General features: G+C 37.9%; 98 protein-coding genes and 2 pseudogenes (2 of these 100 only partly in view). 74 read left to right on the top strand and 26 right to left on the bottom strand.

What is annotated here, in order from left to right; translation table 11 throughout:
* Positions 1-1,215: the 3' portion of a GGDEF domain-containing protein gene (locus QE450_RS08655; protein WP_273612425.1), read on the top strand. Its footprint begins 453 nt before the window's first position; the window shows 1,215 of its 1,668 coding nt (coding positions 454-1,668); its start codon lies beyond the left edge, outside the window; it ends in the stop codon at positions 1,213-1,215.
* 119 nt (positions 1,216-1,334) lie between these two features.
* On the top strand, positions 1,335-2,393 hold the full coding sequence (locus QE450_RS08650; protein ID WP_274169913.1) for an LLM class flavin-dependent oxidoreductase: 1,059 nt from the start codon (positions 1,335-1,337) through the stop codon (positions 2,391-2,393).
* Here the strand turns inward: QE450_RS08650 and QE450_RS08645 are convergent, their stop codons facing one another.
* Positions 2,394-3,269 carry an AraC family transcriptional regulator gene (locus QE450_RS08645; protein ID WP_307298562.1) on the bottom strand — a complete coding sequence of 292 codons (876 nt, stop codon included), beginning with the start codon at positions 3,267-3,269 and terminating at the stop codon, positions 2,394-2,396.
* Between the two features lie 164 nt (positions 3,270-3,433).
* Between QE450_RS08645 and QE450_RS08640 the strand changes: the two genes are divergently transcribed.
* From QE450_RS08640 to QE450_RS08585, 12 genes are all read left to right on the top strand, one after another.
* Entirely contained in the window at positions 3,434-6,181 is a 2,748-nt protein-coding gene (locus tag QE450_RS08640) for an alpha-L-rhamnosidase (RefSeq protein WP_307298560.1), read from the top strand.
* A 306-nt stretch (positions 6,182-6,487) separates the two neighbouring features.
* Positions 6,488-7,513 carry an acyltransferase family protein gene (locus QE450_RS08635; protein ID WP_301262366.1) on the top strand — a complete coding sequence of 342 codons (1,026 nt, stop codon included), beginning with the start codon at positions 6,488-6,490 and terminating at the stop codon, positions 7,511-7,513.
* 20 nt (positions 7,514-7,533) lie between these two features.
* Positions 7,534-7,974, top strand: a complete 441-nt coding sequence (locus QE450_RS08630; RefSeq protein ID WP_307298556.1) for a GNAT family N-acetyltransferase — start codon at positions 7,534-7,536, stop codon at positions 7,972-7,974.
* A gap of 194 nt (positions 7,975-8,168) precedes the next feature.
* Positions 8,169-9,347 (top strand): alanyl-tRNA editing protein, encoded by a 1,179-nt coding sequence (locus QE450_RS08625; RefSeq protein WP_307298552.1) that lies wholly within the window; start codon positions 8,169-8,171, stop codon positions 9,345-9,347.
* Positions 9,348-9,533: 186 nt separating this feature from the next.
* Positions 9,534-11,375 (top strand): assimilatory sulfite reductase (NADPH) flavoprotein subunit, encoded by a 1,842-nt coding sequence (locus QE450_RS08620; RefSeq protein ID WP_307302640.1) that lies wholly within the window; start codon positions 9,534-9,536, stop codon positions 11,373-11,375.
* 63 nt (positions 11,376-11,438) lie between these two features.
* Positions 11,439-13,166 (top strand): assimilatory sulfite reductase (NADPH) hemoprotein subunit, encoded by a 1,728-nt coding sequence (gene cysI, locus QE450_RS08615; protein ID WP_307298549.1) that lies wholly within the window; start codon positions 11,439-11,441, stop codon positions 13,164-13,166.
* A gap of 191 nt (positions 13,167-13,357) precedes the next feature.
* A complete protein-coding gene (abc-f, locus tag QE450_RS08610) occupies positions 13,358-14,914 on the top strand; it encodes a ribosomal protection-like ABC-F family protein (RefSeq protein ID WP_273612417.1) in 1,557 nt (518 codons plus the stop codon).
* 175 nt (positions 14,915-15,089) lie between these two features.
* Positions 15,090-15,434, top strand: a complete 345-nt coding sequence (locus QE450_RS08605; protein ID WP_307298545.1) for a hypothetical protein — start codon at positions 15,090-15,092, stop codon at positions 15,432-15,434.
* A gap of 437 nt (positions 15,435-15,871) precedes the next feature.
* Positions 15,872-16,594: a YebC/PmpR family DNA-binding transcriptional regulator gene (locus QE450_RS08600; RefSeq protein ID WP_273612415.1), complete on the top strand. Its 723-nt coding sequence runs from the start codon at positions 15,872-15,874 to the stop codon at positions 16,592-16,594.
* 233 nt (positions 16,595-16,827) lie between these two features.
* Positions 16,828-18,555, top strand: coding sequence for a ubiquinone-dependent pyruvate dehydrogenase (gene poxB / locus QE450_RS08595; RefSeq protein WP_274169921.1), 1,728 nt, complete (start codon positions 16,828-16,830; stop codon positions 18,553-18,555).
* 62 nt (positions 18,556-18,617) lie between these two features.
* Entirely contained in the window at positions 18,618-18,971 is a 354-nt protein-coding gene (locus QE450_RS08590) for a DUF948 domain-containing protein (RefSeq protein WP_307298541.1), read from the top strand.
* Positions 18,972-19,194: 223 nt separating this feature from the next.
* Positions 19,195-19,698 carry a ferritin gene (locus QE450_RS08585; RefSeq protein WP_273612412.1) on the top strand — a complete coding sequence of 168 codons (504 nt, stop codon included), beginning with the start codon at positions 19,195-19,197 and terminating at the stop codon, positions 19,696-19,698.
* Positions 19,699-19,814: 116 nt separating this feature from the next.
* Here QE450_RS08585 and QE450_RS08580 read toward each other — a convergent pair whose 3' ends face one another.
* Complete coding sequence (locus QE450_RS08580) at positions 19,815-20,378, bottom strand: GNAT family N-acetyltransferase (RefSeq protein WP_273612411.1); 564 nt, start codon at positions 20,376-20,378, stop codon at positions 19,815-19,817.
* 180 nt (positions 20,379-20,558) lie between these two features.
* Here QE450_RS08580 and QE450_RS08575 point away from each other — a divergent pair, with 180 nt between their 5' ends.
* The 5 genes from QE450_RS08575 to QE450_RS08555 all read left to right on the top strand — a co-directional run bounded on the left by QE450_RS08575 (position 20,559) and on the right by QE450_RS08555 (position 26,254).
* On the top strand, positions 20,559-22,565 hold the full coding sequence (locus QE450_RS08575; protein ID WP_307298537.1) for a TerD family protein: 2,007 nt from the start codon (positions 20,559-20,561) through the stop codon (positions 22,563-22,565).
* Between the two features lie 375 nt (positions 22,566-22,940).
* Positions 22,941-23,951 carry an ROK family protein gene (locus QE450_RS08570; protein ID WP_307298535.1) on the top strand — a complete coding sequence of 337 codons (1,011 nt, stop codon included), beginning with the start codon at positions 22,941-22,943 and terminating at the stop codon, positions 23,949-23,951.
* Between the two features lie 148 nt (positions 23,952-24,099).
* The gene (locus QE450_RS08565; RefSeq protein ID WP_301262357.1) at positions 24,100-25,317 is read left to right on the top strand and encodes an MFS transporter; all 1,218 of its coding nucleotides are present in this window, start codon (positions 24,100-24,102) and stop codon (positions 25,315-25,317) included.
* 15 nt (positions 25,318-25,332) lie between these two features.
* The gene (locus QE450_RS08560) at positions 25,333-25,482 is read left to right on the top strand and encodes a hypothetical protein (RefSeq protein ID WP_273612407.1); all 150 of its coding nucleotides are present in this window, start codon (positions 25,333-25,335) and stop codon (positions 25,480-25,482) included.
* Between the two features lie 109 nt (positions 25,483-25,591).
* A complete protein-coding gene (locus QE450_RS08555; protein ID WP_273612406.1) occupies positions 25,592-26,254 on the top strand; it encodes an SGNH/GDSL hydrolase family protein in 663 nt (220 codons plus the stop codon).
* Between the two features lie 36 nt (positions 26,255-26,290).
* Here QE450_RS08555 and QE450_RS08550 read toward each other — a convergent pair whose 3' ends face one another.
* On the bottom strand, positions 26,291-26,887 hold the full coding sequence (locus QE450_RS08550; RefSeq protein ID WP_274169926.1) for a TetR/AcrR family transcriptional regulator: 597 nt from the start codon (positions 26,885-26,887) through the stop codon (positions 26,291-26,293).
* A gap of 189 nt (positions 26,888-27,076) precedes the next feature.
* On the opposite strand from QE450_RS08550, the gene QE450_RS08545 reads away from it, so the two are divergent.
* Positions 27,077-28,204: an NADH:flavin oxidoreductase gene (locus QE450_RS08545; protein WP_307298532.1), complete on the top strand. Its 1,128-nt coding sequence runs from the start codon at positions 27,077-27,079 to the stop codon at positions 28,202-28,204.
* Between the two features lie 103 nt (positions 28,205-28,307).
* On the opposite strand, the gene QE450_RS08540 is transcribed toward QE450_RS08545, so the two are convergent.
* The 3 genes from QE450_RS08540 to QE450_RS08530 all read right to left on the bottom strand — a co-directional run bounded on the left by QE450_RS08540 (position 28,308) and on the right by QE450_RS08530 (position 32,718).
* Entirely contained in the window at positions 28,308-29,696 is a 1,389-nt protein-coding gene (locus tag QE450_RS08540; protein ID WP_307298530.1) for an N-acetylmuramoyl-L-alanine amidase family protein, read from the bottom strand.
* 187 nt (positions 29,697-29,883) lie between these two features.
* Positions 29,884-30,795 (bottom strand): heme o synthase, encoded by a 912-nt coding sequence (gene cyoE / locus QE450_RS08535; protein WP_373461962.1) that lies wholly within the window; start codon positions 30,793-30,795, stop codon positions 29,884-29,886.
* Positions 30,796-31,068: 273 nt separating this feature from the next.
* The gene (locus tag QE450_RS08530) at positions 31,069-32,718 is read right to left on the bottom strand and encodes an S-layer homology domain-containing protein (RefSeq protein ID WP_307298528.1); all 1,650 of its coding nucleotides are present in this window, start codon (positions 32,716-32,718) and stop codon (positions 31,069-31,071) included.
* A gap of 324 nt (positions 32,719-33,042) precedes the next feature.
* Between QE450_RS08530 and QE450_RS08525 the strand changes: the two genes are divergently transcribed.
* From QE450_RS08525 to QE450_RS08505, 5 genes are all read left to right on the top strand, one after another.
* A complete protein-coding gene (locus QE450_RS08525; protein WP_273612400.1) occupies positions 33,043-33,648 on the top strand; it encodes a pentapeptide repeat-containing protein in 606 nt (201 codons plus the stop codon).
* Between the two features lie 204 nt (positions 33,649-33,852).
* The gene (pelA, locus tag QE450_RS08520; protein WP_307298526.1) at positions 33,853-34,803 is read left to right on the top strand and encodes a pectate lyase; all 951 of its coding nucleotides are present in this window, start codon (positions 33,853-33,855) and stop codon (positions 34,801-34,803) included.
* 477 nt (positions 34,804-35,280) lie between these two features.
* Positions 35,281-36,117, top strand: coding sequence for a hypothetical protein (locus QE450_RS08515; protein ID WP_307298524.1), 837 nt, complete (start codon positions 35,281-35,283; stop codon positions 36,115-36,117).
* Between the two features lie 372 nt (positions 36,118-36,489).
* Positions 36,490-37,590, top strand: coding sequence for a hypothetical protein (locus QE450_RS08510; RefSeq protein ID WP_307298523.1), 1,101 nt, complete (start codon positions 36,490-36,492; stop codon positions 37,588-37,590).
* 706 nt (positions 37,591-38,296) lie between these two features.
* Positions 38,297-38,998: a hypothetical protein gene (locus QE450_RS08505; RefSeq protein WP_307298522.1), complete on the top strand. Its 702-nt coding sequence runs from the start codon at positions 38,297-38,299 to the stop codon at positions 38,996-38,998.
* Between the two features lie 105 nt (positions 38,999-39,103).
* On the opposite strand, the gene QE450_RS08500 is transcribed toward QE450_RS08505, so the two are convergent.
* On the bottom strand, positions 39,104-39,979 hold the full coding sequence (locus QE450_RS08500; RefSeq protein WP_107935737.1) for a LysR family transcriptional regulator: 876 nt from the start codon (positions 39,977-39,979) through the stop codon (positions 39,104-39,106).
* Positions 39,980-40,127: 148 nt separating this feature from the next.
* Between QE450_RS08500 and QE450_RS08495 the strand changes: the two genes are divergently transcribed.
* Both QE450_RS08495 and QE450_RS08490 read left to right on the top strand, forming a co-directional pair.
* Positions 40,128-41,150 (top strand): YeiH family protein, encoded by a 1,023-nt coding sequence (locus QE450_RS08495; RefSeq protein WP_017815737.1) that lies wholly within the window; start codon positions 40,128-40,130, stop codon positions 41,148-41,150.
* A 27-nt stretch (positions 41,151-41,177) separates the two neighbouring features.
* Complete coding sequence (locus tag QE450_RS08490) at positions 41,178-41,600, top strand: universal stress protein (protein ID WP_017815736.1); 423 nt, start codon at positions 41,178-41,180, stop codon at positions 41,598-41,600.
* 73 nt (positions 41,601-41,673) lie between these two features.
* On the opposite strand, the gene QE450_RS08485 is transcribed toward QE450_RS08490, so the two are convergent.
* Positions 41,674-42,243 carry a recombinase family protein gene (locus tag QE450_RS08485; protein ID WP_017815735.1) on the bottom strand — a complete coding sequence of 190 codons (570 nt, stop codon included), beginning with the start codon at positions 42,241-42,243 and terminating at the stop codon, positions 41,674-41,676.
* 146 nt (positions 42,244-42,389) lie between these two features.
* Between QE450_RS08485 and QE450_RS08480 the strand changes: the two genes are divergently transcribed.
* The 6 genes from QE450_RS08480 (at position 42,390) to QE450_RS08455 (ending at position 49,496) form a co-directional block, all read left to right on the top strand.
* Positions 42,390-45,356 (top strand): Tn3 family transposase, encoded by a 2,967-nt coding sequence (locus QE450_RS08480; protein ID WP_071318957.1) that lies wholly within the window; start codon positions 42,390-42,392, stop codon positions 45,354-45,356.
* Between the two features lie 345 nt (positions 45,357-45,701).
* On the top strand, positions 45,702-46,067 hold the full coding sequence (locus tag QE450_RS08475) for a hypothetical protein (protein WP_307298511.1): 366 nt from the start codon (positions 45,702-45,704) through the stop codon (positions 46,065-46,067).
* Between the two features lie 327 nt (positions 46,068-46,394).
* The gene (locus QE450_RS08470; protein ID WP_307298510.1) at positions 46,395-47,309 is read left to right on the top strand and encodes a phosphotransferase; all 915 of its coding nucleotides are present in this window, start codon (positions 46,395-46,397) and stop codon (positions 47,307-47,309) included.
* A 144-nt stretch (positions 47,310-47,453) separates the two neighbouring features.
* The gene (locus QE450_RS08465; protein WP_307298508.1) at positions 47,454-48,038 is read left to right on the top strand and encodes a hypothetical protein; all 585 of its coding nucleotides are present in this window, start codon (positions 47,454-47,456) and stop codon (positions 48,036-48,038) included.
* A 165-nt stretch (positions 48,039-48,203) separates the two neighbouring features.
* Positions 48,204-48,827, top strand: a complete 624-nt coding sequence (locus tag QE450_RS08460) for a DUF3885 domain-containing protein (RefSeq protein ID WP_307298507.1) — start codon at positions 48,204-48,206, stop codon at positions 48,825-48,827.
* A 132-nt stretch (positions 48,828-48,959) separates the two neighbouring features.
* Positions 48,960-49,496, top strand: coding sequence for a GNAT family N-acetyltransferase (locus QE450_RS08455; protein WP_307298505.1), 537 nt, complete (start codon positions 48,960-48,962; stop codon positions 49,494-49,496).
* Positions 49,497-49,848: 352 nt separating this feature from the next.
* Here the strand turns inward: QE450_RS08455 and QE450_RS08450 are convergent, their stop codons facing one another.
* Positions 49,849-50,199, bottom strand: coding sequence for a YciI family protein (locus QE450_RS08450; RefSeq protein ID WP_307298503.1), 351 nt, complete (start codon positions 50,197-50,199; stop codon positions 49,849-49,851).
* A 110-nt stretch (positions 50,200-50,309) separates the two neighbouring features.
* Here QE450_RS08450 and QE450_RS08445 point away from each other — a divergent pair, with 110 nt between their 5' ends.
* From QE450_RS08445 to QE450_RS08420, 6 genes are all read left to right on the top strand, one after another.
* Entirely contained in the window at positions 50,310-50,924 is a 615-nt protein-coding gene (locus QE450_RS08445) for a TetR/AcrR family transcriptional regulator (RefSeq protein ID WP_307298501.1), read from the top strand.
* A gap of 541 nt (positions 50,925-51,465) precedes the next feature.
* On the top strand, positions 51,466-51,762 hold the full coding sequence (locus tag QE450_RS08440) for a hypothetical protein (protein ID WP_307298499.1): 297 nt from the start codon (positions 51,466-51,468) through the stop codon (positions 51,760-51,762).
* An 89-nt stretch (positions 51,763-51,851) separates the two neighbouring features.
* Positions 51,852-52,790: a serine hydrolase domain-containing protein gene (locus QE450_RS08435; RefSeq protein ID WP_307298497.1), complete on the top strand. Its 939-nt coding sequence runs from the start codon at positions 51,852-51,854 to the stop codon at positions 52,788-52,790.
* A 53-nt stretch (positions 52,791-52,843) separates the two neighbouring features.
* On the top strand, positions 52,844-53,611 hold the full coding sequence (locus tag QE450_RS08430; RefSeq protein ID WP_307298495.1) for a nucleotidyltransferase domain-containing protein: 768 nt from the start codon (positions 52,844-52,846) through the stop codon (positions 53,609-53,611).
* Positions 53,612-53,801: 190 nt separating this feature from the next.
* Complete coding sequence (locus QE450_RS08425) at positions 53,802-54,182, top strand: hypothetical protein (protein ID WP_307298493.1); 381 nt, start codon at positions 53,802-53,804, stop codon at positions 54,180-54,182.
* Between the two features lie 193 nt (positions 54,183-54,375).
* Positions 54,376-56,268, top strand: coding sequence for an RICIN domain-containing protein (locus QE450_RS08420; RefSeq protein WP_307298491.1), 1,893 nt, complete (start codon positions 54,376-54,378; stop codon positions 56,266-56,268).
* Positions 56,269-56,452: 184 nt separating this feature from the next.
* On the opposite strand, the gene QE450_RS08415 is transcribed toward QE450_RS08420, so the two are convergent.
* From QE450_RS08415 to QE450_RS08405, 3 genes are all read right to left on the bottom strand, one after another.
* Positions 56,453-57,493, bottom strand: a complete 1,041-nt coding sequence (locus QE450_RS08415; RefSeq protein ID WP_204824108.1) for an NAD(P)-dependent alcohol dehydrogenase — start codon at positions 57,491-57,493, stop codon at positions 56,453-56,455.
* 249 nt (positions 57,494-57,742) lie between these two features.
* Positions 57,743-58,288 carry a TetR/AcrR family transcriptional regulator gene (locus QE450_RS08410; RefSeq protein ID WP_307298486.1) on the bottom strand — a complete coding sequence of 182 codons (546 nt, stop codon included), beginning with the start codon at positions 58,286-58,288 and terminating at the stop codon, positions 57,743-57,745.
* 39 nt (positions 58,289-58,327) lie between these two features.
* Positions 58,328-59,245, bottom strand: a complete 918-nt coding sequence (locus QE450_RS08405) for an AraC family transcriptional regulator (RefSeq protein ID WP_307298484.1) — start codon at positions 59,243-59,245, stop codon at positions 58,328-58,330.
* 224 nt (positions 59,246-59,469) lie between these two features.
* Between QE450_RS08405 and QE450_RS08400 the strand changes: the two genes are divergently transcribed.
* The 5 genes from QE450_RS08400 (at position 59,470) to QE450_RS08380 (ending at position 63,997) form a co-directional block, all read left to right on the top strand.
* Positions 59,470-60,462 (top strand): aldo/keto reductase, encoded by a 993-nt coding sequence (locus QE450_RS08400; protein ID WP_307298482.1) that lies wholly within the window; start codon positions 59,470-59,472, stop codon positions 60,460-60,462.
* Between the two features lie 159 nt (positions 60,463-60,621).
* Complete coding sequence (locus tag QE450_RS08395; protein WP_307298480.1) at positions 60,622-61,746, top strand: NAD(P)/FAD-dependent oxidoreductase; 1,125 nt, start codon at positions 60,622-60,624, stop codon at positions 61,744-61,746.
* Positions 61,747-61,922: 176 nt separating this feature from the next.
* Positions 61,923-62,114 carry a spore coat protein gene (locus QE450_RS08390; protein ID WP_273612386.1) on the top strand — a complete coding sequence of 64 codons (192 nt, stop codon included), beginning with the start codon at positions 61,923-61,925 and terminating at the stop codon, positions 62,112-62,114.
* Between the two features lie 12 nt (positions 62,115-62,126).
* Positions 62,127-62,438, top strand: a complete 312-nt coding sequence (locus QE450_RS08385; RefSeq protein WP_273612385.1) for a spore coat protein — start codon at positions 62,127-62,129, stop codon at positions 62,436-62,438.
* A 221-nt stretch (positions 62,439-62,659) separates the two neighbouring features.
* A complete protein-coding gene (locus tag QE450_RS08380; RefSeq protein ID WP_307298475.1) occupies positions 62,660-63,997 on the top strand; it encodes a dihydrolipoyl dehydrogenase family protein in 1,338 nt (445 codons plus the stop codon).
* A gap of 125 nt (positions 63,998-64,122) precedes the next feature.
* Here the strand turns inward: QE450_RS08380 and QE450_RS08375 are convergent, their stop codons facing one another.
* Positions 64,123-64,989 (bottom strand): MurR/RpiR family transcriptional regulator, encoded by an 867-nt coding sequence (locus QE450_RS08375; protein WP_307298473.1) that lies wholly within the window; start codon positions 64,987-64,989, stop codon positions 64,123-64,125.
* A 198-nt stretch (positions 64,990-65,187) separates the two neighbouring features.
* Here QE450_RS08375 and QE450_RS08370 point away from each other — a divergent pair, with 198 nt between their 5' ends.
* Positions 65,188-66,207, top strand: coding sequence for a Gfo/Idh/MocA family oxidoreductase (locus QE450_RS08370; protein WP_307298470.1), 1,020 nt, complete (start codon positions 65,188-65,190; stop codon positions 66,205-66,207).
* A 1-nt stretch (position 66,208) separates the two neighbouring features.
* Entirely contained in the window at positions 66,209-67,195 is a 987-nt protein-coding gene (locus QE450_RS08365; protein WP_307298467.1) for a Gfo/Idh/MocA family protein, read from the top strand.
* Positions 67,196-67,261: 66 nt separating this feature from the next.
* Here the strand turns inward: QE450_RS08365 and QE450_RS08360 are convergent, their stop codons facing one another.
* Together QE450_RS08360 and QE450_RS08355 are read right to left on the bottom strand one after the other, a co-directional pair.
* The gene (locus tag QE450_RS08360; RefSeq protein ID WP_307298464.1) at positions 67,262-68,779 is read right to left on the bottom strand and encodes a glycoside hydrolase family 43 protein; all 1,518 of its coding nucleotides are present in this window, start codon (positions 68,777-68,779) and stop codon (positions 67,262-67,264) included.
* 124 nt (positions 68,780-68,903) lie between these two features.
* Positions 68,904-69,731, bottom strand: a complete 828-nt coding sequence (locus QE450_RS08355) for an AraC family transcriptional regulator (RefSeq protein ID WP_274169949.1) — start codon at positions 69,729-69,731, stop codon at positions 68,904-68,906.
* A gap of 147 nt (positions 69,732-69,878) precedes the next feature.
* Here QE450_RS08355 and QE450_RS08350 point away from each other — a divergent pair, with 147 nt between their 5' ends.
* The 6 genes from QE450_RS08350 (at position 69,879) to QE450_RS08325 (ending at position 74,917) form a co-directional block, all read left to right on the top strand.
* Positions 69,879-70,652, top strand: a complete 774-nt coding sequence (locus tag QE450_RS08350) for a sugar phosphate isomerase/epimerase family protein (RefSeq protein ID WP_307298461.1) — start codon at positions 69,879-69,881, stop codon at positions 70,650-70,652.
* A gap of 59 nt (positions 70,653-70,711) precedes the next feature.
* Entirely contained in the window at positions 70,712-71,731 is a 1,020-nt protein-coding gene (locus tag QE450_RS08345) for a Gfo/Idh/MocA family protein (RefSeq protein WP_274169951.1), read from the top strand.
* Positions 71,732-72,126: 395 nt separating this feature from the next.
* Positions 72,127-72,828: an SDR family oxidoreductase gene (locus tag QE450_RS08340; protein WP_307298457.1), complete on the top strand. Its 702-nt coding sequence runs from the start codon at positions 72,127-72,129 to the stop codon at positions 72,826-72,828.
* Between the two features lie 95 nt (positions 72,829-72,923).
* Complete coding sequence (locus tag QE450_RS08335; RefSeq protein ID WP_274169953.1) at positions 72,924-73,502, top strand: TetR/AcrR family transcriptional regulator; 579 nt, start codon at positions 72,924-72,926, stop codon at positions 73,500-73,502.
* A 206-nt stretch (positions 73,503-73,708) separates the two neighbouring features.
* Positions 73,709-74,446, top strand: a complete 738-nt coding sequence (locus tag QE450_RS08330; RefSeq protein ID WP_307298453.1) for a carboxymuconolactone decarboxylase family protein — start codon at positions 73,709-73,711, stop codon at positions 74,444-74,446.
* Positions 74,447-74,521: 75 nt separating this feature from the next.
* A complete protein-coding gene (locus tag QE450_RS08325) occupies positions 74,522-74,917 on the top strand; it encodes a cupin domain-containing protein (RefSeq protein WP_307298451.1) in 396 nt (131 codons plus the stop codon).
* A 193-nt stretch (positions 74,918-75,110) separates the two neighbouring features.
* On the opposite strand, the gene QE450_RS08320 is transcribed toward QE450_RS08325, so the two are convergent.
* Entirely contained in the window at positions 75,111-76,289 is a 1,179-nt protein-coding gene (locus QE450_RS08320) for an MFS transporter (RefSeq protein WP_307298449.1), read from the bottom strand.
* A gap of 214 nt (positions 76,290-76,503) precedes the next feature.
* On the opposite strand from QE450_RS08320, the gene QE450_RS08315 reads away from it, so the two are divergent.
* From QE450_RS08315 to QE450_RS08305, 3 genes and pseudogenes are all read left to right on the top strand, one after another.
* A complete protein-coding gene (locus tag QE450_RS08315; RefSeq protein WP_301262323.1) occupies positions 76,504-77,055 on the top strand; it encodes a TetR/AcrR family transcriptional regulator in 552 nt (183 codons plus the stop codon).
* A 593-nt stretch (positions 77,056-77,648) separates the two neighbouring features.
* Positions 77,649-77,810: a hypothetical protein gene (locus QE450_RS08310; RefSeq protein ID WP_274169957.1), complete on the top strand. Its 162-nt coding sequence runs from the start codon at positions 77,649-77,651 to the stop codon at positions 77,808-77,810.
* A gap of 15 nt (positions 77,811-77,825) precedes the next feature.
* A pseudogene (locus QE450_RS08305) lies at positions 77,826-77,957 on the top strand (MarR family transcriptional regulator); the annotation flags it as partial.
* Positions 77,958-78,235: 278 nt separating this feature from the next.
* Here the strand turns inward: QE450_RS08305 and QE450_RS08300 are convergent.
* Positions 78,236-78,400: pseudogene (locus QE450_RS08300) on the bottom strand (transposase); the annotation flags it as partial.
* Between the two features lie 94 nt (positions 78,401-78,494).
* Here QE450_RS08300 and QE450_RS08295 point away from each other — a divergent pair.
* The 7 genes from QE450_RS08295 to QE450_RS08265 all read left to right on the top strand — a co-directional run bounded on the left by QE450_RS08295 (position 78,495) and on the right by QE450_RS08265 (position 87,094).
* Positions 78,495-79,826: an NtaA/DmoA family FMN-dependent monooxygenase gene (locus QE450_RS08295; RefSeq protein ID WP_307298443.1), complete on the top strand. Its 1,332-nt coding sequence runs from the start codon at positions 78,495-78,497 to the stop codon at positions 79,824-79,826.
* 523 nt (positions 79,827-80,349) lie between these two features.
* Positions 80,350-81,879: a glycoside hydrolase family 43 protein gene (locus tag QE450_RS08290; RefSeq protein ID WP_274169960.1), complete on the top strand. Its 1,530-nt coding sequence runs from the start codon at positions 80,350-80,352 to the stop codon at positions 81,877-81,879.
* Positions 81,880-81,984: 105 nt separating this feature from the next.
* The gene (gene bglS / locus QE450_RS08285) at positions 81,985-82,698 is read left to right on the top strand and encodes a beta-glucanase (RefSeq protein ID WP_307298438.1); all 714 of its coding nucleotides are present in this window, start codon (positions 81,985-81,987) and stop codon (positions 82,696-82,698) included.
* Positions 82,699-83,144: 446 nt separating this feature from the next.
* Entirely contained in the window at positions 83,145-84,446 is a 1,302-nt protein-coding gene (locus QE450_RS08280; RefSeq protein WP_274169961.1) for an NCS2 family permease, read from the top strand.
* Positions 84,447-84,738: 292 nt separating this feature from the next.
* On the top strand, positions 84,739-86,094 hold the full coding sequence (locus QE450_RS08275) for a glucoamylase family protein (RefSeq protein ID WP_307298436.1): 1,356 nt from the start codon (positions 84,739-84,741) through the stop codon (positions 86,092-86,094).
* A 132-nt stretch (positions 86,095-86,226) separates the two neighbouring features.
* Positions 86,227-86,694 carry a coagulation factor 5/8 type-like protein gene (locus QE450_RS08270; protein WP_307298434.1) on the top strand — a complete coding sequence of 156 codons (468 nt, stop codon included), beginning with the start codon at positions 86,227-86,229 and terminating at the stop codon, positions 86,692-86,694.
* Between the two features lie 34 nt (positions 86,695-86,728).
* Positions 86,729-87,094 (top strand): SH3 domain-containing protein, encoded by a 366-nt coding sequence (locus QE450_RS08265; RefSeq protein WP_307298431.1) that lies wholly within the window; start codon positions 86,729-86,731, stop codon positions 87,092-87,094.
* 157 nt (positions 87,095-87,251) lie between these two features.
* Here the strand turns inward: QE450_RS08265 and QE450_RS08260 are convergent, their stop codons facing one another.
* Positions 87,252-87,869: a TetR/AcrR family transcriptional regulator gene (locus QE450_RS08260; RefSeq protein WP_301262305.1), complete on the bottom strand. Its 618-nt coding sequence runs from the start codon at positions 87,867-87,869 to the stop codon at positions 87,252-87,254.
* 140 nt (positions 87,870-88,009) lie between these two features.
* On the bottom strand, positions 88,010-88,768 hold the full coding sequence (locus QE450_RS08255) for an SDR family oxidoreductase (protein ID WP_307298428.1): 759 nt from the start codon (positions 88,766-88,768) through the stop codon (positions 88,010-88,012).
* 503 nt (positions 88,769-89,271) lie between these two features.
* On the opposite strand from QE450_RS08255, the gene QE450_RS08250 reads away from it, so the two are divergent.
* Positions 89,272-94,035 (top strand): S-layer homology domain-containing protein, encoded by a 4,764-nt coding sequence (locus QE450_RS08250; protein WP_307298426.1) that lies wholly within the window; start codon positions 89,272-89,274, stop codon positions 94,033-94,035.
* Between the two features lie 394 nt (positions 94,036-94,429).
* Here the strand turns inward: QE450_RS08250 and QE450_RS08245 are convergent, their stop codons facing one another.
* Positions 94,430-95,089 carry a helix-turn-helix transcriptional regulator gene (locus tag QE450_RS08245; protein WP_307298424.1) on the bottom strand — a complete coding sequence of 220 codons (660 nt, stop codon included), beginning with the start codon at positions 95,087-95,089 and terminating at the stop codon, positions 94,430-94,432.
* Between the two features lie 321 nt (positions 95,090-95,410).
* Here QE450_RS08245 and murB point away from each other — a divergent pair, with 321 nt between their 5' ends.
* From murB to QE450_RS08220, 5 genes are all read left to right on the top strand, one after another.
* Positions 95,411-96,301 carry a UDP-N-acetylmuramate dehydrogenase gene (murB, locus tag QE450_RS08240; protein WP_307298421.1) on the top strand — a complete coding sequence of 297 codons (891 nt, stop codon included), beginning with the start codon at positions 95,411-95,413 and terminating at the stop codon, positions 96,299-96,301.
* 266 nt (positions 96,302-96,567) lie between these two features.
* Complete coding sequence (locus QE450_RS08235) at positions 96,568-97,908, top strand: MFS transporter (protein ID WP_307302636.1); 1,341 nt, start codon at positions 96,568-96,570, stop codon at positions 97,906-97,908.
* Between the two features lie 89 nt (positions 97,909-97,997).
* Complete coding sequence (locus QE450_RS08230; protein ID WP_307302634.1) at positions 97,998-99,245, top strand: macrolide family glycosyltransferase; 1,248 nt, start codon at positions 97,998-98,000, stop codon at positions 99,243-99,245.
* A gap of 99 nt (positions 99,246-99,344) precedes the next feature.
* Complete coding sequence (locus QE450_RS08225; RefSeq protein WP_307298418.1) at positions 99,345-99,989, top strand: sugar O-acetyltransferase; 645 nt, start codon at positions 99,345-99,347, stop codon at positions 99,987-99,989.
* A 163-nt stretch (positions 99,990-100,152) separates the two neighbouring features.
* Positions 100,153-100,875 (top strand): hypothetical protein, encoded by a 723-nt coding sequence (locus QE450_RS08220; RefSeq protein ID WP_307298415.1) that lies wholly within the window; start codon positions 100,153-100,155, stop codon positions 100,873-100,875.
* Positions 100,876-100,915: 40 nt separating this feature from the next.
* Here the strand turns inward: QE450_RS08220 and QE450_RS08215 are convergent, their stop codons facing one another.
* Positions 100,916-101,578 (bottom strand): CPBP family intramembrane glutamic endopeptidase, encoded by a 663-nt coding sequence (locus QE450_RS08215; RefSeq protein ID WP_307298413.1) that lies wholly within the window; start codon positions 101,576-101,578, stop codon positions 100,916-100,918.
* 558 nt (positions 101,579-102,136) lie between these two features.
* On the opposite strand from QE450_RS08215, the gene QE450_RS08210 reads away from it, so the two are divergent.
* Positions 102,137-102,562, top strand: coding sequence for a MarR family winged helix-turn-helix transcriptional regulator (locus QE450_RS08210; protein WP_273612349.1), 426 nt, complete (start codon positions 102,137-102,139; stop codon positions 102,560-102,562).
* 147 nt (positions 102,563-102,709) lie between these two features.
* Positions 102,710-103,678 carry an NAD(P)H-dependent flavin oxidoreductase gene (locus QE450_RS08205; protein WP_273612348.1) on the top strand — a complete coding sequence of 323 codons (969 nt, stop codon included), beginning with the start codon at positions 102,710-102,712 and terminating at the stop codon, positions 103,676-103,678.
* Positions 103,679-104,129: 451 nt separating this feature from the next.
* On the opposite strand, the gene QE450_RS08200 is transcribed toward QE450_RS08205, so the two are convergent.
* Entirely contained in the window at positions 104,130-106,658 is a 2,529-nt protein-coding gene (locus QE450_RS08200; RefSeq protein ID WP_307298406.1) for a tetratricopeptide repeat protein, read from the bottom strand.
* Positions 106,659-106,781: 123 nt separating this feature from the next.
* Here QE450_RS08200 and QE450_RS08195 point away from each other — a divergent pair, with 123 nt between their 5' ends.
* The 4 genes from QE450_RS08195 to QE450_RS08180 all read left to right on the top strand — a co-directional run bounded on the left by QE450_RS08195 (position 106,782) and on the right by QE450_RS08180 (position 109,437).
* Positions 106,782-107,165 carry a tautomerase family protein gene (locus tag QE450_RS08195; protein ID WP_307298404.1) on the top strand — a complete coding sequence of 128 codons (384 nt, stop codon included), beginning with the start codon at positions 106,782-106,784 and terminating at the stop codon, positions 107,163-107,165.
* Between the two features lie 33 nt (positions 107,166-107,198).
* Positions 107,199-107,834: an FMN-dependent NADH-azoreductase gene (locus QE450_RS08190; protein WP_307298402.1), complete on the top strand. Its 636-nt coding sequence runs from the start codon at positions 107,199-107,201 to the stop codon at positions 107,832-107,834.
* A gap of 112 nt (positions 107,835-107,946) precedes the next feature.
* Complete coding sequence (locus QE450_RS08185; protein ID WP_307298401.1) at positions 107,947-108,630, top strand: metal-dependent hydrolase; 684 nt, start codon at positions 107,947-107,949, stop codon at positions 108,628-108,630.
* A 327-nt stretch (positions 108,631-108,957) separates the two neighbouring features.
* A complete protein-coding gene (locus QE450_RS08180; RefSeq protein ID WP_307298398.1) occupies positions 108,958-109,437 on the top strand; it encodes a GNAT family N-acetyltransferase in 480 nt (159 codons plus the stop codon).
* 1,109 nt (positions 109,438-110,546) lie between these two features.
* Here the strand turns inward: QE450_RS08180 and QE450_RS08175 are convergent.
* The 4 genes in view from QE450_RS08175 to QE450_RS08160 are tightly spaced (at most 50 nt apart) and all read right to left on the bottom strand, a layout consistent with a single transcriptional unit that may run on beyond the window.
* Positions 110,547-111,644, bottom strand: a complete 1,098-nt coding sequence (locus tag QE450_RS08175; protein WP_307298395.1) for a glycosyltransferase — start codon at positions 111,642-111,644, stop codon at positions 110,547-110,549.
* A gap of 27 nt (positions 111,645-111,671) precedes the next feature.
* The gene (locus QE450_RS08170; RefSeq protein WP_307298393.1) at positions 111,672-113,201 is read right to left on the bottom strand and encodes a phytoene desaturase family protein; all 1,530 of its coding nucleotides are present in this window, start codon (positions 113,199-113,201) and stop codon (positions 111,672-111,674) included.
* Positions 113,202-113,251: 50 nt separating this feature from the next.
* Positions 113,252-114,649: an aldehyde dehydrogenase family protein gene (locus QE450_RS08165; RefSeq protein WP_307298391.1), complete on the bottom strand. Its 1,398-nt coding sequence runs from the start codon at positions 114,647-114,649 to the stop codon at positions 113,252-113,254.
* Positions 114,636-115,343 carry the 3' portion of a phytoene desaturase family protein gene (locus QE450_RS08160; protein ID WP_307298388.1) on the bottom strand. It continues 801 nt past the right edge of the window, so only the last 708 of its 1,509 coding nucleotides appear in the window; its start codon lies beyond the right edge, outside the window; the stop codon is at positions 114,636-114,638. The genes QE450_RS08165 and QE450_RS08160 overlap by 14 nt, the downstream gene beginning before the upstream one ends.

The following is a 115,343-nucleotide window of genomic DNA, read 5'->3' as shown; positions in this document are numbered from 1 at the left end:
GACACTTCACTGCCGATTCGTGCAGATCATCTGATGACGCTTGCGTTAACACTGGATGAGGTAGGGGCATATGAAGATTCGGTACATCGTTTTCAAGAAGTATTAGAGATCGCAACCGCTACGAATGATTTTCAAATTTCGATGTTTGTTTTAAATAATATGGCCTATACCCAGTATGAACGTGAAAATATTCCTGAAACGTTAGAATTAATCGCTCAAATGCGCGAATTAAGTGTTAAATATAAAGTGCCTTTAGAAGCGCAACAATTAGATACGATTGCTGTGATTGAGATTCAAGCCGGTCGTCCAGAAGAAGCGGAGAAAACATTGCAACCGATGCTTCATGAACCTGTAGGAACGCGTAAGTTAGGAGAACTGGCTACTTTACCAGAATGTTTGTTAACGCTAGCCAAAGCGCAACGTCTACAAGGCAAATTAGAAGAGTCTGAAAAAACGCTACGAGAAGCTGCACATATCTCGGAAGAACATGGACTGGCACGTCTGAGTGTTAAAGTCAGACTTGAACGTTCAGAATGGTATGCGGCTTCTAATCGGTATCAAGAAGCTTATGAAGAACATCGCTTGTTTTTTAAAGAAAATGAAACATTGCGTTCCACTCAGCGCGAGACCCGGGCACGTATTTTACAAATTGTATATGATGCAGAAGAAGCCAAACGCGATAGCGAGTATTTTAAAGAAATGGCGCTACGCGATCCTTTGACAGGTCTGCATAATCGCCGCTTTATGGATGTGCATATGAACAAATTGTTAGAGCGTTGTATTCTGCTGGAGCAACCTCTGACTGTCGCTATGATCGATCTGGATTTTTTCAAATTAATCAATGACACATTATCTCATGAAGTAGGAGATATTGTACTGGTTCATGTCGCGAAAATCTTATCGCTTACGATTCCTTCAACTGCTGCTGTAGCACGTATAGGCGGGGAAGAATTTGTAGCTGTATTTCCAGAAACAGATCTCAAGCAAGGTAGAGTATATGCCAATATGTTGTGTGAAGCGATTCGTTCAGCAGATTGGAGTCCCATTACAGGCAACTTACCGGTGACAGCAAGTATCGGTATTTCTACGATTACAGATCAAGCTCAATCCAGTGCAGAATTACTGGCTTTAGCAGACCATCATCTGTATGAAGCGAAAAAAGCAGGTCGTAATCAGGTGATTTGCGGAGAAGATGTATTACGAAATATAGAATAAATTGAATTATATTTAGTTATTTTTAATAAATAACTTATAATTAATAACAATTAGGTGTATACTATAGAGATAGTGAATCCATAACACCATCCATAATTAACAAGAAGGAGGTATTCATTATGTCTGAACAACACCAACAATCAGATTCATCACATTCTACAAATAAATTAGGAAATATACCCATATCTATACTTGATCTTGCACCGATAACAGCAGGAGCAACAGCATCAGATGCTTTTAAAAATAGCCTTGATATGGTACAACATGCTGAAAAATGGGGATACAATCGTTACTGGGTAGCAGAGCATCATAATATGCCAGGGATTGCGAGTTCTGCAACTTCGGTAGTGATCGGTTATTTAGCGGCTGGAACTTCAACAATTCGTGTTGGTTCAGGTGGAATTATGCTTCCTAACCATGCTCCGCTTGTGATTGCAGAGCAATTTGGTACGCTTGAATCTATGTATCCAGGACGGATTGATCTAGGTCTTGGACGTGCACCGGGTAGTGATCGTCGTACAACGCTTGCTTTGCGTAGACAATTGGATAGCGGAGAAGACTTTCCAGAATTGCTGGAAGAATTAACTTCCTTTTTCGATGCGTCAGCGACTTCTTATCATGCACCGATTCGTGCTGTACCGGGTGAAGGCTTGAGTATTCCGATCTGGTTATTAGGTTCTAGTGACTTTAGTGCACAATTAGCAGGTCAAAAAGGATTGCCGTTTGCTTTTGCAGGTCATTTTTCACCTGATTATACACAGCGTGCATTAGCCGTCTATCGTCATCATTTCCAACCTTCAGCTATTTTGCAAGAACCGTATGCTATGGTCGGTGTGAACGCGATCGCTGCTGATACAGATGAAGAAGCAGAATGGTTAGGTACGACTATGCAACAGCAATTCCTTAATATTATTCGTGGCAAAACAGGTCAAGTTCAACCACCTACAGATATGTCTAGCAAATGGACACCTTATGAACAAGATGCTGTAGAAAAACAACTACGATCGACAATCAAAGGTGGCCCTGAAAAAGTAAAACAACAACTAACACAATTTATTGCAGATACAGGAGCCGATGAATTGATTGTGACAGGAATGTTATATGATCATCAAGCTAGACTACGCTCTTATGAAATTATTAGTGAAGTGGCAGAGATTCGTAACACTGTAAATAGTTAATTATTGGGTATGATCTATAGAACGAATAAACCGGCGATATGCTTTCGGAGCAGAGCCGGTTTTTCTTTTGAATAAATGATGAAAATAAGATACATCATGGTAGCCGACTTGCTCGCAAATATCACTTATTTGCTGATCTGTCGTACGTAATAGATCACAAGCTGCTTGAATTCGTAACATCTGTACATAATGAGACATCGATGAACCGGTATGTTTTACAAATAACCGATGAAGCTGACGAACACTAATCTTCATTTTGGCGGCAATCTCTGATACTGATATCGACTGATGGTAATGAGTATGAAGTTCGTGTAGAACATCCTCCCATGTAGAAGAAGATGGTGGTAGTAAGACTTCGCTTTCAGTATCTGATCGATGCAACAACAGTAAAATTTGAATAACATACGTATACACAGCCGTTATCCAGCCTGCTCGTTCGCGATGATACTCTTCGTATACCTGTTGAAATAACCGATGAAATTCTTGAAATCGATCATAACTATAACGATACTGCTGATCAGTTAACAAAGGCTTTAGGACTTCACTCCCCGGATACGTAGACAATACCTCTAATAACGAATTGGCATCGAAAATACAATTATACACAATCAACGGATCAGCATCGCTAGCAGGCGATGGACGGTATACATGCGATATGCCCATCGGCAACAGAAAAAGGTCTCCTTTTTTGACAGGAGAAGAGACGCCATTGATCACATGACTGCCTGTACCTTCACTGACATAATTCAATTCCAAAAAATCATGCACATGTTCATGAAGTTCATACGATTCGGCTACCCGATTAATATAGATTGGGATGTCTTTCGTAAAAAAGTAATCACCTATTAGCGTATCGATTCTACGTTTGATCGTCATCGTATTATTTCCCATCCTTTCTAATGTCCGATTTACCACTTGAATATGTCTGAATAGCCCATTTTAAACGCTTACAACTATCGTATGATAAAAAAGAAAGCATCTCAAGTGCGCTTATTGAGAGCATAAGCATCTATCTTAACGATTGAAGGAGCGTGTATCGTATGGATCATCAGTCTGCTTCAAATAATGGATTAGAAGTGATACAACTGCAATGTGAATATCGTACTCACTGGTTAGGTAGCGATCATCTTCGTCCTCAATTTAGCTGGATTATTCAATCTAATCAACGATCCACAATGCAGTATAGCTATCATATACAAGTTGGATTGGATAACGAGGATTGGACACAACTGCTATGGGATTCAGGAATCGTCATTAGTGATCAATCGATTCAAGTCAAGTATGCAGGTTCACCTTTACAATCTCGCACGCGTTATTATTATCGTGTACAGATTCAAGATCAACAGGGAAGAACGTCAGCATGGAGTGAGATACAGTGGTGGGAGACTGCTCTGCTAGATCATACAGAATGGCAAGCGCAATGGATCACTCCTGAAGAAGAATGGCATCATCCGCAGTTAGAATCTGTTTTTCAATTACGTAAATCATTTACATTAACTGAAAATATAAGTTCTGCGCGTATTTATGCGACAGCAGCAGGATTATATGAGCTGTCTATTAATGGGACTCGTGTAGGCGATGAATGGTTCACACCGGGATGGACTAGCTATACTCATCGTCACCAATATCAGACTTACGATGTTACAAAGTATCTACAAGCAGGAGATAATGCAATCGGTATCAGTCTAGCTGATGGATGGTATACCGGTCGTCTCGGTTGGGAAAATAAGCGTCAGCATTATGGAGAACACAAAGCATTATTGTTACAACTTCATGTTCGTTATGAAAATGGCAAAGAAGAGATTATCGGTACAGATACATCATGGCATAGTGCACCTAGTCCAATAACGTTAGCATCTATTTACGATGGAGAACATTATGATGCTCGCTTAGAACAACCAGATTGGGATCAACCTGGCTACGATGATTCTTTATGGTCAGGGGTAAAAGTAGCCGAATTGCCTTATGATTATCTGATCGCTCAAGAAAATTGGGCGGTTCGTGTTACAGAAATACTGACTCCTGTAGAAGTGATACATACGCCTGCCGGAGAAACGGTATTGGATATGGGGCAAAATATGGTCGGTCGCATACGTGTAACAGGTATAATACCTGCCAATACGCACTATGTTATACATCATGCTGAGATTTTGGATCAACAAGGTAACTTTTATCGGGGTAATTTGCGAACTGCCAAGCAAGCTGTTCATTATATCGCTAATGACCAACAAGACCGTAAGATTAATCATGCGCCACGCTTTTCATTTCAAGGCTTCCGTTATATCCAGATTGAAGGATTAGATCACCTTACCGATCAGCAACTATTGGAGATGGTCACAGGAGAGGTCATGCATTCGGATATGCCGATTGTAGGTTCATTTGAATGTTCTCATCCTCTGATTAATCAATTACAGCGTAATATTGTATGGGGACAGCGAGGGAATTTTCTTGATGTGCCTACAGATTGTCCGCAACGGGATGAACGCTTGGGTTGGACAGGGGATGCACAGGTATTTATACGTACAGCTGCGTTCAATTATAATATCGCTCCTTTTTTCCAAAAGTGGTTACGTGACTTGAGTGCAGATCAACGTTCAAATGGTAGTGTGCCTTTTGTTATACCTGATGTATTAAGTGTACTGGACGAGGAAAAAGGAGATACTGAGCTCCCTGCTTCAGCGGCATGGGGAGATGCGGCTGTAATCTGTCCGTGGGTTATGTATTTACATTATGGAGATCAGAACCTATTACAAGAACAATATAGCAGTATGAAAGCATGGGTTGATTACATTTACAATCAAGGTAGTCATCATTATCTCTGGAATACAGGATTTCATTTTGGAGATTGGTTAGCTCTGGATGCCAAAGAAAATAGTTATATGGGAGCAACACCTGTCGATTTGGTTGCGACTTCTTATTTTGCATATTCTACCCGAATTGTACGGGATACTGCTGTAGTATTGGGAGAAGCAGCAGATGTGAAATTATACAGTGAGCGTCTGGAGCAGATTATTCAGGCATACCGTCATGAATTTGTGACACCCGCAGGAAGGCTAGCTGCGCCGACTCAGACTGCACATGCGCTAGCGTTAATGTTTGATTTGTTAGAAGAACGTGATCAACAGCGTACGGCAACCGAATTGAATAATCTTGTGATCAAAAATGATTATCATTTAACGACTGGATTTGTAGGGACACCGTATCTATGCTTTGCTTTGTCAGATCATGGACACCACGCTACAGCGATCAAATTATTGCTTCAAGAGCAATATCCATCCTGGTTATATCCTCTTTCCAAAGGAGCGACCACGATCTGGGAGCACTGGGACGGCATTAAGACAGATGGCTCATTCTGGCCGGATGATATGAACTCGTATAATCATTATGCTTATGGAGCTATTGGAGAATGGCTGTATCGTTATGTGGCTGGACTAGATATGGACGAAAGTATACCTGCCTACAAAAAAAGTAAAATTCATCCGCGATATGGCGAAGGAGAGATTACTTCTGCCAGTGCTATATTGGAATCTGCTTATGGCAAAATTCAATCTAGCTGGATTGAGCAGGCGGATCAGCGACAGTTAGAAGTAATCATTCCTGCTAATACAACCGCTGATATTGTACTGGATCATGCAATATTGTCCTCTATTCAAGAAAACGGTCAGCTATTACATGAGATTGAAGGCATTCATAATATACAAGAAATGCAAAGCACAATCATCATAACGATCGGCTCCGGTCATTATCATTTTGTATACCAATATCAGCCGATCACAACATTAGTATAAATACGTATTCCACGCCGCCCAAAATAATGCTCAAAAGCTCTGTTGCTTCGATATAGAACAGAGCTTTTTGCTATCCCTCTATATGCTGCGATGGTTGCAAAAGTGGCATCGCTATACAAGCACTGTTATAATCATACGCAATGTGTTAACGATTCATTGATAAATTTACAGGGTAAAACATGCATAAATTTACAATAAAATTAATATTGAGACGATGATACAACGTGCCCTCTCAGCACAGAACCAGAAGTGACTGCTGTTCAGATGTTGAGCAATAGTGTGTTTTCTGGCAAAGGAGCGAAAGAGATGAACACGAGAGATTATTATTTTGATAATTTGAAATTTCTTCTGATTACGCTAGTAGTAATCGGTCATTTGATCGAGCCGTTAAATGAAGATCCGCTACTACGACCGATTTATTTGATGATTTATACTTTTCATATTCCACTATTCGTACTGATATCCGGTTACTTTGCTAAAAATATCGGTAGTGGTGATTACTTGAACAAAGTGATCAGTCGATTAATCGTGCCTTATTTGCTATTTGAATCGTTATATTCCTTATTTGATTTCTGGATCTATGATCGAGCAGAGTTGAAATTTTCTTATTTTACTCCGTACTGGTTGATGTGGTTCTTTTTTAGTATGATTTTGTGGAAAGTAGCAATGCCTTATATCATTCGTATTCGTTATGCTTTGCCGATCGTAATTGGGATAGCGATACTAGCAGGATATGCTAATGACGCACAATATTATGCTAGTGTGTCACGGACGCTTGTGTTTTTCCCATTTTTTCTCATCGGTTATTATTTAGATAAATCATGGATTGATCGATTACGTACAACCCGGATGCGCATCTATTCAAGTATTGGATTGATCCTTACGTATGTAATGATCTCTTCGTATGGATATAAGTACAAAAAAGAATGGTTTTTTGGAAGCTTTTCGTATGAATCGTTAGGGCATGACGAATGGAGCGCAGGTATATATCGGATCGCTGTATATGGTGCTGCTGTGTTGATTGGAGGAATGATAATGATCTTAATTCCTGAGCGCCAACTTCCATGGATATCAACCATGGGAACCAACACACTGTATACATACCTGCTCCATGGATTTATTGTGTTAGTACTGACAGCCAGTGATTTTTATACTCATTTTACAACGACGACCGAAAAGTTACTGTTAATTCCTTTCGGGATCATATTAACGATGTTGTTATCATTTAGCAGTATTCGTTTTCTATTCAAATGGTTAGTTGAACCTAAAATGAAGTTATTATTAAAGCATCATCCAAGTCGTTCTAATCGCAGTAAAAGCCAAACAGGGTAAACCAGTCCTCAGGAGGAACTATGGAAAATATAATCGTGCAGCAGATACAATGGAATACAGATCAATATCGTGCATGTCTAGCATTGCGTGACGAAGTATTACGGCAACCTTTGGGGCTCAGTATATGGGACGATCTCTGGCAAGAAGAAGGTAACGATATTCATATCTGCGCGACTCTGGAGCAAGATACTATAGGTGTTCTTTTATTGCGTCCAATCGATCAGCAAGTCATCCAGATGAAGCAAGTCGCTGTAAGTGAAGCTGTTCGAGGTAAGCAAGTTGGCAAAAAGCTAGTCGAATTAGCAGAACAGATCGCTATAGCAAAAGGATATCGTACGATCATTTTACATGCACGTGAGAATGCTATTCCTTTTTATAAGAAACTTCATTATTCATCAGTTGGAGAACCTTTTACAGAAGTGGGTATTAATCATAGTAAAATGATCAAACATATCCAGTAAATCAATAAAACGTTAGTGAAGTATCGGTATTCAGAGCAGTAGAATGTTCTGTTGCAGGTATTTTATTAACGTTTTTTTGTTAGGCTTGAAAGCAGATTACAGAAGCATGTTCACTAGACGACTGATGTATAAGGAAGATATGATAATAAAGTGTGAATTAGAACGTATACATTGGATAAAGAAAGGAAATGATTATGTCAGCTATTTTATATTATAACGATTCATTTTTGAGAGAATGGACAACAATGATTGTAGAACGTCGTGAACAAAATAATCAGTACTTTGTTCGGCTGGAAGAGACTGCTTTTTATCCGCACGGTGGAGGACAGCCTTGTGATACAGGGACGATCAATCAGATCGATGTGTTAGATGTTGTCAAAGAAGGCGAGTATATCTGGCATCAAGTGTCCCAATTACCAAATGATAATGAAGCGCAATGTCAATTGAACTGGGAACGTCGATTGGATCATATGCAGCACCATACCGGACAACATTTATTGTCGGCTACAGCATTACAATTATTCAATGCACCTACACTCAGTTTTCATTTAGGGCAAGATATGGTCACGATCGATATTGATCGTAAATCAATGAATGACACTGAATTAGCTACACTTGAACAAGCAGTCAATCAGCGAATTTACGATAATCTAGCTGTCAGCAGTTATTTTGTTAATGCAGAGCAATTAGCTCAATTACCTGTAGTGAAAATGCCGAAAGTGACCGAGGATATCCGCATCGTCGAAATAGAAGGCGTCGAATACAATACTTGCGGAGGAACGCATGTGTCACGTACCGGACAGATTGGACTTATCAAACTATTCAAAGCTGAAAAGCAAAAAGGCAGTATCCGTATCTATTTCAAATGTGGTGCCCGTGCACTTGCTGATTATAATGACAGTCTGCATATTTTGAATACGCTTGCTACCAAATTTAATACAGGTCGCAAAGATATCTTGGAACGCTTTGGCAAATGGGAAGAAGATCAACAACAACTGAAAGCTGAATTAGAACAATTGCGTAAAGCTAACGATACTTATGAATCCAATCAATTATTATCTCAGATGCAAAATCAACACATAACACATATATTTGAACACAAAACATTATCAGACTTACAACGGATCGCCGCTACGCTGATCGCCGAGCAAGAAGTGACAGTGCTGTTCGCAACATTAAGCGAATACAAAGTCTTTTTAGCTCAAAACGGTCATCCTCATTTAAAATGCGGTGCTTTTTTCAAAGAACATCTAGCTACTTTTCATGGAAAAGGCGGAGGAAGTGATCTTTCAGCGCAAGCTACCTTTACTTCTGAAGCTGATCTTATCGCATTTTATGAATTTGCACAGCAACAACTTCATCTTGCTCGTTAATTTAGATGTATAGTGAAGAATTATTGCTATACGTTTATCAGCAGAACTGATAAGTACTATAAGGCATTCTGATTGGTAGTGAATTGACCGTTACATCGCACTATGATAAGTTCAAAGGAGTAAATTAATTCTGATCACAATACTAGGAATTAGTATCGCAGGATGCTACAGATGGGGTGGATATTGTTGGAACTTCAAGTGATGAATAGTCCTTTTAATCAAGAGCAGGTCGATCTGCTTAATCGTCTTCTGCCTACACTTAATACAACACAACGTATTTGGCTTAGTGGATATATTGCAGCATTGCCTGAATCAGCGGCAGGTCCGACAACAGCAAACGCTGTTGCTGCGCCAGTAGAAACAAGCAATGGACAAGCAACCGTAACCCTTTCCAAAGACGTTACAATCCTTTTTGGATCACAGACCGGAAATAGTAATGGTTTAGCCAAAAAAATGGCGAAAAAATTAGAAGAGCAAGGTTTTCAGATTACACTTTCATCGATGGGTGATTTTAAGACTAATCAGTTGAAAAAAGTAGAAAATCTGCTGATCGTGGTAAGTACACAAGGAGAAGGAGATCCGCCGGATAATGCGATTCCTTTTTTTGAATTTGTGCATAGTAAAAGAGCGCCTCAATTAGATCATGCACGCTTTGCAGTGCTTGGATTGGGCGATACGTCATATGAATTCTTTTGCCAGACTGGAAAAGATTTCGATAAACGCTTAGAAGAACTGGGTGCAGAACGTCTTGTACCACGCGTCGATTGTGATGTGGATTTTGAAGAACCAGCGACAGCATGGATGAACGATGTACTGACAGCTTTGACGCAATCTGCGGAGACGTCTAGCCCTGCTGTAGCTGTAAATTCTTCGGCTACTGCTAGTGTAGCAGTAGAGTCTGAATATACACGTACCAATCCTTTTCAAGCAGAAGTGCTCGAAAACTTAAATCTTAATGGACGAGGTTCCAGTCGGGAGACCCGTCATATAGAACTTTCATTAGAAAGTTCTAACTTAGAATACCAACCTGGTGATAGTCTGGGTGTGTATCCACAGAATCATCCGCAACTGGTAAGTGACATTATCTCTGCGATGAACTGGAATAGTGATGAAGTGGTTACGATCAGCAAGCATGGAGATCAAGCTTCTCTACACGAAGCTTTGCTTCATCATTATGAGATTACAACCGTTACGAAGCCGATTGTCCAGCAATTAGCAGCGTTGTCTGCAAGTGATGAATTGAAAGCATTAGTAGCGCCTGGTCGTGAACAAGAACTACGTACTTATATCAGTGGAATCGATCTGCTTGATCTGATACAAGATCATTCATTTGCAGGTGTATCTGCACAAGATTTCACATCGGTATTACGTAAAATTCCTGCACGATTGTATTCAATTGCAAGTAGTCCGCAAGCTTTTCCAGAAGAAGTTCATGTGACTGTACGTGCTGTACGCTATGAAGCACGAGGTCGTGAACGGTATGGAGTATGTTCTATACATTTAGCAGAACGTCTGGAAGCTGGTGATACATTGCCGGTCTATATTCAACATAACGATAATTTCCGTCTGCCAGAGAATCCAGATACCCCGATTATTATGATTGGGCCGGGTACAGGAGTCGCTCCTTTTAGAGCATTTGTCGGTGAGCGTGAAGAAACAGGAGCTTCCGGTAAATCATGGTTGTTCTATGGAGATCAACATTTTGCGACCGATTTCTTGTATCAGACCGAATGGCAACGCTGGCTTAAAGATGGTGTATTAACACGAATGGATGTTGCTTTTTCACGCGATACGGCTGAGAAAGTATATGTACAACACCGTATGTTAGAACGTAGTAAAGAGTTGTTCGAGTGGCTTCAAGAAGGAGCAGCTATCTATGTGTGTGGTGACGAGAAACAGATGGCGAACGACGTCCATTTGACCCTAGAAAAAATTATCGCTCAAGAAGGTCAATTAAGCCCTGAAGAAGCGACTGAATATTTAACATGTATGCAACAGGAAAAACGTTATCAACGGGATGTGTATTAAACGTTCAAGGTTCCAAACGGTTGAACGTCAATCATTCTGTAGATATCGAGAGGAGACAGTTAGATGGGGAATCTAGAAAAAGAAAAACCATATCCTCCGCATGATCGAGCACATAGCGATGTTGAGGATATTAAACGCAATAGTAATTATTTACGAGGTAGCTTAGAAGAAACATTGAAAGATCCAATTACCGGTTCGATTCCAGAAGATGATAACCGTCTGATGAAGCATCATGGTAGCTATATGCAAGATGATCGTGATCTGCGTACCGAACGTAATAAGCAAAAGTTAGAACCTGCGTATCAATTTATGCTACGTGTGCGTGCTTCTGGTGGTGTAGTTACTCCTGCACAATGGCTGATGATGGACAGCATTTCTCATAAATACGGCAATGATACGATTCGCTTAACGACCCGTCAATCATTCCAGTTGCATGGTGTGCTGAAATGGAATCTCAAAAATACGATTCGTGAAGTGAATGAATCGCTACTAAGCACACTTGCGGCTTGTGGTGACGTGAACCGTAATGTAATGTGCAATCCGAATCCATATCAATCAGATGTTCATGCTCAAGTGTATGAATGGGCTTGCAAAGTCAGTGAACATTTAGATCCCAAAACAAGAGCCTACCACGAAATCTGGTTAGATGAAGAAAAGATTATCGACAGCAATGAGGTAGATCCAGAACCGATCTACGGCGCCGTCTATTTGCCGCGTAAGTTCAAGATTGGGATTGCAGTTCCGCCTTCTAATGATGTTGATGTATTTTCACAAGATTTAGGGTTTATCGCTGTGATCGAAAATGATGTCCTGCTCGGATTTAACGTTTCGGTTGGTGGCGGTATGGGAATGACACACGGAGATGACAAAACCTATCCGCAAGTGTCTAAAGTAATCGGCTTCTGTACACCAGAGCAAATGATTGATGTTGCTGAGAAAACAGTTACCATTCAACGTGATTATGGTGATCGTGCTGTACGTAAGCATGCTCGCTTCAAGTACACTATAGATGATCGCGGACTACAGTGGTTCGTGGATGAATTGCACGAACGTCTAGGCTGGCAGTTACAGAGTGCACGTCCATTCCATTTTGACCATAATGGAGATCGTTACGGTTGGGTGAAAGGGAACAATGGTAGATCCCACTTAACTTTATTTATCCAAAATGGACGGATTATGGATGATGGTGATTATCAATTGATGACGGGCTTGCGTGAAATTGCCAAAATTCACGATGGTGACTTCCGTCTAACAGCCAATCAAAATCTAATTATCGGTAATGTAAGCAGTCGCAAAAAGAAAAAGATAGAAGAACTGATTGAGCGTTATCAATTAACCGCAGGTGCTCATTATTCAGCGCTTCGTCGTAATTCGATGGCTTGTGTATCATTACCAACATGTGGAATGGCGATGGCAGAAGCTGAGCGTTATTTACCTGAATTGATCGACAAAATCGAACCGATCTTAGAAGAAGCAGGTCTGCGCGATGAAGATATCGTGATTCGGATGACCGGTTGCCCGAATGGATGTGCACGTCCGGCACTGGCTGAGATTTCATTTATCGGTAAAGCTCCAGGTAAATACAATATGTATCTAGCTGGTAGCTTTACAGGGCATCGTCTGAACAAGCTATACAAAGAAAATATTGGCGAAGAAGAGATTCTAAATTCACTACGTCCAATGGTCAATCAATATGCCAAAGAACGGATCGCTGGCGAACATTTCGGTGATTTTGTGATTCGTGCAGGGTATGTAGCAGAAGTATTAGATGGTATGCAATTTCATGCTTAATGCTTATTATAGAAGAGTAGATTGATATGATTGTTCAAAAATCCTTTACAGTGCCGTTGATGCTGTAAAGGATTTTTGTATATTCTTACTAATTATTCGTACATCATGAGATTATTCCGTTGAGTTGTTAGCGATTTCCCCCTATAATAAAACGAGGAAAAAAGTCTAACAGAAAAGGTGTTATATCAACCATGAGTATATTGAATGTAGAGAAGTTAAGTCACGGATTTGGTGATCGTGCTATTTTTAAAGATGTATCGTTCCGTCTGTTAAAAGGCGAACATATTGGCTTAATCGGAGCGAATGGTGAAGGTAAGTCTACTTTTATGAATATCGTTACTGGTAAATTACAGCCAGACGAAGGTAAAGTGGAATGGTCGAAGCGGGTACGTGTTGGTTATTTGGATCAACATGCTGTGCTGGATAAAGGCATGAGTATTCGTGATGTATTAAAAGGCGCTTTCCAGTACTTGCTTGATATGGAGCAAGAAATGAATGATATGTACGGCAAAATGGGAGATGTGACTCCTGAAGAATTAGAAGAATTGCTAGAGCAAGTAGGTACGATTCAAGATACATTAACCAACCAGGATTTTTACTTGATCGATGCCAAAGTCGATGAGACAGCGCGTGGTCTGGGATTAACTGATATCGGTCTGGACAAAGACGTAAACGATCTGAGTGGTGGTCAACGTACCAAAGTGTTACTTGCCAAATTGCTACTTGAAAAACCAGATATTCTTTTGCTAGATGAGCCGACCAACTATCTGGATGAAGTGCATATTGAATGGTTGAAGCGCTATTTGATTGATTATGAAAATGCGTTTATTCTAATCTCACATGATATTCCATTCTTGAACAGTGTAATTAATATTATTTATCATATGGAAAATCAAGAATTAAGCCGTTATGTTGGCGACTATGATTATTTCCAAGAAGTCTACGAAATGAAAAAGCAACAGTTAGAATCAGCTTTCAAACGTCAACAGCAAGAAATTTCACAATTGAAAGATTTTGTAGCACGTAACAAAGCCAGTGTAGCCACTCGTAATATGGCGATGTCCCGTCAGAAGAAGCTGGATAAAATGGATGTGATCGAGCTTGCGCAAGAACGTCCGAAGCCACAGTTCAACTTCAAAGTCGGTCGTACCGCAGGTAAATTAATTTTTGAAACGAACAATTTGATTATTGGTTATGATGAGCCATTGTCCAGACCGCTTGATCTCAAAATGGAACGCGGTCAGAAAATTGCATTGGTCGGTGCGAATGGTATCGGTAAAACGACTTTGCTACGTAGTATTTTGGGCGAAATTCAAGCTATTTCAGGTACAGTGCAACGTGGAGAACATCAGCAAATCGGTTACTTTGAACAAGAAATGAAAGGCGATAACTACAATTCTTGTATCGAAGAAATTTGGAAAGAGTTCCCTTCGTATTCCCAATTTGAAGTTCGTGCTGCACTGGCGAAATGTGGTCTAACGACCAAACATATCGAAAGTAAAATTGCTGTCCTCAGCGGTGGCGAAAAAGCAAAAGTACGTCTATGTAAATTAATTAATCGTGAGACCAATATTCTGGTACTCGATGAGCCGACGAACCATTTGGATGTCGATGCCAAAGATGAATTAAAACGTGCACTTCAAGCATACAAAGGCAGTATCTTGATGATCTCTCACGAACCTGAATTCTATCGTGATATCGTGACAGAGACTTGGAACTGTGAAGATTGGACAACAAAAGTATTTTAAGATCAACAAATGTATGTATAGATTGCAAAAGAGTGCTCTAAAGCACTCTTTTTTGTTGATTATTTTTAAATGTATATATTGATATAAAAGTTATTGTATAATGTAAAACGAAGTCTATCATTATTTGGAAAAAAAGAAGATCACCTACTTTTTATTTACTTCAAAGGAGAATCAAATGAACAAGCTGGAGATTGCTTTATTGATAGTGATTGGTTTGATTGCTGTAGGAATTGTCATCACCGGATTACGCTGGATGAGCTTGAGTAAAAAGCGTACGCAAAGTGAGACTGTTGTCGAAAATAATGCTATTCTTGCTTTCACACCGGAAGAAATCGCTAAAAAGCTGTTGTTTGTATTTATCAATACTGAATTTCTTTTTGTTGCTCTTTATCTACTGATCTATGTTAAGTCTTCTGGAGCCAATCTGATCGCTTATGTATTACTTGCTGTGTATATTGTAGGCACCATCTATAATATTATCGTCAATATTCGCAAGTTCAAAACAGGTGGATCGCTGTAAATGATGCTTGATTTAAAGTAGGTACATAAATATCGTTTTGCATAGTCATAAGCGAGTCTATTCATATGCTTATAAAAGCAACGTAAATACATGTCATCTAAGAAGCACTACAGTATGGATATCACTATCTATATCGTGGTGCTTTTTTGCATTTTGTGTGCGATCTAGTTTGCATTTGTATATGATCCAGAAGAATAGAATAACCTATGTCGATTATCACATTTATCAAATTACCATGATAAAACATTCCTTCTGTAAGGCAAATAGATATGGGTAAAGAGTGCTATTGTCATCAAGCGTTTACTTCATGTATACGTTATTATGAACCAAAATGAACAAAAACAGCAGGAATGAACTTGTTCACGCATCTTTTTACGAGTATAATTATACACTGACTGATTATATAGATTTAATATTAGAAAGAGAGCGGGATAACTATGGGCCGTAAATGGAATAATATTAAAGAGAAAAAAGCTTCAAAAGATGCTAACACAAGTCGTGTATACGCTAAATTTGGAGTTGAAATTTATGTAGCTGCGAAAAAAGGCGATCCAGATCCAGAATCTAACCGTGCCTTGAAAGTCGTTGTAGAACGCGCAAAAACATATAACGTACCTAAAGCGATTATTGATCGTGCACTTGAAAAAGCAAAAGGTAGTGGGGATGAGCAATATGCTGAACTTCGTTATGAAGGCTTTGGTCCAAACGGTTCGATGATTATCGTAGATGCGTTAACCAATAACGTAAACCGTACTGCACCAGAAGTTCGTTCTGCTTTTAACAAAAATGGCGGTAATATGGGTGTAGCTGGTTCTGTAGCTTACATGTTCGATTCTACAGCTGTTATCGGAATCACTGGCAAAACGGCTGATGAAGTATTGGAAATTCTGATGGAAGCTGATGTAGACGCACGCGATATTCTTGAAGAAGATGAAGCGGTAATCGTTTATGCAGAACCTGATCAATTCCATGCGGTACAAGAAGCGTTCAAAGAAGCGGGTGTAACTGAATTTACGGTTGCTGAATTGACGATGTTACCACAAAACTACCTGACTCTTCCTGATGAAGCGACATATGCACAATTCGAGAAATTGATTGATGCACTTGAAGATTTGGAAGATGTACAACAGGTCTATCACAACGTAGAGTTCGAAGATTAAGATTTGATAACTATCCTTTTGGATGACAAAGGGATATGTAATATTTTGATCTATAATTATCGGATATCGTAGTATATATTTTATCAATAAGAGCCCTTTACCTATTTATGTGGTAAAGGGTTTTTGTATATATTTACATATTGTTTGAGAATACCTTATCTGCGGGTAAAGAATGAATTATGTCGAAAGAACAAATAAAACATAGACTATAGGAAAAGAGAAGGTGACTGTGTATGAAAAAAAATATTGCAGATTCCGTTGTAGAAACATTAATTAACTCAGGTGTTAAACGCATTTACGGAATTGTAGGAGATTCATTGAATGCAGTTATGGACTCTGTACGTCGATCTGGCAAAATAGAATGGATTCATGTTCGTCATGAAGAAGTGGCTGCATTTGCCGCAGGCGCAGAAGCAGAATTAGAAGGTAGTATTGCTGTGTGTGCAGGAAGTAGTGGACCGGGAAATCTGCATTTGATTAATGGACTGTATGATTGTTATCGTAATCGTGTGCCTGTATTGGCGATTGCCGCTCATATTCCAAGCGATGAGATTGGAAGTAGCTATTTTCAAGCGACTCATCCTGAACAGATCTTTCAAGAATGTAGTTCTTTTTGCGAAACGATTATGACAGAGAAGCAAATGCCACGTACGATCAATATGGCAATTCAGACAGCGATTGCTCAATCGACAGTATCTGTTATTATTTTACCAGGAGATATTGCTGCTCTAGAATCGGGAAAACACCCGGTATCCGACATTCCGGCTCATGTTACTCGTCCTGTCGTTCATCCTTCAGCAGATGAATTGCAAAAGCTGGCTACTTACTTAAACGAAGGTAAAAAAATCAGTCTTTTATGTGGTGCAGGTTGCAAAGGAGCACATGCAGAAGTGATGCAATTAGCAGAGCGTCTTCAATCTCCAATGGTCACAGCACTTAGAGGAAAAGAACATTTAGAGTACAATAATCCTTATTTTGCAGGTTTATCTGGATTGATCGGGTATTCATCCGGTTATCATACGATGATGGATTGTGATGTACTACTCATGCTAGGTACCGATTTCCCGTATCGTCAATTTTACCCTGAAAAAGCGATTATTTTGCAAGTAGATATCGATCCTTCCCATATCGGAAGACGCACCAATGTGAACTACGGATTATGTGGAGATGTCAAACATACGATAGAACAACTATTACCTTTACTTACAACAGAACATGATTCAAATCATTTGCAGAAATGTGTAGATCGTTACACTAAAGTACGCGAAGGGTTAGATGAACTGGCTGTCGGCAAACCAGGACATACTCCGATTCATCCACAATATTTAATGAAATTATTAAGCGATGCAGCTACAGCAGATGCGATCTTTACAGCAGATGTAGGGACACCGACTGTATGGGCAGCTCGTTATTTGCAAATGAACGGTCAACGTCGTCTTCTAGGCTCATTTAATCATGGAACAATGGCTAACGCTCTTCCACAAGCGATTGGAGCACAAGCAACCGCTCCAGAGCGTCAGGTGATCTCTTTATCCGGTGATGGTGGACTATCAATGCTAATGGGCGATCTATTAACGTTAAAACAACACCAATTGCCGATCAAAACGGTTGTATTTAACAATGGAGCACTAGGATTCGTTGAATTGGAAATGAAAGCCGCTGGATTCCTTGAAACAGGTACTTCGCTGGTTAATCCTGACTTTGCTGCTGTAGCTAATGCACTGGGCATTATGGGAATTCGAGTAGAAGATCCGGCTGATTTGCCTTCTGCTATTGAACGCATGCTCGCTCATGATGGGCCTGTATTGCTTGATGTGGTTATTAACCGTCAAGAACTATCCATGCCACCGAAAATCACTCTCAAACAAGCAGAAGGATTTACAGTATGGAGCATGAAAGCTATCTTAAATGGACGTGGCGACGAGATTATTGATTTAGCAAAAAGTAATCTTTTACGTTAAGTTGGTCATTTTGGGTAATAGAGAGTATGAGAACATTAAGAAAGACACAAGGAGGCGTTCCTATGGGTAACCCGATTAAAGATATCAAAAAAAGTATCGATAAGTGCAAAAGCACAGCAGATCAGATTAAATTGACATTAGATGATGTCAAAAAAGATGTGGATGGCGTAAAGAAAAATGTCGATCGTATTAAAGAACAAGCAGGGCAGAAGTCAGCCGATTTGAAAGTAGCTATGGCTACGATTAAAGGTGCAGGGCAAAATACCAAAGAAATCGGTAACTCATTCAAGTTATGTCTGAATGAAGTAAAAGCCCTTTTTTCGATGAAAGAAGAGCCGGCTTTGGAAAGTGCTCCATCGACGTATTCTGAAAATACAGTAGAAAATCCAAGATTGCTTCAATCGTCTAATCGTTAATTATTGCAAGGCATAACACATACAGATAGGATCATCTGCATACTTTGGTGCAAATGATCCTGTTTTTTTAGTTACTTTGCTGTAGAGCATAAAAGGGCTTATGCTAGGGATATTGACTACACCCAATTTCGTCACAATTTGGTGTCACTGGATATTCAAAATTAGTGCGTCAATTGTGTGTTATAATCAATCTATATTACATAGAGGTTGAGGTGTTCGAATCATGGCTACTGAATTAGTACATGCACTAAATGAACAAATGAATTTTGAATTTTACTCTGCACATACGTATATGGCGATGGCGGCATACTGTTCAGGAGAAAGTCTGGATGGATTTGCAAATTTCTTTATTGTACAAGCAGAAGAGGAACGTTTCCATGCAATGAAAATCTACAAATTTCTAAATGATCGTGGTTATCGTGCTACATTGACAGCTATGCCAGAACCTACGAATGAATATACATCTATGCTTGATGTTTTTGAACATGGTTATGCACATGAGAAAAGAAATACAGAAAAATTCTATCATCTTGCAGATCTAGCGCTTAATGAGCGTGAGCATGCAACGATCTATTTCTTAAAATGGTTTATCGACGAACAAGTTGAAGAAGAGTCTTTATTTGATAATCTGATTCAAAAATTACGTCGTATTGAGCAAGATAGTAATGCTTTTTATATGATGGATACAGAGTTTGCCGGACGTTCTTTCACAGCTCCTGCGCTATAAAGGTATAAAGAAGAGCCGTGCGTATACTACTATCTACTACGTTAAAGTACAACAACGATATATACTAAATATGTACTGTCATCCCATTCTATAACTTGATAGATAACCAATAAAGCCTACCTTTTACGGTAGGCTTTTTCATGGAAAGAAGTAATATAACGAAACAACGATTCGCCTTGATCGGTTACAGCAAAATCAGTCTGTAACGGCAATACCATTGCACGATAAGGTTCTGGAACCCAGATATATTGATGTACATAAGAAGTCGCTATAAACCCGCACTTTTCCCAAAATAATAATCGACTTCGATTGAGCGGAGTATCTTCTGCTTCGACCTCGATCACAATAGCAGCGATACCATGTTCATCAATAGCCCACTGTTTGATTTGTTCCAAAAAAGATAGACCTATTCCTTGATCTCGCCAATCTTGATGCACAGCCATATAATCAATAATTAATATAGATTCAGCAGCAGAACCGACCAGACCGGTAATAGCCATAGCGATAACCTGTTCTTGATCAAATAAGGCATGAATAAATGAATTTTTCTGTTCAAGCATGATCCGCAAAATTCGCTTAGGCTTGGCTCCATGTGGAAATGCTTCTTCATAAATAGGTTGAATCTTTTGCCATAATGATTCATCCCAGATTGATGTAGTAACCCATTTTAATGATGTCATTCTTTTTCTCCTTCCACGATATCGCTCTCCTCATTATATTAGACCCAAAGCACGATGTACTAATCACTATAAAATATTTCATTTCCTTCTTAGGAAAAAAGAGGTAAAGTTAGAATAATATAAATGATTATTAGATCACCTAAATATCGTTTCTATCTTTTTCACTAAAGGAGTTTTCACATGAGTTCGACGACTAACTATAGAGCATCATATCAGTCTTACCTTAACCGCCAGGATGTCGATGGTTCCAAAATGAGGTACATATTTATCATTAATACAGCCGACGGCTTACAACGATATATGAAACGTAATAATATGCAATCCGTATTGACCAAGCTTTCTCCATTATCGATGTTTGGTGAGATTCAAGTCGTGGCGCAGATCGAAGGATCTTTTTATCAATTGCCTGATTTTACAGAGCATACCGCTTCCCAATATATGAAAACACAGATTTATGGCAAAGACGCATTACGCGGAGAAAAAATAGATTTATTTGCAGAACTATTTCATACTAGCGAATTAACTCATATTATCTGGTTCACAGACGAAGAAGTTACACCTTATACACGAGTGATTCAATCGATGAATGCCCCGCATATGTTCTGGAATTTTGTCTCGATCAAAGGTTCGCCGTTACGCTGTGCTACTAAGCCACCCAAAAATATTATACTGACCCATATTCCCAAAATATCCAGTCTAGCCACGTCTGTATTGTATCGCAAATTGCTTAATAAATTTGCTCAGTATGTGAACAAAACTGATCTACCAATGCATGGACGAGTACGAATCAGCCAGATCGAAAATACGGCGGATTCGCAACATGTAATCAAAGGCTCCAAGTCTAAAGTAGAACAAACCAATCTAAAAGTAGGCATAGGTTGGAAAACGGTAGAAGGAGAATGTCTAAGCGCTGCAATGTTGCTGACTAATAACCAATTAGCAGATGCGGAAAATATCGCTTTTTTCGGTAACAAATCAACGATTGGTATGACGCATGTAGATGGTCGAGAACTACCGACAGAAGATATGGAACAATATACAGTTAATCTATCCGCGATAGAACAAGCAGGGCAAGATAAGATTCTATTTACATTAGTTATGCCTGATGGTACGCCTGAACAATTGTATATTCGTGTGCTAACTTACGATAATCGTGAATTGATTCGTTTTCAGATCGATATGGAGACCTGCGCATCGAATACTGCTCTGGAATTAGGAGCATTGTATTATTACAAGCAAGAATGGCGCTTTAATGCGATTGGGAATGGTTATAACGCAGGCATGGAAAAAATCGGTGCAAACTATGGAATCCCTGATCTAACAGATACGTATAATTTTACAGCTGAAGTCTTAGAAGATATCGCTCTAAATGGGAAAACGTTTGAGTATCATATGCAGGATTTGTTTACCAAATTGGGTTATGAAGTCGAAGTGCCTACCAGCGATCCATATGCACCGGATTATGGTGTAGACCTAATCGCTATCAAAGGTGGAGTACGCAAAGCTGTACAGTTAAAATGTTTTAGTAATGTCGTACCGATCAAAGCGGTGCAAGAAGTCTATGCAGGTGCACGTATGTACAATTGTGATAAATATATGGTGGTAGCCACCAACTACTTTAGTCGTGCCGCTCTGCAATTAGCAGAACAGTTAGATGTAGAAATATGGGACAAAATGCAGTTAGCCAAAGTCGAAGATCGTCTACGCTCACGTATCGGTGTCTCTGATGAAAATGAGCTCAAGCTCAAACTTTCCAAAAAAGATGCAGAAGATGAAATCGATATTGATATCTCTGCTTTTCTAGTCAATGGATCTGACCAATGTGAAAGTGATGAAGATCTTATTTTCTATAATCAGACCGATCATCCCAGTGGGTGTATACGACTAATTAATGATACAGCATGGGAAAAAATGATGTATATTGATCTATCCAGCTTGCCGGCTTATTGCGAGAAGATTGTTATTGTAGGTTCACTGGATGCGTACAAGCAAAAAGTCGAATTAACAATAGATAATGAATTGAATTTGTATCATACTTTCGAATATATGCCGAGTACGGTGTGTGATACGTTAGTATTAGGTCAATTCCGCAAAATTGATGGGGAATGGGCATTTACCACTTCAGAAACGTATTTTGTCGGTGGATTAGAAGAAGCTTGCAAAATGTATGGTCTAACGACAGGTTAATAGCGTATAGGTTACGTTTATTCTTCAATTTATCAATACACAGGATCATATTCATACGCAATTACTGTATTTAGAATTGATTCTTACTTCCATTGCAGTGCTCTGGTTTGTCGTACTGGTGTGGTTACTGCAACATGTTCAACCTCTATGCAAAAACCTAACGTTCAGCTTATTTCCCAAAAATTTACGGGCTTGCGCTTATCGGATTCGGTGTCAAAATAGTAGTATAACGATCTTATATAATGATCTGAATTATACTTGCAGATACGGCTCACATAACTATTGATCTCGATCAATACTGCTTTTCTTGACAAGTCTATAGGATTTCACACATACTAAATAAACCCTATTTATTATATGTCAGGAAAGGTTATTATGAAAAAGATAAGTACACATTTAATCAAAGAAATTAATTTAAGCAATGTGCGCCGGGTGATGAAAGATATCGAAGTAGGCACCAAACCGCAAATCGCTGAATTGACTCAATTGAGTGTGGTAACGATCAACTCGCTGATTAGAGATTTGGTAGAGCAAGGTGAGATTGCTGAAGACAAAATGATTCCTTCGAATGGTGGACGACCTGCTCTAACGTATCGTTATAATTATGATTTCAGTATGGCTTTAGTGATCTATATGAACGTGAAGCAAGGCAAAGATACTATTTCAGCCAGCGTTATCAATTTGCGAGAAGATATTTTGGAGAAACAAGAATATCATATGCCGATCTTTGAACGTACTAGCTTTTATGAAATGATCGCTTATTATCTTGATCGTTATCCAGCGATTAAAGTGATTGGTGTCGGTATTCCCGGTCAAGCGATCGACGGACAGATTATTGTAAGTAGTCATCCGAACTTGCAAGGTGTACGAATGAGTGAAGATATCCAATCTCATTTTGGGATTCCTGTTGTGTTGGAAAATGATATTAATGCCGCGATCACTGGATATTATGTAAAACAAGATTCTCCACAAGAGCAATGTATAGTTGGCATGTACTTTCCAGAAAAATATTGTCCGGGGATGGGTATCCATCTGAATGGACAATTGATCAAAGGAAAACATGGCATGGCAGGAGAGATCAAATTTTTGCCGATCGATATTGATTGGGAAAGCGATCTGAGCAAAGATACATTTATCGAAACGCTATGTCAATTGGTACAGACAACGAATGCGATTCTAGCACCACAACAGATTATTATGTATCAAAGTTATATTGAGAAAGAAGAATGGCATCCGTATTGGGAAGCTTATCAAGTCAAGCGCTTGATGCCTTCATACCCTGAATTAATTTTTCTAGATTCTTTTCTTCAAGATTTTGAAGTAGGGATGAAATGGTTAACTCTCAAAGCGTTAGAACCTTTTCTTTCACATATTCCTAATATTTAAGTGCTCTCATTGTATAATGGGAGTATTTTTTATAAATAGTTTAGAATCATATTGACAGGCAATGTTCTCTATTGCATACTTAATAAATAATCTTTATTAAGTTGGTTTATTTAAATGTAAATAGTAAATGCGGAGGGATTATATCGTTATGGCTACTTGGTTTCTGATTATTATTTATCTTGCTTTTATCAGTCTGGGGATTCCAGATGCACTGCTTGGTTCAGCATGGCCAGTTATGCATCCACAAATTGGCGCTTCCCTTGAATCTGCGGGTCTATTATCGATGATTATTGCCGCAGGTACAATTGTATCCAGCCTAGTAAGTGGAACTATTATTCAGAAGTGGGGAACAGGTAAGCTTACATTATTTAGCTGTGCCTTAACTGCTGGTGCTTTGCTTGGATTCTCATTTGCCCCTTCATTGTTATGGTTAGCTCTATTAGCGATTCCGCTAGGGCTTGGTGCAGGAGCGGTAGATGCTGGACTTAATCATTATGTAGCCAATCATTACAAAGCTCATCATATGAGCTGGTTACACTGCTTCTGGGGAGTGGGCGCTATGACAGGCCCGATCATTATGTCTTACTTTATTGCTCAACATGGATCGTGGCGTGAAGGCTATTCAACCGTTTCTATGATTCAGTGGGGACTGGTACTTATTTTACTGGTGACATTACCGCTCTGGAAAAAAGTAGCCGATCTTCAGCAATCTAAAGCTGAAGCTACTGATATATCTGATCCATTATCATCCATATCTGATACGTCTACAGATTCGAATGTGAAAAAAGTTCATCCGATCCGTATCAAAGGCGTCAAAATGACATTAATCGCATTCCTATTCTATTGCGGAGTAGAATCCACTGTAGGATTATGGGGTGCTAGTTATCTGGTAGGTGCAAAAGGCATGACTGCTGAGACAGCCGCTCTATGGGTGTCTTTATATTATGGTGGAATTACAGTTGGTCGATTGATTACAGGATTTATCACGCTCAAAGTCAATAACCGTATTTTGATTTTGGCAGGTCAGATTATAGCGGTTAGTGGAGGAGTAATCATGTTACTTCCTTTACCAGACATCGCTAGTATGATCGGACTGATTCTGATTGGTGTAGGCTTTGCACCGGTATATCCAGGATTAATCCATGAAACGCCACATCGCTTTGGCAAAGCCAATTCGGCTAAATTGATCGGTTACCAGATGGCTGTCGCTTATACAGGTACCACCTTTTTGCCACCGCTGTTTGGTATTTTAGCTTCTCAATGGAGTATTCAGCTATTTCCTGTTGTCGTGCTAATTTTTATAGTAGCGATGCTATTAAGCTCTGAATCTGTTAATATAGCCATCCAAAAAAGACAATCAAAATAGAAAGAAGGGAGTATTATGTTACTCATTTCAGGATTACTTCTATGGATATTATTATGTATTTTCATTTTACTCAGTGCTAGTTATGCAGCAACAGATAAAGTATCAGATATAGAAAAGAAGAACTCTAAACCAGATGATCCATTTGCTTATCTATTTCCTTTATAACAAAGCACTTTATTATAGAAATCCTTTTTCAAATGCTTAGTAAGCTATCTTTCTTATAAATACCTTTGCTATATTAGTAATCGGTATACAAAAGAAAGGAGCTACATATATGTGTGCATTATATCAGAATCAAACAGCTGTTTTTTTAGGAGATAGTATTACATTTGGTTATGAATTAAAAGAAGGAGAACAAGCATATCCTGCTTTAGTTAGTGAAAGCTTAGGTTTGAGTTCTTATGAAAATCATGGGATTTCTGGAAGCAGTGTATCTAGTGGCGGATGGGAACCGATGTGTGAACGATATCAACATATGAATAAACACGCAGATATCATCTTTTTTATGGGAGGTCGAAATGATTTCTCATCAGTAGAAAATGAATTTGGAGATATAAATACTTCTGTGGACGATACACATACTTTTTATGGGGCTTTAAAACATATTGCTGAGGGACTTATTCAATATTATCCTGATCGCTTAATTATCTTTTTGACTCCACCTCATGGATCAAGCAATATCGTACCTGAGCATTTACCGAACAGAACAACAGGTAAAGTTTATAGCGATTACGTTCAAGCTGTACGAGAAGTCGCTTCGCTCTATTCTTTTCCTTGTTGTGACCTATGGAATACAGCAGGGATTCAGCCACTACTGGAAGTTCACAAAAATATGTATTTTACAGGAGAAAACGGTATACCTGACGGACTGCACCCTAATCAAAAAGGGCATGAGCGATTAGCCAATCGTATTATTGGATTTATAAAAACATTATAAAAAAATACGTTATAACTTAAAGGCTGATATTATATATCAGCCTTTTTGCGTTGCATGTAATATATGAAGTCCGCTCATCACAATCGGAACTACACTTTCAGCCAGAGCAGATGAAGATTGTTGCTGATTATTTTTTTTCCACTGGTAAGCCACTCCATATATTGCCCAACTGATCATTGTAGCAGCCGTTGTTAATGTATTAGGATCTGCATCAGCATGTTCTTGAGTAATTAACTTAAGTATAAATTTCTCTAGTTGGGTCTTAATATTTTCCTCCATAATGGCAGAAACCGAATCGTATTTTTTAATACAAGTCATACTTGAATCATGATATTCACATAGCGCCATCACTAGCTCATAAATCATTTCTTCTGTTAGATTAATATGATTATCTACTTTATTAACAACGAATTGCAAAAAGCTATCCGAAAAAATCGCTTCAAGTAACGCATATTTATCAGGAAAATGAGCATAAAATGTCGCGCGATTAATCGTCGCATGCTTGGTAATATCGCTAATCGTAATTGTGTCAAAATCACTATTATGAAGTTGTGCCAAAAAGGAATCCAAAATCAACTGTCTTGTACGAATAACCCGGGGGTCATTGGGATTGGGAGAAAGAACGCTTGCCATAGTTATACACCACTTTCGGTTCAGTTGTTGTTTCTTATTATAAACGCACACTATTGTAGCAACAAGCATTTAAAAGATAAACAACAATATCATCAATATGTTGCTTAAGCAAAATAACAGAAACATTGTTGGTTGTAGAGCATATCAAAGCTTGATAGGATCGATGTATACCAATCAGGAGGTGCTATTTTGAACAATCAACAGCAACAACAAACTCATTCAACTGAAGCTTTATTTCAACCATATACACTAGGGACATTAACGCTACCGACTCGAATTGTTATGGCTCCGATGAGTCGTATGTTTTCGATCAATGGTGTGCCTGGAGAAGATGTAGCTACGTATTATCGTCGCCGTGCTGAAAAGGGAGTCGGTCTTATTATCACAGAAAGTACCAATATCGATCATCCTGCGGTGATCAGTGAACCTAATATCCCTAACTTTTATGGAGAAGAAGCTTTGCAAGGATGGGCGGAAGTAGTACGTCAGGTACATGAAGCAGGGGGCAAAATATTCCCTCAATTCGGTCATATGGGAATTGCTCGTCCAGCAGGTTCTTTGCCTCATCCAGAAGCACCATCATTGGCTCCATCGGGTCTTGATTTTGATGGTAATCTTGTAACTGATCCAATGACTCAGCAGGATATAGATGAAGTGATACAAGCTTTTGTAGATGGGGCGGTGCAAGCGCAAAAAATCGGTTTTGACGGTGTAGAGATTCATGGTGCTCATGGTTATCTTATCGATCAATTTTTCTGGGAGAAAACCAATCAACGTACCGATCGTTATGGAGGAGACTTCATCAAGCGTGCTCAATTTGCTGTCGAGATCATTCAGCGTATCCGCGCAGAAGTCGGGCCAGATTATCCGATAGCTATTCGTTTATCTCAATGGAAAATGAGTGATTATCAAGCTACATTGTTTGATACACCTGAACAGCTAGGAGAATTTCTTGACGTATTAGTGCAGGCAGGAGTAGATATTTTCGATTGCTCGACACGCCGTTTCTGGGAGCCTGCTTTTGAAGGATCACCTCTTAGTCTAGCAGGATGGATCAAGAAGTTAACAGGCAAGCCAACGATTACTGTCGGTTCGGTAGGATTGGATAGCGATTTTACAACGCTTTACACCGAAGGAACAGGCTCAGAACAGAAGGATATCAACGGTTTGTTGGAACGCCTAGATGCTAATGAGTTCGATCTTGTCGCTGTAGGACGTGCGCTGATTAGTGACCCTGATTGGGCGATCAAAATACGTGAAAACCGTACTCAAGAACTGCATAATTTCACACCTGAATCATTATCGACATTGATCTAACAACATACAAAGAGCGTTCTTCATAGATAGTGAAGAACGCTCTTTTGGTATAGAATCGGATCATTCATTGTTATATTGCGGATCTTATCATGCACAATGGTTATTAGATATTCAAATATTCTTTAAGTCCGGCAACAATCGCTTCAGCTACTTTATTTTGAAAATCATCTTGTACCATGATGGCTTCTTCTTTTTTGTTGGTCAAAAATCCAATTTCAAGCAGTGCTGCTGGCATTGTTGTTTTGCGAATCACTAGATAGTTCGCTTGCTTGGAATTGCGATCTTTGAAGCCAGTAGCTGCAAGTACATGTTTTTGAATAATATCCGATAACAATTTACTGCGCTTGGTATCTGCATAGAATGTTTCTGTGCCGCTGGCATCTTTGTTAGGAGCCGCATTCCCATGAATCGATAGAAATACATCGGCATTAGCATCTTCAGCAATTTTGACCCGACTGTCTAAAGGAATAAATGTATCATCTGTACGCGTCATAATCAGGTCGATTTTAGGTTCCTTTTTGAGCAGTGCCGCTACTTTGTTACCTACTTTAAGTACTACATTTTTTTCAAGTACTCCCGTAGCTCCGATACCACCAGAATCCGTATCTCCATGTCCTGGATCGATAATAACTACTTTTTTGCCATTAGAACCTACAGGCTTGGTTGTTGCAGTTGTATTCAGATCAACAAACGTTAGATCATTTTGCTGATACAATTTGTACGTTTTACTTTGATTTAGATCGATCACAACACGCACTTGAGAAGGTTGGCTACTGAATATAGAGTAACGAATCTGCTTCACATCTGCTGACCCAGTAACAGGGATTGTTCCGACTTCACCTTGTTTTAATTCAGTTCCTTGTAAGAATCCTTTACCAAAAGACGTATTCGGGAAATCAATAACGATCCGATTCGGATTAGTCAGTACCGAGCCTACCGGCTTTACCTGATTGCTAGACGAAATCATTAAGCGATTGTCGCTATAACTAATACCTTCAATCGTTGTATTGTTCGGATCAGGAGTGGAACCGTTATTGGTATCAGGGCCAGCAGCTACTTTTTCCAAATAGACTGTTTTGGATATGTTATCCCATTTTACTTTCAAGCCCATCTGCGTCCCGACAAAGCGCAAAGGTACATAAGTCGTATTAGACTTCATAAATGGAGCTTGTTCTAATACAACAGTACCACTGGTCGCATCTGCATGAGGTTGACCTACGATTAGCTTGATCGTGGCGGCAGCGTTAGAAATCGTAATAAGCTGATCGGATTGCTTCCATTTGACTTTATAGCCTAACTTTTCAGAGATCACTCGAATAGGAACCATTGTAGTCTGATTGGTGATCATTACATCGCCTGCGCCTTCGACAGCTTGGTTATCGAGCATAATCTGTGTAGATGCAGCTTGAGTTGTTGAAGGGAGTAGAATAAAAAAGCTCATGACCATCGCAAAAGCTATCGTTATCCATACATTTCGTTGATTTCGATTCATCGTTATCTCATCTTCTTTCCGGTTAGAATAGTACTCACTTATGTATATTCGGTTTGCCCGCTTAAAAGGTTAAACTCACGTAAGGAAAAAAAGTTTCTCTAATGCAAAAATAAAAAAAGCTATTATCGATTTCCCTGTAGTAGAGAGAGTCGATAATAGCTTACATAATCAATAACAATTGGTTATCTTAAGCGATCAAACAGTAAGCGATAATCATTAAGAAAATGATTGTAATATGATTGATCGAGAAGATAAACATTTTGTGTGACCATTTTTTGTTTTCGTATTTCTTAAATGTAGATACGCTCAAGTACAACCAAGCGAGTGTTACTAGGAATGATACAAGTGTTACATATGGACTGAGTGTCCAGAATAAAAAGCTTGAGAATAATAATAAAACGATATACACATTCGTCTGAATATACGTGCGTTTGATTCCTTTGACGATCGGAAGCATAGGTACGCCAGCTGCTTTGTATTCATCAAATCTGCGAATTGCAATACCGTAGAAATGAGGCATCTGCCATAGTAACATTGTTACAACAAGTGCCCAAATTTCGAAATGCCCTAAATCTTGTGAAATCGCACACCAACCAATTAGTGGAGGAACTGCTCCTGAAAGACTACCTACTTCAGTGTTGTATACGGTTGTACGTTTGGTCCACATGGTATAAGGGACGACATAAAGAAAAAGCCCCAATATACCGAATACAGCCGCCATTGGCGTAGCCATATACAATACAATAGCACCCAAAATTGTCATCGTAAAACCGATAATCAAACCTACTTTGGTATCCACTTGGCCGGTAACTGTCGGACGGGTTCGGGTTCGTTCCATAATCGCATCAATATCCCGGTCATACAAGTTATTAAATGCTCCTGCGGAAGCAATAATCAAAGTCGAACCCACCATAGCAAGAATAATCGGTACAATCTGTCCCCAGACGGATTCATTAAATACATAAAGTGCCATACATAGACCAGCAATAACAGCAATCAGATTAGATTTAATAATACCGACTTTAATTGTATCAAAAAAAGCTTTTGGTATTGAACTGTATTCCACTGTAATGTTAGACTGCGCACTATTATTCATCATTATTATCTACCCATTTCTATATAATTAAAATTTTATACTATATAATGTAGTAATTATATCACTGTTTATAGTAGGTGAATTCTGTAACTTGACTTCGTTAATAATAATGTCATTTAAATGTGAACAATTTTAGAACACTTAGTAATTGAATTGTGAAAAATACATCGATATGATACAAGTCATATCTATTAAAAGTAGCCCAAATTCGTAATAGAAGCAACAAAAAAACGGTATCTTTTTAATTAGATACCGTTTTGCTGTTTATTTGGTTCATTATGAATAAGATTGTGCTATCTCTGTTAGTAGCTGATTGACTTCTTTGCCAGTCACCTGTTGAGCAGGGTGAAATAGAGAAGTTGAGTCATTTTTCATTAATTTCATCTGCAAGACATGTTCGATAGAAGCATAGGCCCAGTGTTGTTGAGGTACATCGGTAATAACAATTGGAGACTTCGACTCTGTAGATTGCTCCGTCATATTAATCCAGTTAGAGATAACTGTAGCTAATTGAGCACGAGTCACTTTGTCATCTGGTGCAAATGTAGTTGCCGTCATTCCTTTCATTAACCCTTGAGCAGTCACCTGTTGAATCTGTTTGTTCATATTTGAATTTGAAATATCTGCAAATGATGGTGTGGCTGTCGGTTCAGGTAGTTGAAGAACATTCGCAAGTGCATGTGCTAATTGAGCACGTGTAACTGTTGCATCGTCTGCTAGGTTGGCATGAACAATCTGATTGGATCGGGATTGATCAAATAACCAGTTAACGACTTCAGAATTGTTAAATGCAGGAACCCATGACCAGTGCAACATTTTATCGTAGAAATGGTGTTCTGTCATAAACTCATCGCTATATAGCGTTTGCTTGACTTTGGTTGATCCCAGTTCAGTCAATGCTTGATAAGATAATGTAGTAGTTCTGCTATCTGTAGTCGGATCATTTTCTGCATGGATCAGCCAGATCGGAGTATCGGTTAAAGGTTGAAGTGCTTGCTTGAATGGTTCTACACTTCCTTTATAATCGGCAACAGCATCTTTGGCTGCAATCACAATACTACCTGCAAATAGATCAGGGTACTGCATCATAAATCGCAGTGCACCACCGCCACCACTAGATACACCGACCAGATAGATTCGTTCTAGATCAACTTTCCCTTCATCTACCAACTGTTGAATCAGTTCATATTGAAGAGTGAAGTACGCTTGCATTTGTGATAATTCTACCGGATTATTATAGATCGCCCAACCGTAATTTTGCGGATATTGTACAGCGAGCACAGAAGTGTCTTTACCTGATTCTGTCCAGACCGTAGCTCCGCGATTCTCGGTTAATTGCTTCATATTATCGGTTCCAAATTCACCACCGCCATGAAGCCAGACGACTAGAGGTTGGGGCTTTGCAGATGACATTTCTTTGAACCGATAAGGTAAAGTCGCTCCATTGCTTGCTGTAAATGAACTGGATTTAAAATCATCGACTGTACGTGTATTCACTTTGCTCACATTGTCTTTCGTAAAAGATAATTCAGGATAGCTACTGCTTGTAACAGCAAATGGTGATACATAACCACCCGGATATCGGAATGGAGCCACTTTCATATGAATCGTCTGATCGTTGATCGATAGTTCTATACCATCATTATCGTAATTCTGTTGTACAATCTCGCCAGCTTCATTTAGCGGATAACCGTTATAATTACCTGTAATATCCAGATCGCTAGATTGCAGATCATCATATGTACTGATGTTATTCACAGTGATATCAAATGACTCCACCATAGTTCCTGCGTCACCGATATACGTGTTGGCGACTACCGACTGTACAGACGAAGCTTCTGCGATCGAAGGTTTGGAGATGAATACTACTGGAATCATTAACAAAGCAAAGATTGTCACCCCGTAAATACTTACTTTTTTTCTCAACATAATTCCTCCTTAATGTTAGCTTGATTCATCTGGAATGATTTTTGTAAATACACAAAAAGGGCAAAACCCAAAGCTACGATAGAAAGAAGAGCAGTCTTCTTCCAACATAGTCTTATAGGTTTTGCCCACGTAAGCGGTTACAATCCAGATATGTAATTGCTTTATACGATAGCATGAGATCCAGAAATTTGTCAAAACCATACTGCTACATCTACAAAAAAATGGATTGACTTTTAACATCATTTAAGCAGGGACTTGACACCTATATGGTATATTAAAATGGATTTGCTTAGATGATTTTATTTATTTTGGAGGTCTATTGTGTATCAATATAAAGATCAAGAATACGATGCAGTTGAATTTGATGGACGAGATTTGCGGTATGGTGAACTGATTCGTTGTACGTTCAAAAAATGTACATTTATGAATGTATCGATGGATGAAATAGAAACCAGTTATTGCCGATTTATCGAGTGTGATTTTAAAGGAGCAACATTGAACGGTTCGATACATACCGAATCCGCTTTTGAAAATTGCTCATTTACTGGTGCTAATCTGTTTGTTGCCAAATTTAACTTGTGCAAAATGACAGGGTCGGACTTTGCCGGCGCTCAAATGGATGGAATCACGCTCAATCAGGGCGATTGGTCGTATACGAATTTGAGCTATACGATATTCAAAAAGCAAGATTTGCGAGAGATTAAATTCTACGAAACAGATTTCTCTAATGCGGATCTCTCCCTAGCAGACTTGAGAAAATGTGATCTAACCGGAGCGGTATTAATCAAAGCCAATCTACATGGAACAGACCTCAGAGGTGCAAATCTTGAAGGGGTAGATATGAAAGTATTGGTGATCAAAAACACCAAGTTAGATCGAGAACAGGCTGTCTTATTAGCACGTTCTTTGGGTGCGAAGATCGAATAAATGTAAAGATAATTTCGGTTCAACAACACAAATAATGACCAATCACATAACAGATCGAGCTATTTATTATAGCTTTGATCTGTTTTTTTATATCCAATATCAAATTAAAAGGAAATTATTTACAAAAATAAAAAAATAGACTAAACTCGCTATTAATATCTGTAAGCGTTATCAAAAAATGGATTCTAAAGGAGATTTATTGATATGAAAAACAACAGAATATCGATTGCGCTCGCTTTCACTATGCTCATGTCTGTACCGGTGGCGCTGTTACAACCTACTACTACGATTATGGCGGCAGATGCTTCGGGAACAACAGCAAGCCTCGCAGATATTATCAAAAATCAACAAGCAGATGGTGGCTGGAAAAAGGATTATGCAGAAACGAGTGGAGATTGGGCGAAATCGACGATCGACAACAAAGCAACGTATACCGAGATTCGCAGACTGGCAAGTGAATACACCAAAACCAAAGATAGCAAATATTCGGCTGCTGCGATCAAAGGCGTTAATTTTCTAATTAATATGCAATATGCTAACGGCGGATGGCCACAAGTCTATCAAAGCTCCGGGTATCATACGCATATTACATATAATGATGATGCGATGATCAATGTGATGATTCTACTGGACGAAGTTTCTAATAAAAAAGGGGACTTTGCATTTGTCGATAGCAATCTAGCGAGTAAAAGCAAACAGTCTGTCGATAAAGGAGTCACTTGCCTGTTGAAAACTCAAGTCACGTCAGGAGGCAAACTAACCGTATGGGGTCAACAACATGATTCCAATACACTCCAACCTGCACCAGCGCGCATCTATGAAGTGCCTTCACTGAGCTCCAAAGAAAGTGCGACTATCGTGAAATTCCTCAAAACTAGACCTTCCACTTCACAGATCGCGACTTCGATCAAAGCGGCGGAAGATTGGTTCAAAGCTGTGCAAATTGTAGGGATCAAAGTGGTGAAAGCAAATAATGATGTAGTCGTAGTCAATGATGCCAGTGTTACCAAGCCGATCTGGGCAAGATTTTATGAATTGAATACGAACAAGCCTATCTTTGTCGGACGTGATGGTATTGTGAAGTACAAATTGAGTGATATTGATCAGGAGAGAAGAACGGGTTATGCGTGGTATGGTAACTGGTCACCGAGTTGATGGATAGTGTACTTTATTTTAAAGAATAATGATGAGTGCTGAAGGAAAATGGGCTTTTAGATGGTTATCATCTGGAAGCCCTTTTGTGATTAAAATAATTTCCAGAATATTGGATTGGATGATAATATAAGGGTTAAAACCATAATATTGAAGTGAAGAGAATATAGCGATAATATGATCACCGGTTATACTTTACAAATTCAGTCCTTTTTCTTCGATATGGTTACTTTTGAATTGGATAATTATTATATTGTTGTAAAAAAACATGCTTTATTACTCAGCCAAGTAAGCATTTCTTTGCTATCAATCTACTAGAGAATAGAACGATTGAGTTTCTTGAACACTAAATTTTACGGATAGCAGAATGCTAAAGGAAGGTGAGCAAGTATTAATATCGGGAATGTCTTGTTTAGAGAGGAACTATAGATGTTCGTAAATATGAAGTTAGCTAAAATTTAAATAGGAAAGGATTATCTTATGAAAAGTATAGCAAGTTTTTATGGAAATACATTAACAAATCTTAAAGATATTTCTGAAGTAGAATTCCAGTATTTTGTAGAGCATTCGGAACGTATAAATAAATTTGTAAACAATTATAAAAGAATTTCAATAGTAAAAAAAGATAAAGAGGTGATGAATAAATTTATAATTGATTATTTAGATGACGCAAATAATATAGATACAGCTTCTTTTCTAAGTGAATTACCGTCATTATTGCTTAAATATCTAGCGTCTTTTAAATCATTTCTAGATCATTGGGAAACGCATTTAAAAAGACTATATGGTAATGATTCAAATCAAGTTAAAGAATTCAAAGCATCAACGGCAGTGGAGTTTGACAGTTACTTCTCCTATAGGTTCGTCTATGAGTTGAGAAACTTTACTTTACACTGCGATTTTCCAATTTCTAAAGTACACACTATGTTAGATGAGAATGAAAATAAACTACTTAGTGTCATTGTAAACAGAGACCGTTTAATGTCAGATTATAAATGGCCCAACAAAGTAAAACTTAATGAAATGGAACAAGAATTTGATTTATTACCTCATATTGAGCAAGCTTTTAAATGTTTATTACGAATACATCAGACAGCTATTAACTTATATGACACAAATAAATTAGTCGAATCAGCTCTAATTATTTATAAGTTTAAAATTGATTATAAAGATGTAGTTGGAGATATTGCATTGGTAACAATTGAGGATAAACTTATACATTTAAACTCAGATAGTCTAGATTTTAAAATCAACAATCTTCCAGTTAAAGAGGCAGAAAAAATATTAGAGATGTTTGTAAGAGATACAAGGAAATAATGAATATCAGCTAATATATTATTTGCTATTGGACATTCGTTCTCGATCCTGCATTTCGCTTGATACCTAGCATATGCCATGTCGTGAACACAGGAATATTATATAAAAATCTCTAAAAGTACAAAAGAGATAAGAGAAAGCCAACTTGGTGTTAAATTAGTTAAGTTATTGAAAATAGAATATATAGAGTGGGGGGAGATTAATATTAAAAACTTTAGGATCGAAAATCATTACCATTTAAAATATAATTTCAAAAAGTGTTTATTGTGTTTTCGTTCTAAACGTAAGTGTAAAATTTTATTATGTTTGTTGTTAGCAATATTAATTGTGATACTTAATTGTATTATTAAATTGGAACCTCTACATTCTTTTTTGCAAGAAGATGTAATACCTGTTATAAATAAAGTTTTTCAAGAATGGATAATATTACTCCCAATTAACCCATGGATTACATTGCTTATAGGTGCTGCTGGAGGACAAATTATTAATCATACAATTATTCAGCAAAGAGAGAAAAAAAAGGAATGGCGAGATTCAAAATATAAATTTTATTGGCCTTTGTATGTTGCAATTAATCAAATGTTTGAGACTACCACAGCTTACCGACCAGATAGATTAAAAAAGAGTATAAGTCGTTTGGATCAGAATAAAGCAATTTTCGAAATATTCGATAAAAACATAGAGTACGCTAATGCTGACATCTTAGTTTCTTATTATGAATTTGAAAAGATTCGGTTATATGAAGATGTTTCTAATGATGGTTGGAGAGAAGAACTAAAATTGTATTTCAAAGTTTTAAAGTACTTTTATATTTATAGTTTAGAGAAGAAGGAAATAAAATTGGATGATACATTTTTCAAATCAAGTATTATTTTTTTTGGAATGTGGCAATTAGCTTTGGTCTTAGAGTTAGATGATATTGATGGAGCAATGGGATCAAATCGCTTAATAGATAAAGATAAGCTATCAGTTTTGTATTCAATAAATGATTTAGAAAAAGCTTTAAGTTACTCAAAAAACAAAAAGAAGGAATTTCTAGTTAAATTACTCAAAGATACTGTGAAAGAATCTCATTTTGAGGAAGTTTACTCTCGTTATTTCACTCCTGGTGAACCTTGGGATAATCCTAGTGAAATCTATTTAATTAGCTTGAGACGTGAGATTATAGAAGGAGTAGCAGATGGAAAGATGCCTATTTATCATCGAGAATCTTTGAGAATAGAATTATTGGAAAAGATATATAATGACTTGTTTTATACGAGAGAAAACCAACATATTTATAAACAAAACGAATATAATAACTTATTCTTAGAAAAAAAAGAAGCTTATGAGTATTTGAAAGACAAAAATTATATACAGTTAATACGAGAAGAATCTTTAGAACACAAAGAAACTGTAATAAAATTTAAAATTACAGCAGCTGGAATGGAAAAAATAGAAGAACTACATCATGAATTATTTGAGTCTAAATAAAAATAAAAAAAGCTTATTTAGAGGAAAAAGTTCTAAATAAGCTTTTTGCATAATAGCGTATCTAAAGACAAGATAAATTGAAATATCTTTAGGAATTAGTTTAAGATAAGAGATCATCATATAACATGATATTCACGCTACGGACATTCGTTCTTAGTCGTGCATACGTCAGGTTTCGAATACAGCAATGCTATACAAAAGATCAAAAAATAAGAAAATCGATAAATTAAAGAAAGAATTGTTAAATTCCATAGTATTTTGTCTTGAATTCAAGTTACTTCGAATGAATATTTCTATAAGTGTCTGGAAGAAAATATAGAAGGAAAGGGAGCCCAAGTATAATGTTTGATGAATTTGAGAGAACAGAATCAAAGAAATCAAGATTCATCGGTTTAGTAATAGGGCTATAAAGATTATGGTCATGCTCAAATGATATACAATAAACGTGTGTATATAATCAAATAGCCTATACGAATATTGAAGTACAACCCGCAGAGAAACTAATGTTACACGATGATCTAATGATATATCTAACTAAAGAATTACATAATGAACTGTGAATGTGAATTAAAAGAGTGAAGATAATTCGTTTGAAGCAAGGAATCACTTTGATTGAACTAAACTTCAAACTATAAAATCAGAAAGAGACTCCTTTTTATAATTAATTATAACGAATACAATAAATTTATTAAAGAGGGATTACATAATGCAAAAGATAGTAAAGATAATATGGATCATAGCGGTTGTGATTGCAGGATTGGCTTTGATGTGGTTTATGTTTTTGTTAATTGGTAATAGAACTGATCTTGGACCGGCAGGTCCTTTTATTCTTTATTTTATCTGGTTTCCAGTCCTAGTTTTTTTTGGTGTATCCATTGTTCTTTTGATTAAAAATAAGGTGCCAGTTCACATAACCTCTCAGAGTATTCTAATTATGTTTTTGGTGATATTTTCACTTGTTTTTTCTGCAACACTTCTTGGTGAACCACATTACGAAAAATTAATGCGAGAAATCGATGAACAAAATCGTCAATATATGGAGCAAAGTAGGCAAGTTACAGTGGATGGAAAGTATGAATATTTTTTTTATTTAATTGGAAGGCTAACCGATAGTCCCCGTGCACATATCGCTATTCGTAACTTAACTAACAATGTCGAAAAGAGTATTACAATCGATTTAAACTTTGAAGGAGTTAAAGCGGTGGAAAACCTTCCTCCAAACATAAGACTGATTGAAATTTCTCCAACAGATGATGAGCATATTTATAAGTTAACCACAACGTCCCAATTAAAAGATGGAATAGAAACTTTCAAAGTGAATATGGAAACAGCGATAGCAGGGGTAGCGTCAGGAAAATGCGGATTTACAACGCTAAGATCACTCCCAAGATTAATAACCCGATTTTAACAACGATACGTGGAGGATTGGTATTTATTTTATCTGACATTGGATGAACTTGTTCCACGTTGATAGGGCTTGCTTTTCACCTCGTTATTCACAATTGACTGGATTTCATTCTATAACTAAGGATTCAATAAATATCTCGATTGCTTTTGTATAAAATTCAACTCTTGGAGTTATAAGTGAAAAATTTCGTGAGATTGGAAACCCATTTATATCAAGTAACTTCACTTTACCAAGTTCTAGTTCGTTTTTTATTGACGCGTGTGAGAGTATAGAAATTCCTAGACCAGCTTCAATAGATTCCTTAATAACTTGCGTACTCCCAAATGTCATATACTTCTTCGGAGAAAACCCCAATTGTTTAAATCCCTTTTCTTGCATTTCTCTCGTTCCAGAACCTTCTTCACGAACTAACCAAGTCTCTAGGTTTAATAACAAGGGGTCTATTTCCTTTTGTTCTGCTAAATGGTGATTTGAAGGGACTGTAATTGATAACTCGTCAAGAGAAAATGGTATAACCTTTATATTTTCATTATTAGCCTCTCCTTCGATTATCCCAACATCTACCTCGTGTTTCTTTATTAAATCTATAATTTCATTAGAATTTTTTATAGTAATGATTGGATTTAATAATGGATAGGATTTAAGCAAACTGGCAATTTTATGAGGAAGAATGTATTCTCCGAAAGTATAACTTGCACCAATAGAAAGAGGACCACTTGCAGTATGTTTTAAATCATCAATGAGTCTTTCCATTCGAGTATAGAGACCTAAGATGTCCTTGGCGTGATGAAATACTATTTCTCCAGCCTTGCTAAGTCGAACATATTTGTTTGTCCTCTCTAACAATTTTATCCCCATGTTTTTTTCTAACGTTTGTATATAATTGCTGACTGCTGGTTGTGTCATATGGAGAAGTTCAGCTGCTCGAGTAAAGTTCTTTTGTTCTGCAACTGTAGTAAATACAAGTAAAGATTGATCCATTATGAGTCTTCCTCCTTAGAATAAAATGGGGTCTAAGAAACTTCAATGATAAGTAATTTTATATTACAGCTATAATTATAATCTATTTTACTTATTATCAAAACAAATATACTCTTAATACAAGGAAGCAAATATAGGAGTTGTTAAAATGAATACATCATTAGCAAAACATAAAAAATCATCCTCGAGAGGACTTTGGTTCGGTGGTGTTGGATTTACCTTTATTATTGCATTAGTTGGTTTTGGATTATCACAAATACCCGGGTTAGATCATGTTGGTCAGCTCGCCTGTGCAATCATCATTGCAGTAGTTTATCGACAAATTTGGGGATATCCTGAGAAATTCCGTACTGGAATCCAATTCTCTGCCAAAAGGTTGTTAAGGCTTGCTATTATCCTTTTTGGGTTAAAACTAAACATTGATGTTGTTTTTCATCAAGGGTTAGGTTTGCTTGCAAGAGATGTTGGAACCATCGTTTTTTCAATCCTTCTTACAATGTTGCTTGCAAAACTATTCAAAGCGAATTCTTCCTTATCCTTGTTATTAGGAATTGGAACAGGGGTGTGTGGCGCTGCTGCAATTGCAGCCGTTTCACCCATTTTGAAAGCAAAGGATGAAGATACTGCTATTGGGGCAGGTATAATTGCTTTAGTTGGTACCATTTTCGCCATAACATACACTATCTTACGTCCGTTTCTCCCTTTGACAGACCTTCAATACGGTGTTTGGTCAGGTGTAGGTCTACACGAAATTGCTCATGTTGCCTTAGCAGGAGCGCCTGCTGGTCCAGATGCACTTGCTATTGCTTTGTTAGCGAAACTAGGTCGTGTTTTCTTACTCGTTCCACTTAGTTTTATTCTTATGTACTGGATGAAACGAAAAAATAAAGTTGAATCAGATTCTGATGCTAAAATTGAATTTCCATGGTTTCTCATAGGTTTTATTATCATGAGCTTATTTGGAAGTTATGTCCTTGGTCATTTGATTACCGTCCCAACTAGTGTCATGAATAGCATCTCTTTCTTCACTTCCTTTATCCTAACTATGGCTATGATTGGATTAGGTTTAAATGTTAGTCTAAAAGACCTTAGAACGAAAGCGTTAAGACCACTTCTAGCAATGGCTATTACATCTGTTTTGTTATCTGTTATCACATACTTCACAATGTAATTAATTGTAAATCAGGAGGTTTCTTAAATGAATAAAATATTATTTCCTACTGATGGTTCGGCTTATTCTGAACATGCCGCAAGAATGACAGGGGAGTTCTTGGAAGCTTGGCCAAATGCAACAGGTGTTGTGCTTTACGTCACGGTTAAAGAAAATTACGCCTATGATTTTGCAACTGAAGCAGTGGATCGATACGAAAAAGAACTTAGTAAACATATTGAAAAGAAAATTATGGAAGGAGTCCTTCAACCTTGGAAGGATCGTCTTGAATATAATCATCAAATAAGTCACCAAAGTCAAACCATTTGTCATGTTGCCCAAACAGAGGAAGTAGATCTTATTATATTGGGTAGTCATGGAAGAGGTGTTTTTGATCGAGTATTGGTGGGCAGTGTTGCTCAAGGGGTGTTACACCGGTCCGAAATTCCTGTCTTGATTGTTAAGAAGTAATTCTTCAAATTAAGGGCTTACCATAAGGTAAAGCCCTTAATACTCCTATAATCCTTTAATTCTTTAATCCTTTTCATGTTTCAGATAATTTTCTATATAAAGAAGCTCTAGATACATTTGTAATTTCACAAATTTGATTTACAGTCATTCCTCCTTCTTTATATAGTTTAACTGCATAATTCATACCTGCGTGATTTTTATGATATTTCTTTAATCGACCTTTAAACTTTCCTTCTTTCTTTGCTAGCTCAATCCCTTCACGCTGACGCATACGAATAAGATCTCGCTCTAATTGGTTAACGCCAGCCATTACCGTAATTAAGAATTGGCTGTATGGATTATCTTCTGATAAATCTAACCATGTATCCTTGAGTGATTTTAAGTTTGCCATTTTACTGCGTATTAAATCAATCATTTCAAATAAATTCTGCGTACTTCGAGTGATCCGAGTTAAGTCTGTAACATAAATAATGTCACCTTCCTGTAAATCCTCTAACATTTTTTGAAGTTGCTCACGATCCTTTGTTGCTCCAGAAACTTTTTCTTCAAAAATGATATCCATTCCGATTTCGTTCAATTGCTGAAATTGCCTTGAAGGATTCTGGCTAGTTGAACTGACACGTATATAACCGATTTTTCGCATCATACCACCTCGTTTTTGATACAAGTCTTATGAGACACTCCCTACTATGATTTTATCTGTCTACTACACTTGTATCAATAGAGTACACTCTATTGATATATAATTGAACTAATAAATTGAAAAATACAGAAATGGGATGATACTGAATGAAAATTGCGAGAGGTAGAGAATTGCTTACACCGGAACAGAGACAGTCTTTTATGCAAATCCCTGAAGATGAATGGATATTGGGGACCTACTTCACTTTTTCCAAACGTGATTTAGAAATAGTTAATAAGCGAAGGAGGGAAGAAAACCGTTTAGGGTTTGCCGTTCAATTAGCTGTTCTTCGGTATCCCGGTTGGCCATACACTCATATCAAAAGCATCCCAGATTCGGTCATACAATATATATCGAAACAGATTGGTGCTAGTCCATCCTCGCTTGGTCATTATCCTCAAAGGGAAAATACACTTTGGGATCATTTGAAAGAAATTCGAAGTGAATACGACTTTGTAACTTTTACCCTGAGTGAATATCGAATGACATTTAAGTACCTTCATCAATTAGCTTTGGAAAATGGTGATCCCATTCATCTACTGCATGAATGCATAGATTTTCTAAGAAAAAACAAAATTATACTGCCTGCTATCACTACACTTGAAAGAATGGTGTGGGAAGCAAGGGCGATGGCTGAAAAGAAGCTATTTAATACAGTTAGTAAATCTCTTACAAATGAGCAAAAAGAAAAGCTTGAAGAGATTATTACTTCGCAGCATCCATCTGAATCTAATAAAACGATATTGGGTTGGTTAAAGGAACCACCGGGTCATCCTTCACCCGAAACATTTCTAAAAGTAATAGAACGACTCGAATATATACGAGGAATGGAATTGGAAACGGTACAAATTAGTCATTTGCACCGCAACCGCCTGTTGCAGCTGTCTCGCTTAGGTTCAAGATACGAGCCGTATGCATTCCGTGACTTTCAAGAAAATAAACGTTATTCGATATTAACCGTCTATTTATTACAACTTACTCAGGAGCTAACGGATAAAGCGTTTGAAATTCATGATAGGCAAATACTTAGTTTGTTATCAAAAGGTCGTAAGGCTCAAGAGGAAATCCAGAAACAAAATGGTAAAAAGCTAAATGAGAAAGTTATACACTTTACGAACATCGGACAAGCATTAATTAAAGCAAAAGAGGAAAAATTAGATGTTTTTAAGGTTTTAGAATCGGTTATTGAATGGAATACCTTTGTCTCTTCAGTAGAAGAGGCTCAGGAGCTTGCACGTCCTGCCGACTATGATTATTTGGACTTACTGCAAAAACGGTTTTATTCACTAAGAAAATATACGCCAACGCTATTAAGAGTATTGGAATTTCATTCTACAAAAGCAAATGAGCCACTTTTACAGGCTGTTGAGATTATCCGAGGAATGAACGAATCCGGAAAGCGAAAAGTGCCTGACGACTCACCTGTGGATTTTATTTCAAAACGATGGAAAAAGCATTTATACGAGGATGATGGTACAACAATTAATCGTCATTACTATGAAATGGCTGTTTTAACAGAACTTCGGGAGCATGTTCGGGCAGGAGATGTTTCCATTGTGGGCAGCAGACAATATAGGGATTTTGAGGAATATTTGTTTTCGGAAGATACATGGAATCAATCGAAGGGGAATACGAGATTATCAGTTAGTTTATCATTTGAAGATTATATAACAGAGAGAACTAGAAGCCTTAATGAAAGGTTAAAGTGGTTAGCTGCCAATTTCAACAAGCTAGATGGAGTTTCTCTTGAAAAAGGAAAACTGTCACTTGCACGCTTAGAAAAAGATGTTCCAGAAGAAGCAAAAAAATTTAGCGCAAGCCTCTATCAGATACTACCAAGAATAAAGTTAACTGATTTACTCATGGATGTGGCTCATATAACAGGATTTCATGAGCAATTCACTCATGCTTCCAATAATCGAAAACCAGATAAGGAAGAAACAATCATTATCATGGCTGCCCTTTTAGGAATGGGTATGAATATTGGCTTGAGCAAGATGGCCGAGGCCACACCCGGACTTACATATAAGCAACTAGCCAATGTATCTCAATGGCGTATGTATGAAGATGCAATGAATAAAGCCCAAGCCATATTAGTAAATTTCCATCATAAATTACAGTTGTCCTCCAATTGGGGCGACGGTACAACATCCTCATCAGATGGTATGAGAATGCAGCTAGGTGTTTCATCACTTCATGCAGATGCAAACCCACATTACGGGACTGGAAAAGGAGCCACCATCTACCGTTTTACTAGTGATCAATTCTCTTCTTACTACACAAAGATTATTCATACAAATTCAAGGGATGCGATTCATGTTTTGGATGGATTGTTGCACCATGAGACGGATCTAAATATAGAAGAGCATTATACAGACACGGCCGGTTACACAGACCAAATATTCGGACTGACTCATTTATTAGGATTTAAATTTGCTCCTAGAATAAGAGATTTATCAGACTCAAAATTATTTACAATAGATAAAGCAAGTGAATATCCAAAATTAGAAGCCATTTTACGTGGACAAATAAATACAAAGGTCATTAAAGAAAATTATGAGGATGTTTTGCGATTAGCTCATTCTATAAGAGAGGGAACAGTTTCAGCATCCCTTATTATGGGGAAACTAGGTTCCTATTCAAGACAAAACAGCTTGGCTTCGGCCTTACGTGAGATGGGCCGAATAGAAAAAACGATCTTTATTTTGAATTATATATCGGATGAATCATTAAGAAGAAAAATACAAAGAGGATTGAATAAAGGAGAAGCCATGAATGGATTAGCAAGAGCTATTTTCTTCGGAAAACAAGGTGAGCTTAGGGAACGGACTATACAACATCAATTGCAAAGGGCCAGTGCCTTAAACATAATCATTAATGCCATCAGTATATGGAATACCTTACACCTAACAAAAGCAGTTGAATATCAAAAACAGGCTAGTAGTTTTAATGAAGAATTATTGCACCATATGTCGCCTCTAGGTTGGGAACATATTAATTTGCTAGGAGAATACCATTTTAATTCCGAGAAAATGGTCTCGTTAGATTCTTTAAGACCATTGAAATTTTCTTAACGTTGTTAAAAATGGGGGAATCGTCTCGAAAATGTGCTTAGCGTTGTAAATCCGCATTTTCCTGACGCTACCCCTAGCAAAAAAAATTGACTGATCTAGGTATATCTCTGAAAACAGAGATATTGAGCCTTGTTAAAAAAGTGTAAGGAATTATTAAAGCTTTGGACATTTACCCGACACTCAGCAGACAAATCCTGTGGGGCTAAGTAGCTGAGCTACCCGACCCTTGCGGATCTTAAGCCTTTCGGATTAGTGAATACAACAACGTTATCAGAAATCAGCGTAAAATTTAATAATAAACATATCAATCATCTTCAAATATAAATCTAGAGAGGAGTGCTTTGAATGGAAAATGTCACTGATGTAGAGAAATTAGAATCTATAAAGTCCTTTCAATCTACAATCAATAAATTAGAAAATGCCAATGCTCAGATCACTAAGAAAGGAGCAAATATCACATTAACAACGAAAAGACTTAAAGCTCTATACATTGGCTTGGCCATACTAGACTTCGTTTGGAATAAAAGACCACATGGGCATAAACAAGAAGAAATAATAGCAGCTCGCAATGTTCTCGCTGGATTACTTCCATCGATTAAATCCAGTTATGATAAGGCAAGAGAAGGTAGTCCTCAAAAGACACTTCTACAGAGAAGAATAAGATCATTGGAATTAGCTATTCAAGCAACTGATGATCAATTAGATAGTTAAAACTTAATTTAAGTGTATCAAAGTAGTCACTGATATTGGATAACGATAAGTTCACGCATCTGTTCATTAGTTCCTCGGCTAGTAGATAATTTTACTAGAAAGCAGATTCAGCGAACAATCATGTAATGGCTAAGTCTAACGGCCCAACCGTTGCACTGCCTTAAGCCTGCCGGGTTCGTGAATACAGGAACGTTAGACAAAATCAGTGCAAAAACTAGAAAGAACAAAAGATAATCCTTTTAGCTACTAAATTAATGGCTAGTTATACGTAACTTCCAGGGAATGTAAACGTCTAAATAAAGTAAGGAATGAGGAGGCAGAAATTTTATGGGAGGAACGAATCTGTGGGATGCGGAGTGGGAGGTTAACGAAGAGCAAGCACGGATGCTGATCGGCAGACAATTTCCCCAGCTGTCATCGAAGCAAGTAAAACGATTGGGTTGGGGCTGGGACAATACGGTTTTTCTTATTGGTGACGAGTACGTGTTTCGGTTTCCAAGAAGAACGATTGCAGTTGGCTCGATTCGTATGGAAGGGGAGCTGCTACCGAAGCTAGAGGCATATATGACCATCCCCTATCCGAAACCATTGTTTTATGGCGAAGCAAGTGACGAATACCCGGTACCGTTTCTCGGCTATACCTACGTGCCAGGAGATTTCCCCATCGGTTTGACGGAAGAACGCCGGGCTTTATCGGCAGAGACGCTGGCGAAATTTTTGCGGAGATTGCATGAGTTTCCGGTGCAGACAGCGCTGAAGTATGGAGTTCAGCAAGATCATCGAAACTTGACGGACATCGCATCGCGCAAAGTGAAATTGGAGGGCTTTTTAAAAAAGATGGTTGAACACTTGTCGTCTGAGGAATCCGGTGTGATCGAAGCATATATTAGCAGTTTGCAAAAGGCGCGTGTCGAAGCAGTGAATGCACTGCTACATGGCGATCTTCATTTCAAAAATATGCTTGTGAATGAGAACGGGATCGTTTCTGGAATCATTGATTGGGGCGATCTAAGCGTAGGCCATCCAGCTTGCGATTTGAGCATTGCTTACAGCTTTTTACCACCTTACGCTCGCGGCGTGTTTTTCGAAACATACGGAGGAGCGAACGAGGAAACGAAGCTACTGGCGCGACTGATCGCGGTATACATCCCTGTACTGATCTTTATGCAAGCGGTCGATGACGGGAATGCAGCGATTGCGGCAGAGGCGAAATCCAACATCATGCGGTCACTGTCGAATTAAGCTCATTATTTCGTTGTAGCTATGGGGCCATGGCTAACGCCCGACGATATGAGCTGAAAGTGATTCAGGCAAAATCAGGTCGCGAATACAGGAACACTATGTGAAATTCCCAAAAGATTTTATAAATAAAAAGGATGAAGTATAGTGATCCGACTTCCTATTTTTTCAGTACATTCAGTATTATCTATGTCTAACAGTGCAATAACAATACAAGGTAGAGCGCTTGATACGATTAAGCTTAAATCTAACGTGTTCGATTTAAGCTCTAATTTGAGTTGTATTGAAGAAATTATTATAGGTAATAAGCAATCTTCCCAACTTAGCATTATGTCTGAAGGAATCGTCACTATAAAGATCGATAAAGATAGTTTTGATATAGGTGAATTTTTGTATGGAGAACAAGCAATTGATTATAAACAGACTATAAGCCTTGAACAAGCAACCGATATGGCAGAGAAGTTCATTCATCAAGATCTATTGGATTATGTTGAAGAACCTAATGTACTTTTTTTACATGAAGTTACGCTAGAAGCAGAATACTGCTGGTTCTTTTTTTATAATCCAAAGATTATTATCCCAGAAGAGAAATGGTTATTAAAGATGCTTGGAGCATATGCCATTTCAAAGAAGGGTGAAGTCAGGCACACTTATAACTACTTAGATGACCCTGTGAAGGCTAGAGATTATTTAAAGGCAATTTCAGGATACTTCAATAAGAAAGGACTCTGATAGAAATTTGTAGGGAGAACATTCTCGAAGAAGATAGGAGTATCATATAAAATAATATTCACGCTGCGGACATTCGTCCTTGGCCCGGCATGCGTTGAGTCGTGAATACGGGAACGTTAGGCGAAAGATCACTAAAAGAGAAAAATAAAAACTAGAGGAGATCGAATGAAAAAAGAGATTATAGAATATTTGAACAGTAATTTTCCGAACTTGAGTGGTGAACTACATATTAGATTTGAACTTGGAGAACCTTTTCCAAACGGATCAGACCGTAGAATCAAACAAGTGAATAAAAGAGTGATAACGATATTCCAAGAGATTTTTGACCCAAATGATTTTATTTTTTTATACATTAAAGATTGGGAGGATCGAGAAGATCCTATGTTTGTAAATACCACACCCGATTATCTCTATGAGCTACTCAATGGAAAAGTCATGGAAGAAGAAATCGGCTTTGAATTAGATGAAGATGAGGACGAAGAAGGAAACACGATTGAAATAAAAAATGAATATCAAATTAAAGTCTTAAATGGACTTGTTTCCTCATTTCCTTATCGCAAAATCCTTGAAGGTATTAGTCATTACGAACAGGGAAGAGAGCCGTCACTAGGTCAAAGTGTATTTTTCATTAATAAGAATAAGGACATTATATTTCACATGTATGATGATAGAGGTTGCATCATCCATTCAAACTCAAAAGAACATTTAAGAACACTTTATATCAAGTATAATGATTGGATAGTAGATTATTGGAGAGATTATTTGGAGAGATTATTCAAAGAAGAGTGATCCATCGTCTAACATAATATTCAAGCTGTGGGCATTCGCCAGACACCCGATATATGTCGGGTCATTAATACAGTTAACGTTATCTGAAAAAATCTGAAGAGTAGATAAAAAAGCAAAAGAAGGAGTAGAATTATGAAAATCATCTTAGATAAATGGAATTCTCAAAGGCTTATGATGTCAAATTTGAAAGAAGAAGAAATCTCTTTAGTACAAGATCTATATGAGACAAGTAGATATATGAACCAGTGGGATGGTCAAGAATATAATCCAGAACACATAAGAAATTGTTTCGTTGAGGGCCATTTGCCTCCTGATGGGAAAGTAGAAAACTATAGAATACAAACGATTCGAAACAATAAAGACCAAAGAATAATAGGAATATTAAGTGTGTATCATGGTTATCCAGCTATTGAATCTATATATCTTGAATTTTTGTATATTGATAGAAGTATTCAAAAACAAGGGTTTGGACAAGAATTTATAAATAAATTTACCGAATTAACTACTGAGTTAGGATATAAAGAAATACGAATCAACGTGTCAATAAAGAATTGGCTAGCCATAAAGTTCTGGATAAAATCTGGATTTAATAATGTGAGTGGAATTTATGGAGACAGTGAATATTCAGAACACACATATGCAAATTTAGAATTAATAAAGATTTTGTGAGTATTTCAAGATGTCAGATTTCTTCAGGTAACATGATATTCATGCAACAGGCCTTCGCATCTCTTGAATCGTCAGAAGAGAAGAAACCAAGTCAGGTGATCAATACCTCCGAGGTTAAGTCTTCGACCTGATTCTACTCTTGAATCACTAAGAAGCTTTAGAGAAATAATTCAATTAATGGAGAATTAAGCATGTCTTTATTTTGTTGGCTAAGCGGTCAGCATAAGCCTCACGTGCTATAGATATAGGTTCACTTTCGTTCACTACATGCCTGTAGCTAGCTACGATCCGAAATTTATTGAACCACAGTTCACTTTTTCTTTAAGCTTCGAAAGACAACGCTACAGGTATCTTACATCACGTTAGGTTCGTTTGTGCTCACTGTTCTGGGCGGAACCATCATCGGAAAAAAGTCTACCGTAATCATTTCTGCGATAACAGCAGGATCTTCAGCGATGAGTTGCGTGACTTCGTCTGCATTCTCAACCTCGATGATGGCCATTCCATGAGGATCGTTCGGTTTTAGAACTCGTCCCCAAAAAAGTGCAATCCCTTGATTCTGCTTATCTGTCCAATAGGCGAAGTGTTTTTGCAAAACGTTTTGTTGTTCTGCGTTCATATCCTGTTGAGATTCTCTAGGAGGAACTGACCATAACATATAGTGCATTTTTTCTGGATTATTGCTCATAGTCTTATCTGACATTTCAAAAAACCTCCATTTCGTGTATACTACAATGAAACAATGCTTTAGTATGTTTACATCGTAAACTTACTTGTTTACATTGTCAACATATTATTATAAGGATGATATCTATGAATAAAAAAAGTCCCTACCATCACGGAGATCTTCGCGAAAAATTAATCTTAGCTGGATTGGAACTTCTATCTGAAGGGGGCGTAACGGGGTTGGATCTACGAAAAGTGGCTCGCAAAGCTGGTGTAAGTCATGCCGCTCCTTATCGTCATTTTGAAGATAAAAGTGATCTCATCGCCGCAGTTATTGAAGAGGGCTTTTCTCAATTACACGATTCTTTACAACGAGCAGTTAATATGAGCGAGGCTAATACTATAGATCAATTACAAAATATTAGTCTGGCGTACGTCGAATTCACCGTTAAAAATCCCTGGTCGGTACGGGAAATGTTTAGCGGATTGACGATTGATCACAACATGTATCCGTCCCTTTATGCCACCTCCAAGAAGGTATTTGGATTGATTGAAAATGTAATCGTCTCAGGTCAAGAGAGCGGTATATTGAATTTGGATGATAGCAAAGAACTAGCTTGTGTCTTTTTATCTACGATTCACGGAACCGCCCTTTTAATTATTGAAAACCACATGCAGCCGATTACGTCTAGGCCAGGTGGGACTGAGCATCTAGCACGGATTTGTGTCAATGCACTCATCAACGGAATTAAGAAGACTTAAATGCTAAAGTCGTTCAACTGTAGATTAAAGCTTTATTCAACATTATGTCTTAAAAGGGACTATGTCTTGCTGTCGAGGGACAAGAAACTGAACCCACTAAAAGTCGCTATATTTAGCGGCTTTTTTGTTTTATAGGTACAAGTTCTTGTCCAGATCCGAATACAAGAACTTGTACCGAGTACCGAAAAGAATAAGAACATGAGCAGATTACTGATTAGATAAGCATTTAACTATGTATTTACTTTATTAAGCTGACAGCAGGGGAATTGATCAATTTCGCGAATACTTTACAAATGGAGTTATTCACGAAGTTTATAGATATGACGTTATAGGAAAGATACGTAAAGCTTGCGAATAACATAACCAAACAATAAAAGACATGAATATTAAGAGAGTATTATGGAAAATTGGAAAAAGATTATTGAAATAATACTAGATGAGAGGGCTTCAGATGCTGAGTGAGATGATTCAGATATAGATCTTAGTAAATACAGCAACGCTATACAAAGATCGGAAAATCAATAAATTAAAGAAGGAGTAGATGAATTTTATGGCGTTTTGTATTGATTTCAAGTTACTTCGAATAAATGACACTAAAGCATTATATCTGTATGGGGATTGTTCCGAAAATTTTGAAGGTCTATTTGAATTAGATTTAGAAAAATTAATATCGGGAGAAACTTCATTTAATACTGATATGAGAGAGGTGGTGAAAGTGATTAAACCGTGTATTAGTGACACGGAATCTCAGCATAAAGCAAATAGAGCATTTAGCAAAATTTACAAACACTATAAAGAGACAAACGAGTACTTATTAGAAGGTGGATATCATGCATAGAGGGTACCAATTAGCATAATGAATAAACCAACGTTATGATAACAAAAAATCTTCAAATGATCTTCATAATAATGAATAGGAGCAAGCCTATGATCATTGAATCTCTAAATCAGTCTCAAATCAACGATGAAAAAATAAAATCATTTGTTCATTATTTGAAAAAAGAAAAAATCGAGAGTTGTTTGGTCAGTGTGGGTTCAGATATCGTACTTCAATATTTTAGAAACAATAAATCGAAAGAGAAGCTCCACAAAATCAACTCGTGTACGAAAAGTATTACTTCATGCTTAATTGGAATTGCTGTCGAACAGGGATTAATTGCAGATCTTCGTACGCCGATTGTTCATTATTTTCCATCGCTTCAACAGGATAAAGACATCCGCAAACAAAGCATTACTATTGAGCACTTATTGAGCATGAGTGCAGGATTTGATTGGCCAGAGTTGGGTGAATGGAATGGTTGGCCCGCCATGATACATAGTCCGAACTGGGTTGATTATATATTAGAGCGCCCATTAAATGCTGAACCTGGTGAAAGAATGAACTATAATTCTGGCTGTAGCCATCTATTATTAGCCATACTTCAACAGGTATCAGGAATGAGTGCAAAAGATTTTGCGATAAAGCATCTATTTTCTAGTTTGAAAATGAAAGATTTCATATGGCATGTAGATCCTCAGGGAGTGAATATTGGTGGTTTTGGGATACATATGTCTATACAAGATATGCAAAAATTCGGCTATTTGTATTTAAACAAGGGACGTTGTGGGAAGCGTCAATTACTTAGTGAAAAATGGATAGCGACTTCAACCCAACCCAAGTATTTAACATATGATGACATCGGTTATTACGGTCATCACTGGTGGGTGGCCAATGAATCGTTAGAGAACCCTTTTTATTTCGCTATGGGTATGGGCGGGCAGTATATCTGTGTAGATCATTCTCAAAATATAGTTGTTGCATTAACAAGTGATACATACGGCGATACCCTAAAACCTTTAAAAGCGATTGCAGAACTTTTGCGATAATACACAGAAATTAGCACATCTGCTAGCAAAATCTTAATCCAGGAGGATTTTATATGATATTAGAAAAAGTCATAAATAAAATTGAGATACAGAGCGAATACAAAGATTTTGTTGATCAGTATATCGATACCATCCTTACTGAATTTAAAGATAAGGTTCATAGCATTTATATGTGCGGCTCGATTCCAAAAGGAACGGCTACCCCTTTTAAGTCAGATGCGGACTTTACGATTGTATGTGTAGATCCTCAAGATATAGACTACGAGAGGTTATCCACTATTAAAGACAGGCTTTTGAAAGAATATCCAGTAGTTACTAAGATTGATACGATCATTTGCTCGATGGATAGTGTATTGAGTAAACCGAATGAGTGGGGCTTTTGGGTGAAGATCATTTGTGTTTGCGTGTATGGTCAAGACGTTGGTGAACAAGTACCACCGATCAAGATTTCTCCAGAGTTTATTGTAGATTTGAATACAGACACCAAGGAAGAAGTAGCTCGTATACATCATTCACTTTCTAATGCTAGCGATCACACCATGCAAATGAGATATATCAAAGGTTACTCTAAGCGATTACTTCGTGCATTATACTCTTTGGTTTTGGAAAATACAGGTGTATGGGAAGATGACTTTGTGAAGATGAAGAATGCCATATTAACCTATTGTGAGATTGACTCTGCTTTAGTGGATTATCTGTATACTTGTTACTTGGATAGTCATGTAGATGTTGAAGAGTTTCTGGGAGTTGCAGATGAAGTATATCGTAATTTTGAGAAGGCTATACATGCAATGGCTGCTTCCAGAAATTCTTTTGACTGAAACTATATTGAGGTTAGGATTACACATGGAAACGAAGTATCACATCCATTTACTAATGACTCAAGATGTCTATTCGTTAAGTGTTTAACAAGTCATAGCTAGCTACAAATTGACTCTAAGGGAACATGATGTCTACCGTAAATACAGTAGCATTATACGCAAATTAGATATTTAGGGAGCATTTTCAAAAATGATCAGGAATATAGAAAATATAAAACCTACCATCGATAATTTTTCGATCCATAGAATTCAGTGGTTTTCAGAATTACATTTTCAAGTTACTCAAGATAAATACTTTGAAAATATTTCTATACTGGATATAACATTCTTAATTAAAGAAAATGAAACAACTTATGAATTACTTATAAGATTTATGAATATAGAGGCTCTACGCTTTCAATCTGGAGGAACATTAACTCACATAAGTGGATTTAATATTAAAGATTTAACAGAACACGGTTATTATCCAATGAAATATGAAATCGAAGATTACGAGAACGGAATTATCCATTTTTATTGTGCTGATATTGAATTCTTAAGTCTTACTGAGAATGAATACATTGCTATTTAGAAGATATAGGCTATTGGAAAAAGTGCTAATAAAAGTATGTTCTTTATTGTAAAATAATTGAAATAGCCTTTAATTCTGTGTATGATAGAAAAAGAGATCGATTCATAAAGAGCGATCTTTTCTTCAAAAATCATTTTGTAAGCGTATACATATTACCTGATTAACTAAAATAAGTGGCTAAAGGAGACTTAGGATGGTCAAATCAAAATTAAAAAAAAGGTTGTTGGTATTGAACCACAGTCTACTCATTCTGGCATTACTAATCACAACGTATGGAGTGGTTCCGATGAAAAATGTGTCTGCGGCAAGTTATAATGCAACGGTTAATCCGAATGTACAGTATCAGACATGGGAAGGTTGGGGAACATCACTTGCATGGTGGGCGAATCGGGTAGGGGGTGCTTCTGAATCGGTACGTAATGATTATGCTGACAAATTATTTGGCAGTAACGGGCTACAAATGAATATTGTTCGTTACAATATCGGTGGTGGCGAGAACCCAGCCTATCCGAATCATATGGAACTTCGTGCACGTATTCCAGGTTTCAAAGATTCAGCTACATCTGCTTATGATTGGACAAGAGATAGTAATCAACGCTCGATTTTACAAGCAGCCAAATCTCGCATCCCATCTAGCGAATTTATTGCTGAGGCTTTCTCCAACTCACCACCGTGGTGGATGACGAAGAGTGGAAGTGTCACGGGTAATACCAATGCTGCTGAAAATCTGAAAGATGATATGTATGATGATTTTGCTGATTATTTGACTACAGTAACCAAACAGTTCCGCGATCAATGGGGCATTAATTTCCGTACATTATCTGCTTTTAATGAGCCCAGTTCAGATTACTGGTATTTCGGTAATCGTCAAGAAGGTAATGTGATGTTTGCGCCTAATCAACAAGTGATGATCGGGCAGTTATCCAGTGCGATAGCAGCGAAAGGTCTGCCGATCGGCATTAGTGCTCCTGAAGAAACAAGTATTGATCTAACTCGTCAAAGTATCGACAGCTATTCAGCGGCTACCAAGTCCAAATTAGTGCAATACAATACTCATACGTATCAGGGTAGTGACCGCACAGGGCTGAATACTTCAGCGAATGGCAAACGTTTGTGGAACTCCGAGCATGGTGACGGTGATGATACAGGTATGACGTTGGCCCGTACAATTTTATCGGATCTCAAATATATGAAAAATAGTGCATGGGTCTACTGGCAAGCGATAGAAACGCCAGGCGGTTGGGGCATGATCGAAACGGATCTAAATAATGCGAGTGCTAATCTAGGCACGTATACAGTCAAAAAGAAATATCATATGATGGCACAATGGAGTAAATTTATTCGTCCAGGATACAAAATTATTGATATTGTCGATAACAACTCGGTGGCTGCTTATGATACAGCAGGTAAAAAATTAGTCATTGTCACTGTGAATAGCACAACGTCACCAAATACAGTCAATTACGATCTGTCTCAATTCACTACGTTGACAGGCAATGTGACCGGTTACCGGACAAGCAGTTCAGAGAATATGGCGGCAATTAGCGGATTGTCATTGGCAAATAAGAAATTTACTAATACCCAACCAGCTAATTCGGTCAGTACATTTGTGATTACAGGAATCTCTGGGGCAACAGGTGGAGGGACGACGATCGATGCTAATGCTTATTACAAAATCGTCAACCAAAACAGTAACAAATTACTTGATGTAAGCGAAGCGTCTACCGCAGATGGCGCCAATGTTATCCAGTGGATGGATATTGGTGGTACAAATCAACAATGGAAATTCGTAGCGACAACGAATGGTTATTACAAATTAATTAATCGCAAAACAGGAAAAGCACTGGAAGTGTCTGCACAATCTGTAGCTGATGGTGGCGATGTCGTTCAGTGGACAGATAATGGAGGCACCAATCAACAGTGGAAGCCTGTGTTTACAGATAATACGCTGAAATTAATCAATCGCAACAGTAACAAAGTCGCTGATATCAGTAGTGGTTCAACCAGTAATGGTGGCGATGTAATTCAGTGGACAGACAACGGCGGTACCAATCAGAAATGGATATTGCTTAAAGTGACAGACTAATATCAATATAATAACGATAACATGTATAGCAAAAAGAAGCCCTTCACCGTCGAAAGGCTTCTTTTTGTTATTTGTATTATCCATAATCTTGTGTATGATCATGATTAATTGATTTGATTTTATAATTAGCCATCTGCGCTTATATATACAAACGGATAATTTTGTCCAAATAGACAGCGATCTTTTACAAAGTAGCGATATCAATAACAAAGCGATAACGTACATCACTGTTTACAACACGCTCGTAAGCTTCGCCTACATAATCCGCACCGATCACTTCGATCATTGGAGCGATATTATGTTCTGCTGCAAAGTTAAGCATTTCTTGCGTTTCTGGAATACCGCCTACAAGTGATCCTGCAAGGCTACGACGACCCATGATTAGTGAGAATACACTATATTGATCTGGATCAGCAGGTGCACCTACATTTACTAGCGTTCCATCTACACGTAGCATAGAAAGGTACGCATTCACATCAAGGTTAGCAGATACTGTATTTAAGATTAGATCAAATTTATTCGCAAGTGTCGCAAATGTCTCTGCATCACCTGTTGCATAATAATGATCTGCTCCAAAACCGATTGCTTCTTCTTTTTTGCTCATAGAACGACTCAATACGGTCACTTCTGCACCTAGTGCATGAGCGAATTGAATCGCAAGGTGACCTAGACCACCAACACCAACGATAGCTACTTTTTTACCAGGACCGATATTCCAATGTTTCAAAGGGGAATATGTAGTGATCCCTGCGCATAGAAGTGGACTAGCTACATCCAAGCCTAATGCTTCTGGAATACTGACTACAAAGCGATCAGTAACAACGATTTTTTGGCTATATCCACCATAAGTTGGGTTACCATCATAATCTCTAGAGTTGTACGTTTGTACAACACCTTTTGTACAGTATTGCTCGTCACCTTGCAGGCAATATTCACATTCACCACAAGAATCTACAAAACAACCTACACCTACACGGTCGCCTACAGCAAATTTAGTCACGTCTGTTCCTACAGCTTCAACCACACCAGCGATTTCATGACCTGGAACCATCGGGAAAATACCGCCGCCCCATTCATCATACGCGCTATGGATATCCGAGTGACAGATTCCACTAAATTTGATATCAATTAAAATATCGTTTGGACGTAATTCTCTCCGTTCAATCGTTGTTTTCTCAAATGGTGCTTTTGGACTTGCAGCACTGAGTACGTGTGTTTTGCACATAAGTTTCTCTGCTCCTTCTCCTTAAGCAATATCAATTTCGTTTGAAATGCTAAAGTGATCAATTTTTTAGTGTACTACAGGTATAAAACATTTCACTACAAAGTAAAACATCTATACTTTAATGTACATCTGTATATTATCACCAAAATAAGATTGCTTACAATCGATAAAAAAGAGCGATTTGTCTATTAATGAACAATAGTTGCATACATGTTCATTAATTCATATGTTTGTTTTCTGTAGAAGTGCTTATAAGTTGCGATCTAATAATAAGCCCACTTGATCAGCCATCACTTCACTAGAATAAGGCATTTTGTTAATAATCCACCATTCGGTAATTCCGGCATACGAAGTAACGATAAATTGCAAAAGAATATCTTCGCTAATACTGTCATTTTTCTCACCGGACTGTTTGACTTCGTTTTGGAATTCTTCCCTAAGAAATTCAACAAATTGATTGCGGAAAGAAGTAGCACCTTTACTAGCTAACATCGTCGAGAAAAAAAGATAGTTCTGCTCTAAATATTCAAACCATGGCAGTATCGCTTCTCTAAAATCAAGTTCAGCTACTGATCGGCAAATACTTCTTAATTTCTCAATATGTTCTTCTATCAGCTTATTCAGTAGATCCAATTTATCTGCATAATGAAGATAGATGGTCCCACGACTTATATTGGCACGCTCAGCAATATCTTGTAATGTAATTTCATCAAAGCTTTTCTCTGTCATTAGTTCAATGACTGCTGTTTTCATCGCTTCTTGTGATTTAAGAATACGGCGATCTATTTTGGACATAAGAAGTGCACCAGACTTTCGTAAAGTATATCTATATCGTTATAAGTTAAAAGTAAGTTCGTATTTTTCTTTGAGACGCTTAATATCGGTACGCGGCGGTGAGCCAAACATACGTGCATATTCACGACTGAATTGAGAAGCACTTTCATAACCCAACCGAAAAGCCACATCGGCGGCATCTGCTGATTCAGCTAACAATAAGCGTCTTGCTTCTTGCAGACGTAATTGCTTCTGGAATTGAAGAGGGGTCATAGTTGTTATGTCTTTGAAGTTACGATGAAATGAAGAGATACTCATACTGGCTACTTCTGCAAGCGTCTCAATCGACAACGATTGATCATAATGATTCATAATATATTGAATCGCATCTTGAATACGATACGTACTGCTTCCCTCCATAGCGCTCTGTGCTAACGTCGATCCATATTCACTTTGTAGCAGTCGATACAATATTTCTTTGATACATAATGGAGCTAGAAAAGGAATATCTTCAGGATGATCTAACAAACGAGCTAAGCGAAGAATAGAATCGAGTAGCCCAGCATTAATTTGCCCTACAAATAGCGCACGTTCAGCATATTCACCAGTCACAGTTTGAATCGAAGAATCTTTAAGCACGTCCAGAATCTGTTGTTGAGTAAATTCCAGCTTAAAACTTACATATGGTTCCTCCGCAGAAGCTTTGATAATCTGACCGACTACAGGCAAATTCATAGAACCTACTAAATAATCATTAGGATTATACAAAAATCGTTCTTTGGCTAGGTAGATTTCTTTGGAACCTTGCGCGATAAAACATAGTGCAGGACGGGCTACATGATAAGCTGGTTCTGTTGTATACAAATAACGTACAAAAAACAAAGAAGAGATAGCTGTTTCTTGAACACCTTCAGCAGTAGAATGACGTTTGATCAAGCTAGCAAGTTCGTCTTTTTTATGTTGCATTTCTTGAGACATAGGAGAACCCTTTCTTGTATAAATTTTGAATAGCGATCACAGTCGTGAGAGAATTAGGCAATCATTTAAGATAAATACGATACCTGTGTATTTGGGATATATTGCATACTATAGAGGAGCCGTTGAACAGATGATCTGTTTAATGTGTTTACTATTATAGACATCTGTTCATTAACGAAGCAAGCGCTTTTGAATCTGACGATATGAAAGTGAGGAGAATGATCATGGAATATGTCAAATTAGGAAAAACAGGATTAGATGTATCACGCATTTGCTTGGGATGTATGGGTTTTGGCGATGCCAAACGTTGGACTCATTCATGGGTATTGGATGATGAACATAGTCGTCCGATTATTAAGCAAGCGTTAGAACTTGGAATTAACTTTTTTGATACAGCGAACGTGTATTCACTAGGAGCAAGTGAAGAGATTGTAGGACGTGCACTGAAAGAATATGCGAACCGCGATGAAATCGTATTAGCTACCAAAGTTCATGGAAAAATGCACGAAGGCCCTAATGGCGGCGGACTATCTCGTAAAGCTATTATGAGTGAAATCGATAAAAGTCTTCAGCGTTTGGGAACAGATTATGTAGATTTGTATCAGATTCACCGCTGGGATTATGAGACACCGATCGAAGAAACGATGGAAGCTTTGCATGATGTGGTCAAAGCTGGTAAAGCAAGATATATCGGAGCTTCTGCTATGTATGCATGGCAATTTTTAAAAGCGATTCAGATAGCCAAAGCTAACGGTTGGACTTCATTTGTATCGATGCAGAATCATCTGAATTTGTTATATCGTGAAGAAGAGCGAGAAATGTTACCTCTTTGTCTGGAAGAAGGAATAGGTGTTATTCCATACAGTCCGCTTGCTTCTGGAAGATTAACGCGTGATCCAGAAGAAACGACTTATCGTTCAGAAAGAGATCATATTCAGAAATCGAAGTACGATGGTACGGCTGATGCTGATCGAGTTATCGTAGAAAAAGTAGCAGACATTGCTCAAAAACGAGGCGTTCCACGTTCTCATATTGCTCTGGCATGGTTATTACAAAAGCAACCTGTTAGTGCTCCAATCGTAGGCGCAACCAAATCATCACATCTTGAAGATGCTGTAGCAGCGCTTGATGTACAATTAACACCAGAAGAAGTGAGTTCTCTTGAAGAAGGGTATATTCCACATCCTGTCGTAGGCTTAATTCCTTATCCATTATAATCTCATATCGATAACAGATGATAGATAACTCAATCGTTTTGATGAAGAGCAGTAGTCTTAGCACTACTGCTTTTTGTTATACCTATTGTAACTATACGAGAGAATTACAAGTATTTTCGTTATAATATATATATTCGTACAATAGAGAGGAATGCAGTGATGAAGAAAGTAATTGTAATAGGCGCAGGGATTTTGGGAGCTTCTACCGCATATCAGTTAAGTAAAATGGGGGCAGAAGTCTTTCTTATTGATCGCCAAGATAAGGGGCAAGCTACAGATGCGGCGGCAGGCATTATTTGCCCGTGGTTGTCTCAACGTCGTAATCAAGCATGGTATCGACTTGCCAAAGCAGGTGCACAATTTTATCCTGCACTCATTCAGGAACTTCAAGATGCAGGAGAAACCAATACAGGTTATGCCCGGGTGGGTGCACTTAGTATTCATGAAGATTTGGACAAAATTAAGAAAATGGAAGAGCGAGCACAGCTACGCAAAGAACAGGCACCAGAGATTGGAGATATTACCTATCTGGATGAACAAGAGACTCATGATCAATTTCCTTTGTTAAAAAAAGGATATCATGCTGTACATATCAGTGGAGCCGCTCGTATTGATGGTCGTGCATTACGGGATGCGTTGATTCGTTCTGCACAGCACTATGGAGCACACAAAATCGAAGGCGACGCTACGCTATTATATGAAGATCATCAAGTTACCGGAGTCATAGTGAATGGACAGACGATTGAAGCAGATACTGTAGTCGTATGTGCAGGTGCATGGGCGAATCCATTGTTACAACCTTTAGGTATCAATTTTCAAGTCAGTTATCAGAAAGCTCAGATTATTCATTTACAAATAGAAGATCTATCAGCAGATACCGGAACATGGCCTGTCGTTATGCCGCCAGCCGATCAATACTTGCTTGCGTTTGAACAGCAAAAGATGGTCATCGGAGCTACTCACGAAAATGATATCGAAGGTTATGATACTCGAATCACAGCTGGAGGTATGCAAGAAGTATTAAATAAAGGATTAGAACTTGCACCTGATCTGGCACAGAGTACACTGCAAGAAGTACGTGTAGGCTTTAGACCGTTTACTCCAGGATTCTTACCTGTGATCGGTAGTATTCCGAATTGGACAGGCATTATAACAGCGAATGGACTTGGAGCATCAGGCTTAACAATGGGGCCTTTTATCGGCTATCAATTAGCTAAGTTAGCACTAGATATGGACGTAGATATTGAACTGAACGATTATAATATTCAGACTGCTTTGCTTTAAAATAAAACATCTTCTTATTATTTTCTGATAGTTGTTGTATAAACAAGCATTATAAAAATAGATCATTCAAACTTTTTAATTATTTTACCTAATCATGATATATTTGGAATAATAGAGGTTATATATAAATTGGGAACAGCTTCACTAATCAGAAGATAATAAGGAGTGTTAAAGTGATGACAAAGCAGTTAGCAACTCACGAAAAGCTTGAAGTGCATGAACTTTTAACTTTCAAAACTTCTTGTGTTACCAAAGCTGTAGCAATGCGTGAACTGGTTAAAGATGAAAAACTCAAACAAATCATTGACGAAGATATCCAAAATTCGACGAAGGCAATAGAAGACTTGAAATCTATTTTACAAAAATAAAGGGGGGTAATTATGGCTACAAGTAATATGACAAAAGAAATGTTAGTTAATGCAACGGCTCCATTGGATGATCTAGCAATTGCTACTGATTTACTGATGTCTGCCAAAGCTGGTGTACGTAATTATGCTGTTGCGATTACAGAAACAGCAACTCCTAGTGTTCGCAAAACATTAAAAGCTCAATTACAAAAAGCAATTGATTTGCATGAGAAAATTGCAACCTATATGATCGAAAACGAAATGTATCATGCTTATGATGTAGACGAGCAAGTAGAGCATGACCTCAAAAAAGCAGAAATTGCTTTGGAATTAGTAAATAAATAAGCGATTTAGAATAAAAAGGCAAATCATTTTAGATCACATGATCTTGATGATTTGCCTTTTATTATGGTGCAGAATCTTTTTGTATGTCTAATTACCACCAACCCCAATTAATCGTGTGCGATTGATTGGGGTTGTTTTTGGTTATAATACAAATACCAAATCATATTCAAATATTTATATTACATTTATTTAGATTACATTCGAAAATGGAGGAATATATAATGAGTAACTTTGATGTTTTATTTATAGGTAGTGGTCAGGGTGCGTGGAATGCAGCGATGCCACTTAGTATGTCAGGTCAAAAAGTAGCGATTATTGAGCGTAACAAAATTGCGGGTGTATGTACGAACTATGGTTGTAACCCGAAAATTATTTTGGATGGCCCAATCAAAGTTATGGAAGATGCGCAAGCATACAACGGAATCGGCATGACAAGTGAAATGAAAATTAACTGGTCTGAACTAATGGCTCACAAAAATAAAGTGCTAGACGCATTACCTGTGATGTTGGAAGAAAATTTCAAAAAAGCAGGCATTGAAGTGATCAAAGGCGAAGCATCTTTTGTAAATGAAAAAACAGTATCTGTGAATGGTCAAGAATACACAGCAGACAAAATTGTGATTGCAAGTGGTCAACGTCCAACACCACTAGATATCCCTGGTCAAGAATACTTAAAAACAAGCAATGAATTTTTATACTTAGAAGATCTTCCCGATCATATCGTATTTGTAGGTGCAGGTTATGTATCTATGGAACTGGCTTCTATCGCTGTCAAAGTAGGAGCGACTGTGCATGTGATCCAATCCTCCGATCATATTCTAAATGAGTTCTATCAACCATATGCTCAAAAATTACTTAAAAAGATGCAACAAGACGGAATCCAATTCCATTTCAATGAGAAACTAAGCAAAGTCGAACAACAAGACGAGCAATTACAGATCACGACAGAAAATGGTCTAACATTAACAACCAAATTAGTTATTAATGCGACAGGTCGCGTACCGAATGTAGAAAATTTGAATCTTGAAGCAGCAGGTGTCGAGTACAACAGTAAAGGTATTGTAGTTGATGAGTATTTACAGACTACCCAAAAAGGCATTTATGCAAGTGGAGATATTCTGGATAAAAAACAACCACGTCTAACACCAACTGCTGTATTTGAAGCGAAATATCTAGCGGCTTCTTTCTTAGGTGCTCAGACTCAAGGGATTGAATATCCACCAATCGCTACGATTGCTTTTACCGTACCTCGGATTGCGCAAATTGGGATAACAGTTGAAGAAGCTGAATCTACCGGACTTACAGTGAAGCCGATCGATCTAGGCAAACAATGGGACTTTGCAGGTCGTAATGAAACCGAAGCTCACTTGACTCTTATCTATGATCAAGAGCAAAAGCTTGTAGGTGCAGCAGCATATAGTCAGGAAGCGCTTGAGATTATTAATAGCTTAACTCCTGTTATTACACTAGGCTTAACATCCAAAGATGTAGACAAACTGATCTATGCATTCCCTTCTTTTGAAACGATGATTCCAAGATACATGCAAGAAGCTAAATAAATAGAAATAAAATACAAACACCCTTACTGCAATATAGAGTAGGGGTGTTTTTTGTATATGCGATATGACTATATTCAGATTGAGTATGATCGTTACAGTATATCAATCATATTGCTAGTAACTGTCTAGATATCGTCAATCATATCGCTACGATTGAATTTGTGTAGAGATTCTTCGGTGTTCTTCATATGATGCTTATAGTCGATTTTATACATACAACCATAGATCACATTCAGTACATATTCGAGTGCAATCTGGGAAGAAAAAGTTCCAATCTTCGCTAGCTTTACCTCATCGTCAGGAAGCTTAATACAAATAGTACTGGATGTAGCTAGTTTCCCTTGATGATTCGCTGTAATCGTGACATAAGGAATCTGTTCATGCTGTAAGTAACGAGACACTTTGGTGTAGCTAGGTGAATTGCCATGATAAGTTAAAAATAGTGCACAATCACGAGTTGTCACATTCAGCGTATGATGTGCCCATTCTGATAGCTCTGTTGCAATCACAACATACTTATTGATTTTAAATAGTTTATTTTGAAAACTTTTGGCACGAATCTGTGAATCACCCAAAGCATAGATAAAGATACGTTCAGCTTGATCTAGTAATTGGGCTGTCTGTGAAAGTAACTCATCCTCGATTAGAGACAGATTTTTATCAATCGTATTCTTCATCAGATCAGCAATTTCTTTAGCAATCTGTATAGAAGATTCTCCTAGACTAAAAGGATAATTGACATCAACTTCAGTCAACTGATGTTGATTCTGCTCAAATTCACGTGCTAGAGAAAGACTAAATTCTTTAAACCCAGATAATCCAAGCTTATGTGTTAACCGATTGATTGCAGAATGAGAAGTATAGGTAGCTTTCGCCAGTTCCTGAATAGTGAAAGGTAACATTTTCTCTTGATGAGTCAAAATATAAGTAGCAATACTTTGTTCATTGGTTGTAAATTGTTTCATTTCAGCTAATTGTAAAAGCACTTTCAAAAGATTTCACTCCTATTCCGATACGACAATAACGTTCGAAATCTCTTTGTATTGAACATTTTGTTCAAAGAACACCTTATATTTGGTGTGATTAATCAGCGAATACTGGTCGAATATACCGTTATACAGCTAATCCCTTTACGCTATAGATTCTTTTTTTATAATAAAAGAAATCAAGTGATAAAAGGAGCAATCATCATGTTAACTATTGGCTATATTGGCAATGGAAAAAGTACAAATCGTTATCATTTGCCTTTTTCTATGAATCGCGATTATTTGAATGTCAAAACAATCTACGCACGTCATCTCTATAAAACAGACTGGACTCGAATGGATAATATCCTCTATACCGATGATATCACAAATATACTTCATGATCCTGATATTCAGTTAGTCGTGATCTGCACCCATACCGAGTCTCATTATACGTATGCCAAAATGGCACTGGATCATGGCAAACATGTACTTGTCGAAAAACCATTTATGCTAACCAAAGACGAAGCAGATTCTATTTTTCAATATGCTAAAGAAAAGAACTTATTGATTCAATGCTATCAAAATAGACGATATGACTCTGATTTCTTAACAATGCAAAAAGTGATTGCCTCTGGCAAACTGGGTGAATTGCTAGAAGTGGAAATGCATTACGATTATTACCGACCAGAGACACCAGAAAGTATAGATCATTTCTCCACCTACCAAAGTTATCTCTACGGACATGGTGTGCATACGATTGATCAGGTGATCTCTTATTTCGGTGAACCTCAGCATATTCATTATGATGTGCGCCAATTACTAGGTACAGGTAGAATGAATGATTATTTTGATTTGGACTTTTATTATGATCGCTTGAAAGTATCTATCAAATCAAGCTTTTTTCGTCTGATAGCTAGACCAAGTTTTGCCTTGTACGGTAAAAAAGGGGTATTTATCAAGCAAACCGAAGATCGACAAGAAGAACATTTAAAGTTGTTTTATTTACCAAAAGGACATGCTGACTTTGGTATAGATAGACCCGAGCATTACGGTACATTGACTTATATAGATGATCAAGGACAACATCACGAAGAAAAAGTGATCTCTGAGCAAGGAGATTATACACGCATTTATGATGATATATACGAAGCGATTATACATGGCAAAGAAAAACAAATTAAAGATCACCAAACATCAAAAGTGATAGAAATATTAGAAAAAGGGATAAAGGAGTGTTCTTAAAATGAAGTTAGGTATTGTAGGATCAGGAATGATTGTCGAAGATTTACTAAGTTTTATTGGAGATATTCCAGCGATTCAGTTGCAAGCGATCTGTGCGAGAGCCGGTCATGAAGAGAAGTTGGCTCAATGGCAAGATCAATACCATATTAAGAAAGTGTATGTGGACTATGATCAATTGCTTGCTGATCAGCAAGTAGATACTATTTATATTGGACTCCCTAATCATCTGCATTATGCTTATGCCAAGCAAGCATTAGAGCAAGGCAAACATGTGATTTGCGAGAAACCTTTTACATCGAATCTACAAGAGTTTCTAGAACTCAAACAACTTGCTACACGTCAACATCGAATCTTAATAGAAGCAATCTCTAATCAATATCTCAAAAATGTACTCGCTATCCGCGAACAATTGCCCAAGCTTGGAGATATCAAAATCGTAGAGTGTAACTATTCACAATTCTCCTCACGTTACCGCAGATTCAAAAATGGAGAAGTCTTATCTGCATTCAATCCAGCGATGTCAGGTGGAGCATTAATGGATATTAACTTGTACAATATTCATCTTGTCGTGGGTTTATTTGGTCTGCCGAAGTCTGTTCATTATCATGCTAATATAGAGCGTGGTATAGATACGTCCGGCATATTATTACTGGATTATGATCATTTCAAATGTGTCTGTATCGGTTCCAAAGATACGAGTGCACCGAATCGCACCAATATTCAAGGAGATCAAGGCTATATCTCAATTGCAGGTTCTACTAATATTGTGGATCATTTCGAATATGTAAATGATTCCAACTCGCCTGTACGAATAGATGTCAAAGATCATCCGCATCGCATGTATGATGAATTTGTAGAATTTGAGCGAATCATCTATGAACAAGATATGCTCAAAGTCTCTGAAATGCTCGAACACAGTGAAAAAGTAATGCATGTGATCCAACAAGCCAAACAATCTGCTGGCTTAGTATTTGGCGCAGATCACTAATGAACACCAAAAGCGCAATGATCTTTGCTATAAGATCGTTGCGCTTTTGGTTATTCTACAGATACACTAAACGTTTTCTCTATCTATTGAATGAAGATATTCACATTTGAAATTTGAAAATGTCGCAGCATGACCTGCTGGATGATTGGTAGCGTATAATCCGATCATCACTCCTGTAAACCCTCCAGCAACTTCTGAAGACAAATACTTGGTCTGAGCAGTGCCTAGTAGTATATCTTCGCCTTCAACAGTTACAAAAAAGTGGTAACATGTTGGCTCAGCTTTGACCATAATTGAAGCTTTATTACTTGTTAATGCAACTGTCTGCTGTACAGATTTGATATCTTGCGTATTTAATCGTTCAATCACTTCATAATGATCTTTCTGACCGCGTATAGCTAATTCATAATGATGATGTTCATCCATATATAACGTTATGCCTGCTTCTCCATCTATAATTTCTACATCACAAGTGATCACAGCATAGAAATCCTTTTGACGTAACCCGAGAAAGGTCGGAGAAAGAGGTTGATCCAGTGTAATATCAGTCCCTTTTAATATCAGCTTATGATCTTCAAATTGATAGTTTTCAGTCTGTGGAAACCGAAGGTAACACCAATCTAGCTCCCAATTTGTATTCTCAAATGTATAGATACGTTTTTCCTGCTGAATCACATCGTCAGATATCCGATCTGTCTCAAAGCTAGAGAGTGTAGTCCCATGATACCCGGCAGTAAACCATCCTTCTTCATCAAATGTCACTGGTGTAAGAAATACTTCACGTCCTAGATGATGATATGTAAGCCATTGACCGATCTGACGGAATCCAAGATGATATAACCACCAATTGCCATTATTGTCCTGAATCAGATCGCCATGACCAACAGCCTGTAATTCATAACCACCTAGATTGCGATTAGTTAAGACAGGATTATGTGCATAGGCTTCAAATGGGCCCGAAGGGGATGCCGAGCGTGCATAGGTTGCCATATGACCATACTCTGTACCGCCTTCAGCCACCAGTAGATAATACCAGTTATTGATTCGGTACATATGAGGACTTTCCAGATAACGCCCACCTGTTCCTTGCCAGATCATACGACTTGGTGTTAATTTCTGACCTGTTACAATATCGATCTGACATTGGAACACACCTTCGTTCCCATCTACATCGTGTCCATTACTCATAAAGTAAGTGGTGTCATCTTCAAAATACAGATCAGGATCAATGCCGCTCTGATCAACAATTATAGGCTCTGACCATTCTCCATAAATATCATCAGTCCAGACAAAAAAGTTCTGACGCGTAGTATCATTAGTTGTGACCATATAGAATCGCCCTCTATGATAACGTAGAGTAGGGGCAAACACTCCACCAGAACTTTGAACCTGATCCAATTGAACTTGAGTCGTACGGGTCAGACAATGGCTAATCTGCTTCCAATTCATCAGATCATGGCTTTCAAAGATCGGCACACCGGGAAAATACTGAAATGTACTGGTAGCTAAATAATAAGTATCGCCTACTTTGCAGACACTTGGATCAGGGTAAAAGCCTTTAATAATAGGATTGTTATATTTCATCAATAAGCACCTATGTAAAATGGATAAAAAACAATAACCATCTTACAATTTCCTTTCTAGAGTAATATGACAGACTGATCATAGCATGATTACGCTTTCAAAAAAAGAAGATAAGGCATACACCTTATCTCATACTATTTTCTGTATCATATAGCTTCAATATCGGATTAGACGCTCTGTATTCTACAGGTGACATACCGAATTGATTGCGGAATACCCGGTGAAAATAGGAGTAACTTGCAAAGCCGCATGTTTCTGCAATATGTTCGAGCGTCATTTCGCTATATTGAATTTGCTCAATCGCAGCTTTAAGACGAATTTCAATCGCATATTGGATCATCGTTTTGCCGTAATGTTCTTTGAACAATTTAACTGCTCTTGAAAGGCTAAGCCCTGCATATCTAGCGGCTTCTTCTAATTTGAAAGTCACTGTAGCATGTTCTTCAATAAACCGCTTTAGCAAAAGAGTCGCTGAACCTTTACGATCCATTTGTACCGTATCGCTAATCGCACGATCGATATACAGACAGAGGCTACGTAATAGTACATCCTCTAATTCAGTATCTTCTTCAGGAAGCCCGCGCCGCTTTTCCAATAACAAATTATGCCATAAGCCGATCAATTTACTTTCTGTTCCAATAGAATATACTGTAGAGCGTGGCTGGCGTTGCCACCATTCATCGATCCAAGTTCCTTGACAGAACAAATAATAATCTCCGCTAGATAATCCATCTTTTTTAGCCGGTTCTTGCACAACAAGATGATAATCATCTCCAGGTTTGAGTAGCAGTAAATCTCCACTTTTTAATACATAACGATTTCCACAGGTGAATGCTTCACAACTGCCCTCTGTTTGTAAGCGAAAAATGTAATGTTGTAGTCCATTTTTTATTTGATGATTAAATGCTTTGTAATGATATGAATGATCACAGATCAAAAGAGATGTGTCCAAAATAATCCCCCTAGCCAAAAGTTGAGCAAATAGTTCATGTTTTTACGATATTGTGTATGTTCATTTTAGCGTGTCTTGTTCTAAAATAATAGATGAAAGATAACTCTTACACATAGAATAAAAATAATCCAAAGAGGTGCTTTTGAAATGACAACATTAAATATTGGTCTGCAATTATTTACACTTCGTGATGAGACAGCTAAAGATTTCCCGGCAACATTACGCAAAGTGGCTGAACTTGGTTATCAAGGTGTAGAATTTGCAGGTTATGGAGATATTCCCGCAGAAGAAATGAAGGCGCTTTTAGACGAACTTGGACTCAAAGGATTCAGTAGCCATGTTCCTTTACAATCTATGCGCGATAATTTGCAAAAAGAGATCGATTACCTAAAAGTGATCGGTGCACAGTATATGATCTGTCCTTATATTATGCCAGAAGATCGTCCGCAAAGCAGTGAAGCATGGGGCGCTTTATTTACAGAGTTGCAACAATTTGGTGCAGAAGCTAGCAAACAAGGACTTACTTTTGGTTATCACAACCATGATTTTGAATTCCACGGTGCATTCAAAGATACTAACGCTTTTGATGGTATGTTTGCAGAAACGACTCCAGAAGCAGTTCAAGTTGAAATGGACGTATGTTGGGTACAATTTGCAGGACAAGATCCGTTAGAATATATTCAAAAATATGCAGGACGTTTACCACTTCTTCATCTCAAAGACTTTGACAAAGATGAGCAAGGTCAAATGAAAACATTAGAATTAGGACAAGGTATTGTTAATAGCTTGCCACAAGTGATCGAACAAGCAGGTAAAGCAGGCGTACAATGGCTGATCGTGGAACAAGATGTATGTCAGAATCCTCCACTTGAAAGCGTGTCCAACAGCTATAACTGGCTTAAACAAAATTACTTAAATTAATTTCGTCTATTTCGTACACATACATTCAATCGATACCCAATCAAAGGAGACTATTATTCATGAACAAGATTAAAGTAGCTGTATTCGGTTGCGGAGCTATTGCTCAGCGCAGACATATTCCAGAATATGCAGAAAATGAACAAGTAGAATTGGTAGCTTTTGCTGATCCTAATCTAGAACGTGCACAAGAAATGGTTGACCTATACGGCGGTAAAGCCTATGCAAGCTACGAAGAAATTCTAGCGAATGAAGAGATCGATGCGGTAAGCGTCTGTACACCGAACTACTTGCATGCTCCTATGACCATTGCAGCAGCAAATGCAGGTAAACATGTATTGGTTGAAAAGCCTATGGCGTGTTCGATTGAAGAAGCAGAGCAAATGATCGAAGCAGCTCAAAAAAATAACGTATACTTGATGGTAGGTCATAACCAACGTCTAATGCCTCCTCATGTAAAAGCAAAAGAAATTTTGGATTCAGGAAAACTAGGTAAAGTCTTAACATTCCGCACATCTTTCGGACATCCTGGTCCTGAAGCTTGGAGTGTAGATGGAGCAGATAGCTGGTTTTTCCGTAAAGAAGAAGCGATTATGGGTGCAATGGGCGATCTAGGTGTACACAAATCTGACTTTATTCGTTATTTGTTAAATGATGAAGTAGCTGATGTCGCTAGCTTTATCGGTACTTTGCATAAAGAAGGTACAGAAGTAGACGATAACGCTACTTGCTTGTTACGTATGAAGAGCGGTGCGATCGGTACACTGGTAGCAAGCTGGACACAGTACAAAGGTGGAGACAACAGTACTATCTTGTGGTGTGAAAACGGTGTAATGAAAATCGGAACAGTTCATGGTAACGAAGTCATTGTAGAACTAACAGACGGAACCGTAGAAACATACGAAGTAGGCATGATGTCTACCAATGAAAAACAAGTTCCTAGTGGTGTTATTGATGCATTTGTAGAGTCTATTACTACGAACACTCCTCCTACAATTTCGGGCGAAGAAGGTTTACGTGCGGTTAAAGTAATTTTGGGTGCTTTTGAATCGCAAAAAACAGGACGTGTCGTACAATTGTAATGGTTTAGCAAATAGTGCATGTGACTTGAACACGCATTATAACGATCTGTATACAATAAGTGGAAAGACCGTAACTTCTTTATCGAAGTTATGGTCTTTTTTCTATGCCTCTATATTTTTGCATGTATCTATAATGACATGATTATGTATAAATTTGTTTCTATTATATTCAGCAAGAATACAAGCATGTTCACCGTACAACTTCTAAAACAGAAAGTCATTAAAACAAATTAAAAATAATAGTTGACTGATCGTTCTCAAATAAATTATACTTTATTCATCGGGAACGATCATTCTCGAAAGGTTACATGTTGGATCATTAATAAGCTATTGAGTAAGACATTATTTTTTTGACTATTTAAGAACGATCATTCTAAATTAGGAGTAGTGAAAACATGGACATTTCAAAACAAGTAGTTATTATTAGTGGTGCTAATCGAGGTTTAGGTAAGCAATTAGCTCTTGAGCTTTTATCAAGAGGAGCTAAAGTCTATGCAGGTGCAAGAAAGCCAGAATCTGTCGATCTACCGGGAGCTATCGCAGTACAACTGGATATCACTGATCCTCACTCTGTGATGGCAGCAACTGAAATCGCAAGTGATGCCACTGTTTTGATTAATAATGCAGGTACAGCAACAGGAGCTTCTTTACTTACAGGAAATTTAGACGATATTCATTTGGAATTTAACACTCATCTGTTCGGTACTCTTTCTATGGTTCGTGCATTTGCACCGATTATTGAAAAAAATGGTGGAGGTTCTATTCTAAATATCTTATCTGTATTGTCTTGGGTTAGTATAGGGCAAGAAGGAGCATATACGGCTGCCAAAGCTGCTGCATGGGGATTAACCAATGTGTTACGTCTTGAATTAGCTCCTAAAAATATCAAAGTAGCTGGATTACATGTAGGCTTTATGGATACAGATATGATGGCTGGTAGTGATGCACCTAAATCTGCTCCAGAAGATATCGCTAAAATCGCTGTAGATGGAATCGAAGCTGACCATTATGAGATTCTTGGTGATGAGATCAGCCAACAAGTACAACAAGGTCTTGCTGGTGGTATTCCTGCTCTATATCCGCAACTATTTCAATAAAAATAGAGTCATAATTGATAGATATATTTAACGTTTGAATCTTTCTTTACTTAACGTTCTCAATATGTTACATTTTTCGTATTGGGGGGAGTTTTGTGTCCAGAAGCAAAGAATTTGACGTGAATGAAGTATTAGATAAAGCTATGATCCTTTTCTGGGATCAAGGTTATGAGAAAACATCGATGAGTGATCTAGTCACACATATGGGTATTCATCGTAGAAGTTTATATGATACATTTGGTGATAAACACTCACTATTTCTACAGGCGATCACTCGTTATATGGATAAAGTAAAAGCGAATCTTACGAGTGAAATCAAGCCATCCAAAACGGCTACAGAAGCATTGTATTCTCTTTTTCAATTTATGATTTCAGATAAAGAAGATTTGCCATCCGGTTGCTTAGTAGTCAATTCAGTAACAGAACTGGCGGCACGCGATGCAGAGGTAAATGCCAAATCTATCGAATCATTTGAAGGCATCGAAGATATGTTTGAACAGATTATTTTATGGGGTCAACAGGACGGAGAATTTACTTCAAAGCAGAGCGCTAAAGAACTAGCCAAATATCTGCATACGGTGTCTATCGGTATACGAGTCATGGGAAGATCTTCTGTAGATAAAGCCCAATTATCACATACGATAGATGTCTCTATAAACTTATTAAAAAGCTAATATCATATAGAAATAGATGTAAAGTCGCTCATGTAGCGGCTTTTTTTACGTTATAGAGTTCTTAGAGTTTACTTCTAATGACTGTAAGAGAATCAGGCAATCATTTAAGATAATCAGGATATTAGAATAACGATCTTATGAGTCATAATAGTCATATAGGGCAAGACACCCTGACGTACACTATTCCAAAGAAAGGATGTAGATACATGTATAATCATGACAAGACATTTCCCAATGATCGCTTACCATTAACGCAAACAGATCCTGACTTTATTGAACGTTTTGATCATTTTGTATTACATGAAGTCGCGGATCAAGATGATCTGGATGATCGTACTCGAATGATGGCTATTGTCGCTACATTAATCGGATGTCAGGGCATCGATGAATTCCAAGTTATACTTCCCGTAGCGCTTAACACTGGTGTAACAGCTGTCGAAGTGAAGGAAATCGTATATCAATCTGTAGCTTATCTCGGTATAGGACGTGTGTTACCTTTTTTATATGCTACTAATGATATGTTGACTGCACAAGGTGTAGAATTGCCTTTGCCTTCTCAATCGACAACGACTATAGCTAACCGTTTAACAGCAGGGATTCAAGCACAGGTAGATATTTTTGGTAATCATATGCAAGATTTTTGGAAATCGGGTGCAGAAGAAACCAGACATATAAATGAGTGGTTAGCGGCTAATTGCTTTGGCGATTATTATACTCGAACAGGTCTAGACCATTTGCAACGAGAAATGATTACATTTTGCTTTTTGTCTGCAAAAGGCGGTTGTGAACCTCAATTAACCAGTCATGCGGTCGCTAATATTAGGCTAGGTCAGGATAAGCATTTTCTGATTAAAATTATTTCTCAGTGTCTGCCTTATATCGGATATCCACGAAGTCTGAATGCACTGCGTTGTGTAGAAGAAGCCGCCCAGCAATCAAAATAGTCAGATCGATGATTCGTTTAAGGTATTTTATTGTAACTAATAGATAAGCTTATCAAAAGAAAGTAGGGATATATTATGGAAAACGAACAATTACAAAACAGTACTATTTTTCCTTTAGGTGAAAAAGTAAAAGCTAACTTTGTAGGGGACGCTTATTTGCAAATGATTTTCACCGATGCTACTCCTTTAAATACAGCGATTGGTAATGTGACATTCGCTCCTAGTGCTCGCAATAACTGGCATTCTCATCATGTAGGTCAAGTATTGTTAGTCACTGGTGGTAAAGGATGGTATCAAGCTGAAGGACAGCCTGCTCAAGCTCTTCAGACAGGGGATGTTGTCAATATTCCGGCTAATGTGAAACACTGGCATGGCGCAACGAAAGATAGCTGGTTCGTTCATTTAGCGATGACTCCGGGAGAAACAGATTGGCTTGAACCGGTAGAAGATGAATGGTTCAATCATTTATAATATTAATGAAATATTAACAACGCATTTCAAAAAAAGATTGATATAAAACAGTCGATACCAGCCACCATCCAAGTAAACTAAAACTAAAAAAAGCTAGTAGAGTCACTCATACAGAGGGCTTTACTAGCTTTTTGATATGAATTATATGAATCGTTACTTAATCATAGTTAAGTTGATAGATTTGCAAACTTATTTATAAAGAAACAGCAGTTAGCTTATCATTCTTGCTAATAGCATTTCTAAATAATAGCACCACTAGACTAATGATTAAGGATAGAATGCCTACAAATACGATATAGGATGTATTAAATCCTGCTAACAATAACCCTCCTCCGGCTGCACCAATCGTTGTGCCTAGATTACAAGCAGATATAAATAAGCCATTAGCAAAATCAGGTGCTTCAGGCGCTGTCGTAGCAATCAGGTATTGATTGATATTTGCCATCATTCCTCCGACTAAGATTCCCCATACTAAAGTAATCATCATTATAGCTAAGGTGGATTGACCTGCTACAAACATGATCAGGTAGACAACTCCTAATAACAAAGGAAAACCAAATATAGTCTGAGTGGTACGCGATATCAGCAATCGTCCTGATACGATATTTCCGATTATATTAGCACCACCGAAAATAAATAACGTAGCACTGATCAAACTTGGAGCCATATGTGTAACTGTAATTAGATAGTCTGCAAAATAACTATAAACACCAAAAATAGATGCATTCAAAAAAATAACAGCCATTATAGAAATCCATAATACAGGTTTGGCCATAACAGATAATTGTTTACGATAAGAAAGCTTTTTGACAACAGGCATCGAAGGTATAAAGAATAAAGTAGCTACAAATATGATTGCATTGATCACAACAAAAAAGGCCATAGCCATCTGTAGCGAAAAGACTGTATTGATCAGACTAACTATCGGTACACCTGCTACCATTCCAGCAGACACACCTATAAAGACTTTACTTACAGCTTTAGGCATTTCCTGTTCACTTACTGAAGAAGCAGCGACTGTAAATGCTAACGAACAATAGATAGGATGAAAAAAAGCAGGCAAAATCCGAGCAATCAACAGCACTGTAAAATCAGTAGTCAATAACGACATGGTATTGCTTATAACAAACACGCCTAACACCAGTAACATTACATATTTCCGATTAATAGCTGAGAAAAGTAATGGCATCGTCGGTCCTGAGATAGCTACGATCAAAGCAAATAAACTGACCAACAGTCCTGCTTTGGTCACACTCACATTAAAATGCTCTGCTATAGAGGGCAGTATGCCAATCACGCCCATCTCAGTATTGATGATACCAAATACACCGATCGTAAGTATGATGAGCAGTAAACGATTTCCTTTATTCATAGTCCGACTCCTATCTTTATCCCGTACGTTTATCCTAAAAGCGATATTTTTAGATGGGGATACTACAATTGATGTTTTTACAACAACTGTCTATAATTTATAACTGGAGTAGATCTATTACAAGATATGCAAATCGTTAATTTCACTCTAGATGATGTTTATACGACAATTTTATAAATATTGTTGATAATAAATAAGGATGTGTAGAACCCACATGGTAAAAGTAGATCGAAGAGTGTTGAGAACTCAGGAAGCGATAAAAAAAGCATTTTTAGAATTAATGTCAGAAAAGAAATTTGAAAGTATTACGATTCAAGATATAGCTGATCGAGCGAATATCAATCGTGCGACAGTATATCTTCATTATCTGGATAAATTCGATCTGATCGATAAGATTATTGAGGAGCATATTTTAAATATGTCTGAGATCTGCGAGACAGAAGCTGAACTGGATTGGTTCGAATCTACGGTACTTTGTATAGAGTATTTGGAAGAAAATTATTTGTTCTTTTCGACTATGCTAGCTAGTGAAGGTGCTTCTTTTTTCCGTAATCAATTTGTTCAGCATAATATTAAAGAATTCAAAAAAGATATTGATATTACTAAAGGTAGAAATAAAGGCCAGAATGAAGAAGTTGTCGCTGAATTTGTAGCTAATGCATATGTAGGTGTCGTAGAGTGGTGGATCAAAAATGAGATGCCTTACACACCTAAAGAAATGGCAGAAAAATTAGGAGATTTATTAGAGCGAGTAGTAGAATCTTAGAAGCATAGTGTAAACCATATGATGAATACAGTAGCACCAAAAACAAAAACGACTACACATTGGAGTCGTTTTTTTGTTTTAGTTATTTTAGTTGTGACTAATGAATAACTTGATTTCGTTTGAGTAACCCCCATAATTGATTAGAAATCTCATCAGGCGATTGTGGCATCTGATTGACAATCCACCATTCAATCGTTCCTAACTTGTGAAAAAGATATGTAGGTAAAATTAAGTCGTGAGAAAAACCTTTTAGTTTAAATGAAATATGATAATTATGTATGAATTTTTAATTTTATACCATACAAAAAAGCAGGGTTAAAAGAACAAATCAGCTACGAGTTGTTCTTTCTTTGGATATGAAGCACTGTGACTAGCTTTCTGCTAAAAACAATTTTTCTAACTAATGGCCATCCCAAGCTTCAGGTCAAAAGGTTTCGATCCTGTGCGATGCTCACTTTTTCGGTTACTTTAGATCAATTGGAACGGTCAAACGGCAAATATTTATTAGCATGCTAAGGAATTCTGTTGACAGCTAAATTCTCTCATGATAAATTTAGTGTGCTAAATATATTTTGGGTAGTGGAGGTTCAGCAGTGAATAATCAAATTGATTGCGATATTCGTCAATTATTAGATAAAATCTCATCTCGAATGTATAGAGATTATAACGAAAGTTTGAGAGAACTTAATCTCTATGTAGGTCAAGATAATTTGTTTTTTCGCTTGTTTTCAGGGGATGGGATTACCCAGAAGTAACTATATGAACATTTAAAATGTGAGCCTCCTATGGTGACAAATATGGTTAAATCGTTGGAGCAAAATGGATTTGTACATCGTAAACGGGATGAACAAAATGCAAGATTAATGCGAATCTATCTTACAGAGGAAGAACGCTTATTTTAAAAGAATTGATGATTCGAATGGAGAAAAATTTATTTTGATTTTTCTTTAAATTAATATTTAGTCCGCTAATTTTTTTGTTTTCACAGAGAAATTTAGTGAGGAAATGTAACCGACAGTTTTTGGTGTATGACTTTTAAGAAAATACTTAGTGGGCTAAATAAAGATAGAGTTTCTTAAATTATTTCTTATACGAATTTTTAAATTTGTTTTCATGATAAGAGCGATACAAATGGTTTCAGGATATGGGGGAGAATTTAGCGCTTGGCGGATACCAGGTAGGGCAAATCCCGCCAAGCCGCTCCGGTGCGCGCGACCCAAAGTACCGCATTCAGTCGATGTCTACGATCTTTCGAAGGTCGTCCTCCTTGTGTTTTTCGGGCAGGTAGCAGAAAAGGCTTGATAGCGTTCCATTCTTCATCGGTTAAATCGTATCGTCGTCCCATGTCTTTAATTGACAGATTTGAGAGGGTTCTTGAAGTTTGTTTACAGGGCTTAGCAAGTAGATACCATATGAAAATAAATTAGGAGGATTTATTTATGTCTGAAAAAAAACAAATGTTGCTTGGTTTAGGATTTACAGGGGCATACGGTGCAAATGCTAAAGCTTGGAAAAGTGAAGGTGTCAATGTGACTACTTATCCAGATATTAATGCAGATATTCGATATGCTCAACTTGCTGAAAAAGGTAAATTTCAATTTCTATTTGTAGGTGATTTCCCTGGAGCAATACCCGATGATAACAGGGAGGTGCCAGCGATGACGCTTGAACCTATCATTACTGCCACTGCAATATTACAACAAACAAAACACATTGGTGTGGCGTCAACTGTACATACTCAGTGGAATAATCCTTTTACTTTAGCACGTCAATTTAAAGGGATAGATTTAATGAGTGGTGGACGTATTGCTTGGAATGCAGTTACGGGATCAAGTCCAAAGGTAGCAGAAAACTTTGGTGTAAAACTAATGGATAGTAGATCACGTTATGAAAGTCATTATGAGTTCGTAGAAACTGTACAGCACTTATGGGCAACATGGGGAAAAGATGCTCTAAAAGCTGATAAAGAAACCGGTATATTTGCGGATTATAGCCAAGTAAAACCTGTCCATATATCTGGTAAATATATACAGGCAATTGGAGCCTTGCCAATTCCACCTTCACCACAAGGACAACCGGTCATCTTTCACTCTGGTGGATCTCCAAATAGTATTGAATTTGCAGGACGCTATGCGAGTGCAATGATTGGTGAAGTATGGACGAGAGAACAAGGTATTGCTACAAGAAATGCACTACGCCAGGTTGCGATAGACGCGGGTCGAAATCCAGATGAGATTAAATTTATCGCAGGACTCATGCCGGTTGTTGCAAATTCTAAACGCGAAGCAATAGATCGTCACGCAAGTTTTATGGATGAAAATATAGTACAACAACGTGCATTTCATATCGGAATGGTACTAGGAATCAGCTTAACTCCTGAAGATTTAGAACGCCCGATCGCACCAGAACTTTTAGACAAAGTAAAAATCGGCGGTTACTCTGATCCTCGTGCCGAGAACGTTTTAAAAGTGGCACGTGAAGGTTGGACATTACGCGATATCATTTATCATTCTGTGATTGATTACCATCCTGCAACATTAGGTGATGCAAAAGAAACTGCAGATTACCTAACTGAAATGTTTGAAAGTGGCGCAGCAGACGGCTTTTGGATACTCCCAGATGCTTATGAAACCGACTTTAAACGTTTTGTAGAAGAAGTGGTTCCTATCTTACAGGAACGTGGTTTATTCCATGAAGATTATAATGGAGATACATTAAGAGAAAATCTTGGTGTGCCTTATCAATATGGTGTAGATAAACGATTATCTTAATAGAATTCATATAGAGCACAGGCTGATAATGGCCTTTGCTTCTTTGAGTGGATATTTTATCTGATTACAGTATTCAATATCATGAGCTTTATGTACATCAAAATGGAAAATGGCTCATTAAAGAGCGTAAAGAATACATGCTCATGGTCGAAGCTAGACCGCTACAAGCTTAAAAAAAAGAGCCGATGAATTCCTTCATTGGCTCTTTCTGTTGTTAATCTATCTGATCTATTGGCGATAGCGTTATTATTATATGTCAGAATGTTGTTATATTACAGAGGTCATGTTATGATAATTTCGAATAAAACATTATTTTCAATTAAATACATATTTATACTTTTGTGCCGGTATCACTGATGCCATAAGACGTTGGTAATTATTTTTTTAATGGATTATGTAAGCGTTAACATTTTGTGTTTTTGTATGATTATTTTTCTTGTAAGTACAAATCTGAGTCTATTCTCTATCTCTAAAATAATGGATAGCTCAGTTTTATACTATATAAAACTATGGAGGTACGCAGATGAGTAGAAAATGTTTGGCTTTGTTTCTTTCCTTCGCTTTATTGTTCAGTATTTTCTCTACAGTAAGTGTTGATGCTGCTAATCGACCATTAGCCAAGCTTCCGGGGAATTCGAATCCTTTGATGGATCACAAACTTGGAGCTGATCCGTATTCATTGGTTTATAACGGAAGAGTGTATATTTACATGTCTAGCGATACTTATGTGTATAACAGTGATGGATCAATCAAAGAAAATGATTTTAGCTCACTCGATCGTATTCAAGTGATCTCTTCAGCAGATATGGTGAATTGGACCGATCATGGAACAGTACCGGTTGCCGGAGCTAATAACAAAAACGGTGGAAAAGGAATCGCTAAATGGGCTGGCAATTCATGGGCTCCAGCAGTTGCGACTAAGAAAATAAATGGTAAAGATAAATTCTTTTTATATTTTGCTAATGGCGGAGCAGGAATCGGTGTCTTAACAGCTGATACTCCGATTGGACCTTGGACAGATCCACTAGGCAAAGCTTTGGTGACTCAAAGTACGCCGGGTATGGCAGGGGTCACATGGCTTTTCGATCCAGCTGTTCTTGTGAATGATGATGGTAACGGATATTTGTATAGCGGAGGCGGAATCCCTAATGAATCTAACCCTGCTTCTATTGCCAATCCGAAAACAGCCAGAGTGATCAAATTGGGAGCAGATATGATTAGTGTGAATGGAAGTGCGACTACTATTGATGCTCCTTATATGTTTGAAGATTCGGGTATTCATAAATACAACGGAAAATATTATTATTCCTACTGCATCAATTTTGCAGGTACACATCCTGCACAATATCCAGCAGGTGAGATCGGTTATATGGTAAGTGATAATCCGATGGGGCCTTTTACGTACAAAGGTCATTTCCTCAAAAATCCGTATAACTTCTTTGGTGTAGGTGGTAACAACCATCATGCTGTATTTAATTTTAAAAATGAATGGTATGTCGTGTACCATGCGCAAACGGTCAGTAAAGCTCAAATTGGCACAGGCAAAGGTTATCGTTCACCGCATATCAATAAGTTAGTTCATAACGGAGATGGCAGTATTGCTGAAGTACAAGCAAATATGACTGGAGTCTCTCAATTATCGAATATCAATCCTTATACAAGAGTAGAAGCAGAGACAATTGGATGGCAAGCTGGAATTGCTACAGAACCAACCCAAGCAAGCGGTGGTCCGATTAGCAATCTTAATGTAACAAATATTAACAATGGTGATTGGGTAGCTGTAGGTAGAGCGGATTTTGGTTCAAGTGGAGCCAAGTCGTTCAAAGCTAATGTAGCTGCTACTAGCGGTGGAAATATTGAAGTGCGACTGGATAGTGATACCGGTCCATTAGTAGGTACATTGAAAGTAACTTCGACTGGAGGGATGCAGAACTGGAAAGAAATGCAGACAACGATCAATAATGTAACTGGTGTTCATAATGTATATCTTGTATTTACAGGATCAGGCAATGCTAATCTGTTCAATCTAGATTACTGGCAGTTTGGTTCTTAATATGTAAGCAACATTGTAAGGATGGAATGACTAGGAAATGATCTGTAAAAGTGTAAACATCATTTTATAGTATTGCTTTTATCTCATATTCAGATGGAGGTATTTATGAAAAAGAAATCTTGGATCACATTAGTAACTACAGGTATTATCTCGCTGTTTGTATCAGTTAGTGCTTTTGCAGGAACTGTATTTTGGGAGCCATTAACGTATTTTAATGCAAGCACATGGCAAAAAGCAGATGGCTACTCTAATGGAGATATGTTCAATTGTACATGGCGTGCCAACAATGCTAATTTTACAAGTGATGGTAAGCTTAGATTGGGCCTAACCAGTTCAGCGACAAATAAATTTGACTGTGCAGAATACCGCTCAACCAACAAATATAAGTACGGTTTGTATGAAGTTAGTATGAAACCTGCCAAAAACACAGGTATTGTTTCTTCCTTCTTCACGTATACAGGACCTACAGATGGTACACCTTGGGATGAGATTGATATTGAATTTTTAGGTAAAGATACGACTAAAGTACAATTAAACTACTATACCAATGGTGTAGGAAATCATGAGAAGGTTATTAACCTGGGCTTTGATGCTTCGCAAGGTTTCCATACGTATGCTTTCGATTGGCAGCCTAATTCAATCAAATGGTATGTCGATGGCGTGCTCAAACATACAGCAACTACTAATATTCCAACCAATGCAGGTAAAATTATGATGAATATCTGGAATGGCAAAGGAGTAGACGATTGGTTAGGTTCTTATAATGGAGCCAATCCATTGTATGCAGAATATGATTGGGTAAGATATACAAGTAATTAATAATATTCTTACAACTAATACTAACGATAATAAAACAAAAGACAGCCTAAAAGGGCTGTCTTTTTACTTCTTTGCACTATACAGATTTCTGTAGTCACATATGATCGAAATATTCTAGCGGCAAAAGGGATACGATAAAATAAAGCAATAATTAATGAATAAAATGCTTGAAATAAAAACGAATAAAAATCCGAAAAATAAATAGATAGTTCGTAAATAAAGACATAAAGAACAATATTTCATTGACAATATACGTTATATTCATTAAAATTCGAAATGGACGTCAGATTTAAAGCGAATAATAACTATTATTGCCTTGATTTTATTCATAAGCCTATGTGTTAAATCCTTATGACTATTATAGGAGTACAACTCATATCATCCTATAAAAGAATTAGGATTTTTTAGCGTTTATGAATAGATACGGAGTGGAGGATGGCTTTACCATGGATAACTGGTTCAAACTCAAAGAAAGAGGCACCACCGTTTCAACAGAAATTATTGCAGGCTTAACTACATTTTTTACGATGGTCTATATCGTTATCGTAAATCCGGGAATACTTAGTAGTACGGGTATGGATTTTAATGGGGTATTTATTGCTACGATTCTAGCAAGTATTGTAGCAACTCTGATTATGGGATTATGGTCTAATTATCCGATTGTGTTAGCACCGGGTATGGGTCTGAATGCATTTTTTGCTTATAGTGTTGTCGGTGGATATGGTGTAACCTGGCAAGTTGCTTTAGGCGCAGTATTTATCGCAGGGATTTTGTTTATTATTTTATCGGTGACTTCATTCCGTTATATGTTGCTGGATGCAATTCCGGCAAGTTTGAAGCATGCGATTACCGCAGGGATCGGGCTTTTTATTACCACAGTGGGTTTACAGAACTCTGGTATTATTATTGCTTCCGAATCCAATCTAATTACGATTGGTAATTTGACAGAGCCAATGACGTATCTAACGATTATTGGATTACTGATCACTGTCGTTCTGATGGCTTATAATGTAAAAGGGTACCTGTTTATAGGTATGGTCGTTACCGCTATTCTTGCTTGGATTTTAGGATTGTTCCAATTGCCTGCATCGATTATGGCTATGCCGCAAGGGCTTTCTACAACCGCTTTCCAACTCGATCTAGCAGGAGTATTCTCAAATGGTCTATATACGATCATATTCACATTCTTATTAATTACTTTATTTGATACTACAGGAACCATGCTTGGTGTTGCTGAACAAGCAGGACTACTTAACAAAGATGGCAAATTCCCGCGGTCTCGTGGTGCGCTACTAGCAGATGCAGTAGGAACGACAACAGGTTCTTTACTTGGAACGAGTCCAACTTCGGCTTATATCGAGTCTAGCACAGGTGTTGCTGCTGGCGGTCGTACAGGGCTAACGGCGATTACAGTCAGTGTTCTACTCGCACTTACGTTATTCTTTGCACCTATTGTCAGTGTATTATCCGGTATTTCAGCGATCACTTCACCGGCATTGATTATTGTGGGTTACTTTATGATCAGCGTAATTAACAAAATTGACTGGAAAGATCTCGAAGTAGCATTTCCAGCTTTCTTAATTATTATTTTAATGCCATTAACACACAGTATTGCAACAGGGATTGGTTTTGGTTTTATTTTCTATCCGTTGCTCAAGCTTCTTCGTGGTAAAGGTAAAGAAGTTCATCCGATTTTCTATATTTTTGCAGTATTATTCTTGATTCAGCTTGTATTTCTGGATCACTAACATATCGATTCTGATTAAGAAGAGGGCGGTCTATTATAGATCGTTCTCTTTTTGGTATTTGCAGATATATGATTAGCGTACATCAAAGTAATGCCAAGTATATAAATCAAATAAAACCGCTATAGCCATCAATAATATAGTAAAAAAGAAACGTTTCGCATCGCAAGCAGAAAAGGTAGTCTGATTCTATCCTTTTAGTAAGCGTTATCAATTAATGGTTTACTGTGATGAAACATTCATGTTATTATAAATGGCGAAACGTTTCAAATTTTATTTGGAAGGAGAAAAGTAAATGAACAAAGTAAAAGTATTGAGTCTATTTGTAGCTTTTTGCCTGTTAACGGGTTTAACTTTCACTCCTATGGTTTCAGCTTCACCATCTTCAAGTAAAAAGGCTGCATTCAACACTGAATTGAAAGCGGTTGCAAAGAAAACATATGCATACTTTACAGACTATACAGATACGGTGACTGGCTTAACATACGACGAAGTTAGAACGACTGAAAAAGGAACAGAAGAAGCAAAACGGACATCACCTACTAATATCTCTATGTATATGATGAGTACTGTTTCTGCCCAGAAATTAGGTATTATTAGCAAAAAAGAAGCAGTAACACGACTGCAAACAACACTAAATTCTCTTGAAAAGATGGATAAATGGAACGGGTTATTTTACAACTGGTACAATACCGAAGACGGATCACTGAAAAAAGACTGGGGGCAATTTATTTCTCAAGTAGATAATGGCTGGATGTCAGCAGGTCTGATTGTAGTAGGTCAGGCATACCAAGAACTTCATGAGCAGACGAGCCAACTGGTTAACGCTATGAACTATACAACATTATACGATCCCGAAGTGGGTCAATTCCATGGTGGATATGATGTAGCTAAAGGAGAACTGACAGAACATCATTATGGTTCTTTTTATACAGAGCCACGTGTAGCAAGTTATATTGCGATCGGCAAAGGCGATGTTCCCAAAGAGCATTGGTGGAAAATGTACCGCACAATGCCAGCGGAATTCGATTGGCAATCTCAAGTTCCTCAAGGCAAAACAGTCAAGTACGATGGAGTAAAGTTATTTGAAGGAAGCTATGTATATAAAAATAAAAAATTCGTCCCAAGCTGGGGCGGTAGCATGTTCGAGGCACTGATGCCAGGCATGGTCATCAAAGAAAAAGAACTAGGTACCCGAGCACTTGGACTCAATAATAAACGCCATGTTCAATTACAAATTCAATATGCCAAAGATAAAGGATATGCTGCATGGGGATTCTCACCTGCTGCAACACCAACAGGATATAGTGAATTTGCAGCTACACCGCTTGGAATATCAGGATACAAAGACAGTACAACTGTAACGGCTCATGCAACATTTCTAGCCTTAGAATATGCACCTGAAGCCGCACAAAAGAACATCAAAGCACTTCAAAAATTAAAGATGGCTGGAAAGTACGGTTTTTATGACTCTGTGAATGTAAAGACAGGTGAGCTTGCCAAAGCGTATCTTGCTCTTGATCAAGGAATGATCATGATATCTATCGCTAACTATCTACAAGATGGAGTCATTCGCGATTATTTCCACAGTGATCCTATTGGGAAGAAACCAGAAAGCTTGCTGAAGAAAGAAGTCTTTTCTATTCAATAAAACTACACAGAGGATTACAATAAGATATTCTTAAAAGTCGCTAAATAGCGGCTTTTTTTATGGCTTCTAACTATGATAATATAGTGGATGTAATACCAATACATAAACACGGGGTCAACCCAGGTGGATACAATGAGTTTAGAACATGAATTTTTTCTAATTAACAACGATTTTGATATGGAAAATGTGTATGAATGGTACAGATCTAATCGTTATACATGGACACAAAAAGCAAGTATATCTGATGATATGATTTTGTATCTAATGGATTTTTTGAACTGGATACCTACTTATGATCCTGCAACACAACAAAGTACCAGAGGATTAACGTATTATGGCTTAACTATTATATCTACAACAGAGTCTGGAAAGTTAAAACAGCTTTTAGAAAAATGGCTTAATTTTATAGAAGAAGCACCAGACATATTTAGTTTGAGAGGTGAGACCGTTTGGAAAGAAACAGAGCACGAAGAAGGCTACTGGGAAAGTACTAGAAATCGAGTTCTCCGCAAGACTGTGCAAAACGAATTACAATTATTAATAAATCTAGCTATTGAAGCTTATAGCAATAATAAGTCTATTCTTCACTTTGGCATTTAAATATTTTGCAATGATATGTATGGAGGTACTGAGAATGAAGCGATATCAAGTGGTTCACTCTCATTTTTCAAATTATCCAGATCCTATTGTATTGGCTAAAGGCGATACTGTCTTATATGGAAGAGAAGATACCGAATTTCCGAATTGGATTTTTTGTGAAGATGTTCATTCTCAAAAGCATGGTTGGGTTCCCAAGCAAATATTAAGCTCGCCTGATGCAAATCAAATTTCTACCGTTTTAACAGATTATTCTGCTTATGAATTAACCGTAAATCCCGGTATGATCGTAGAGCAAGAATATGAGTTGAATGAATGGAGTTTGGTACATACGACAGACGGGGAAAAGGGTTGGGTTCCTAATAAAGTATTGATGTTAGTAGACTATTCCAAACCAAAATAAAAGCTAGATACCTGAGACAGTCTATCATTTGATAGGCTGTTTTTATGTTGTAAAAACGCATATATATGGTATAAATCAACACGAATAATAAGTAATTAGAATGCAAAAGACGAATACAAGAGCTCTCATCTTATGAGATTACTTGTATTCGTCTACTTTAGCTATCGTACTTATTGATGATCATATAAGCAGCTTCATCTGATATTTGAAAAGCCTGTTCTCGAGAGATACTGAAATCGAGTAGTAGCATTTTAGGCCATAGCACTTGTCCTGCAATTGTACTCATAAATTCGTTAGCCGCTTTTGACGCATCAGGCAAACTAATATTACCCAGCTCAACTTCATCGAGTAAATATTGCGTCAACTTCTGATGCACAGCACCTTCGCCCAGTTCATAATGAAAAAGACTGAGTTCGGGGAACTGCTTGGCCTCTGCAATAACAACTCGAAACAAAGGAGCCATTCCATCACGAGTCAGTACGCATGCATAGTCTCGTCCGAATTTTATTAATCCTTGCAAAGGAGAGCCAAGTACTGGTGGAAGATCCCATTCAGGATCAAGCTCCCAAAAATGCTTGACGATCGTTTCGAAGATCAATTCCTTTGTTGGAAAATGATTAAATAATGTTCCGGTAGAGAGACCAGCACCTTTTGCGATCTGAGATAATGTGGTACGTGCATATCCTTTTTCAAAAAAAAGTTCTTGCGCTGCAGCAATAACACATGCTCTTTTTTCTTCTTTTATACGTTCATGGTAAGTTGATTTTATGCCCATATGTCCACTCCAAAGTTGGATTTAAGTCCTATCGGAGGGGTAAAACCCTCTTGTATACTATACAACAATTGAAAGTATTCTAAAAGAAAAAACTGCTTAAGTGCCCATGAAGGGCTCTAAGCAGCATTAATTTTAACTTTTTAAAGAATCGTTTGAGCGCCATCCAGAATCAAGTCAACCCCAATAGTAAAGCGTGACTCATCTGAAGCTAGATAAACGACAGCTTTCGCGATTTCTTCAGCTGTACCTAAGCGTCCAGCTGGAATACCATCACGAATACCGTCCATAACAATGTCACGAACTTCTTCAGTAATACCCAGTTTATTTTTATCATAAAGTGGTGTATCAATTGGTCCCGGGCTCACTGTATTGAAACGAATCCCATGAGACGACAATAAGTCAGAGTTCCATGCTTTGGTTAGAGTAGAAATAGCACCTTTGGTAGCTGCATAAGCGTTAGAATTTGTATACCCTGCATGAGAACTGCTTGATCCCATAAGTACAACAGAGGATGGATTCGCCATTACAGGAACTAATGCTTGCATTAAGAAAAATGGAGCTTTTACATTGATAGAGAACAAGCGATCAAAGTTAGTTTCATCGATTTGATCAAATGGACGCCAGTGGGATACACCTGCGTTTAAGAAAGCAATATCTAGCTTGCCAAAATGTTGTCCAACACGTTCAGCCAATTGACGTTGAGCTTTAAGGTCTCGAGAATCTGCTTGAAGCACAAGGACTTGATCTCCAAGTTCCTTTTGCGTTTTTTCTACATTTTCCGGAGTTACGCCGGTAACAATCAAACTAGCACCTTCTGCTAAAAATTGCTTAGCTGTTTCCAAACCAATTCCGCTAGTGCCACCTGTAATAAGTGCTTTTTTACCATTAAGTCTACTCATGTTCAAACCTCCATTGCAAATTACTTACATGGATAAATATAAGGTAAGCTTAATACAAAGTCAAGTAACTCAACTTTATATTTTTTTGGTATTGATAAGAAGTTTATTAAAAGAGTAGGAATAATAAATAAAAAGATTGTTAATATGGATTATAGAAAGAGTGATATACACTGATCGCAGATATCAATATAATCTATGTTCATAAGCGGTATTGAAGAAATTTATCAACGTATTAAGCGTAATAAAAAGAGTAGGATAATTGTCTGCTACTCAACGTTTTCTTAATCATACAAAATGTATAAAAAAGTTGCTTGAGTAAACTATTTTATAAAATGAATAATATCAAGTTAACTTATCTATATATTTGCGAATTCTCTTTGCTTTTTCTTCAAAATGCAGTTATGATATACTCAATTAAATGAAATTACGAGGAAGCACCTCGCTTGTAGATACTCTGTATCTGCGGCGAGGTGCTTTTTTTGTTTTATAAAGGAGCATATATTATGAAAAATTCTAAAAAAATTATTGATCAGCAAGCGATACCAACTATTTATAATGAATTCCATCGCTTAGTATTTAATCGTAAACTACTTCAAACTTCGTTAAGTATTCTTATTTTAACATCTGTATTCGGGCCAATCCCAAGTGTTCATGCTGCAAACGTGACAGCCGATATCACATCTGCAAAAGCCAGCACTAACTTGGTTTCATTAAATTTTTCTGTAATTATGCCAGATAGTGAGGTGCTGTATAAAACTAACTTTGAATCCAACCAATTTTCTACCTATTACGGTGGTAGCGGTAACCAGGGGAATCAATCCTATGTCTCTACAGATAAAGGTACTTCATTACAAATTGCAGATACGATCACTAACCGTAAAGGTAATGCATATGGATATCCTAGTACATCTAGCGATACAAGCTTAGCTCGAACTTCTATAGCAAGTCTGCAACAAGGAGCACGACTTCAAGCTCAATATGATATGCGTTCTTTATCTGGATCAACCAATCAAAGCGCTGTTCAATTTAGTGATATTCGTGGTAAAAAAGGGCTCCAATTAACAGATGATAGTGGAAGGATTGTCCGCTTTAGAAATACCACCTCTATTGTTCCGGGCAAGCCAGCAAATACGCCTCAAATCATTCCTGTATATGTGGATGGAGGGACTCCCAATTGGCCTGATGGAAAATTTCTAACGATACTTAGTTCTGCCAATACCGATTGGCACTGGGCAGTTGCTTATTATAAATATCAAGCTGCAACTCAGTCACTAGTGCTAGACTCTTCGAATTCTTCGTTCTGGTATACAACGATAGGAGCATCAGGTATGACTAGTAATGGAGAATATACATTTCAGCCGGGAGACTCGCTCGTTACTTTTCCGTATGGAGATTTTGGTACTGGGATGGCTGATATAGGGTATCATCCAGATTGGACAACTTACAGTCGCAGCCTTGATATTCCGGCAGATACGACACAGTTTGACCTCGGTAAATACGGAGCAAATCTTAGCTTCACTTCATCTACCAACGGTATTATGCAGTTGGATGAGTTCAAAATCGGTTATGCACAAAAAGCAATTATTTACCGAAATGGTCAACAAATCTATGCTGGTTACGATTCAAATTATAACGATAATGCTGCTGTAGATATGGAGAAACCTAACAAAGTTGAAAGTCTGAACTACACATTTGCTCCTTCACATAAAAATGTCGTTCTAACATGGGCAGCTCCAATAGATAATGGATCAGACTATACATACACTATTCAAGGTCAATTAAGAGATGGCTCGTTAGGTTCAGTTCAAGATCCTACTCAAGTGAAAGTCATTTCTGGCATCGCAGGATACATTGTAACTCCGGATAATAATCCTAATACAGTAATCACATCTGGATATATAACTACTTCTGATACTCGTATGACGATAAATCCTAATGCCACTGCTCCATTTATTCATGTAGCAGCAGTTGATGGAAATGGTAATATCGGCCCAACACAAACGATCACTTTACAAGATAATAGCCAACCAGAATTGAATCTATCGCTTGCATCCAATGAATTAAATCGTTATGGAAATACGATTTATGTATCTGCTAATGATCCGGACACTTGGATTACAAAGACAACACTTCCTAATGGCCATAGTGTAGCAACAGGAGTCACTACATATGATGTGACAGAGAATGGAGATTATACATTTACTACGTATGACTGGATAGGTAATTCCTCTTCGAAAACAATCACAGTTGCGAATATTGACAAAGAAGGGCCGACAATTTCATTTACACCAGATGGCTCCGATTGGCAAGCTAATCAGGTGGATGTAGATATTCTGACTGCTGATCGATCATTACAATCTGTTCGTTATATTGTAAATCAACAGAGTACTCGTCCAGACGTCAATGCACAGTGGATCGAAGGTAACGAGAACTTTTCTCTTACATTACCATCTGAAAAACAGGGAATCTGGTATATTCATGTGCTTGCACTAGATTCAGCAGGCAATGAGTCATATGGACGCTCCAAAGAAATCAAAATTAAAGCTTTACCAGAAAAACTTGTCCATGATGATATTCAGTTAAGTTCTTCATCATCAGGCAGTATTCAAGGGATATTACCGTCTAGAAAAGATGAATCTTATGAAGTGATTAACCAGCAAACAGGAAATATATTAAATATACCTGCTGGTAGCAACTCATTTGTAGATACCGATCTAACGCCAGGCACTAAATATACTTACGTCATCACACCTATTAATGTATCAGGTAGAGGAGAATCTATAAGCTACAGTTATACAACAATTCCTGCTGTTACTAGAGTAGAAGGAGTCTATGCACTATCTGAGACTTCTATGCGTGTACAGCTAGAATCTGTTCCATCTGCTACACATTATTTATATGAACTTGCTGATCAAAATGGAGTAATCATTTCAAACGGAAGTATGAATACAAGTCATATATTCGAACAACTTGCTCCTAACCATAGCTATACATTGAGTATTCATGCCGTCAATGCATCCGGTCAAAGTCTGGAGAGTCGCTATACATTTTTGACAATACCTTCACTTGCTGGTCTACATATAACAGGAGTTGGAACTAATTTTGCACAACTATCATGGGACAGCGTAACAGGAGATGTTTATTATGATGTCAAACGCAATGATGAGCATATCGTGACTGTTACCAAAGAAACGTATACAACAGTTACAGATAATACTTATAACGAATACAATGTAGCTTATCCTAGTTCAAATGTTCTTTTTGCTGATCATAATCTTATGTCAGGGACTCATTATAATTATGCTATTGCTGTAACCAATGCATCTGGACAAAGTAATTTTAAAAATATCTCATTATCGACATTACCTGTTGCCACAGAGTTGATAAAGAAAAATGTAACTACTGACTCTGCGTCTTATGTCTGGAGAGATGTACGAGGAGCTACAGGTTATGATATCTATCTGGACGGTATCAAAACAGCAACAACAGAGCATCCAGATTATGAGTTTACTCGACTGAATGCAGGTAGTGTACATGTAGTTTCTGTTGTTCCTTTTAACGATTTTGGTACAGGGGAAGCTGCGGATACGACGTTTATCACTTTGCCTGAATCTATTCATCAAGATTTGCGCATAGAAGATATTGCATATACTTCAGCACAACTAAAGTTTAGCCCTGTAAAGGGAGCTTCTAGCTATATAGCGACCATCAACGGAAAAGAATATATCAGTTCAACTTCAACGATTGATTTAAACGGTCTAACCGCTGGTGAGATATATTCGGTACATGTGTATGCTGTCAATGAAAGTGGAAAGTCTGCTGTACAATCTCTTCAATTTCAGACTATACCGCTTGCTCCTAAATCGGGACACGTACACTCCAATACAAATGTTGATTTTCAATTAGCATTTTCACCTTCTGAAGGTGCTCTGTATTATCGTATTTATGATACACATGGGAAATTGATCCAAACAACCAGTGAATTACATGTAAACTTGTCTAGCCCGGGTGCTGGCATTTTATCTTCTTTTGGTATTGCGGCTGTAGGCAAAAATGGCGAAAGCCCTGAGCGCTTATGGATACAATATCAAGGAGCACCTATTCCATCTCAAGCCGATGTGCTCAATATTTTAGATCTACAGTCTGATTCTGCTACGATCGGGTGGGAGTCTTTTAAAGGGGCAACGTCTTATCTTGTGTACGATGGTAATCAACTGATTCACACTACCGAAGACAATCAGGTACGTATAGATCATTTATCAAGTAGTACAACATATAATGATTTTGGAATTCGTGCAGTGAATTCATCTGGAATTATGGGAGACTTATATAAGTTATCATTTGAAACGAATCCTTTTTCAGAGTTCCAGCTCGATACAACAGATATCACTACATCTTCGGCAACTGTACATGCGCTAAATGGAAGTGATTTAGATCTATTTGTTTTTGAAGATGATAAAAATGAGCTTCAGCGATCATCATCGTCAACACTTGAACTTAACAATTTGTCAGATGCACATCGGTATACCATAAAGGTATGGACTGAAAATTCATCTGGGATTAGATCAGAAGTGCAAAGTATAACGTTTAAAACAAAAGACAAACCAGTAGGAAATGTGCCTTCGACGATTTTGAACCCGGCAGTGACGATAGACCAGCATAATCCTGATAAAATAGAAGATGATCATAATACATTATCTGTGCACCCAATTACTAACGATAATGATATAGCTAATCGATTTATTGATGTGAAGTCAAGGTATTCAGAGAGTGCTATCAATGATCTAGCTGACCGCGGCATTGTAAATGGTGATCAATCAGGTAAGTTCAACCCTACAGCAGGTATTACAAGAGCAGAATTTGTAAGTATGTTACTTCGCGCCAGAAATGAACAGCTTGAAGTTACAACTGCTTCTCTGCCAACATCCAATACATTTAGTGATATAAGCGAAAAATGGTATACCGCAAATATAGTGAAAGCAACTGAGATGAACTACATTTCAGGTTATCCAGACGGAACTTTTAAACCGGATCGAATCATAACAAGAGCAGAAGCGGCTACAATTCTGCAAAGTGTTATAAAGCAACAAGGAAATGCTGTATATCAGTTTACTGATAACACAAAGATCCCTTCATGGGCAAAAACAGCGATCAATACATTAGGCGGAGAACTCTTTATTGGTTATGAGAATGGTCAATTCAAGCCTAAGCAGAAGATTACCAAAGAAGAAACAGCTGTGGTGATTTATAGATTATTGAACAAATGAAAAAAAGGTGCTGCACATGACGTGTAGCACCTTTTTTTATACTCGATTACTTTTAAAAACAAAGCTTTTCAAAGATGAATAATGCTACTGATGTTCCTGATCTTCACATTAGTTGGATCTAAATAAGAAGAATTTAACGAAGTTTACGCAAGGAGAAGGGATCTACAAAGAACAAATGTATTTCTTCCTCGGGAAACTGGGACTTCCTATACATATTTTTATTAAAAAACAAGAAACCAAATATTACAGATACATGCGTTCAACAATCATTTTTTATGGAGTATAAGAAAAAGGAACAGGCTGATAGCAAGAGCAGAAAAGACGTAGGACGAGTATGTAAAGAAAAGATATGCAGTAATAAAAAGAGCAATCTCCAATGAGATTGCTCTTTTCGTTATGGCTTATGTTGTCTAACGGTGTATATGCAGTTTCTTCCTCCTGCTAAAATGTACTCACTGCGTTCAATATGAACATTATTTCCTAGAACCGTTTGAAATAAATGTAACTCATTTTTGCACAATCCGGTACATACAGCAGCAGCTTCGCAGATTGGACAATGCTTCTCAATAAGTAGAAGACTGCCATCATCCTGCATCTTCACCTCGGCCATATAACCTTCGATTGTTCGAATCTCGGCAAGCTTTTCCAGTTTTTCTCGAATGTCTGATGTATCACCAAGATGCTGAAGATATTGTTCTTGCATCTTTTTATTTCGAATATCTAGTAGCTTATCCAGCCCTTCATTACCAAACGCTTCTTTCATCGAATGAATCAAGCTGACAGATAAGTCTGAATAGCCATTTGGAAAAAAACGATTAGCTGCTGGAGTTAATACCCATAGCTTAGTGGGTCGACCCATAGGACGAGCTTCTTCCACATTAGTAACTAACCCTTCTTCTTTGAGCGCATTCAAATGTTGACGAATCGCCATTCCTGACAACGAAAAGTGAGAGGAGAGTGTTACAACATCCATTCCTCCTTGCTCTTTTAACAGATGAATGATCCCTCTTCGAGTACTTTTGGAGACATCCTTTTTAAATTGATCCCGGCTCATAGTACATCTCCTTTTAAAACAACTTAATCTATATCGCTATCTACATTTTAAACAAAAATGTTGACAAAGTCAAAATTGAACTGTAGTTTAGACTTTATAAACAAAAATGTTTACTAAGTATCCGGATACGAGGTATACATACTCATGTTTTAAAGTCACATTTGATATGGTCTGGTCATCACCGTATTTTCAGTCTAGTTATTTTTCATTATCTATTTTGCATTATTTGTAGGGATCGTTTTGACAGTAATAGCCTTTGGATTCGCAGGGTTTATCTGTAACACCTATATTATCTCTGTGCCAACTCAAGGAGAGAATAGCATGAATCTATTTGAGAATCACATACCTTTGGAAAAAGTAAAACAAAATGAGCCTTTAAAAGATCACACGTATATACAGTTAGGTGGTAAAGCAGACATCCTTATTCATCCCACCACGAAAGACGAAATTAAAAGTATCGTTGAAATTGCAAAAAAACAGCAATTGCCTGTGGCTGTTATCGGCAAAGGTTCAAATGTCATCATTAAAGACAGCGGCATAAGAGGGATCACTATTTCTTTGAGCCATTTCGATCAGATTCAGGTGAGCGGGAATAACATGGTTGCGCAAAGTGGAGCCAATATTATGGATGTCTCTAGCATGGCGTTAGATCATAGCTTAACAGGGCTGGAATTTGCATGTGGTATACCGGGTAGCACGGGAGGAGCTCTCTATATGAACGCTGGTGCTTATGGTGGTCAGATGGCTGAAGTTGTTGAGCGTGCGAGTGTTATTACCAAAGATGGAGAAGTGCTGGATATACCCCGAGCAGATATGAAGCTTGGTTATCGGGACAGTATATTTAGAACAAATGACTATATCATACTTGAGGTCGAGCTGAAGCTTGCACAAGGAAATCAAGATGTCATCTATAGTATCATGCAGGATTTGACGTTCAAACGACAATCTAAACAACCGCTAGAATATCCTTCATGTGGTAGTGTTTTTAAACGTCCAGAAGGACATTTTGTAGGAAAATTGATTCAGGATTGTAACTTGCAAGGCACGCGTATTGGAGGAGCGGAAATCTCTCTGAAGCATGCAGGTTTTATTATTAATGCAGATCATGCAACCGCTGACGATTATTTGGAGTTAATCCAGTTGATCAAACAAAAAGTATATGAGGCATTTAAGATTGATTTGGAGACAGAAGTGATTATTTTAGGAGAGTAACTTCTATCCCATACTTTTAGGTATCGACTACTTTCAAGTTACTTATGGTAGTTTTTATGAGTAGTGGAAAGATCATTTGCATCTTTACTATTTATTAAATATTAGTTATTAAACATTTCACTTTACAAAGTAGAAAGAGTATTATATATTCAGACCTTAAAAAAGGTTAATTTTACCAAAAATATTTTATGAGGGAGGTGTAGAAAACAATTAACAATCAGACTGGAATTTTTGATAAGCAGCACAGAGCGTTGACGATTGGTATTATGCTAGTTCTAACAACTGTTGCTTTTGAGGGACTGGCTATTACGACAATAGCAGCGAAAATGGCACAAGACTTGCAAGGTATTCATTTATACGGATGGATTTTCAGCGCATTCTTATTATCTCAACTGATTGGAACTCTTGTTATGGGTCAGCAGGTTGATAAGCGTGGCGTTTTTACATCTATGCTTGTGTCGTTTAGTATTTTTGTGCTCGGAACTGTAGTTGCCGCTGTTTCTTTTGATATGCATATGCTTATTGTAGCAAGAGCACTTCAAGGTTTTGGGGCAGGAGCTTTGATCACATGTGTATATACTTGTGTAACTTTGCATTATTCAGATGCTCTTCGTACTCAAATTTTGGCGGCGTTCTCTATGGCATTTGTGTTACCTTCTTTAATTGGCCCTTACCTGGCAGGTCTTATGGCCTCGTATATATCATGGCGATTTGTTTTCTGGATTGTGTTACCTCTGATTGCATTAGCATTGAGTCTTACATTCCGCTCTTTCCGTGATCTACAGCTTCGGCAAGTACGGACAGGTATAGCGCTCAAAGCTGATTCCAAGACTCTGCATGCGATTCTACTTGCTATTGGAACAGGGTTGTTGCTTACAGGACTTGGGATGATAACCGATTGGAAAGGAATAGTACTTACTTTGGTTGGCTTTTTGATCATGATCCCACAAATGAAAAAACTTCTTCCTAAAGGAACTTTTGCAGTGAAAAAAGGATTACCTGCTACATTGGTGTCCAGAGGGTTATATGTAGCTTGTTATTTTACAACAGAGAGTTTTGTAATCTTGGCATTAACTGAAGTAAAAGGGTTATCAGCAGATCTTGCTGGCCTTATTGTAGCAGCAGGTTCTTTAAGCTGGTCTGCCGCAGCGTGGTTGCAAGCCAAGCTTGATGTACGAGATCAAGGTCATGGAAGAAAGCGTAGAGTGATGAGCGGTATTGGAATTATGATCGCCGGTACTGTACTTGTCATCCTAGCCCTTATGTTATCCAATGGTGGAATTATACTCATTCTGCTCTCACAAATGATTACTGGCTTCGGTGTTGGATTGGCTAATCCTACAACTGCTGCTATTGCTTTACAACATGCAGCACCTAGACAAGAAGGAGAAATGTCTGCAAATCTGCAATTCGTCGATTCTTTCTATATGGGAGTAAGCATCGGAGTTGGTGGCGCTTTAATCGCTTTGTCAGAAACGTTACAGTGGGGCATATCTACAGGCGTGATGATAGTATTAATCCTGCAATTACTATGGGTGTTATTAAGTTTTTTAGCATCTTTACGCATCACCGAGCCTGTTCCTCAAGAACATGATCCGACTGTTTAGTCACAAGATAATATTCTTTTGTAACGTATAATATTATATTTTTTAAAATATTATGATAGCAGAAAAAATTGAATAGGGAGGTGGGCACAATAGCACGTGTATTAGTTGTCATTACTCCGGCTGAAGGTCATGTGAATCCGTCGTTAGGATTAGTTACTCAATTGATCGACAGTGGTGAGGAAGTTGTCTATGTGTGCACAGAAGAGTATCGTTCCCGAATCGAACAAACTGGAGCCCTGTTGATTACATATCCATTTCCTCAAGATGCTTTCTCTCTTGATCCTGTGTTGAAACCGCAGGAGTATACCCATCCTTATCAGTTCATTTATATGATGGTAGGCGGTATTATTCAGAGGATTATACCCGAGGTGCTACGAGTGATCGAAAATCAAAAGTTCGACTATCTGATCTTTGATTCTCTGATGGGTTGGGGAGGGACTATTCTTGCAGAAAAATTAGGAATTCCCGCAGTGTGTTCGGTCGCTTCCTTTGCTTTTGTCAATCCATTAGGAGCTGGAGAAGGTATGCAGGAGATGGATGAGAGTACGAAGGAATTGTATGATGCTACGATGAAGATAACGAGTACGTTAGCGCAAGAATTTCAAGTGAGTATTCCCGCTATAGAAGAAATTCCAGTGCATGCAGGCGAGTTAAAGCTTGTGTATACCAGTCGTTATTTTCAGCCACAAGCAGAACAACTGGACGATCGTTTTATTTTCACAGGTCCTTCGATCATTCCGCGTCAAGATGCTCAGACTTTTTCATTCGAGCGGCTTCGTGAACGTTATCCGCAAACGGTGTACATTGCTATGGGGACTATTTTAAATAAAAACTTGGATTTTTATCAGCTTTGCTTTGAAGCATTTGGCGATCTGCCGGTGAATGTGGTGCTATCGTCAGGCAAATATACAGATATGGAACCTTTGGCTGATCAAATTCCTTCTAATTTTATCGTGATGCCCTACATTGCACAGCTGGAGATGCTACAGCATACAGATGTTTTTATTACCCATGCCGGAATGAACAGTACAAGTGAAGCGCTCTATTACAATGTTCCGTTAGTGATGATTCCGCTAACATCGGATCAGCCGCTTGTAGCTAATCGAGTACAGGAGTTAGGAGCAGGTATCACTTTAAATAAATATCAGCTTAGTGTAGCTGTTATGAGAGAAGCATTACTAGAGGTGCTAAGCAATCCATCTTATAAACAGCAGGCTTGTATCATCGGTGAATCTTTACGACAAGCGGGCGGTTATAAACGGGCTGCTGAAATGATTATGAGTCATATGGCTTCCATTGATCGTAATGTCTCCAATACTAAGTTATTTAATAAATAAGTTTCCCATCAATAAGGAATTTTAATTTAGAAGAAGATTTGTTAGTAATTGAAACTCAAGCAACAGTAGGATGTAAGTACTTTTAAAGGGAGGTATGATATGAGCGAAGAACAACGTATTTTTGATGGATTATTGTTTAATCCAGGTCATCCTGATCTCAAAAAAATTAAATTGAATGCTCATAAACTTAGCCAACAGTATAGCAACACCTATGAAGATCAAGTAGAAGAACGTGAAGCCTTGCTAAGCGAACTGATCGGTGGTAAAGGAGAAAGATGTTTCTTGCAAGGACCTATCTTTTTTCATTATGGTCTTCATACTGAAATAGGTGATCACTTTTTTGCTAATTATAATCTTACGGTTCAAGATGATGCGAAAGTAAAGATTGGCAATCATGCTAGTTTTGGACCGAATGTTACTATCGTTACACCTGTTCATCCATTTATAGCTTCCGAGCGTCGCCAGATGATCGATCAACATCAAGAGCCAAATTCTTTATGCTATGCCAAACTAGTTACTATTGGAAATGATGTATGGCTGTCTGCTAATGTGACAGTATGCGGTGGTGTGACGATTGGAGATGGATGTGTTATTGGTGCAGGTAGTGTGGTCACTCAAGATATTCCAGCAAATTCTTTTGCAGCAGGAGTTCCTTGCAAGGTAATTAGACCGATTACAGAGTTAGACAGTATGCGTTTTAAACCAGAAATATTAGCTGATTGTAGTATCTTAGATAATGAATAAAGGTTAAAACTTTGAGAGTTGTTCTTTTGTTAAGAACAACTCTTTTATTTTGCTGTATACTGTTCACTATATAGACTTACAATAATCTTCTTAAAATTCCATATTATATATAATTAAATTGAAATAATGACAAGAAGGAGAGGTTTTTATCAAAAAAAATATATTGTTATGGGTTTCATCAATATGTTTATTTAGTATAATCATAAGTTGCAATAGTGAGGGGAAAATAAAGCAAACTAAGCTTGATTCCAGCACTTCAATTGCTAAATATCAAAATGTTTCTGTAGACAACTCTACCTCGTTTCCTAAAACTGAACTAAGTGATTCAATTGCTGTTGATTCTGCAGTTAATGAGCAATCAATTCGTGCAGAACAAAAAACAGATAAAGGAACTTTATTGATGGTTTCAAATGGTCGAGAAGAGAAAGGTCATTTACTTGTATCAAGCGTATGGGGACAAGAAGGAGATTACACCTTCCAAAGCAATTATTCAGTTGTATACAGACAAGAAGAAAAAGAGAAGGTTTTATTAGTTCTTCCAGCCTTTCAATATGTTCAACCAACGGAAAAAAAGCTTACATTTAAGCATATAAGCTTTCATTCTGCTGATATTTACATTCTTACTCCGCAATACCAAACAGGATATGGAGAAGAAAGTTATTTATTTGCTATTGATAAACAGAGCGGAGATGCGTCTCATTTAGAGATTAATAAAAATGGAATAGTTTCTAAAAGCCTTATCTATTCTGACACTACATCGCTACCAGCTGTTGAGAAAGAAACACTTGTCATTCATCCATCTGTTAGAGCAGGTACATCAGAACAAGATGCTAAGGATATTCATTACAGACTCGATTTGAAAAATGAGCAATTAATTGCTGAATAAACAGTACTTTGTTATGACAATACTATATTGCATATTAATTTCAGTGAGGACGATACATAAAATCGGATTTTCTCGAAAACATCCATGCTGCCAAAAACAGTACAAGTGTAACCAATATGCCCGACTCACCTGTCCATAAATAGGCATTTTCGCCTTTGGTAGCTGTATCAAATGAATCTTGAATCACAGCGTTCCATGAAGCATGAAGCAAGATCGCTGGCCAGATGCTTCCAGTACTTAAGCGAAGATGGCTAATAATAAAATTGAATGAACTAATCGTAATCATAAACAAGATGATAGATAATACTAATGAAGGGCCAGAGTAATAACTGCCTAATAGAATAGCAGGAAGATGCCAAACGCCCCAAATCAGTCCACCTGTTAAAATCGGCTTGGGCACGCCTGCTGTTATTAATCGGCTGAGCATATAACCTCTCCAGCCTAGCTCTTCACCCGCACTGCTGATCACACCGAGTAATGTACCTACAAACATCTGATAAACAATACTTACCACCAATGGCCACATATATGAGCTGTCAGTATGTACGAAGTCAACCAATCCTGTTATCCATGCTAAACCGTACGCTAGTGTTCCAATAATCACTGGAAAAAGCAATACAAACGGGATTGATTTAAAAGCTAATTTCCCTCGAAAGCGAAATGAAATATCTGCAAATCCTTCACGTAACAAGAGACGAGTCAAGAAAGAGGACAATCCTGGTGACCACATAAGTAGAAGACCAAATATAGGCGATACATGAATTGCAAGTACATAGCTAAGGAATGTGAGAGGAACCAGCCATGCGAAAAAAACAAGTAGTCCTTTTCTAGATTTCTGAACGATGCTCGGGTCTTTCTTGTTCGTTACTCTGTCATTGATTCCATAAGATTCCAAACGATTTCACTCCTTTAAAGGATCGGTGTATTTTATAAAAAGTATAGCAGTGGATGGAACTAGGAGGAATAAACCTAAGCCTAGACTCTGCTTGGGGCTTTAGGCTAGTACAGAATAGAACCGAAGACCGATTACATCACCTAATGAAGTTTTAAAACAAGTTCATACCGTTCAGGGTAAATTTTTTCTATCATTGGTTAGATTTATTTCTGATTAGAAGTCGTAGGGAGGAAGAGTAAAAAAGTTGTTGTACCTTCTTTGAATGAAATGGGGTTTATGTTCGCTTTCTAGGAAGTACCATTGACAGCTTAAAAACGACTATGATATATTTAGCGTGCTAAATATATTTGGCTAGGAGGTTTATCTATGAAGGTTAATATTGACTGTGAAATCCGTGGATCTTTGGATAAGGTTTCCTCCCAGACGCGTCGGGATTATAGTGAAAGTCTTAGAGAACTTAATTTATACGTAGGTCAAGATAATCTACTTGCGCGTTTATGGTTGGGTGATGGAATAACGCAAATGCAACTATGTGAACATTTAAGATGCGAACCGCCTACAGTCACAAATATGGTTAAAACGCTAGAGCAAAATGGTGTCATATACCGTAAACGTGATGAAGAAGACGCGAGAGTTATGCGAATATATCTAACGAGCAAAGGTAAAGAATTAGAAGAGCCAGTTAGATTAAAATGGAAAAGACAACAAGATAAATTACTTCAGTCCATATCAGATGAAGAACGTCTCATACTACGGGATTTATTAAAACGCATGGAAAATAACTTGCACTAAGTTATTTTCTTTGATAATTACTTAGTATACTAAATAATTATCAAAATACTTCAAGATATTCTAATCAGTCAAATGAATTTATTTAGCAGACAAAGTAATTACGGACAAGATAGTGTTAGAAATATTTGAAACCTGAAGGGTTCAATAATGAACAATAGAATATGTGAAATTTTAGGTATAGAAAAACCGATTATACAGGGCCCAATGTCTTGGCTTACGAATGCGGAATTTGTTGCAGCGGTTAGCAATGCGGGGGGATTAGGATTTCTAGCAGCAACTGCCGGTCAGGTTGATAGGACTCCTAATCGTTCACCCGAATTAACTGCTGAAAGATTAAGAACTGAAATACAAAAAACAAAAACATTAACGGAAAAGCCATTTGGAACAGTTATCATTGGAGGTAGTGATCTGAATTACATGTGGCGAATGATAGAAACCGTTATTGAAGAGAAAGTTCCTGTTGTTCTTGTGAACGGTTTGCCGGGTTTACCGTATGAAAAAATCTTCAAACCATTAAAAGATAACAATATTAAAATTGTTTATAGACCGCTTACTCCTACTATTAAAGATGCAAAAGCTGCAGAAGCACTTGGAATCGATATTTATGTTGCGACTGGATTTGATGAAGGGGGAACAGTTCCAGAACGAGTTATTGGAACATTTTCGATTGTACCCATGATTGCAGATGCTATAAATATTCCTGTAATGGCAGCCGGTGGGATAGGAGACGTTAGAGGAGTGCGTGCTGCATTTGCTTTAGGCGCTGAAGGTGTATTTGCGGGTAGTGTCTTTATTCCAACAAAAGAAAATCCAGCAGCAGAAAACGTCAAACAAATGATTGTAGATGCTACAGCAGAAGATTTGTTAATGTTTCGTACTCTACCAGCATACTATCGTTCTTTACCTACTAAATTAGCGAATAAATTAGTAGAAATGGATAATCAAGGTGCTAGCCGTGAAGAAACATCAAAATTTTTGTTTGATGGCATGCGTATCGGGATGCTAGAAGGAAATACAGACGATGGATATATTTCTGTAGGTACCGGAATCACACCAATCAAAGAAATTATAACTGTAAAAGAAGTGGTAGACAATTTAATGCAAGACTTTAATTAAAATACGGGAGTAATCTCTATCTATTTGATCGTACTTTAGATCGATCTGCGTTTTTTGCTTTAGTGGGACAACTTATAGTGGGTTCTAACTTTAATACGATGTTGTTCTCTTTTTATGCAAGAAACTTATAAAGCATCACCTCACCGTTGAATAAAGAATATATGCAACTAGCGTGAAACGTTAAATCAATTTATAAAATGAAAACCTCCTATGTAGAAGCATGCTAGAATTATTGCTCTTATAGGAGGTTTTATTATGATTTTAGGGGAACTTTAGAAACAATATGAAGCAGATAAAAAAATTCAACGGTTTAGACCAAATACATTGTGTGAGCCAAAAACAAATAGGTGAGTACCTAAATTAAAAATACTCGCCTCAACTATAAGCAAAGTGGCTGACCGTTTTCCGAAAATTAAAACGAAAACGGTCGGCTCTTGTTACTGTTTATCGTCTAAATCTCTAGTGAATACGCAAGCGCTTGTGACCGTGTCATTGTTGCACCTTTACTCCACAATTGATGCAATTCCTGATCAGAAAAAACATGCTTAAGATCAACAATTACCTTTTCGTGCTCTGCGGGAAAATTAGGTGTATCCTCCCCGCCAGAGTTTTGACGCCCTTTCTCAGCAGCTCCGAGAAGTATTGCAGCTTCGGTAAAAGCTTTCTTGTTACATACCGCAATGGCTAATCCTTCAATACCGCGTGATAAAATCCAAGAACCTCTGTAGATCTGGCTTACAGCGATACATTTTTTAAAATATTCAATAGAAGTCGTAAGCTGCTCAAGCTTTAGAGCGGAATACCCTAGACTTTCGTACGGACCAGATACTTCCCATTGATCCTGAACCACTTCGAAGAAATGTATACTCTCATTCAGAAGTTTAGACGCCTCAAGGTAATTATTTTGTTCTAATCGGAGCTTCCCGTAAGCATGCAATGAAGAAGCTAAATTCCACAAATCATCTGTTTTTCTAGCGATATCAATGCTCATCTGTACCAATGGTTCGGCTTCTTCAAAGTTTTTCTGTTTGATGTGAAGAAATGCGAGCAAACGAAGAGAGGAGGAAAGAAGAGAACGTTCTCCCAAATTACGAGCAAGTTCCACGCTTCTGATTGTCGAATCCATCGCACCTTTAATATCTCCACGAATAAATTGAATGACACCACTTCCATGTAAGGCCTTTGCGAAATCAGTGCTAGACTGTAGTTCTTGTGTTTCGTTATGCAAAAAGCGATCCAGCCAGAACAACCCTTCCTTTAACCTGCCTTCGTGCAACCAGAACCAGTAGAGGTTCGAGACCATATGAAGTCCAAATGAATAGGCGTGGGGATTGGAGTAAGACCATTCCAGAGCAGAACGCAGATTCGCATATTCACGCCGTACTTCTTCAATACACACTTCGCGTTCGTTAGTCCTAAACTTGGGTTCCGCGCGAACCAAATATTGACTATAATAACGTGCATGGCGTTCAAAAAGCGGGTTGCTTGGATGCTTATCAGTGTCATTCTTCAACTTCTCGCCTGCGTATTCTTTGATAGCTTCCAGTAAAAAGTAGCGGATAAAACGATAATCCTCACCGATCTCGATAGATACTAGAGATTTATTCACCAGACCTGACAACAGGTCGAGCATATCTTTGCTAGTGATGCAATTTTCCCCCTCAGGTATTCTAGGATCATCAATGCAGATTTCTTCAGCTGCCTCCAAAGTAAACCCACCTGTAAATACACTAAGTCGTCTCAATAGTAGACGTTCCTTGCTAGTCAGTAATTCATAACTCCAATCAATTGTAGATTCGAGCGTTTGATGTCGGTTAGCAGCTGTTCGTTTGCCTACTGTCAGCAACGTCAATAGATTTCCCAGACGTTCCTTGACTTGTTCCAGTGTCAGCATATTCATTCGGGCAACAGCTAGCTCAATAGCTAATGGTATTCCTTCCAGCTTCTTGCAAATAGTTCCAACAAGCCTGAGGTTCGGCAATGTATGTGGAAACTGAGGTGCAATCATAAGCGCCCGTTCCAAAAAGAGTTGTACGGCTTCAAAGGTCATAATCTCCTGTTCAGATAGCTGCTCAAGCGAATGCTCATCTGTAGGAAAAGATAAAGGAGGCAACCGATAGACAGATTCCCCAGGAATATTGAGTGGTTCTCGACTGGTAACAAGGATCGTCAGTCCCGGAGCGGATGCAAAAAGTGATTCAGCCAAAGATGCACTTGCATCAATAACATGTTCGCAATTATCAAAAATAAAGAGCATTTTCTGATCGGATATGGTCTCTAGTATCGTTTGAAGCTCGGTTCTGTTCTCTTGGTTCTGTAGATTTAGTGTGGATAATAGCAACTGACCCAAGTCTTGTGGATCTTTGAGAGAGCCGAATTCAAACATCCATATTCCTTGCAAATCCGTCTCCTCAAGCATCGAAGCCACCTGAACAGCAAGAGATGTCTTGCCTATTCCTCCGGAACCCACGATAGAGACTATAGAATGAATATTTAGTTGTTCTTTCAAGTCAGCTATAGCTAAACTTCGTCCAACGAAGAGTGTAGGGACCTTTGGCAGTCGTTGTGTTGCCACAATTGAAGACCTTGACGCAGCCATTTGGGATTTCGGTATGATCGCTTCTATAGTAGCCAATGTATCGAACCAGGCACTGTCGAAATCTGGAAACTCTCTTGAGGTCGCTGATCGTGCTTCCGAGAAGCGTTTTATAGTATTCCAAAGCTCTTCCGCTTCTTGACGCGGATCTGCTTCTAAGAGAATTCCTTCTTCGTAAAACGCTTGGATTATTCGCTTGAGACTGCCTACACTAGGGAGTCGGTCTCCATTTTCCCATTGCTGCACAGTTCGCGGATCCACACCGACCCGCTGTGCCAAGTCCACTTGCCGCATTCGCTTGGACAAACCGTACTTGGAAGGTCTAGAACGAATTTTTTTAATCCATTCATGAGGCCAATCTTTTGACAATTTCTCGTCTTCCATCCTATCACCTGAATTCCATAGTTTCCGTTTCTTTAAACGAACAAACACGAACTTATGTACATTCGTGTTCTGGATTCTAACAGATATAATTAGCCATATCAACAATAAAAGGAGATAACACACATGCCATTAACTCGTATTACCACATTAAAAGGGCGCTTCAGTGAAGAAAAAGCACTTATTGTCGAGGTGGTCTTACGGACGATTGTAGACAAGCTTCACGTTCCCCAGAACGATCGCTTTCTGATTATAGAAGAACTTGACCATGAGAATTTCAACTTTGATCGGAATTTTCTGGATATGGATAGAAGTGACAGTTTTCTCATCGTTCAGATCACTCTAAATGCCGGCCGTTCAGCTGAAGTGAAGAAAGAGTTCTATGAGGCTTTAGCTCAGCAACTACATCAGCAGTGCGATATTAGAATGGAAGATGTATTCATCAATCTGGTCGAAGTCAATAAAGAAAACTGGTCTTATGGTAACGGATTCGCTCCGTTTATTGTATAAAAAATATATTCAATTAAAGGGGAAATTTTAATTATGTCAACTGTACTTTATATTACGGCACATCCTGGTCACCTTGACGCATCTTACAGCCTTTCTGTCGGAGAACAATTCATACAAGCATACAAAGAAACCAATCCAGAAGATGAAGTAGTTCATGTAGACCTGTATCAACGCGACATTCCGCAAATTGATGTTGACGTATGGGAAGCATGGGGAATCATTCAGAATGGTGGTTTATTCGATCAATTGTCTGCCGCACAACAAAAAAAATTAACTCAGCTCAGTACTTTGCTGGATGAATTCGTTGCTGCAGACAAGTATGTGTTTGTAACACCGATGTGGAATTTCTCTTATCCTCCTATAATGAAGGCATATATTGATTCTTTCTGTGTTAGAGCCAAAACTTTTAAATATACAGAGAATGGTCCAGTGGGTCTGCTTAAAAATAAAAAAGCGTTCCACATCCAAGCTACTGGTGGCATTTACTCGGAAGGACCTGTAGCAGATCGGGAGAATGGCAGCCGTCATTTGAAAACCGTATTGAACTTCGTAGGTATCACCGACTTCGATAATTTGTTTATAGAAGGAGTATCCACTGCAGGAGACCGCGCTTTACAGATTAAAGCTGATGGAGTGGAGAAAGCACGCATAGCCGCCAAAACCTTTTAAGATTACATTGGACAAATTACGGGTCGGCTGTCCAGCAAAATAAATGGGTATACGTTAAAAGGTTTTCCTCTCGCTATGCAGAAATAGCCAATTAATTAAAGGAGAAATACAAATGAAAGTATCCTATCATGGACATTCTGTTGTAAAAATTGAAACAAATGGAATTACTATTCTGATCGATCCATTTATTACAGGCAACACTACTACAGATCTGGATGCAACCACCATACAAGCAGACATCATCTTGTTAACTCACGGTCATGGTGATCATGTAGGCGATACTGTAGACATCGCGAAACGCAACAACGCATTGGTTGTTGCCTCGGCAGAGCTGGCAGATGTGATCGGCTGGGAAGGCGTGAGAACCCATGCTATGAGTATTGGTGGAGCGCACACCTTCGACTTTGGACGAGTAAAACTGACTCAGGCTTTCCATAGTTCTAGTTATATTAACCCGGAGACCCGAACCATCACCTACACAGGAATGCCTACCGGAATTCTATTCACAGCTGAAGGTAAAACGATATATCATGCAGGTGATACAGGCCTTTTCTACGATATGAAAGTGATCGGGGAACGCAACGATATCGATATCGCTTTTCTCCCAATCGGAGACAACCATACCATGGGGCCAGAAGACGCCGCTGTAGCCACAGATTGGCTTCAAGCCAAACAAGTTGTGCCGATTCACTTCAACACATTCCCATTTATTGAACAAGACCCGCAGTACTTCGCTTCTCTGCTTAAAGAAGGAGTAGGCATTGTGCTTAACCCTGGAGAAATGATCAACCTTTAAGCCAGACATCAATAATATATCAGCAGAAAGAAATAACGAAAATTGAGTTGAGTGGATGGAGACGCTCGACAAAATTGACATGCCAAAGTTATATTCAGTGGTTATTAGACATAAGAAACCTGAAGATGAAGATACACTCAGAATCATTAACGAGAAATAAAATCACTTCCGAGATTTTGAACGATTTAATGAGATAATGAAAACAGCACAGTAACTCTACCCAAATAAAGCTAATCTAAGTGTATTTTGAAGAGTAGTAAAGCAGAGGAATTTTAAAAAAGATATATAATAGAATTCTGTTAATAAAACGTCGAGAGGAGTTACCAAATGATTACAGTTTACAATGATAGATATAAAGAAGAAGTTATTACATTAATATTGCATGTACAAAATGTCGAATATGGAGTGGGTATTAGTGTTGAAGAACAACCAGATATTCTAGATATTCATTCAAATTATATAAATGACGGCGGTAATTTTTGGATAGCCTTAAATGATAAAGAAGAGGTTATCGGTTCAATCGGTTTGCAAAAGAAAAATAAAGAGATTGCTGTATTAAAGAAATTTTTCGTTTATAAAGACTATCGAGGCAAAGAATTTGGGACAGGCAAAAAGCTCTTTAAAGCTTTACTTGATTTTGCTAAAAAACAAGGTTTTTCTAAGATCATTTTAGATACTCCATCTAAAGCAACAAGATCGCACAGTTTCTATAAAAAGGTGGGCTTTAAAGAGACTGATAAACAGAACTTACCAATTAAATATGATTATCCTGACCGCGATTCAATTATATTTCTATTAGAACTATGACATAAAGAAAGAGAATCTCATTTTTATATCATTTAGCAGTTGGTTTATCTTAGGTATTTAATTATGCATTGGCAGGTTAGTTAATCGGCTTTCTAATTTTATTTCTTTGGGTAGTAAAGTAATAGTTGACAATAGTGTGAGTTGCAGGATTATTTTATATATTGGTCAATACCTATAACGATTCGAGGATTAAACCAATATATAAAATAATTGCTTACTATTATATAATATCAAAAGAATACACGATCTAGCCACAATAAGGATTGTAAACTATATAAGAAAAAATTACTCAACATAATAGTTTACTCCAATTGATTTATCTAGTTAAAAAACCTGTTACTTTTTTTATTTTGTGTTGCAAATATGAAAGGAGAAGAATATTATATCAAATAACAACAGTAATAGATAAAAAAACAGAGTCATATCAATCCTATATACATATGTACAAAATACGAGTTTTGTGATTATGTATGTAGGATTTGAAAATACTTATGTTTGATCTTATCTTGTATCCATAATTATTGCTCATATATTAAGCGCCGCTATTTTATACTTTTAATATCTTAATTAAATAAACTCTATGCAATTTACTTTTATAATCACTACATAGGATTTATTTAATTGTATGCGTTAGTACAATTATTATTTTTGAATATTTATTCTTTATTTTAATTTGTCTATTGATTCTAGCAAATTACTGATCATTTTTTCGATGACCGCGATCTCTTTATTAAACCTAGATTCTAATAAAAATTGAACGAGATTTAACATGTCTGCCAATTCCTTAGTTTGTTTATTATCATAGTTTTCAAATAAATGTGAAGGTGTAATATGTAATACTAGAAATTTTTGTAAAGTATCTAAAGAGATATTACGCTCTCCACGCTCAATTTTGTACCTTTCAATGGATATTACTATTATTCCATCCTGCTCCACATCCAATCCAACATAGTTATCACCTTATGATTTGGGTAATGCTCGTTAGACTTTGGTGAAGCTTGATATTCAATGATTATGTTCATGATATGAAAAGACCTCTTGTGAGTTAAAAACATGTACAAGAGGTCTCCCAAAAACTTGATTTACAATTAGCTTACATCACGCAGTATTCAGACTTTGATTTTGCGACCTTTCCAACTCACAGAACGGAAAACATTCACCCTGATAAAGGAATATAAATAGATGCCTATAAAAAACGCAAACCATATCGGGTAAACAATAAAAATCGCTTTTTTGAAGTCTCCGACTCTGCCGGCAAACCATCCTGTCTGAATGGCATACAGGACATATAATATCCCGCTCAACAGGATCGCAACAGGATTCCATCCTATCAGGGAAGAAACTAGAGCCGATGCAGCAATGAAACTGCCGGATATCCATAAGATGACCATGAACATGACAACCGGATGCGTCGATTTGGAACCGACGGCAAAACTTTTACACCAGCCCTCGATCAGACTGCCAATGCCTTCGGGATACATGCGTAGAGATACAATACCTTTCCCCCCAAGGCAGCGTACAGGAAGATTTTGTTCAACAAACGCCTCTCCTAGTGCCAGATCATCCATGATGGCTCCTTCGATTTTTTTATGCCCTCCAGACAAAAAATAATCATCCCGATTGCATAAAATACACGGACCGAACGAACCAGCTGTCTTAAACCGCGAACCCCAAATGGTAAACAGATTCATTCCGGTTACAACGATAATGTTAAAAATAACAGAAAGATGTTCATACAAGCGCTCTACCGTATGAAAAGGCTGCAGCGCTGTAATACCTCTTGCTCCCTTTTCTTGATAAAACTGCAGCAGATTGTTTAGCCCCTCTGCGCTTTCGAATTTGGTATCTGCGTCCAAAAATAATAACCAGCTTCCTTTAGCTTGTTCGGCGCCGTACCAACAGGCTGAGGATTTCCCTACTCCTTCGTTCTGCAACACCTTTGCACCGAAACTTTCCGCTACAGCAACGGTCTTGTCCGATGAATCGTCATCCACAACCAGAATTTCGAATGAAGTAAACCGCTGCTCCTGTAGGGACCGCAGCAAAGGCACGATCCTGCTTTCTTCATTTCTAGCAGGAATAATAATAGACAGAAACGGTAGATTGGTTGCCCCGCTGGAGGAGGCACGGGGCACAGGCAGCGACCAGAACATGAGGAAGCCGACTATCACTGTCCCGAATCCAATCGCCAGTTTGATAATGTCCAAAGCCGTTATAACATTCGCCCCCTTTCTTTATTTCACCGAATAATCAAATAGCTTGCCTGTATCATCCTGGATCAATTCCTGGGCGGCAATTTTGGCAGACAGAAGTACGATTGGAACGCCAGCGCCGGGATGTGTACTGCTTCCAGTAAAGTACAAATTTTCGCAATCGCTCGCTTTGCTTTGGGGACGGTAGTGGTTGCTTTGTTTTAAAATAGGCTGCAAACCAAACGAAGCACCATTATATGCATTGAACTTGGAACTGAAATCCAGTGGTGTGATATGCGTTTCGGTTACAATCTCATTATCCACATTTTCAAAACCACGAATCTTTTTCAATTCATTTAAGATGTAACTGCGATAATAAGCAACCGTCTCTTCGTCCCACTCATAATTGGATTCGGCTGCATTTGATACAGGCATCAGAATATACAATCCATCTGTTCCTTCAGGAGCCATGGAAGGATCTGCTTTTGACGCGATATACACGTAAAAAGAAGCATTCGTCAGTTTTTTTCCATCAAAAATATCATTGAGATTCTGGTCCAGATCCTCATTGAAAATAAAATTATGCACATGGTCAGTTTCTTCATACTTGCGGTTCATACCGAGGTACAGCAAAAAGCAGGAGCAAGAATATTTCATGCTGTCGACTTTCTCGTCGGTATACTGTCCTTTGGCAGACTTGTCTTGTACCAGATGTTTGATTGCATAAGGAAAGTCTGCGTTGCAAACGACATAATCCGAAGAAATGTTTTGCCCGTCCACGACAATCCCTTCCGCTTTTTGATTTTGAATAGATATCTGCTGTACATCTTGGCCGTAATGAATGATTCCTCCAAGCTCTTTGAAGAGTCTTTCCATCGACAAAGCCATCGTATACATCCCGCCCTTAATAAACCATACTCCATATAAAAATTGAAGCATCGGAATCATTGTATAAAAAGAAGGGCTAGTCAGAGGTGAGATGCCAATATATAACGTTTGAAAGCTGATCATCTGTCTCAGCCTTTTGTTCTTGATATACCGACCGACAAATTTATCCGCGGTATCGTAAGGTTTTAATTTTATTGCCTTTTTCAGCATTGGGAGGTTATAAAAGTCACTCCTTTTACGGAAAGGTCTGGGAAGAATATAATTTTTAGCAATGATGAATTTTTGATAAATCTCATGCAGATACCGAAAAAAGCCTGCTGTATCTTCTTCACTGATCGCTTCGATCGTTTTGGTCAGCTTGGTCATATCGGAGGAAATGTCAAAAGGCTCATCAGGAATATCACTAAAATAAGCCCGATAAATCGGATCTAATTTTTCCATGGGAATATAATCGTCCGGGTCACGGCCGCACACTTCGAATAGGTCCCGATAGATTTCTGGCATCATCACGATACTAGGTCCCAAATCGAATTTGTATCCTCCGTCCAGTTCGATCCGGTTCATTTTACCACCGGGTGTCAAACCTTTTTCGTAGATTTCTACTTGGTAGCCAGCAGCCTGAAGCCTGATGGCAGAGGCAAGACCCGCCACCCCGCTTCCGATGACTATTACCTTTTTACTCATACAAAATCCTCATTTCCGCATCCTGTTTTCTTTGTTGCGATACCGGTTGTTTACAGAATCCTCTTTCTCAACTTCTTCAAAGCTTTCATGTTTCGTTCCGAATAAGGCGGGAATTTGCCCGAAAAGCGTAGATAATGATACGTTCGTACGCTCGTTTTTTCATAGCTAAAAGCCAGAAAGCCCGCTTTGCCATGATAAGCGCCGTATCCGCTTTGGCCAACTCCACCAAACGCAATATGGGGACTCGCCGCATGATGAATTACTTGATTGACACTGATCGTCGAGGAACGCATATATTCGTTAAACTGCTCAATTCGATGTTTATCGGTGCTGAATATGTATCCGGTAAGCGCATCACGCTGCAGACTGCCACTGGATAATAATGAATTCAAATCGGTATAGGGAATGACCGGAAGAACCGGGCCAAAAATTTCTTCTTCCAGGACTGCACTTCCCGGCTCAATATCTGTCAACACAGTTGGAGCGATAAACCGGTCGGCTTGATCATACACACCGCCATACTGAACTGTGCCCTGTTCGATAAAATCTATCACTTTTTGAAAATGGGCTTCGGTACAGATTCGACCATAATCTCTGCTTGTCTGAGGTTGCTCCCCATAGAAATCAGAAAGCACCGTAGAAATTTCAGCCAGCGTTTTTTCGTAAACGGAGCGCTGAACAAAAAGGGTATCCGGCGCAATACAAGTTTGGCCAGCATTGATGAATTTTCCCCACACAATGTCCTTAACAGCAGCAGCCGAAAAGCCCGTTTCGTCAAGGATACACGGGTTTTTCCCGCCGAGTTCCAGAATTACCGGCGTAAGCTGCTTGGCTGCCTGATCCGCCACACGCTTACCCGTTTGCCCGCTACCTGTGAAAAAAATCAAATCAAACGGTGCTGCAGTCAGCAGACTGGCGGTTTGCGAATCTCCTGTTACCACGTACAGTTGTTCAAGCGGAAAAGCCTGATTGATGATTTCTTTTAGCAGCTCGGCTACTGCCGGCGCATATTCGGACGGCTTGATAATACAAGAGTTCCCTCCGGCGATAGCTCCGATCACAGGCATTAGGGTAAGCTGGACCGGATAATTCCATGAACCGATAACCAGTACGCTTCCGTACGGATGTCTCTTTTTTCGTAGTGATTCGATATAGCCTAATTTCAAGTACCGGGAACCTCGGGTACGATTCCATTTATTGATATGCTTGCAGACGTAATCGATCTCGTTCAACAGAACGGCAATCTCCGATGAAAAAGATTCAAATGCCGGTTTACCCAAATCGGAATAAAGTGCATCCGTTAATTCTTTTTCGCGTTCCACAAGAATACTTTTCAGCTTTAAAAGCTTTTTTTTACGCATCTCATTTGAAGGGCTGCCTTGGCGTAGTAATTCTTCACGCTGCTTTTCAGGCAAGGTCTTCAGAAAATGATTCTCATTGTCCGGCATGTGAAACATCCCTCTGCACAATTTTTTTGCTGACCAGCTGGCCACTTAACGTAACCATCGGCATTCCGCCGCCCGGGTTTACCGTTCCGCCTACAAAATAGAGATTGTTATAGCGTTCGCTTTGTTTGGCATGCTTGAATCCTTTATTTTTTTTACGATTGGATACCGTTCCGTAAATAGCACCGCGGTCAGAGCCATACGTCTTTCTGATATCTTCCGGTGTCCACATATCTCTGGTCACGATATTGGCTCGCAGATCGTGTAAGCCCATTTTTTCCAATTTGATCAGAACTCGCTCGGCAAATTGCTCATAGTCCTGCTGAGTGAATGGTTTCTGATCCCGTATGTAAGGAATGTGGGGCAATACTTTAATATTTTCATGTCCTTCAGGAGCCTGCGATGGATCGGTTTTATTAACATTAACCAAATAAATAACCGGATCCTCCGGCAGGGTATGTTCATGGAAAATGGATTGCATTTGCTGCTTCATATTTTCCGCAAAAAAGAAATTATGATGGCGAAGCTGAGGGTAGCTTTTTTTCACGCCTAAATGCAAAACAAGACCAGAACTGGCCGGTTCGAATTTTTTCTTTAATTTGCCTACAAAGCGTGTGTCTTCGTCCAGTAACCGTTCGTAAACCGGGATGACCTCCATATTGGAAACGTAATAATCCGCAGTCAGCTTTGTTCCGTC

It is taken from the genome of Paenibacillus sp. SORGH_AS_0306 (assembly GCF_030819345.1).
Taxonomy (GTDB): Bacteria; Bacillota; Bacilli; order Paenibacillales; family Paenibacillaceae; genus Saccharibacillus; species Saccharibacillus kyungheensis.
This window is presented reverse-complemented; position numbering and strand designations above follow the sequence as displayed.

Bases quoted from the DNA above. Each gene is read 5' to 3' on its own strand.
- QE450_RS08640 (WP_307298560.1), top strand. From the start codon at position 3,434: ATGGATCATCAGTCTGCTTCAAATAATGGATTAGAAGTGATACAACTG.
- cyoE (WP_373461962.1), bottom strand. From the start codon at position 30,795: ATGATGAATAATAGTGCGCAGTCTAACATTACAGTGGAATACAGTTCA.
- QE450_RS08380 (WP_307298475.1), top strand. From the start codon at position 62,660: ATGAGTAACTTTGATGTTTTATTTATAGGTAGTGGTCAGGGTGCGTGG.
- QE450_RS08190 (WP_307298402.1), top strand. From the start codon at position 107,199: ATGTCAACTGTACTTTATATTACGGCACATCCTGGTCACCTTGACGCA.
- poxB (WP_274169921.1), top strand. From the start codon at position 16,828: ATGAAAAAAAATATTGCAGATTCCGTTGTAGAAACATTAATTAACTCA.
- QE450_RS08490 (WP_017815736.1), top strand. From the start codon at position 41,178: ATGAATAAAATATTATTTCCTACTGATGGTTCGGCTTATTCTGAACAT.
- QE450_RS08560 (WP_273612407.1), top strand. From the start codon at position 25,333: ATGTTACTCATTTCAGGATTACTTCTATGGATATTATTATGTATTTTC.
- QE450_RS08425 (WP_307298493.1), top strand. From the start codon at position 53,802: ATGATCAGGAATATAGAAAATATAAAACCTACCATCGATAATTTTTCG.
- QE450_RS08235 (WP_307302636.1), top strand. From the start codon at position 96,568: ATGCTAGTTCTAACAACTGTTGCTTTTGAGGGACTGGCTATTACGACA.
- QE450_RS08205 (WP_273612348.1), top strand. From the start codon at position 102,710: ATGAACAATAGAATATGTGAAATTTTAGGTATAGAAAAACCGATTATA.
- QE450_RS08390 (WP_273612386.1), top strand. From the start codon at position 61,923: ATGACAAAGCAGTTAGCAACTCACGAAAAGCTTGAAGTGCATGAACTT.
- cysI (WP_307298549.1), top strand. From the start codon at position 11,439: ATGGGGAATCTAGAAAAAGAAAAACCATATCCTCCGCATGATCGAGCA.
- QE450_RS08435 (WP_307298497.1), top strand. From the start codon at position 51,852: ATGATCATTGAATCTCTAAATCAGTCTCAAATCAACGATGAAAAAATA.
- QE450_RS08585 (WP_273612412.1), top strand. From the start codon at position 19,195: ATGGCTACTGAATTAGTACATGCACTAAATGAACAAATGAATTTTGAA.
- QE450_RS08455 (WP_307298505.1), top strand. From the start codon at position 48,960: ATGAAAATCATCTTAGATAAATGGAATTCTCAAAGGCTTATGATGTCA.
- QE450_RS08605 (WP_307298545.1), top strand. From the start codon at position 15,090: ATGAACAAGCTGGAGATTGCTTTATTGATAGTGATTGGTTTGATTGCT.
- QE450_RS08430 (WP_307298495.1), top strand. From the start codon at position 52,844: ATGATATTAGAAAAAGTCATAAATAAAATTGAGATACAGAGCGAATAC.
- QE450_RS08290 (WP_274169960.1), top strand. From the start codon at position 80,350: ATGAGTAGAAAATGTTTGGCTTTGTTTCTTTCCTTCGCTTTATTGTTC.
- QE450_RS08295 (WP_307298443.1), top strand. From the start codon at position 78,495: ATGTCTGAAAAAAAACAAATGTTGCTTGGTTTAGGATTTACAGGGGCA.
- QE450_RS08600 (WP_273612415.1), top strand. From the start codon at position 15,872: ATGGGCCGTAAATGGAATAATATTAAAGAGAAAAAAGCTTCAAAAGAT.
- QE450_RS08650 (WP_274169913.1), top strand. From the start codon at position 1,335: ATGTCTGAACAACACCAACAATCAGATTCATCACATTCTACAAATAAA.
- QE450_RS08330 (WP_307298453.1), top strand. From the start codon at position 73,709: ATGTATAATCATGACAAGACATTTCCCAATGATCGCTTACCATTAACG.
- QE450_RS08550 (WP_274169926.1), bottom strand. From the start codon at position 26,887: ATGGCAAGCGTTCTTTCTCCCAATCCCAATGACCCCCGGGTTATTCGT.
- QE450_RS08580 (WP_273612411.1), bottom strand. From the start codon at position 20,378: ATGACATCATTAAAATGGGTTACTACATCAATCTGGGATGAATCATTA.
- QE450_RS08250 (WP_307298426.1), top strand. From the start codon at position 89,272: ATGAAAAATTCTAAAAAAATTATTGATCAGCAAGCGATACCAACTATT.
- QE450_RS08500 (WP_107935737.1), bottom strand. From the start codon at position 39,979: ATGGATCAATCTTTACTTGTATTTACTACAGTTGCAGAACAAAAGAAC.
- QE450_RS08225 (WP_307298418.1), top strand. From the start codon at position 99,345: ATGAGCGAAGAACAACGTATTTTTGATGGATTATTGTTTAATCCAGGT.
- QE450_RS08565 (WP_301262357.1), top strand. From the start codon at position 24,100: ATGGCTACTTGGTTTCTGATTATTATTTATCTTGCTTTTATCAGTCTG.
- QE450_RS08340 (WP_307298457.1), top strand. From the start codon at position 72,127: ATGGACATTTCAAAACAAGTAGTTATTATTAGTGGTGCTAATCGAGGT.
- QE450_RS08325 (WP_307298451.1), top strand. From the start codon at position 74,522: ATGGAAAACGAACAATTACAAAACAGTACTATTTTTCCTTTAGGTGAA.
- QE450_RS08460 (WP_307298507.1), top strand. From the start codon at position 48,204: ATGAAAAAAGAGATTATAGAATATTTGAACAGTAATTTTCCGAACTTG.
- QE450_RS08365 (WP_307298467.1), top strand. From the start codon at position 66,209: ATGAAGTTAGGTATTGTAGGATCAGGAATGATTGTCGAAGATTTACTA.
- QE450_RS08505 (WP_307298522.1), top strand. From the start codon at position 38,297: ATGCAAAAGATAGTAAAGATAATATGGATCATAGCGGTTGTGATTGCA.
- QE450_RS08485 (WP_017815735.1), bottom strand. From the start codon at position 42,243: ATGCGAAAAATCGGTTATATACGTGTCAGTTCAACTAGCCAGAATCCT.
- murB (WP_307298421.1), top strand. From the start codon at position 95,411: ATGAATCTATTTGAGAATCACATACCTTTGGAAAAAGTAAAACAAAAT.
- QE450_RS08470 (WP_307298510.1), top strand. From the start codon at position 46,395: ATGGGAGGAACGAATCTGTGGGATGCGGAGTGGGAGGTTAACGAAGAG.
- QE450_RS08165 (WP_307298391.1), bottom strand. From the start codon at position 114,649: ATGCCGGACAATGAGAATCATTTTCTGAAGACCTTGCCTGAAAAGCAG.
- QE450_RS08625 (WP_307298552.1), top strand. From the start codon at position 8,169: ATGTCAGCTATTTTATATTATAACGATTCATTTTTGAGAGAATGGACA.
- QE450_RS08480 (WP_071318957.1), top strand. From the start codon at position 42,390: ATGAAAATTGCGAGAGGTAGAGAATTGCTTACACCGGAACAGAGACAG.
- QE450_RS08440 (WP_307298499.1), top strand. From the start codon at position 51,466: ATGAATTTTATGGCGTTTTGTATTGATTTCAAGTTACTTCGAATAAAT.
- abc-f (WP_273612417.1), top strand. From the start codon at position 13,358: ATGAGTATATTGAATGTAGAGAAGTTAAGTCACGGATTTGGTGATCGT.
- QE450_RS08265 (WP_307298431.1), top strand. From the start codon at position 86,729: ATGAAGCGATATCAAGTGGTTCACTCTCATTTTTCAAATTATCCAGAT.
- QE450_RS08245 (WP_307298424.1), bottom strand. From the start codon at position 95,089: ATGAGCCGGGATCAATTTAAAAAGGATGTCTCCAAAAGTACTCGAAGA.
- QE450_RS08350 (WP_307298461.1), top strand. From the start codon at position 69,879: ATGACAACATTAAATATTGGTCTGCAATTATTTACACTTCGTGATGAG.
- QE450_RS08170 (WP_307298393.1), bottom strand. From the start codon at position 113,201: ATGAGTAAAAAGGTAATAGTCATCGGAAGCGGGGTGGCGGGTCTTGCC.
- QE450_RS08400 (WP_307298482.1), top strand. From the start codon at position 59,470: ATGGAATATGTCAAATTAGGAAAAACAGGATTAGATGTATCACGCATT.
- QE450_RS08495 (WP_017815737.1), top strand. From the start codon at position 40,128: ATGAATACATCATTAGCAAAACATAAAAAATCATCCTCGAGAGGACTT.
- QE450_RS08450 (WP_307298503.1), bottom strand. From the start codon at position 50,199: ATGTCAGATAAGACTATGAGCAATAATCCAGAAAAAATGCACTATATG.
- QE450_RS08445 (WP_307298501.1), top strand. From the start codon at position 50,310: ATGAATAAAAAAAGTCCCTACCATCACGGAGATCTTCGCGAAAAATTA.
- QE450_RS08185 (WP_307298401.1), top strand. From the start codon at position 107,947: ATGAAAGTATCCTATCATGGACATTCTGTTGTAAAAATTGAAACAAAT.
- QE450_RS08270 (WP_307298434.1), top strand. From the start codon at position 86,227: ATGAGTTTAGAACATGAATTTTTTCTAATTAACAACGATTTTGATATG.
- QE450_RS08210 (WP_273612349.1), top strand. From the start codon at position 102,137: ATGAAGGTTAATATTGACTGTGAAATCCGTGGATCTTTGGATAAGGTT.
- QE450_RS08590 (WP_307298541.1), top strand. From the start codon at position 18,618: ATGGGTAACCCGATTAAAGATATCAAAAAAAGTATCGATAAGTGCAAA.
- QE450_RS08410 (WP_307298486.1), bottom strand. From the start codon at position 58,288: ATGTCCAAAATAGATCGCCGTATTCTTAAATCACAAGAAGCGATGAAA.
- QE450_RS08385 (WP_273612385.1), top strand. From the start codon at position 62,127: ATGGCTACAAGTAATATGACAAAAGAAATGTTAGTTAATGCAACGGCT.
- QE450_RS08405 (WP_307298484.1), bottom strand. From the start codon at position 59,245: ATGTCTCAAGAAATGCAACATAAAAAAGACGAACTTGCTAGCTTGATC.
- QE450_RS08395 (WP_307298480.1), top strand. From the start codon at position 60,622: ATGAAGAAAGTAATTGTAATAGGCGCAGGGATTTTGGGAGCTTCTACC.
- QE450_RS08345 (WP_274169951.1), top strand. From the start codon at position 70,712: ATGAACAAGATTAAAGTAGCTGTATTCGGTTGCGGAGCTATTGCTCAG.
- QE450_RS08515 (WP_307298524.1), top strand. From the start codon at position 35,281: ATGAAAAGTATAGCAAGTTTTTATGGAAATACATTAACAAATCTTAAA.
- QE450_RS08630 (WP_307298556.1), top strand. From the start codon at position 7,534: ATGGAAAATATAATCGTGCAGCAGATACAATGGAATACAGATCAATAT.
- QE450_RS08280 (WP_274169961.1), top strand. From the start codon at position 83,145: ATGGATAACTGGTTCAAACTCAAAGAAAGAGGCACCACCGTTTCAACA.
- QE450_RS08570 (WP_307298535.1), top strand. From the start codon at position 22,941: ATGAAAAAGATAAGTACACATTTAATCAAAGAAATTAATTTAAGCAAT.
- QE450_RS08275 (WP_307298436.1), top strand. From the start codon at position 84,739: ATGAACAAAGTAAAAGTATTGAGTCTATTTGTAGCTTTTTGCCTGTTA.
- QE450_RS08420 (WP_307298491.1), top strand. From the start codon at position 54,376: ATGGTCAAATCAAAATTAAAAAAAAGGTTGTTGGTATTGAACCACAGT.
- QE450_RS08315 (WP_301262323.1), top strand. From the start codon at position 76,504: ATGGTAAAAGTAGATCGAAGAGTGTTGAGAACTCAGGAAGCGATAAAA.
- QE450_RS08475 (WP_307298511.1), top strand. From the start codon at position 45,702: ATGGAAAATGTCACTGATGTAGAGAAATTAGAATCTATAAAGTCCTTT.
- QE450_RS08255 (WP_307298428.1), bottom strand. From the start codon at position 88,768: ATGAGTAGACTTAATGGTAAAAAAGCACTTATTACAGGTGGCACTAGC.
- QE450_RS08200 (WP_307298406.1), bottom strand. From the start codon at position 106,658: ATGGAAGACGAGAAATTGTCAAAAGATTGGCCTCATGAATGGATTAAA.
- QE450_RS08415 (WP_204824108.1), bottom strand. From the start codon at position 57,493: ATGTGCAAAACACACGTACTCAGTGCTGCAAGTCCAAAAGCACCATTT.
- QE450_RS08180 (WP_307298398.1), top strand. From the start codon at position 108,958: ATGATTACAGTTTACAATGATAGATATAAAGAAGAAGTTATTACATTA.
- bglS (WP_307298438.1), top strand. From the start codon at position 81,985: ATGAAAAAGAAATCTTGGATCACATTAGTAACTACAGGTATTATCTCG.
- QE450_RS08645 (WP_307298562.1), bottom strand. From the start codon at position 3,269: ATGACGATCAAACGTAGAATCGATACGCTAATAGGTGATTACTTTTTT.
- QE450_RS08320 (WP_307298449.1), bottom strand. From the start codon at position 76,289: ATGAATAAAGGAAATCGTTTACTGCTCATCATACTTACGATCGGTGTA.
- QE450_RS08575 (WP_307298537.1), top strand. From the start codon at position 20,559: ATGAGTTCGACGACTAACTATAGAGCATCATATCAGTCTTACCTTAAC.
- QE450_RS08360 (WP_307298464.1), bottom strand. From the start codon at position 68,779: ATGAAATATAACAATCCTATTATTAAAGGCTTTTACCCTGATCCAAGT.
- QE450_RS08260 (WP_301262305.1), bottom strand. From the start codon at position 87,869: ATGGGCATAAAATCAACTTACCATGAACGTATAAAAGAAGAAAAAAGA.
- QE450_RS08370 (WP_307298470.1), top strand. From the start codon at position 65,188: ATGTTAACTATTGGCTATATTGGCAATGGAAAAAGTACAAATCGTTAT.
- QE450_RS08635 (WP_301262366.1), top strand. From the start codon at position 6,488: ATGAACACGAGAGATTATTATTTTGATAATTTGAAATTTCTTCTGATT.
- QE450_RS08555 (WP_273612406.1), top strand. From the start codon at position 25,592: ATGTGTGCATTATATCAGAATCAAACAGCTGTTTTTTTAGGAGATAGT.
- QE450_RS08540 (WP_307298530.1), bottom strand. From the start codon at position 29,696: ATGAATCGAAATCAACGAAATGTATGGATAACGATAGCTTTTGCGATG.
- QE450_RS08195 (WP_307298404.1), top strand. From the start codon at position 106,782: ATGCCATTAACTCGTATTACCACATTAAAAGGGCGCTTCAGTGAAGAA.
- pelA (WP_307298526.1), top strand. From the start codon at position 33,853: ATGAAAAACAACAGAATATCGATTGCGCTCGCTTTCACTATGCTCATG.